Origin of the sequence: Variovorax ginsengisoli (assembly GCF_030811835.1) — a bacterium.
In the GTDB taxonomy this organism is placed as follows: Bacteria; Pseudomonadota; Gammaproteobacteria; order Burkholderiales; family Burkholderiaceae_C; genus Variovorax; species Variovorax ginsengisoli_C.
Genome location: NZ_JAUSRO010000007.1, coordinates 112861 through 226088, shown reverse-complemented (window position 1 = coordinate 226088; position 113228 = coordinate 112861). Strand labels below are relative to the sequence as shown.

The 113228-nt window shown below is 68.0% G+C and carries 105 protein-coding genes (2 of these 105 only partly in view); 46 read left to right on the top strand and 59 right to left on the bottom strand.

Going from position 1 to position 113228, the window contains the following annotated elements:
* Positions 1-1050: the 3' portion of an alpha-hydroxy acid oxidase gene (locus J2W36_RS13025; protein WP_307690156.1), read on the top strand. Its footprint begins 102 nt before the window's first position; only the last 1050 of its 1152 coding nucleotides appear in the window; its start codon lies beyond the left edge, outside the window; the stop codon is at positions 1048-1050.
* Between the two features lie 22 nt (positions 1051-1072).
* Here the strand turns inward: J2W36_RS13025 and aroQ are convergent, their stop codons facing one another.
* The 6 genes from aroQ to J2W36_RS12995 are packed head-to-tail and all read right to left on the bottom strand — an operon-like array spanning position 1073 to position 5415.
* Positions 1073-1516 carry a type II 3-dehydroquinate dehydratase gene (aroQ, locus tag J2W36_RS13020; protein ID WP_307690155.1) on the bottom strand — a complete coding sequence of 148 codons (444 nt, stop codon included), beginning with the start codon at positions 1514-1516 and terminating at the stop codon, positions 1073-1075.
* Between the two features lie 23 nt (positions 1517-1539).
* Positions 1540-2361, bottom strand: coding sequence for a shikimate dehydrogenase (gene aroE / locus J2W36_RS13015; RefSeq protein ID WP_307690154.1), 822 nt, complete (start codon positions 2359-2361; stop codon positions 1540-1542).
* Positions 2362-2370: 9 nt separating this feature from the next.
* Positions 2371-3600 carry a CaiB/BaiF CoA transferase family protein gene (locus tag J2W36_RS13010; RefSeq protein WP_307690153.1) on the bottom strand — a complete coding sequence of 410 codons (1230 nt, stop codon included), beginning with the start codon at positions 3598-3600 and terminating at the stop codon, positions 2371-2373.
* A complete protein-coding gene (locus J2W36_RS13005; RefSeq protein ID WP_307690257.1) occupies positions 3597-4049 on the bottom strand; it encodes a MaoC family dehydratase in 453 nt (150 codons plus the stop codon). The genes J2W36_RS13010 and J2W36_RS13005 overlap by 4 nt, the downstream gene beginning before the upstream one ends.
* 56 nt (positions 4050-4105) lie before the next feature.
* Positions 4106-4489, bottom strand: coding sequence for a VOC family protein (locus J2W36_RS13000; protein ID WP_307690152.1), 384 nt, complete (start codon positions 4487-4489; stop codon positions 4106-4108).
* A complete protein-coding gene (locus J2W36_RS12995) occupies positions 4486-5415 on the bottom strand; it encodes a ketopantoate reductase family protein (RefSeq protein WP_307690151.1) in 930 nt (309 codons plus the stop codon). The genes J2W36_RS13000 and J2W36_RS12995 overlap by 4 nt, the downstream gene beginning before the upstream one ends.
* A 103-nt stretch (positions 5416-5518) precedes the next feature.
* Here J2W36_RS12995 and J2W36_RS12990 point away from each other — a divergent pair, with 103 nt between their 5' ends.
* Together J2W36_RS12990 and J2W36_RS12985 are read left to right on the top strand one after the other, a co-directional pair.
* Positions 5519-6463: a LysR family transcriptional regulator gene (locus J2W36_RS12990; protein WP_307690150.1), complete on the top strand. Its 945-nt coding sequence runs from the start codon at positions 5519-5521 to the stop codon at positions 6461-6463.
* 161 nt (positions 6464-6624) lie between these two features.
* Positions 6625-6987: a copper-binding protein gene (locus J2W36_RS12985; RefSeq protein ID WP_307690149.1), complete on the top strand. Its 363-nt coding sequence runs from the start codon at positions 6625-6627 to the stop codon at positions 6985-6987.
* 177 nt (positions 6988-7164) lie between these two features.
* Here the strand turns inward: J2W36_RS12985 and J2W36_RS12980 are convergent, their stop codons facing one another.
* The 4 genes from J2W36_RS12980 to ssb form a co-directional block, all read right to left on the bottom strand.
* On the bottom strand, positions 7165-8148 hold the full coding sequence (locus J2W36_RS12980; RefSeq protein WP_307690148.1) for an LLM class flavin-dependent oxidoreductase: 984 nt from the start codon (positions 8146-8148) through the stop codon (positions 7165-7167).
* A gap of 45 nt (positions 8149-8193) precedes the next feature.
* Positions 8194-9864 carry an FxLYD domain-containing protein gene (locus J2W36_RS12975; RefSeq protein WP_307690147.1) on the bottom strand — a complete coding sequence of 557 codons (1671 nt, stop codon included), beginning with the start codon at positions 9862-9864 and terminating at the stop codon, positions 8194-8196.
* Positions 9865-9925: 61 nt separating this feature from the next.
* A complete protein-coding gene (locus J2W36_RS12970; protein ID WP_307690146.1) occupies positions 9926-12889 on the bottom strand; it encodes a tetratricopeptide repeat protein in 2964 nt (987 codons plus the stop codon).
* A 249-nt stretch (positions 12890-13138) separates the two neighbouring features.
* Positions 13139-13699, bottom strand: coding sequence for a single-stranded DNA-binding protein (ssb, locus tag J2W36_RS12965; protein WP_307690145.1), 561 nt, complete (start codon positions 13697-13699; stop codon positions 13139-13141).
* Between the two features lie 131 nt (positions 13700-13830).
* Here ssb and J2W36_RS12960 point away from each other — a divergent pair, with 131 nt between their 5' ends.
* Positions 13831-15186 carry a chloride channel protein gene (locus J2W36_RS12960; protein ID WP_307690144.1) on the top strand — a complete coding sequence of 452 codons (1356 nt, stop codon included), beginning with the start codon at positions 13831-13833 and terminating at the stop codon, positions 15184-15186.
* 88 nt (positions 15187-15274) lie between these two features.
* Positions 15275-18283: an excinuclease ABC subunit UvrA gene (gene uvrA, locus J2W36_RS12955; protein WP_307690256.1), complete on the top strand. Its 3009-nt coding sequence runs from the start codon at positions 15275-15277 to the stop codon at positions 18281-18283.
* A 27-nt stretch (positions 18284-18310) separates the two neighbouring features.
* Here uvrA and J2W36_RS12950 read toward each other — a convergent pair whose 3' ends face one another.
* The 7 genes from J2W36_RS12950 to J2W36_RS12920 form a co-directional block, all read right to left on the bottom strand.
* On the bottom strand, positions 18311-19246 hold the full coding sequence (locus J2W36_RS12950) for a 2-hydroxyacid dehydrogenase (RefSeq protein WP_307690143.1): 936 nt from the start codon (positions 19244-19246) through the stop codon (positions 18311-18313).
* Positions 19247-19286: 40 nt separating this feature from the next.
* On the bottom strand, positions 19287-20264 hold the full coding sequence (locus J2W36_RS12945) for a tripartite tricarboxylate transporter substrate binding protein (protein ID WP_307690142.1): 978 nt from the start codon (positions 20262-20264) through the stop codon (positions 19287-19289).
* A gap of 2 nt (positions 20265-20266) precedes the next feature.
* Positions 20267-20995, bottom strand: a complete 729-nt coding sequence (locus J2W36_RS12940) for a ribonuclease activity regulator RraA (protein ID WP_307690141.1) — start codon at positions 20993-20995, stop codon at positions 20267-20269.
* Positions 20996-21123: 128 nt separating this feature from the next.
* Complete coding sequence (locus tag J2W36_RS12935) at positions 21124-22131, bottom strand: Bug family tripartite tricarboxylate transporter substrate binding protein (RefSeq protein ID WP_307690140.1); 1008 nt, start codon at positions 22129-22131, stop codon at positions 21124-21126.
* Positions 22131-23141: a Bug family tripartite tricarboxylate transporter substrate binding protein gene (locus J2W36_RS12930; protein WP_307690139.1), complete on the bottom strand. Its 1011-nt coding sequence runs from the start codon at positions 23139-23141 to the stop codon at positions 22131-22133. Before J2W36_RS12930 ends, J2W36_RS12935 begins: the two co-directional genes overlap by 1 nt.
* 26 nt (positions 23142-23167) lie before the next feature.
* Positions 23168-24928 carry an L-arabinonate dehydratase gene (gene araD, locus J2W36_RS12925; protein WP_307690138.1) on the bottom strand — a complete coding sequence of 587 codons (1761 nt, stop codon included), beginning with the start codon at positions 24926-24928 and terminating at the stop codon, positions 23168-23170.
* 172 nt (positions 24929-25100) lie between these two features.
* Entirely contained in the window at positions 25101-26132 is a 1032-nt protein-coding gene (locus J2W36_RS12920) for a LacI family DNA-binding transcriptional regulator (RefSeq protein WP_307690137.1), read from the bottom strand.
* Positions 26133-26318: 186 nt separating this feature from the next.
* On the opposite strand from J2W36_RS12920, the gene J2W36_RS12915 reads away from it, so the two are divergent.
* The 4 genes from J2W36_RS12915 (at position 26319) to J2W36_RS12900 (ending at position 30284) form a co-directional block, all read left to right on the top strand.
* The gene (locus J2W36_RS12915) at positions 26319-27410 is read left to right on the top strand and encodes a sensor histidine kinase (protein ID WP_307690136.1); all 1092 of its coding nucleotides are present in this window, start codon (positions 26319-26321) and stop codon (positions 27408-27410) included.
* Positions 27411-27615: 205 nt separating this feature from the next.
* Positions 27616-28611 (top strand): taurine ABC transporter substrate-binding protein, encoded by a 996-nt coding sequence (gene tauA / locus J2W36_RS12910; protein WP_370869315.1) that lies wholly within the window; start codon positions 27616-27618, stop codon positions 28609-28611.
* Between the two features lie 4 nt (positions 28612-28615).
* The gene (locus J2W36_RS12905) at positions 28616-29404 is read left to right on the top strand and encodes a taurine ABC transporter ATP-binding protein (RefSeq protein ID WP_307690135.1); all 789 of its coding nucleotides are present in this window, start codon (positions 28616-28618) and stop codon (positions 29402-29404) included.
* Complete coding sequence (locus J2W36_RS12900) at positions 29397-30284, top strand: ABC transporter permease subunit (protein ID WP_307690134.1); 888 nt, start codon at positions 29397-29399, stop codon at positions 30282-30284. The genes J2W36_RS12905 and J2W36_RS12900 overlap by 8 nt, the downstream gene beginning before the upstream one ends.
* Positions 30285-30315: 31 nt before the next feature.
* Here the strand turns inward: J2W36_RS12900 and J2W36_RS12895 are convergent, their stop codons facing one another.
* The 6 genes from J2W36_RS12895 to pdxR form a co-directional block, all read right to left on the bottom strand.
* Positions 30316-30723: a hypothetical protein gene (locus J2W36_RS12895; protein ID WP_307690133.1), complete on the bottom strand. Its 408-nt coding sequence runs from the start codon at positions 30721-30723 to the stop codon at positions 30316-30318.
* Positions 30724-30910: 187 nt separating this feature from the next.
* Positions 30911-31300: a VOC family protein gene (locus J2W36_RS12890; protein WP_307690132.1), complete on the bottom strand. Its 390-nt coding sequence runs from the start codon at positions 31298-31300 to the stop codon at positions 30911-30913.
* A complete protein-coding gene (locus J2W36_RS12885) occupies positions 31297-31437 on the bottom strand; it encodes a VOC family protein (protein WP_307690131.1) in 141 nt (46 codons plus the stop codon). The genes J2W36_RS12890 and J2W36_RS12885 overlap by 4 nt, the downstream gene beginning before the upstream one ends.
* A gap of 16 nt (positions 31438-31453) precedes the next feature.
* On the bottom strand, positions 31454-32665 hold the full coding sequence (locus tag J2W36_RS12880) for an XRE family transcriptional regulator (RefSeq protein WP_307690130.1): 1212 nt from the start codon (positions 32663-32665) through the stop codon (positions 31454-31456).
* Complete coding sequence (locus J2W36_RS12875; RefSeq protein ID WP_307690129.1) at positions 32646-33314, bottom strand: hypothetical protein; 669 nt, start codon at positions 33312-33314, stop codon at positions 32646-32648. The genes J2W36_RS12880 and J2W36_RS12875 overlap by 20 nt, the downstream gene beginning before the upstream one ends.
* Before the next feature lie 67 nt (positions 33315-33381).
* Positions 33382-34893 (bottom strand): MocR-like pyridoxine biosynthesis transcription factor PdxR, encoded by a 1512-nt coding sequence (gene pdxR, locus J2W36_RS12870; RefSeq protein ID WP_307690128.1) that lies wholly within the window; start codon positions 34891-34893, stop codon positions 33382-33384.
* 248 nt (positions 34894-35141) lie between these two features.
* Here pdxR and J2W36_RS12865 point away from each other — a divergent pair, with 248 nt between their 5' ends.
* The 15 genes from J2W36_RS12865 (at position 35142) to J2W36_RS12795 (ending at position 51205) form a co-directional block, all read left to right on the top strand.
* Positions 35142-35507, top strand: coding sequence for a nuclear transport factor 2 family protein (locus J2W36_RS12865; protein ID WP_307690254.1), 366 nt, complete (start codon positions 35142-35144; stop codon positions 35505-35507).
* A 13-nt stretch (positions 35508-35520) separates the two neighbouring features.
* Entirely contained in the window at positions 35521-36924 is a 1404-nt protein-coding gene (locus J2W36_RS12860; RefSeq protein WP_307690127.1) for an NAD(P)/FAD-dependent oxidoreductase, read from the top strand.
* 91 nt (positions 36925-37015) lie between these two features.
* On the top strand, positions 37016-38617 hold the full coding sequence (locus J2W36_RS12855) for an ABC transporter substrate-binding protein (protein WP_370869314.1): 1602 nt from the start codon (positions 37016-37018) through the stop codon (positions 38615-38617).
* Positions 38618-38626: 9 nt separating this feature from the next.
* Positions 38627-39601 (top strand): ABC transporter permease, encoded by a 975-nt coding sequence (locus tag J2W36_RS12850; RefSeq protein ID WP_307690126.1) that lies wholly within the window; start codon positions 38627-38629, stop codon positions 39599-39601.
* A 2-nt stretch (positions 39602-39603) separates the two neighbouring features.
* Entirely contained in the window at positions 39604-40488 is an 885-nt protein-coding gene (locus J2W36_RS12845; RefSeq protein ID WP_307690125.1) for an ABC transporter permease, read from the top strand.
* Between the two features lie 124 nt (positions 40489-40612).
* Positions 40613-41623: an ABC transporter ATP-binding protein gene (locus tag J2W36_RS12840; protein WP_307690124.1), complete on the top strand. Its 1011-nt coding sequence runs from the start codon at positions 40613-40615 to the stop codon at positions 41621-41623.
* Positions 41620-42723: an ABC transporter ATP-binding protein gene (locus J2W36_RS12835; protein ID WP_307690123.1), complete on the top strand. Its 1104-nt coding sequence runs from the start codon at positions 41620-41622 to the stop codon at positions 42721-42723. The genes J2W36_RS12840 and J2W36_RS12835 overlap by 4 nt, the downstream gene beginning before the upstream one ends.
* Before the next feature lie 28 nt (positions 42724-42751).
* Complete coding sequence (locus tag J2W36_RS12830; protein WP_307690122.1) at positions 42752-44401, top strand: amidohydrolase; 1650 nt, start codon at positions 42752-42754, stop codon at positions 44399-44401.
* A complete protein-coding gene (locus J2W36_RS12825) occupies positions 44398-45429 on the top strand; it encodes a CobW family GTP-binding protein (protein WP_307690121.1) in 1032 nt (343 codons plus the stop codon). The genes J2W36_RS12830 and J2W36_RS12825 overlap by 4 nt, the downstream gene beginning before the upstream one ends.
* A complete protein-coding gene (locus J2W36_RS12820) occupies positions 45426-46334 on the top strand; it encodes an EamA family transporter (protein ID WP_307690120.1) in 909 nt (302 codons plus the stop codon). Before J2W36_RS12825 ends, J2W36_RS12820 begins: the two co-directional genes overlap by 4 nt.
* A gap of 270 nt (positions 46335-46604) precedes the next feature.
* On the top strand, positions 46605-47753 hold the full coding sequence (locus tag J2W36_RS12815; protein ID WP_370869320.1) for an ABC transporter substrate-binding protein: 1149 nt from the start codon (positions 46605-46607) through the stop codon (positions 47751-47753).
* Between the two features lie 47 nt (positions 47754-47800).
* The gene (locus J2W36_RS12810) at positions 47801-48721 is read left to right on the top strand and encodes a branched-chain amino acid ABC transporter permease (RefSeq protein ID WP_307690118.1); all 921 of its coding nucleotides are present in this window, start codon (positions 47801-47803) and stop codon (positions 48719-48721) included.
* Positions 48722-48840: 119 nt separating this feature from the next.
* Positions 48841-49707 (top strand): branched-chain amino acid ABC transporter permease, encoded by an 867-nt coding sequence (locus J2W36_RS12805; RefSeq protein WP_307690252.1) that lies wholly within the window; start codon positions 48841-48843, stop codon positions 49705-49707.
* On the top strand, positions 49704-50459 hold the full coding sequence (locus tag J2W36_RS12800; RefSeq protein ID WP_307690117.1) for an ABC transporter ATP-binding protein: 756 nt from the start codon (positions 49704-49706) through the stop codon (positions 50457-50459). The genes J2W36_RS12805 and J2W36_RS12800 overlap by 4 nt, the downstream gene beginning before the upstream one ends.
* Entirely contained in the window at positions 50456-51205 is a 750-nt protein-coding gene (locus J2W36_RS12795) for an ABC transporter ATP-binding protein (protein WP_370869311.1), read from the top strand. Before J2W36_RS12800 ends, J2W36_RS12795 begins: the two co-directional genes overlap by 4 nt.
* A gap of 20 nt (positions 51206-51225) precedes the next feature.
* Here the strand turns inward: J2W36_RS12795 and J2W36_RS12790 are convergent, their stop codons facing one another.
* A complete protein-coding gene (locus J2W36_RS12790) occupies positions 51226-52125 on the bottom strand; it encodes an acyl-CoA thioesterase (protein WP_307690116.1) in 900 nt (299 codons plus the stop codon).
* Positions 52126-52248: 123 nt separating this feature from the next.
* On the opposite strand from J2W36_RS12790, the gene J2W36_RS12785 reads away from it, so the two are divergent.
* Positions 52249-52698, top strand: a complete 450-nt coding sequence (locus J2W36_RS12785; RefSeq protein ID WP_307690115.1) for an acyl-CoA thioesterase — start codon at positions 52249-52251, stop codon at positions 52696-52698.
* Between the two features lie 12 nt (positions 52699-52710).
* Here the strand turns inward: J2W36_RS12785 and fahA are convergent, their stop codons facing one another.
* Together fahA and hmgA are read right to left on the bottom strand one after the other, a co-directional pair.
* Complete coding sequence (fahA, locus tag J2W36_RS12780) at positions 52711-53979, bottom strand: fumarylacetoacetase (RefSeq protein ID WP_307690114.1); 1269 nt, start codon at positions 53977-53979, stop codon at positions 52711-52713.
* Positions 53976-55307 (bottom strand): homogentisate 1,2-dioxygenase, encoded by a 1332-nt coding sequence (hmgA, locus tag J2W36_RS12775; protein WP_307690113.1) that lies wholly within the window; start codon positions 55305-55307, stop codon positions 53976-53978. Before hmgA ends, fahA begins: the two co-directional genes overlap by 4 nt.
* Positions 55308-55439: 132 nt before the next feature.
* On the opposite strand from hmgA, the gene J2W36_RS12770 reads away from it, so the two are divergent.
* Entirely contained in the window at positions 55440-56270 is an 831-nt protein-coding gene (locus J2W36_RS12770; RefSeq protein ID WP_307690112.1) for an IclR family transcriptional regulator, read from the top strand.
* Between the two features lie 16 nt (positions 56271-56286).
* Here the strand turns inward: J2W36_RS12770 and pyrF are convergent, their stop codons facing one another.
* From pyrF to J2W36_RS12745, 5 genes are read right to left on the bottom strand one after another with little or no spacing between them, the layout of a single operon-like run.
* Positions 56287-57111, bottom strand: a complete 825-nt coding sequence (gene pyrF / locus J2W36_RS12765; protein ID WP_307690111.1) for an orotidine-5'-phosphate decarboxylase — start codon at positions 57109-57111, stop codon at positions 56287-56289.
* Positions 57112-57122: 11 nt separating this feature from the next.
* Positions 57123-57956 carry a uracil-DNA glycosylase family protein gene (locus tag J2W36_RS12760; protein WP_307690110.1) on the bottom strand — a complete coding sequence of 278 codons (834 nt, stop codon included), beginning with the start codon at positions 57954-57956 and terminating at the stop codon, positions 57123-57125.
* Positions 57953-58462 (bottom strand): ribosomal protein S18-alanine N-acetyltransferase, encoded by a 510-nt coding sequence (gene rimI, locus J2W36_RS12755; RefSeq protein ID WP_307690109.1) that lies wholly within the window; start codon positions 58460-58462, stop codon positions 57953-57955. Before rimI ends, J2W36_RS12760 begins: the two co-directional genes overlap by 4 nt.
* Positions 58446-59183 carry a tRNA (adenosine(37)-N6)-threonylcarbamoyltransferase complex dimerization subunit type 1 TsaB gene (gene tsaB, locus J2W36_RS12750; protein WP_307690108.1) on the bottom strand — a complete coding sequence of 246 codons (738 nt, stop codon included), beginning with the start codon at positions 59181-59183 and terminating at the stop codon, positions 58446-58448. The genes rimI and tsaB overlap by 17 nt, the downstream gene beginning before the upstream one ends.
* The gene (locus J2W36_RS12745) at positions 59176-60219 is read right to left on the bottom strand and encodes a DMT family transporter (RefSeq protein ID WP_307690107.1); all 1044 of its coding nucleotides are present in this window, start codon (positions 60217-60219) and stop codon (positions 59176-59178) included. The genes tsaB and J2W36_RS12745 overlap by 8 nt, the downstream gene beginning before the upstream one ends.
* Positions 60220-60254: 35 nt before the next feature.
* Between J2W36_RS12745 and dacB the strand changes: the two genes are divergently transcribed.
* Both dacB and J2W36_RS12735 read left to right on the top strand, forming a co-directional pair.
* A complete protein-coding gene (dacB, locus tag J2W36_RS12740) occupies positions 60255-61703 on the top strand; it encodes a D-alanyl-D-alanine carboxypeptidase/D-alanyl-D-alanine endopeptidase (RefSeq protein ID WP_307690106.1) in 1449 nt (482 codons plus the stop codon).
* Positions 61704-61840: 137 nt separating this feature from the next.
* Positions 61841-63154 carry a lipase family protein gene (locus J2W36_RS12735; RefSeq protein WP_307690105.1) on the top strand — a complete coding sequence of 438 codons (1314 nt, stop codon included), beginning with the start codon at positions 61841-61843 and terminating at the stop codon, positions 63152-63154.
* 18 nt (positions 63155-63172) lie between these two features.
* Here J2W36_RS12735 and J2W36_RS12730 read toward each other — a convergent pair whose 3' ends face one another.
* From J2W36_RS12730 to purE, 3 genes are read right to left on the bottom strand one after another with little or no spacing between them, the layout of a single operon-like run.
* Entirely contained in the window at positions 63173-64171 is a 999-nt protein-coding gene (locus J2W36_RS12730; RefSeq protein WP_307690250.1) for an L-threonylcarbamoyladenylate synthase, read from the bottom strand.
* 5 nt (positions 64172-64176) lie between these two features.
* Positions 64177-65364, bottom strand: a complete 1188-nt coding sequence (locus tag J2W36_RS12725) for a 5-(carboxyamino)imidazole ribonucleotide synthase (RefSeq protein WP_307690104.1) — start codon at positions 65362-65364, stop codon at positions 64177-64179.
* Entirely contained in the window at positions 65361-65924 is a 564-nt protein-coding gene (purE, locus tag J2W36_RS12720; RefSeq protein WP_307690103.1) for a 5-(carboxyamino)imidazole ribonucleotide mutase, read from the bottom strand. Before purE ends, J2W36_RS12725 begins: the two co-directional genes overlap by 4 nt.
* Before the next feature lie 36 nt (positions 65925-65960).
* Between purE and J2W36_RS12715 the strand changes: the two genes are divergently transcribed.
* The 3 genes from J2W36_RS12715 to J2W36_RS12705 all read left to right on the top strand — a co-directional run bounded on the left by J2W36_RS12715 (position 65961) and on the right by J2W36_RS12705 (position 68772).
* Positions 65961-66881 carry a tetratricopeptide repeat protein gene (locus tag J2W36_RS12715; protein ID WP_307690102.1) on the top strand — a complete coding sequence of 307 codons (921 nt, stop codon included), beginning with the start codon at positions 65961-65963 and terminating at the stop codon, positions 66879-66881.
* Positions 66882-66949: 68 nt separating this feature from the next.
* Positions 66950-68248, top strand: a complete 1299-nt coding sequence (locus J2W36_RS12710; RefSeq protein WP_307690101.1) for an aspartate carbamoyltransferase — start codon at positions 66950-66952, stop codon at positions 68246-68248.
* Between the two features lie 86 nt (positions 68249-68334).
* A complete protein-coding gene (locus tag J2W36_RS12705) occupies positions 68335-68772 on the top strand; it encodes an META domain-containing protein (RefSeq protein WP_307690100.1) in 438 nt (145 codons plus the stop codon).
* A gap of 29 nt (positions 68773-68801) precedes the next feature.
* Here J2W36_RS12705 and J2W36_RS12700 read toward each other — a convergent pair whose 3' ends face one another.
* From J2W36_RS12700 to pyk, 4 genes are all read right to left on the bottom strand, one after another.
* On the bottom strand, positions 68802-69707 hold the full coding sequence (locus J2W36_RS12700) for a phosphoribosylaminoimidazolesuccinocarboxamide synthase (RefSeq protein ID WP_307690099.1): 906 nt from the start codon (positions 69705-69707) through the stop codon (positions 68802-68804).
* Positions 69708-69824: 117 nt separating this feature from the next.
* Positions 69825-70712, bottom strand: a complete 888-nt coding sequence (locus J2W36_RS12695) for a fructose bisphosphate aldolase (protein ID WP_307690098.1) — start codon at positions 70710-70712, stop codon at positions 69825-69827.
* Entirely contained in the window at positions 70709-71704 is a 996-nt protein-coding gene (locus J2W36_RS12690) for an alpha/beta hydrolase (protein ID WP_307690097.1), read from the bottom strand. Before J2W36_RS12690 ends, J2W36_RS12695 begins: the two co-directional genes overlap by 4 nt.
* Positions 71705-71860: 156 nt before the next feature.
* On the bottom strand, positions 71861-73309 hold the full coding sequence (pyk, locus tag J2W36_RS12685) for a pyruvate kinase (RefSeq protein ID WP_307690096.1): 1449 nt from the start codon (positions 73307-73309) through the stop codon (positions 71861-71863).
* 179 nt (positions 73310-73488) lie between these two features.
* Here pyk and J2W36_RS12680 point away from each other — a divergent pair, with 179 nt between their 5' ends.
* Positions 73489-74586 carry a fatty acid desaturase gene (locus tag J2W36_RS12680; protein WP_307690095.1) on the top strand — a complete coding sequence of 366 codons (1098 nt, stop codon included), beginning with the start codon at positions 73489-73491 and terminating at the stop codon, positions 74584-74586.
* A 1-nt stretch (position 74587) separates the two neighbouring features.
* Here J2W36_RS12680 and J2W36_RS12675 read toward each other — a convergent pair whose 3' ends face one another.
* The 6 genes from J2W36_RS12675 to def form a co-directional block, all read right to left on the bottom strand.
* The gene (locus J2W36_RS12675; RefSeq protein ID WP_307690094.1) at positions 74588-75778 is read right to left on the bottom strand and encodes a phosphoglycerate kinase; all 1191 of its coding nucleotides are present in this window, start codon (positions 75776-75778) and stop codon (positions 74588-74590) included.
* 84 nt (positions 75779-75862) lie between these two features.
* Positions 75863-76210, bottom strand: coding sequence for an AzlD domain-containing protein (locus J2W36_RS12670; RefSeq protein WP_307690093.1), 348 nt, complete (start codon positions 76208-76210; stop codon positions 75863-75865).
* Positions 76207-76947: an AzlC family ABC transporter permease gene (locus tag J2W36_RS12665; protein ID WP_307690092.1), complete on the bottom strand. Its 741-nt coding sequence runs from the start codon at positions 76945-76947 to the stop codon at positions 76207-76209. Before J2W36_RS12665 ends, J2W36_RS12670 begins: the two co-directional genes overlap by 4 nt.
* On the bottom strand, positions 76947-77915 hold the full coding sequence (gene fmt / locus J2W36_RS12660) for a methionyl-tRNA formyltransferase (RefSeq protein ID WP_307690091.1): 969 nt from the start codon (positions 77913-77915) through the stop codon (positions 76947-76949). The genes J2W36_RS12665 and fmt overlap by 1 nt, the downstream gene beginning before the upstream one ends.
* Before the next feature lie 5 nt (positions 77916-77920).
* On the bottom strand, positions 77921-78421 hold the full coding sequence (locus tag J2W36_RS12655) for a hypothetical protein (RefSeq protein WP_307690090.1): 501 nt from the start codon (positions 78419-78421) through the stop codon (positions 77921-77923).
* Positions 78418-78942 (bottom strand): peptide deformylase, encoded by a 525-nt coding sequence (def, locus tag J2W36_RS12650; RefSeq protein WP_307690089.1) that lies wholly within the window; start codon positions 78940-78942, stop codon positions 78418-78420. Before def ends, J2W36_RS12655 begins: the two co-directional genes overlap by 4 nt.
* A gap of 134 nt (positions 78943-79076) precedes the next feature.
* Between def and J2W36_RS12645 the strand changes: the two genes are divergently transcribed.
* The 3 genes from J2W36_RS12645 to J2W36_RS12635 all read left to right on the top strand — a co-directional run bounded on the left by J2W36_RS12645 (position 79077) and on the right by J2W36_RS12635 (position 81339).
* Positions 79077-79574 carry a hypothetical protein gene (locus J2W36_RS12645; RefSeq protein WP_307690088.1) on the top strand — a complete coding sequence of 166 codons (498 nt, stop codon included), beginning with the start codon at positions 79077-79079 and terminating at the stop codon, positions 79572-79574.
* Between the two features lie 74 nt (positions 79575-79648).
* Positions 79649-80791 (top strand): DNA-processing protein DprA, encoded by a 1143-nt coding sequence (dprA, locus tag J2W36_RS12640; protein ID WP_307690087.1) that lies wholly within the window; start codon positions 79649-79651, stop codon positions 80789-80791.
* A gap of 26 nt (positions 80792-80817) precedes the next feature.
* Positions 80818-81339 (top strand): Smg family protein, encoded by a 522-nt coding sequence (locus J2W36_RS12635; protein ID WP_307690086.1) that lies wholly within the window; start codon positions 80818-80820, stop codon positions 81337-81339.
* A gap of 80 nt (positions 81340-81419) precedes the next feature.
* Here J2W36_RS12635 and secF read toward each other — a convergent pair whose 3' ends face one another.
* From secF to J2W36_RS12580, 11 genes are all read right to left on the bottom strand, one after another.
* Positions 81420-82373 (bottom strand): protein translocase subunit SecF, encoded by a 954-nt coding sequence (gene secF, locus J2W36_RS12630; protein WP_307690085.1) that lies wholly within the window; start codon positions 82371-82373, stop codon positions 81420-81422.
* 10 nt (positions 82374-82383) lie between these two features.
* Positions 82384-84267, bottom strand: a complete 1884-nt coding sequence (gene secD, locus J2W36_RS12625; protein WP_307690084.1) for a protein translocase subunit SecD — start codon at positions 84265-84267, stop codon at positions 82384-82386.
* A gap of 136 nt (positions 84268-84403) precedes the next feature.
* Positions 84404-84733: a preprotein translocase subunit YajC gene (gene yajC, locus J2W36_RS12620; protein WP_307690083.1), complete on the bottom strand. Its 330-nt coding sequence runs from the start codon at positions 84731-84733 to the stop codon at positions 84404-84406.
* Between the two features lie 180 nt (positions 84734-84913).
* Complete coding sequence (locus J2W36_RS12615) at positions 84914-85699, bottom strand: SDR family NAD(P)-dependent oxidoreductase (protein ID WP_307690082.1); 786 nt, start codon at positions 85697-85699, stop codon at positions 84914-84916.
* On the bottom strand, positions 85696-86232 hold the full coding sequence (locus J2W36_RS12610) for a DUF3833 domain-containing protein (protein WP_307690081.1): 537 nt from the start codon (positions 86230-86232) through the stop codon (positions 85696-85698). The genes J2W36_RS12615 and J2W36_RS12610 overlap by 4 nt, the downstream gene beginning before the upstream one ends.
* A complete protein-coding gene (locus J2W36_RS12605) occupies positions 86229-87581 on the bottom strand; it encodes an MFS transporter (RefSeq protein ID WP_307690080.1) in 1353 nt (450 codons plus the stop codon). The genes J2W36_RS12610 and J2W36_RS12605 overlap by 4 nt, the downstream gene beginning before the upstream one ends.
* Before the next feature lie 34 nt (positions 87582-87615).
* The gene (locus J2W36_RS12600; RefSeq protein WP_307690079.1) at positions 87616-88221 is read right to left on the bottom strand and encodes a chalcone isomerase family protein; all 606 of its coding nucleotides are present in this window, start codon (positions 88219-88221) and stop codon (positions 87616-87618) included.
* The gene (locus J2W36_RS12595) at positions 88221-89435 is read right to left on the bottom strand and encodes an SAM-dependent methyltransferase (protein WP_307690078.1); all 1215 of its coding nucleotides are present in this window, start codon (positions 89433-89435) and stop codon (positions 88221-88223) included. Before J2W36_RS12595 ends, J2W36_RS12600 begins: the two co-directional genes overlap by 1 nt.
* The gene (locus J2W36_RS12590) at positions 89432-90217 is read right to left on the bottom strand and encodes a DUF1365 domain-containing protein (protein WP_307690249.1); all 786 of its coding nucleotides are present in this window, start codon (positions 90215-90217) and stop codon (positions 89432-89434) included. Before J2W36_RS12590 ends, J2W36_RS12595 begins: the two co-directional genes overlap by 4 nt.
* Before the next feature lie 74 nt (positions 90218-90291).
* The gene (locus J2W36_RS12585) at positions 90292-91638 is read right to left on the bottom strand and encodes an NAD(P)/FAD-dependent oxidoreductase (protein ID WP_307690077.1); all 1347 of its coding nucleotides are present in this window, start codon (positions 91636-91638) and stop codon (positions 90292-90294) included.
* Positions 91639-91980: 342 nt separating this feature from the next.
* The gene (locus J2W36_RS12580; RefSeq protein ID WP_307690076.1) at positions 91981-92589 is read right to left on the bottom strand and encodes a glutathione peroxidase; all 609 of its coding nucleotides are present in this window, start codon (positions 92587-92589) and stop codon (positions 91981-91983) included.
* Between the two features lie 126 nt (positions 92590-92715).
* On the opposite strand from J2W36_RS12580, the gene J2W36_RS12575 reads away from it, so the two are divergent.
* The gene (locus J2W36_RS12575) at positions 92716-93573 is read left to right on the top strand and encodes a ferritin family protein (RefSeq protein ID WP_307690075.1); all 858 of its coding nucleotides are present in this window, start codon (positions 92716-92718) and stop codon (positions 93571-93573) included.
* A 28-nt stretch (positions 93574-93601) separates the two neighbouring features.
* On the opposite strand, the gene J2W36_RS12570 is transcribed toward J2W36_RS12575, so the two are convergent.
* Positions 93602-94654, bottom strand: coding sequence for a septal ring lytic transglycosylase RlpA family protein (locus J2W36_RS12570; protein WP_307690074.1), 1053 nt, complete (start codon positions 94652-94654; stop codon positions 93602-93604).
* The gene (gene glnE, locus J2W36_RS12565) at positions 94651-97515 is read right to left on the bottom strand and encodes a bifunctional [glutamate--ammonia ligase]-adenylyl-L-tyrosine phosphorylase/[glutamate--ammonia-ligase] adenylyltransferase (protein ID WP_307690073.1); all 2865 of its coding nucleotides are present in this window, start codon (positions 97513-97515) and stop codon (positions 94651-94653) included. The genes J2W36_RS12570 and glnE overlap by 4 nt, the downstream gene beginning before the upstream one ends.
* Positions 97516-97540: 25 nt before the next feature.
* On the opposite strand from glnE, the gene J2W36_RS12560 reads away from it, so the two are divergent.
* The 4 genes from J2W36_RS12560 (at position 97541) to J2W36_RS12545 (ending at position 105259) form a co-directional block, all read left to right on the top strand.
* The gene (locus J2W36_RS12560; protein ID WP_307690072.1) at positions 97541-101626 is read left to right on the top strand and encodes a YhdP family protein; all 4086 of its coding nucleotides are present in this window, start codon (positions 97541-97543) and stop codon (positions 101624-101626) included.
* Positions 101623-102465, top strand: coding sequence for a carbon-nitrogen hydrolase family protein (locus tag J2W36_RS12555; RefSeq protein WP_307690071.1), 843 nt, complete (start codon positions 101623-101625; stop codon positions 102463-102465). The genes J2W36_RS12560 and J2W36_RS12555 overlap by 4 nt, the downstream gene beginning before the upstream one ends.
* Positions 102466-102645: 180 nt before the next feature.
* Entirely contained in the window at positions 102646-104610 is a 1965-nt protein-coding gene (locus J2W36_RS12550) for a sensor histidine kinase (RefSeq protein WP_307690248.1), read from the top strand.
* A 22-nt stretch (positions 104611-104632) separates the two neighbouring features.
* A complete protein-coding gene (locus J2W36_RS12545; protein ID WP_307690070.1) occupies positions 104633-105259 on the top strand; it encodes a response regulator transcription factor in 627 nt (208 codons plus the stop codon).
* 3 nt (positions 105260-105262) lie between these two features.
* Here the strand turns inward: J2W36_RS12545 and J2W36_RS12540 are convergent, their stop codons facing one another.
* Positions 105263-105901, bottom strand: a complete 639-nt coding sequence (locus tag J2W36_RS12540; RefSeq protein ID WP_307690069.1) for a YiaD family glycine zipper/OmpA-like lipoprotein — start codon at positions 105899-105901, stop codon at positions 105263-105265.
* A 223-nt stretch (positions 105902-106124) separates the two neighbouring features.
* Positions 106125-106286, bottom strand: a complete 162-nt coding sequence (locus J2W36_RS12535; protein ID WP_307690068.1) for a hypothetical protein — start codon at positions 106284-106286, stop codon at positions 106125-106127.
* Between J2W36_RS12535 and mltA the strand changes: the two genes are divergently transcribed.
* The 6 genes from mltA to J2W36_RS12505 all read left to right on the top strand — a co-directional run.
* Positions 106285-107433: a murein transglycosylase A gene (mltA, locus tag J2W36_RS12530; RefSeq protein ID WP_307690067.1), complete on the top strand. Its 1149-nt coding sequence runs from the start codon at positions 106285-106287 to the stop codon at positions 107431-107433. The genes J2W36_RS12535 and mltA overlap by 2 nt on opposite strands.
* A gap of 149 nt (positions 107434-107582) precedes the next feature.
* On the top strand, positions 107583-109583 hold the full coding sequence (locus J2W36_RS12525; protein WP_307690066.1) for a PhoX family protein: 2001 nt from the start codon (positions 107583-107585) through the stop codon (positions 109581-109583).
* 195 nt (positions 109584-109778) lie between these two features.
* Positions 109779-112025, top strand: a complete 2247-nt coding sequence (locus J2W36_RS12520) for a PhoX family protein (protein WP_307690065.1) — start codon at positions 109779-109781, stop codon at positions 112023-112025.
* 71 nt (positions 112026-112096) lie between these two features.
* Entirely contained in the window at positions 112097-112873 is a 777-nt protein-coding gene (locus tag J2W36_RS12515) for a FadR/GntR family transcriptional regulator (RefSeq protein WP_307690064.1), read from the top strand.
* A gap of 106 nt (positions 112874-112979) precedes the next feature.
* Positions 112980-113132, top strand: coding sequence for a hypothetical protein (locus J2W36_RS12510; protein WP_307690063.1), 153 nt, complete (start codon positions 112980-112982; stop codon positions 113130-113132).
* A 29-nt stretch (positions 113133-113161) separates the two neighbouring features.
* Positions 113162-113228, top strand: partial view of an MFS transporter gene (locus tag J2W36_RS12505; RefSeq protein WP_307690062.1) — the 5' end (the start) only. Its footprint extends 1247 nt past the window's final position; 67 of the gene's 1314 nt are visible here — the first part of the coding sequence; its start codon is at positions 113162-113164; the stop codon falls past the right edge of the window.

Below are 113228 nucleotides of genomic sequence, written 5' to 3'. Positions count from 1 at the left end.
ACCTACCGCGCCAACAGCGACGACTTCAAGAAGATCAAGCTGCGCCAGCGCGTGGCGGTGAACATGGAAGGCCGCTCGCTGGCCACCACGATGGTGGGCCAGGCGGTGAAGATGCCGGTGTCCATCGCCCCGGTGGGCCTGACCGGCATGCAGCACGCCGACGGCGAGATCCACGCCGCGCGCGCGGCCGAGAAGTTCGGCATCCCGTTCACGCTCTCGACCATGAGCATCTGCTCGATCGAGGACATTGCGGCGAACACCACGGCGCCCTTCTGGTTCCAGCTCTACATGATGCGCGACCGCGAATCGATGGCCCGCATGATCGAGCGCGCCCGCGCCGCCAAGTGCAGCGCGCTGGTGCTCACGCTCGACCTGCAGGTGATCGGCCAGCGCCACAAGGACCTGAAGAACGGCCTGACCGCGCCGCCGCGGCCGACCATCCGGAATCTCCTCAACCTCGCCACCAAGCCTGGCTGGTGCATGGGCATGCTCGGCACGAAGCGCCACACCTTCGGCAACCTGGTCGGCCACGTCAAGGGCGTGAGCGACATGAAGTCGCTGTCAGCCTGGACCAACGAGCAGTTCGACCCGACGCTGTCGTGGGCCGACATCGCGTGGGTAAAACAGCAATGGGGCGGCAAGCTGATCCTCAAAGGGATCATGGTGGAAGAAGACGCGCGGCTGGCGGTCGATGTGGGCGCCGACGCCATCGTCGTGAGCAACCACGGCGGCCGCCAGCTCGACGGCGCGCCGTCGAGCATCGAGGCGCTGCCGCCGATCGTCGATGCGGTGGGCGACAAGCTCGAAGTCTGGATGGACGGCGGCATCCGCAGCGGCCAGGACGTGCTCAAGGCCTGGGCGCTCGGCGCCCGCGGCACCATGATCGGCCGGGCGATGGCCTACGGCCTGGGTGCGATGGGCGAAGCCGGCGTGACCAAAGCGCTGCAGCTCATCCACAAGGAACTGGACGTGACCATGGCCTTCTGCGGGCACACGGACATCCGGAATGTCGACAAACGGATCCTGCTGCCGGGGACGTTTCCGGCCTGATGGGTCTCGTTCGCTGGCGCTTTCAGAACGTGTGCGCAGCGGCCGATACCGCAGCACGCAGACCGAGCAGGTAGCTGTCGACGCCAAATCCGCAAATCTGTCCCTTCACGATCTCCGCGAACACCGAGTGATGGCGGAATGCCTCTCGCGCATGGATGTTCGACATGTGCAGTTCGACGACCGGCACCGTCAGGATGGCCAACGCATCGCGGATGCCGTAGCTGTAATGCGTCCAGGCGCCGGCGTTGATGAGCACGGCATCCACGCCATCGACGAAGCCTTGGTGGATGCGCTCGCACATCGCGCCTTCGCAATTGGTCTGGAAGCTTTCGACCTCGGCGCCGAGTTCCTTGCCGAGCGCCTGCAATTGCGCGTCGATCTCGGCCAAGGTCACCGTGCCGTATTGCTTCGGGTCGCGCTTGCCGAACATGTTGTGGTTGATGCCATGCAACATGAGGATTTCCATGGTGTTGTCTGCCTCTCGCTGCGTCAGACCAGGGGGATGGTCATGCGGTCGATGACGGCACGCGTGTCGGGCCGCACGCCGCGCCACCACAGGAAGGCTTCGGCCGCCTGTTCCACGAGCATGCCGACGCCGTCGGCCAGCTTCGGCACTCCGGCGTTCTGCGCCAAGCGCAGAAAGGGCGTCAACCCCTTGCCATAGGCGAGCTCGTAGGCCAGTCGCGCGCCCTGCAGCGTCTCGGCGGGCAGAGGCGGCAGCTCCCCCTTGAGGCTGGCCGACGTGCCATTGATGACGATGTCGAATCGCTCTCCGGCCAGATCGTCGTAGCCACAGCCCTGCATGTCGCCGTGCCCGGCGAACTGCCTTGCAAGGTCGATGGCCTTTGTCTCCGTGCGGTTCGCCACGACCACCAACTTCGGTTGTTGCGCCAGAAAGGGCAGCAGTGCGCCGCGCACCGCGCCGCCAGCGCCGATCACCAGCATGCGCGAGCCCTTGAGCAAGAAGCCCAGGTTGCGCTGGATGTCGTTGGTCAAACCGACGCCGTCGAAATTGTCCGCCATGATGCGGTCGCCCTCGAACTTGAGCGCATTGGTGGCCCCGGCGAGCTCGGCGCGTTCGAGCCGTTCGGTGGCCAGCGCGTAGGCCTGCAGCTTGAAGGGGGCCGTGACGTTCATGCCTCGCCCGCCTGCCTTGCGGAAGGCGTGCACGTCGTCGGAAAAACGGTCGAGCGAGCCCTCGATGGCCTGGTAATCGATGTCCTGCCCGGTCGCTTCGGCGAAGCTGCCGTGGATCATCGGCGACTTCGTGTGTCCTATCGGATTGCCGATCACGGCGTACTTGTCGGTCATCACGTCTCCTTACTTGCTGTAGAGCACGCCGTCGGCCTGCATGTCGGCGATCTGCGCGGCGTCGAAGCCGAGGCTCGCCGCGATTTCCGCGTTGTGCTCGCCCAGTTCCGGCGCCACCTGCGCGATCGAGGTGTCGCACCCCGACATGCGGAAGGGCAAGTTCGGCAGGCTGATTTTTCCGAGCACCGGGTGGTCCTGCTCGATCACCATGCCGCGCGCGCGAATCTGAGGATCGGCCAGCACCTCGTCGATGCGTTGAACCTTGGCCGCAGGCACATCGATGCCGTCCAGCATCTTCAGCACCTGGGCAACCGGCTGCGCTGCAACCCACGGCTTCACCACCCCGAGGATCTCCGTGCGATGGGCATTGCGCCCGGCCGAAGCGTGGAACCGCGTGTCGCCGCCGAAGCCTGCAGGGCCCCCATTGTTTTCGACCAGCGCGGCAAATCGCTTCCACGCGTCGTCCACCTGTGCGGCGATGACAAGGTCACCGTCCTGTGCGCGGAACACGCCGTAGAGCGTGGAATTGGGCATGTCGTGCCCGGTCTGCACCGGCACTTCCTGTCCGTTGGACAGCGTGTAGCACTGCACCGCGTACTCGTGCATCGACACCAGCGTGTCGTACAGCGCCATGTCGATGTGCTGCCCGCGGCCAGACTTCACGCGTCCCAGCAGGGCTGCATTGATCGCGGCGACCGCATGGATGCCGGTGTACATGTCGCCCAGCGAGATGCGCAGGAGCGGCGGCGCCTCACCCGGGTTGCCGACCATCTGCATGATGCCGCTCTTGGCCTCGGCGATGAGACCGAAGCCGGCGCGGTGCGAGTCGGGGCCGGTGTGGCCGTAGGCCGAGATCGAGCAGTACACGAGTCCGGGGTTGGTTTCGGCGAGTTCGGCATAGCCCAGGCCGAGCTTGTCGAGCGCGCCGGGGCGGTAGTTCTCGACGAACACGTCGGCGCTGTCGACCAGCTTCTTCATCAATGCGCGGCCGCGCGGGTCCTTCGTGTTGACGCTGAGCCCTTTCTTGCCCATGTTCTGCTGCAGGAAATAGCCGCTGTGTTCGCCCACAAACCACGCATGCTGACGCCCCGCATCGCCCGTGCCGGGGCGCTCGACCTTGATGACTTCCGCACCGAGTGCGGCGAGGCAGCGCCCGACATAGGGTCCGGCCAGGAAGTGGCTGTAGTCGATGACGCGGAAGCCGGCCAGCGGCAGCGCTTGTTTCGGTGACGTGCTCATGATGGCTTCCTCGGCACCATCACGCGGTGCTCGCCCTGTTGCACAACCTCGTCACGCTGGTTGATGAGCTCGGACGGCAGCACGAGGATGCCCCAGCCGGGCTTGCTCTTCGATTCGCGCTTGCTGCCGACGTGGAACTTCACACGCACCGTGTCGCCGAGCTTGATGGGGGCGACGAAGCGCCATTCCCAGCCAAGCGACATGCCCGGCATGAAGCGCATGTCGCTTTTCGTCTTGAGTCCGTCGGCCACCGACAGACCGAACAACCCGTGCGCCACGCGGGTGCCGAACGGTGTGGTGCGTGCATAGGCTTCGTCCGTGTGAACGGGGGTGTGGTCGCCGGTGAGGTCGGCATAGGCCATCACGCGGGCCTCCGTCACTTCGTAGGGCGGGCTGATGCATTCCTGGCCGACGACGGCGTCGTCCCAGTATTGGTCTTCAATGGTCAAGGTGGTCATGGGGTGTCTCTCTTTGGATGAAGTGGGTGGCGGCTCTTCACGGCTCTTCAGGCGCGAGGATCGATGGCCAGAGCGCGCGCCACGGCGCCCTCGCTGGCCTGGATGAATTCGACGGCCAGGCCGTCCGGCAGGCGCAGCCAGTTGCGGCCCTGGGGCATTTCGGTCACGCCGAAAGCCTGTGCCGCGGCCAGAGCGGCCTCGAGGTCTTCGCACATCACGCCGAGGTGGCCGAGGCGACCCTCAGGCCCTGCGTGGTCCGGCTTGGCCATGAACTGCATGCCGCCGAGGGTCCAGTACTGGACCGGCTCTTCGAGCGTGCCCTGTACCTCGCGCATCGTCATACCGCAGACGTCGTGGAAGAACCTGATGTGCCAATGGATGTCCTTCACCCAGATGGCGACGTGTTCCACATAGGCGCGCGGCGTGCTCATTTCGCCTCCAGCCGGCGTTCGATGCCCTTGATGGCGGCCACCAGCGTCTGGTTCACCGGCGTCGGCACGTTGTGCGCGAGCCCGGCGCGCACCACCGAGCCGTTGATGAAATCGATCTCGGTGATGGAACCCTTCTCCAGGCTCTGCAGCATGGAGGTCTTGAACTCGTAGGGCAGGCCTTCGGCGGCCATCACCCAGGCATCGCGCGCCGCCTTGATCGACAGCTTCACGCCGATCGCCTGTGCGACGGCCATCGCTTCAGTCACGGCCGCGATGGCCGTGGCCTCGATCTCGGGCACCGCGTAGAGGCTGCCGTACACCTGGCCCGTGATGCCGCTCAGCGCCCCGGTCGAGACGTTGATGAGCAGCTTGTCCCACATCACGCCCAAAATGTTGTCGCTGACTTCGCAAGGCAGCCCGGCACGATCGAACTCGGCCGCGATGGCCCTGGCGCGTTCGCTCACGTGGCCGTCGAGTTCGCCGATCACCGTGCGCTTGCCACGCGTGCCGGCAATGATGTGGCCCGGACCGAGCAACACGCCGCCAACGTAGGTCTTGCCGGCCAGCACATGCCCACGGCCAGCGACGTCAGCCAGGATCTCCTCGTGGCCCATGCCGTTCTGCAGCGACATCAGCGCGGTGTCAGGGCCGATGATCGGCAAGGCGCCTTCGATGGCCGAGCGGGTGTGGAACGACTTGACCAGCACGATCACCAGGTCGGCTGGCGCCAGCCCCTCCACGCTGGTCGATGCGCGCACCTTGACGCGGCGTTCCAAGTCGCCGTACTTCATGAGGAGGCCGTCGCGGTTGATGGCGTCGACGTGCGCCTGAAACGGATCAATGAGCGTGACGTCCGACCCGCCCGCCGCAAGGGTGCCGCCGATGGCACAGCCGAGGGCGCCGGCGCCCAGGAAATAGATTTTCATAGCCTGTCTCTCGAAGGTGTGTCCCGAAGGAATGCCTTGACGATAGGTGTCGATGAACATCTCGTCCATGACATAGGGTGAATGGTCTACATTCCGTTTTGACATGAATGCCGACGACGACAACCTCGATGCGAGCGCGGGCTTGCTCAGCCTCAAGCTGCTGCGCCTGTTCGACCTGATCTACACCACGCAGAGCGTGACGCGTGCGGCCGAGCAGCTCGGTCAGAGCCAGCCAACCGTGAGCAACTGGCTGGGCCGGCTGCGCAAGCAGCTTGGCGACGAGCTGTTCGTGCGGACTGCGGCAGGCATGCAGCCGACGCCGCGCGCGGAAGAACTGATCGTTCCGGCGCGCGAGGCACTCGCGGCGTTGCGTCGTGTGGCCGCGCCATCCGAAGCGTTCGACCCGTCGAGCTCCACGCGGCGCTTCCGTATCTGCATGACAGATGCGAGCCACATCACGCTGCTGCCGCAACTGCTCGCGCACGTCCGCGCCGTCGGGCCCGGCATCCGCCTGGAGGCTGCACGCATCGATGGGCAAACTGGACAGGCGCTGCAAACGGGCCAAGCCGACCTTGCGATTGGACTGGTGCCATGGCTCGAGTCAGGCTTCTATCAACAGGTGCTGTTTCCGCAAGACTGGGTGTGCCTGGTCAATGCCCGACACCCGAGAATTACCGCAAAAGGCATGGGCCTGCGCGACTTCAAGGCCGAAGCACACATCGGCATCGTCGGCGGGACGGGTGTTCAGTTGTTGGAGGCGGCGCTGCTGCGGCAACGCGTCAAACGGCGCATTTTGCTGGAGCTACCCGGCTTCCTGGGACTGGCTGCGATCGTGTCGACCACCGACCTCGTGGCCACCGTGCCGCGCCAGATCGGCGAGACACTGGCCCGCACCAACGGGCTCGCTGTCTTTGATTGCCCTGTGCCTGTGCCCCCCTTCACCGTCAAGCAGCACTGGCATACCCGCTACAACCAGGAGCCGGCGAATCGCTGGTTGCGTGGCTTGTGTGAGCGGCTTTTTGCCAAGAAATTGAACGCGCGTAAATAGAGAATCGAGCCTGTCGAAGACCCCGCTGAATTCAACGCAAAGCGGGTTCAGACTTCGCTCCCCTGTTCAGAGCCGACCATTCGTCAATGCGGCAGAATCTCGACGAGCCACTTTCCATGCCCGCCACGGCTGCCAGACGGTCGGCCCTTTGGAGACAGCGCGTGAACAGACTCCGCACCGCCGCGACCTGTGCCTTTGCCCTCATCGCAATGGCCAGCGCACAGGCCCAAACCGCCAACCCGGCACCGTCGGAAACTCCAGCCACCGCCACGGTATTCACACGCGCACGCGTCGTATCCTTGCACGTGGAGATCGATGACAAGTCCTATGTCCGGCTGAAGCTTCTGCCACGCGCGAAGATCCCATTCATGACACAGACGTTCAGGGTCAAGGATCGCTCGCTGCTGGACGGCGTTGCCGAGGGTGCGTGGGTCAAGTTCACCTCGCGCCACGTCGATTCAGAGAATGTCCTGACGGAGATTCACGTGGTGCCCGAATGCGTGCGCTTCCAGCGATGCGACTGACGCGGCCCATCGCTGTGCGCGTGGGTGGCAGCCTCCCAAAAAGACGTGCGATGAAATCGGCTCGCGCGCTCGAAACCTCTAGGGCGTGCACCCCTTTGAGACGACGGACACAGCATTCGACCAAATCACCCGCCACTTCGTCGCGCCCCTGGCGCAAGAAAGCTACAACGTCGTCCGTCACGCCACCTTGAGCGACGCCACGATCTCGTAAGACCGCAGCCGCGCCGCATGGTCGTGCACCTGCGAGGTGATCATCAGTTCGTCGGCGCCGGTGCGCTCGATGAAGGCGGCCAGACCGGCGCGCACCGTCTCGGGCGAGCCCACGGCCGAGCAGGACAGCACCGAGTCGAGCAGCGCGCGCTCCGACGGGCCGACGTTGGCGTAGTAATCCTTCACCGGCGGTGGCAACCGGCCCGGGCGGCCACTGCGCAGGTTCACGAAGGCCTGCTGCCACGAGCTGGCGCGAAAGACCGCTTCCTCGTCGGTTTCGGCCGCAAAGGCATTGAAGCCCAGCATCACGTACGGCTTGGCAAGTTGGGCAGAGGGCTTGAAGGTCTCGCGGTAGATGCGAATGGCCTGCATCATCTGCTGTGGCGCGAAGTGCGACGCGAAGGCGTAAGGCAGGCCGAGGTGCGCCGCCAGTTGCGCGCCGAAGGTGCTGGAGCCGAGGATCCAGACCGGCACCTCGAGCCCGCGGCCTGGCACGGCCATCACTGGCTGGCGCGGCGACTTGCTCATGAAATCCATCAGCTCGACCACGTCCTGCGGGAACTGGTCGGAGTCAGACTCGAGGTTGCGCCGCAGCGCCTGTGCGGTGCGCTGGTCGGAGCCCGGCGCGCGGCCCAGGCCAAGGTCGATGCGGCCGGGGTAGAGCGATTCGAGCGTGCCGAACTGCTCGGCGATCACCAGCGGCGAATGGTTGGGCAACATCACGCCGCCCGCGCCGATGCGGATGGTCGAGGTGCCTGCGCCGACGTAGGCCAGCAGCACCGCGGTCGCCGCACTGGCGATGCCCGGCATGCCGTGGTGCTCGGCCAGCCAGTAGCGGCGGTAGCCGAACTTTTCGCCGTGCTGCGCGAGCGCCAGCGAGTTTTTGAACGACTGCGCGGCATCGCTGCCTTCGCAGATCGGGGACAGGTCGAGGATGGAGAACGCGGTCATGATGGCCCCATGATCGCGCGATCGGGTCATCCTTGCTTGCGCAGGCTAATCCCCGGTCTGGTAGACCGTGTCGACCGTCGCGAAGTCGCGCCCCTGTTGCTCGATGCGCACTTCGAACGGCACGCTGTCACCGGGTGCGATCGCCGTCAGGTTGTCCACCGACTTGAAGCCGGTGAGCTGGCCCTGGCGGTCGCGAAGGCTCACCCACACACGCGGCTTGCGAACGATGCCCGTCCCGGGGTTCTTCACGCTGCCCTTGACCGTGACCGCCTTGTAGACAAAGCGCTGGCTGAAGTTGAGCAGCACGCTCCCCAGCTCGGCCTTGGTGCCCTCCACCCGCACTTCCAGTGGCACGCGCGGCCCCGGCAGCGCGGCCTTGCGCAGCGGCTTCCACTCGACACGCGTCTGCGTGATGCGGTCGGCGCGGCGCGGGTCCACCTGCACCGGAAAGCGCTCGCCGGGGTACAGGTAGGCCAGGCCGTCGAGACGCGTGGTGCCGTCGAGTTCGTTCCCGTCGAAGCGCGAGATCACTGCTGACGGCGTGACGGCGATCACGTCCTTGCTGCGGTTCACCAGCTCGGTCATGTAGGTGCGCTGGCGGATCGTGTTGAGGCCCGGAATAAGCGGCAGCAGCTCGAGCTGCGCCAGGTCGAAGCGCTCGCTGTCGTCGGCCAGCAGGTCCTCCGTGCTCATCCGCAGGTCGGGATTGAAGGCTTCGGGGCCACTGGCCGTGCGAACGGTGCGTTGCGCGCTGCGCACCGCTGCACGCGAGCCGTCCCCCGCCGTCACGCTGTAACCGATGCGGTAGTCCCATGCCGCGACCGGCACCGACGATCCGCCGAAGCGGACCAGGCGCACTTCCGTCGACGAACGCTCGCCCGGCTTGAGCTCGGAGGCCTGCGCATAGCCCTGGCCGAAGCCGATCACCGCGCCGCGGTCGTCGTAGAGCGTGACCAGGACCTGCGCGCCAGCGATCGTCACGCCTTCGCGCGTGTTGACCAGTCGCCCGACCAGGCGAAGATCGTTGGGCCCCTGCTGCACCAGCCGCACGCGGGAGAAGGCCAACGACGGTCCTTCCACGCTGCCGCGGGGCTCGGAGAGACGCTTGACTGTCAATTCCTGGCGCGTCACGCGGCCCTCACCGCGGGGCAGGTCGAGCAGCACGGCTGCCGACTCGCCAGGCATGAGCAGATCGACCGGCAGGGTCTCGCTGTCGCTGCCCAGCTTGGTCTCGCCGTCGTAGAAGGTCGCTTCCAGGCCGGGCCGCTCCAGCACCTTGCCGGTTTCATTGCGTGCCACGACCAGCAGCTTGGCGCTTTGCGAACCGCCCGTCAGCACTTCGCGCACATCGACGAGCTTGAGCAGGTCGACCGGGATCGGCTTGTCGACGATGGCCATCGGACTGGGGCGGTTCCCCCGACGGTTTCCGACGAAGCTGCTCAACGCGAGCGTGAGGATCACGAAGCACGCGATGCCGCCCAGCACGAGGGCTGCTGTGCGAATGGCCTGCTTCTGGCGCGCACCCTGCTCCGCATTCAGGCGTTGGGCCGCCGCGTCCTTGACCTGGTCGAGCACGCGATCGAGTCGGTCCGAGACGTCGTCCTCCACCACGGAGACCGAGCCGCAGTGCGCACAGACGTACTGATTGAGACCCGTGCGTTGCAGCATGCCGCTGCCGCATTCGGCGCATTTCAGGGTTTGGAGGTTGATGGTCATGGATGACGCTGGCAAGTGTTCATTCGTTGGGCCAGTGGCCGATGGCCTGCTGGGCGCGTCGTCATGGCTGCCGGCGCTTGCCGAACCAGCGGCCGAGCGCGTGCGCGGCCTTGCCGAGCGGCGTGGCGACAGGTGCGAGCAGGCGGTATTCCGCCTGCAGTTCGCTGCGCTGGGCGTCGGTCAATGCGGTGGGCGGCAGCGCCAACAGCGCCTGCAGCATCTCGGCCTGGCGCGCCACCTGTCCGGTCTTGCCGTAGGTGCGCGCCATGCCGATGCGCACCTTGACGCATTGCGCTGCGATGGCCACGTCGGTTTCCTCGCCGCAGGCCTGCAACAGCGCCTGGCTGCAGGCCAGGGCCTCGTCGTAGCGGCCGGCGCTGCGCAGACGAAAACTCCGGTTGGCCGCCGACTTGGCGCCTTCGAGCCGGATGGCGGCCTCCCGCGCATTCAGGCAGGTGTCCATCACGTGCTGGTAGATCGCCAACGCCGTTTTGAGGTCGGTGTCGGAAAGCGTCAGTGCCTTGCAGTACCGCGCGCTGGCCACGCGCTGGCGCAGGTAAGGCACACTGGAATCACGCCAGCGCGCGATGATCAGGTCGTAGGTCTGCAGTTCTTCCTCGCGTCGGCCCAGCGCGTCGAGCTGTACCGCACGGTTCGACATGGCGAGCGCCACGTCCTCCTCGGCCGAGGTCGACAGCTCGTCGCCATAGCGTGCGATGACCTCGTCGTTCACCGCCAGCGCCGCCTCCCTCTGGGACAGTCGCGACAGGCTGTAGGCCTTGCGCACCATGGCGTCCAGGCACTGGCGCCGCAATTCGGGGTGCAGCGACTCAACGTGCGCACCGAGCACCTCGTCATAGCAGGCGATGGCTTCGCGTTCCTTGCCCGCGACGGACAGCACGCGACCGCGCTCGATGGTCGCCTGAATGGCGTCGCGCTGGGCCAGCGACAGGTCTTCGCAGTGGTCGCCGTAGCTCACCGCCACACCTTGGCGCTGCAGCCGGTTCAGGCAGGTCAGGCGGCTGGCCCCCGCCCGAGCCAGCGTGTCCCGCATCTCGGCGCTGGTGGCATGGGCAAAGCGCGCGACCAGCGCGTCGTACAACGGCAGCGCCTCGGCATCGCGGTCCAGCAGCATCATCAGCACATAGGCCTGATTGAGATAGGCGCTGGCCGTGATGGTCTCGATCGACGCACTGGTATCGGCGGCAAAGCGTTGCAGGTAATCGGCATAGGTGTCGATGGCCCGCTGGAAGTGCAGGTGTTCCCGCCAGTCCACTGCCAGCGCGTACAGCGCGTGGGCCACGATCGCCCGGATGTCCGGCGACGCATCGGCGGCGAACCGCCGGGTCAGTGCCTCGACCGCCTCGGCCCGCTGCAGCTCGGCAGGCGTGACTTCCACGGCGATGGCAGCGCCCGTCTCGTCCTTGCCACTCTGCTGCGGATGCGCGGGGGGTGCCTGGTCTTTCCAGAGATCGACGCGCAGGTCCATGGCAAGCGCCACGGCCTTGCGCAAGTCGGCGTCGGCATCTGCATCGGCGCCGAGATCGGGCGCAATGGCATCGAGCACCGCCAGCGCACCGGCGAAATCCCGGGTGCCGCGCAGCAACCGCGCATGCTCGATGCGGCCCTCGATCACCTGGCGCTGGACCGACGGGTCGTGCGATGCGCCATGGCGTGCGTCCAACGCGATCAGCGCGGCCCGTGCCTCCTCCGTGCGGCCGAGCACGCGCAGGCACCACGCCTGCAGGCGCCGCGCGCGTGCCAGCGGCGGCTGCAGGCGCTCGGCCTGCGCGCTGGCGAAACGGTCCAGGAGCCGGCTGCAGCCGGACAGCGTCTGCCTCGGATCGTCGAGCGCGAGCAAGCGGTCGAGCATGGCCAGCACCACCTGCTGCTGAACCTGCGCGTCGGGATGGTCGGCATAGCGGGCCCATTGCTGCTCGGTCAACGCATCGGCCATCGCATGGTCGTCGTTATCTGTGTCAGCGTCGCGCTCAAGGGCACGTTCGCGCAGCACGCCGGCTTTCAGTCGCAGCGCCTGGTTCACGCAGCGCAATACGACCGTGTCGGTGCTGTGTTCATGGGCGTGCAGCAGCGCATCGCACGCATCGATGACCCGCGCGTCGGCATCGATGCCGTCCATGTCGCCGTCGCCCTCCAGCCGGATGCGCTGCAGTTCGTAGGCCTGGTCCATGTGCGCGAGTGCGAGCGTCTGGCGCACGCCGGAATGTTGCGCATCCGCGAAGCTGTCGATCAGCGCCTGGAGCGCAACGCGGGCTTCGTCGGTGCGCCCGCGTTCCTGCAGAAGACGCGCCTTGGCGTGCAGCGCGTCGGCAGCCTGCTCCTGCAGTGCCGGATCGGGCGTGGATTGCAGATCGGCATGCAGCGAGGTGTAGGCCGCCAATGCGTCCTCGTCGTGATCGAGCCGGGACAGCAGGCGGGCCTGCCAGGCGCGCGTGCGCGCCACGACCAGCCGGATGGCAGGCGCCTCGTCGCCGCCGAAGCGCTCGATCAGGCGCTGGCAATGCCGCACCATGTCCACCCGCGCAAAGACTGCGCCCAGGCTGGCACGCAGCCGGGCCTCTTCGAGGCCGGCGCTGGCGACCCATTGCCGCAACGCGGGTCGCTGGGCATCGCCAAAGCGCTGCTGAACGTCCTGCAGCAACGCGAGTGCGGCATCGTGGTGGCCACTGCCGCCCAGCGCCATGGCCTTTTCGCACATCGCTCGCGCGATCCAGGGCCATGCCGCAGGCGCTGCGACCTCCATCACGGGATCGATGGGATTGCGGGGACGGGGCTCGAAATGCGCACACAACGCGTCCGCCACCGCCACGACGTCGTCGGGACGATCCAGTGCGCCCAGCGCATCGATCTGCGACAACCAGGCCGACGCCAGATGCTCCTGCAGTTCCAGCGACGCACCAGCACCCGCGCCGGTCAATGGCAGCAACCGTTCCACAACGGCCTGGCCCTCGGCGAGTACCGCCTCGGCGCGCGTCGCGTCGAGGGGAGGTGGCGCCGCGGTCACACGGATGCCCGCGAGAGGCCGCCGCGGCGCTTCGTGCGGCCGCGTTCCTTGTGCTGACGAGCTGTCTCCATGATCCCATGCTCCAAAGCAAGCCGTGCAACGGCGACCCCGCGCATTCTTGCAGCAGCGGCAGGCTTGGCTTGTCAGCCAGTCGCGCTTTCTGCGCGCAGGACAAGGGGGCGCCGCGCCCAAAAAAAACGGGCGCGTCCGTGAAGACGAGCCCGTGGGAGACCGACGCGGCCTGATGGATCAGAACGGAATATCGTCGTCCATGTCGTCGAAGCCCGACGACGATTTGGCCGGGGCGGGCGCAGGGCGCGCAGCGGGTGCGCGCGGCGCGGCCGGGGCGGCCGCACGGGGTGCATAGCCACCGCCACCGCCGCCTTCGTTGCGGCCACCGCCGTAACCACCGCCGCCACCTTGCGAATAGCCGCCATCGTCGTCACCGCCGCCCGACGACGGGCCGCCCATGCCCTGGCGGCTGCCCAGCATCTGCATCTGGTCGACGCGGATGTCGGTCGCGTACTTTTCCACGCCGTCCTTGTCGTTGTACTTGCGGGTGCGGATCTGGCCTTCGACGTAGATCTGCGAGCCCTTGCGCAGGTACTGCGCAGCGATTTCGGCCAGCCGGCCGTTGAACACGAGGCGGTGCCATTCGGTGGCTTCGCGCATTTCGCCGCTCTGCTTGTCTTTCCACTTGTCGGTGGTGGCCAGGGTCGCATTGCAGACCTGGTCGCCGCTCGGGAAGGTGCGTGTTTCGGGATCACGGCCGAGATTGCCGACGAGGATGACTTTGTTGACCGATGCCATGTGCACTGCCCCTGATGAAGGATGAAAGGAGAAGGAAACCGGCGATTATCCATGCTCGGCCCCTCGCCTGCGGCCTGCCGATGCCGCAGCGCGCCAGTCGGCGTGAAGGAAGCGTCAGAATCCGTCACAGGATGAATCACGAGCCCAATTTCTTCGATAACCTGCGCGCCGAGCTCTCCAGCTGGCGCCTGTGGATGGACCGGGCGATCGTGCTGGGCTATGCCGTGGCGGCCGGGCTGTTCGTGGTCGGCTTCACCATTGCGGCCGAGTGGGCTTTCGGGCTGTTCGAGCGGCTGCATCACACAGCGCCCTGGGCGATCCTGCTGTGGACACCCGCCGTGACGGCCGGCATCGTCTGGGTGACCCGGCGCTGGTTCCCCGGTGCGGCCGGCTCGGGAATCCCGCAGATCAAGGCGGCACTCGACCCGGCGCTGCCGCCCGAGCAACGCGGCCTCTTCGCCTCGCTGCGGCTGACGGTCGCCAAGATCGGATTGGGCGTCGCCGGCTTTGCGGCCGGGCTTTCGATCGGCCGCGAGGGGCCGTCGGTGCAGGTGGCCGCCGGCGTGATGCAGCATGCGCGGCGCTGGCTGTCGCCCCAGAGCACCATCGACACCCGCGCCTTGCTGGTGGCGGGCGGGGCGGCCGGCATCGCCGCGGCCTTCAACGCCCCGCTGGCCGGCGTGGTGTTCGCCATCGAGGAGCTGTCGGGACGGCTGGAGGCACGCGCGAGTGGCGTGATCATCACCGGCATCGTGCTGGCGGGCCTGGTGGCGGTGTCGGCCTTCGGCAACCTCAGCTACTTCGGGATCATCCGCGTGCCGCAGCTCGGCTGGCGCCTGCTGGGTCCGGGGATGGCCGTGGCCCTGGTCAGCGGCGCGGCGGGCGGGCTTTTCGCGCGGCTCATGATCGCCTCGCTCACCGGCGCGCCCGAGCGCCTGAACCGGTGGCGGGCACGGGCGCCGGTGCGTTTTGCCGCCGCGGGCGGCTTGCTGGTGGCGGTGATCGGGCTGGTGACGGGCGGCGTCACCTTCGGCGCCGGTTCGGAGGCCGTCAAGCAGATGCTGGCGGGCCACGACGAGCTGACACCGCTCTACACGCTGCTCAAATTCATCGCTACCTGGATCACGGCCTGGTGCGGCGTGCCGGGTGGCATCTTCGCCCCTTCGCTGTCGATCGGCGCGGGCATCGGCGACGGCATTGCGCAGCTCGCCGGTGCCGACCTCGGGCCGGCCCTCATCGCCATGGGCATGGCGGGTTTCCTGGCCGCCGTGACGCAGGCGCCGCTGACGGCGTTCATCATCGTGATGGAGATGGTCGACGGCCATTCGATGGTGCTCAGCCTGATGGCATGCGCCATGCTCGCGAGCCTGGTCTCGCGCATGATCAGCCGGCCACTGTACGAGACGCTGGCCGAGCACATGCTGCGCGGCGCCATCGGCACGCCCGGGCCGGGCACGGCGGCAAAGGATCCACCCGTCGAGCGCTGAAATCCGCGGGGGTCTATCATGTCCGGTTGCCTAGAAAACGGACTCCCCGCCAGTGAACGCCACCCCCGATGACGCCTACCTCGGTGCCATGCTCGCGCAGCAACGCATCAGCATCCGCGGCGCTCGCACGCACAACCTGAAGAATGTCGACCTCGACATCCCGCGCAACAAGCTGGTAGTGATCACCGGCCTGTCGGGCTCGGGGAAGTCGAGCCTGGCTTTCGACACGCTGTACGCCGAAGGCCAGCGCCGCTATGTCGAAAGCCTGTCGGCCTATGCGCGGCAGTTCCTGCAGCTCATGGACAAGCCCGACGTCGACGTGATCGAGGGCCTGTCGCCGGCCATCAGCATCGAGCAGAAGGCGACCAGCCACAACCCGCGCTCCACCGTGGGCACCGTCACCGAAATCCACGACTACCTGCGCCTGCTGTATGCGCGCGCCGGCACGCCCTACTGCCCCGACCATCACCTGCCGCTGCAGGCGCAGACCGTCTCGCAGATGGTGGATACGGTGCTCGCGCTGCCCGGCGAGCCCCGGCTGATGATCCTGGCGCCGGTGGCGCGCGAGAAAAAAGGCGAGTTCCTCGAACTCTTCGCCGAGATGCAGGCGGCGGGCTACGTGCGCTTTCGGGTGGACGGCGAGACCTACGAATACAACGACCTGCCCAAGCTCAAGAAGACCGAGAAGCACGACATCGACGTGGTGATCGACCGGCTGCGCGCGCGCGCCGACATGCAGCAGCGCCTGGCCGAGAGCTTCGAAGCCGCGCTGCGCCTGGCCGATGGCCGCGCCATCGCCGTCGAGATGGACGCGCCGGCCGCAGACACAGCCAGCGTGCCCCGCACGGCAGCGCGCGAACATCTCTTCAACGCCAAGTTCGCCTGCCCCGTCTGCCACTACTCCCTGGCCGAACTCGAACCGCGCCTGTTCTCGTTCAACTCGCCCGTGGGCGCCTGCCCGAGCTGCGACGGCCTGGGCCACCGCGAGTTCTTCGACCCGGCGCGCGTGGTCGCCTTCCCCTCGCTGTCGCTGGCCAGCGGTGCCATCAAGGGTTGGGACCGCCGCAACGGCTACTACTTCAGCATGCTGGAGAGCGTGGCCCGGCACTACAAGTTCGATGTCGACACCCCCTTCGAGAGCTTGCCCGAGGCCGTGCGCCATGCGGTGCTGCAGGGCTCGGGCGAGGAAGACATCAAGTTCAGCTACACGATGGAGAGCGGCCAGCAGGCGGGCAAGAAGCTCACGCGCAAGCATCCGTTCGAAGGCATCATCCCGAACATGGCGCGGCGCTACCGCGAGACCGACTCCACGATGGTGCGCGACGAACTCGCGCGCTTTCGCAACATGCAGCCCTGCCCCGACTGCGGCGGCACCCGCCTCAAGCGCGAGGCGCGCAACGTGTTCCTGGTCGACGAATCCGGCCCCGAGCCGCAGCGCATGGCGATCTTCGAGATCAGCCACGTCACGCTGCGCGACAGCCTGGCCTGGTTCAAGACGCTCAAGTTGCGCGGTGCCAAGGCCGACATCGCCGACAAGGTGGTGCGCGAGATCGGCCTGCGGCTGCAGTTCCTCAACGACGTCGGCCTGAACTACCTGAGCCTGGACCGCAGCGCCGAGACGCTGTCGGGCGGCGAGTCGCAGCGCATCCGCCTGGCCTCGCAGATCGGCTCGGGGCTGACCGGCGTGATGTACGTGCTCGACGAGCCGAGCATCGGCCTGCACCAGCGCGACAACGACCGGCTCATCGGCACGCTCAAGCACCTGCGCAACATCGGCAACAGCGTGATCGTGGTCGAGCACGACGAAGACATGATCGCTGCCGCCGACCATGTGATCGACATGGGCCCCGGCGCCGGCGTGCACGGCGGCCGCGTGATGGCCGAAGGCACCTACGAAGAGGTCAAGGCCAACCCGAACTCGCTGACGGGGCAGTACCTGTCGGGCGTGAAGAAGATCGAGGTGCCCAAGCACCGCACGGCCTGGCTGCCGGTGGTGGCCAAGCCGGCCTTCAACGAAGGCAAGAAGGCCTCGCGCTTTCCGCAGAGCCCCGCGGCCGAACGCCGCGCCGCGCGCGAGGCGGCGCACCTGGCCACGCAGACCGACCTGCAGGAAATCCGCGTGGTCGGCGCGAGCGGCAACAACCTGAAGAACGTGAGCGTCGCCTTCCCGGTCGGCCTCTTGACCTGCGTGACCGGCGTATCGGGCTCGGGCAAGTCGACGCTGGTGAACGACACGCTCTACAGCGCCGTCGCGCGCACGCTGTACCGCGCGCACGACGAGCCGGCCGAGCACGATGCCATCGAAGGGATCGAGTACTTCGACAAGGTCATCAACGTCGACCAGAGCCCCATCGGCCGCACGCCGCGCAGCAACCCGGCCACCTACACCGGCCTGTTCACGCCCATCCGCGAGCTGATGGCCGAGACCAACACCGCGCGCGAACGCGGCTACGGGCCGGGCCGCTTCAGCTTCAACGTGGCCGGCGGCCGCTGCGAGGCCTGCCAGGGCGACGGCGTGGTGAAGGTCGAGATGCACTTCCTGCCCGACGTCTACGTGCCCTGCGAGGTCTGCCACGGCCAGCGCTACAACCGCGAGACGCTCGAGGTCCAGTACAAGGGCAAGAACATCGCGCAGATCCTCGAGATGACGGTCGAGACGGCGCACGAGTTCCTGAAGGCGGTACCGACCATCGAGCGCAAGCTGCACACGCTGCTCGACGTGGGCCTCTCCTACATCAAGCTGGGCCAGGCCGCGACGACGCTCTCGGGCGGCGAGGCGCAACGCGTGAAGCTCGCCCTGGAGCTGAGCAAGCGCGACACCGGCCGCACGCTGTACATCCTCGACGAGCCGACCACCGGCCTGCACTTCGCCGACATCGAGCTGCTGCTGCGGGTGCTGCACCAGCTGCGCGACGCGGGCAACACCATCGTCGTGATCGAACACAACCTCGACGTCATCAAGACCGCCGACTGGCTGATCGACATGGGGCCGGAGGGCGGCGCCGGCGGGGGCATGGTGGTGGGCGAAGGGACGCCGGAAGACATCGCGGCGAACGAGGCGAGTCATACGGGGAAGTACCTCAAGCGGCTGCTCTAGCCGCCCTTCGCGGCAGTGCGCCGCGGCTCACACCGCGCTGACCAACGCCCTCCCAGCAAAGAAGGCCGCGAGGTTGTCCTCCACCCGCTGCGCCATGGCCGCGCGCGTCTCGTGCGTATTGCTGGCCAGGTGCGGCAGCAGCACGACGTTGTCGAGCGCGAACAGCGCCTCGGGCACCTTGGGTTCGTCCTCGAACACGTCGAGGCCGGCGCCGGCGATGCGGCCGTCCTGCAGCGCGTCGACCAGGGCCTGCTCGTCGACCACCGTGCCGCGCGAGATGTTGACGAGGTAGCCCGTCGGCCCAAGCGCATCGAGGATCTCGCGCGACACCAGGCCGCGCGTCTCGGCGCCGCCCGCGCTCGCAACGACCAGGAAGTCGGCCCACTCGGCGAGCGCCTTCAGCGACTCCGCATAGACATGGTCGGCATCGGCGAGCGGCTTGCGGTTGTGATAGCGCACGTCCATGTCGAAGCCCGATGCGCGGCGCGCGATGACGCGGCCGATGCGCCCCATGCCGAGGATGCCGAGCTTCTTGCCCGACACCTTGGTCGCGAGCGGGAACTGGCCGTGCAGCCAGTCGCCACGCCGCACGAAGCGGTCCGCCGTGCTGAAGCGGCGCGCCACGTCCATAACCAACGCAAAGGCGGTGTCGGCCACGCAGTCGTTGAGCACGTCGGGCGTGTAGCCGACGGCGATGCCGCGGGCGCGTGCGGCATCGAGGTCGATGGCGTCGAGGCCGACGCCGAAGCTGGAGATGACCTTGAGGTTCGGCAGGGCCGCGATCAACGCGGCATCGGCGCCGAAGCGGGCAGAGGTCGCGACGCCGACAAAGTCGGGCCCATGCGCCGCGAGAAAGGCATTCGGGTCGGGTTCCTTGTGCAGCAGGTGCACGTCGTAGGTGGCGGCAAGGCGGGCTTCGAGTGCGGGCAGCAGCGGGCCCATCTGGAGGAGACGTTGAGGCATGAGGAGATTCGAGTCGTAGAGAAAAGGAGGAATGCGCGGCTCACTCGGCCTGGATGCCCGCGTCCTTGGCGACCTTCGACCACTTCACCATCTCAGTGCCGATGAAGTCGCCGAACTGCTGCGGTGTACCGCTGCCGGGCTCGATGCCGTTGTCCTGCAGCGTCTTGCGCACATCGGGCATCGCGAGGATCCTGTTGACCTCGGCGTTGAGCTTGGCGACCGTGGCCTTGGGCGTGCCCGCGGGCGCCAGCAGGCCGCCCCAGGTGCTGGTCTCGTAACCGGCCACGCCGGCTTCCTGCATGGTCGGCACGTCGGGCAGCACCGAGGAGCGCTTGGCCGTCGTCACGGCCAGCGCGCGCAGGCGGTCGGCCTTGATCTGCACGTTGGCGGCGGCGACGGTGTCGAACATGAGCGAGGTGCGCCCGCTGATGAGGTCAGGGTGCGCCAGCGTGCTGCCCTTGTACGGGATGTGCGTCATGTCGAGGCCGGCCATCGACTTGAACAGTTCGCCCGAAAAATGCGGCGCGCCACCGTTGCCGCTCGACGCGAAGCTCAGCTTGCCCGGGTTGGCCTTGCCGTAGGCGATGAGTTCCTTCACCGATTTCACCGGCAGCGTGGGCGAGACGATCAGCACCAGCGGCACCACGTGCGTCAGCGCCACCGGCTCGAAGCTCTTGACGGTGTCGAAGGGCAGCTTCTTCACCATGCTCGGGTTGATCGCGTGGCTGCTGGCCACCAGCACCAGCATGTGGCCGTCGGGCGGGCTCTTGGCGACCAGGTCGGTGCCGATGATGCCGGTGGCGCCCGCGCGGTTGTCGATGACCACAGGCTGGCCCCAGGCCTCGGTGAGCTTCTGGCCGATGAGGCGCGCCGCCAGGTCGATCGCGCCACCGGGCGAGGCCGGCACGACGATGGTGATCTGCTTGCTCGGGTAGGTCTGGGCCTGTGCCTGCGCGGGCAGCACGGTGGCCACCGCCAGTGCGCACGCCAGCTGAAGTGCTCGAAGTGGAGACGCCATGGTCAAACTCCCTTTTCCTTGCGCCAGCCGTCGAAGGCGGCACGGGTTTCTGCGTTGGGGGGATAGGTGCCGGCCAGCCGTGCGCCGCCTTCGATGCGTTCGAGGATGAAGGCCTCCATCTTTTCCTGCTCGACCGCGTCGCGCGCCACCTCGTCGGCCAGGTGCTGCGGAATGACCACCACGCCTTCGTCGTCACCCACCATCACGTCGCCCGGGTACACCGGCACGCCGCCGCAGCCGATCGGCACGTTGAGGTCGATGGCGTGGTGATGGATCAGGTTGAGCGGCGCGCTTCCGCCGGCGCAGTACACCGGGAAGTCCATCTGCGAGATCGGGCCGCTGTCGCGCACCGGGCCGTCGGACACCAGGCCCGCCGCACCGCGCACCTTGAGCCGCGTCGTGAGGATCTGGCCACCGGAAGCCACCCGCGTCTCGCCGCGGCAGTCGATCACCAGCACATGGCCGGGCGGCACGCTCTCGATGCCCTTGCGCTGCGGATGGTTCGGGTCGTCGAAGGCGCCGATCTGGTCGATGTCCTCGCGCGCCGGGATGTTGCGCATGGTGAAGGCCGGGCCGACCAGGTTGCCGCTGCTGGGCGTCGTCAGGCGACGGACCTGCTGCAGGTAGACATTGCGAAAGCCCCGCTTGAAGAGCTGCGTGCAGAGCGTGGCGACGCTCACGTGGCGCAGGCGTTCGCGGGTGTCGTCGGGGAGCGGTGTGGGGGAGGTCATTTCAATTCCGGCCTGTGTTGAGTAATGGGCTGTGCGTGAAATACCGCGGAACCGGCTATGCCGGGCCGCTGGTATTGCCCCCTGAAAGGGGGTTGGCGAAGCGACACGAAGTGCGCGAAGACTGGGGGTCAGTCAACTGACGCGCCGGATTTGCGGACGAGTTCGCCCCAGCGCGGGATCTCTTTCTGCATCAGCGCGGCGAGATCGGCCGGCGAGCCCGCCACCACCTCCATGCCGAGCTGGTTGGTGAGCTTGTCCTTCACCTCGGGCGCCAGAAGGATCTTGTGGATCTCCGACGCCAGCCGCTGCGCGATGGGTGCAGGCAGGTTCTTCGGCGCATAAACCGCCTGCCACGACGCCATCTCGAAGCCCTTCACGCCGGCTTCCTGCATCGTCGGCAGCTCGGGCGCCAGTGCCATGCGCTTGGCGGTGGTCACGGCCAGCAGCTTGAGCTTGCCGGCCTGCACCAGTGGCAGCGCGGCCGTGATCTGGTCGAACATGAAGGTGACCTGGCCCGACGACACGTCGAGCATCGCGGGCGGCGTGCCCTTGTACGGGATGTGCGTGAGCTTCACGCCGATCATGTCGGCCAGCATCTCGCCCGCGAGGTGCGTCGACGTGCCGGCGCCTGATGAGGCGAAGGTGCGCCGCGCCGGGTCCTTCTTCAGCAGCGCAATCAGATCGGCCACCGAGTTGACGCCGAGCGCCGGGTCGACGATGAGCACATTGGGCAGGAAGGCCACGAGCGCGATCGGGTCGAAGTCCTTCACCGGGTCGTACGGCAGGTTCTTGTACAGGCTCGCGTTGATGGCATGCGTGCTGATGGTGCCGCCGAAGAGCGTGTAGCCGTCGGGCTTGGCCTTGGCGACATAGCCTGCGCCCACCGCGCCCGCCGCACCGGGCCGGTTGTCCACGATGACAGGCTGGCCGAGCGCGTCGCCGAGCTTCTGCGCGATGACGCGGCCGATGACATCGGTCGAGCCGCCGGGCGTGAAGGGCACGACGTAGGTGATCGGCTTGCTCGGCCATTTGTCCTGCGCGAGCGCACTGTGTGCGCCGAGAAGGGCGCTGGGCGCCATCAGCGATGCGCCGGCGAGCAACAGGCTGCGGCGTTGCGTGAAGTCGGTGTGCTTCATCAGTCGACCCTCACGCCGCCGGCCTTGATGACCTGGCCATAACGCAGCTTATCCACATCGATGGTCTTCTGCAGTTCGGCCGGCGTGCTGCCGCGCGGCGTCGCGCCCTGCCCGATCAGCGCCTTGCGCATGTCTTCGGTCGCCACGATGTCCTTCACGTCGGCGCTGATCCGGTCGACCAGCGCCTGCGGTGTGCCGGCCGGCGCCAGCAGCGCCACCCACGACCCCGACTCGGCGTTGGGCACGCCCAGTTCGGCCAGCGTCGGCACGTCGGGCATGGCGGGCGAGCGCTGCGCGCTGGTCACGGCCAGGGCGCGCAGCTTGCCGGTCTTGACGTAGCCAGAGGTTTCGAGGATCGACGCGAAGAGCATGTCGACATGGCCGGCCATCAGGTCGGACATGGCCGGGCCGCCGCCCTTGTAGGGCACATGCACGAACTTCACGCCGGTGGCCTGCTGGAAGATCTCGGCCGTGAGGTGCGGCGAACCACCGCTGCCCGAGCTGGCGTAGGTGTACTTCTCCGGCGCTGCCTTGGCGAGCGCGATCAGTTCCTTGGGCGTCTTCGCCGGCAGGCTCGGGTTGACGACGAAGGCGAAGGGCAGCTCTGCGAACAGCGAGATCGGCGCGAAGGCTTTGTCGGCGTCGTAGGTGAGCTTGTAGAGCGACGGGTTGATCGATTGCGTGCCGACGTTGCCGATCAGCAGCGTGTAGCCGTCGGGCTTGGCCTTGGCGACCAGCTCCGCACCGACCACGCCGCCTGCGCCGGTGCGGTTGTCGACCACCACCGTCTGGCCCCATTTCTGGCCCAGCCGCACGGCGAGCAGGCGCCCCGCGATGTCGGTGCCGCCGCCGGGCGCGAAGGGCACCACGACGGTCACGGGCCGCGTCGGCCAGGCAGGCGCCGGCGCGTTCTGCGCGGCCGCGGCGAACGGCAGCGACGCCAGGGCGAGCTGCGTGATCCGCAGCGTCAGTCGGCCGAAGGTTCGGCGTTTGAGCTTGTCTGTCTCCATGTTTTTTTCCTTGTGTCTCTCGTTCTTCAGTGGATCTCGGGTTCGCCCTGCCCGGCGCCTTCCGCGTAGTCGGGCGCGAGGAAGTCGAAGTCGCAGCCGGTGTCGGCCTGCTGCACGTGCTTCAAGAACATGACGCCGTAGCCACGGCTGAACTTCGGGATGGGCTTCTGCCAGTCGGCGCGGCGCTTGGCGATCTCTTCATCGCTCACCGCCATGTCGATCCGGCGCGCCTCGATATCGAGCGTGACCAGGTCGCCGTCGCGCACCAGCGCCAGCGGGCCGCCGACGTGTGACTCGGGCGTGACGTGCAGCACGCAGGCGCCGTAGCTGGTGCCGCTCATGCGCGCGTCGCTGATGCGCACCATGTCGCGCACGCCTTCCTTGAGCAGCTTCTGCGGGATCGGCAGCTGGCCCCACTCGGGCATGCCGGGCGCGCCCTGCGGGCCGGCGCTCTGCAGCACGATCACGCTGTCCTTCGTGACCACGAGGTCGGGCGAATCGATGCGCGCGGCCAGGTCGTCGTAGTTCCTGAAGACCACGGCCGGCCCGGTGTGCTTGCGCAGGTGCTGCTCCATGGCCGCAGGCTTGATGACCGCACCCGATGGCGCGAGGTTGCCGTGCAGCACGGCCAGGCCGCCGCTTTCGAGCATCGGCTCGCCACGCGGGCGGATCACGTCGGCGTTGTAACTCTTGGCATCGGCGATGTTCTCGCCCAGCGTGAGGCCGTTGCAGGTGCGCTGGCTGCCGTCGATGAGCGGGCCCATCTCGCGCAGGAAGGCGCGCAGGCCGCCGGCGTAATAGAAGTCCTCCATCAGGTACTTGCCGCCGGGCCGCAGGTTGGCGATGACCGGCGTGCTGCGCGCGAGTTCGTCGAAGCGGGCGAGGTCGAGCTGAACGCCCGCGCGGCGTGCCATCGCGATCAGGTGGACGATGGCGTTGGTCGAGCCGCCCAGGCCAAGCACCGCGGTGACCGCGTTGTCGAAGGAGGCCGGTGTGAGGATGTCGAGCGGCTTCAAGTCTTCCCAGACCATGTCGACGATGCGCTTGCCGGTGTGCGTCGCCATCATGGCGTGGCGCGAATCAACCGCGGGAATCGACGACGCGCCCGGCAGCGTGAGGCCCAGGACCTCGGCCGCGCTGGTCATGGTGCTGGCGGTGCCCATGGTCATGCAGGTGCCGGCCGAGCGGGCGATGCCGTCTTCGACCTCCTGCCAGTCGTCTTCGGTGATGTTGCCGGCGCGCAGCTCGGCCCAGTACTTCCAGGTGTCGGAGCCCGAGCCCAGCACGCTGCCCTTGTAGTCGCCGCGCAGCATAGGGCCGGCGGGCACGAAGATGGTCGGCAGGTTCATTGCCAGCGCCCCCATCACCAGGCCCGGCGTGGTCTTGTCGCAGCCGCCCATCAGCACCACGCCGTCGGCCGGGTAGGAGCGGATCAGCTCCTCGGCCTCCATCGCGAGCAGGTTGCGGTAGAGCATCGTGGTGGGCTTCTGGAAGGCCTCGCCCAGGCTCATCGCCGGGATTTCCACCGGGAATCCTCCCCCCTGCCACACGCCGCGCTTGACCTCTTCCACGCGCTGCTTGAAGTGCGTGTGGCAGGAGTTCATGTCGCTCCAGGTGTTGAGGATGGCGATGACCGGCTTGCCCAGGTAGTCGTCACGGCTGAAGCCCATCTGCGCGGTGCGCGAGCGGTGACCGAAGCTGCGCAGGTCCTTCACGCCGTACCAGCGGTGGGAACGGAGGTCTTCGGGCTGCTTGCGGCGGGGGGTGGGCGCGGGGGCGTCGGTCATCGGGTTCTTGGCGGATGGCGATCGGCTGGTCGGACGCAAATGTTAGCGCTGTCATTCCGATCAATAGTCAGGGTTTACCTTGGTACGAGCCACCGCTACATCAGAAGAATGTTTTCGCTGTCAGCTCCGCCGCACTTCGCCGCCGGGCCCTCTGCCACGCGGCGGCGCAGGGTCAGACGCTGTCGCGCTCGATCAGCGAAAAGCCGAGGTCGATGACCTTCTGTACGACTTCGACACCCTGCGCGCGCTCGACGATGAAGCGCGCCGCCTGGTGCCCGATGGCGGTGCCGTCGATGCGCACCGTGGTGATGGCCGGATGCGCATGCTGCGCGAACGCCAGGTCGCCGAAGCCCATCACGCCGACGTCGCCCGGCACCCGCAGGCCGCGCGCGTGCGCCTCGGTGATCACGCCGTGGGCCAGTGCGTCGGAGCTGCACACCAGCACGTCGGTCTGCGGCGCATCGGCCAGCAGGGCCGCAAGGGCGACGCGACCGCTGCCCAGCGTGGTGGGCGCCGCCACGGTGTGCACCGCCACCGAACGCACACCCAGGCCGGCCATCGCCTCGGTGAAGCTGGCGCAGCGCAGCCGGGCGCGCTGGTCGTCGCCGGTGACGACCGCGGGGTGGCGGTAGCCCTTGCCATGCAGGAAGTGCGCGATGGCGGCACCGACCTTCTCGTGCGAGAAGCCCACCAGCATGTCGACCGGCGTGGGCGTGAGGTCCCAGGTCTCGACCACGGGAATGCCCGAGGCAAGCAGGCGGCGGCGCCCTTCGGCCGAATGCATGATGCCGGTCAGCACGATGCCGTCGGGCCGACGGCCGACGATGGCGTCGATCAGCGCGTCTTCGCGCGAGTGGTGGTAGCCGCTCTGCCCCAGCATCAACTGGTAGCCGGCCTCGTCGAGCGCCTCGGTCAGCGCCTGGATGGTTTCGAGGAACACCGGCCCGGCGATGGTCGGCACCAGCGCCGCGACCAGCCGGCTGCGGTTCGACGCCAGGCCACCGGCCAGTCGGTTGGGCACGTAGCCGGTGCGCTCGACCGCCGCGCGCACCTTCTCGCGCGTCTCGGGCGACACCAGGTCGGGCGTGTTGAGCGCACGCGAGACGGTGATGGTCGACACGCCCGCCAGCTTCGACACGTCGCTGAGCGTGATGCCGCCGCTGCCGCGTCGCGCCGCACGGGTGGAAACTGGGGGTGGGCTCACGTTCGGGTGTGGCGGGTTGAGGCGTTCAAGACTGTGGGCGATCGGCGTCGGATTATCGGCCCGGCGTGACGGCGGAATCCTCAGGATTCCCTGCCCCAGCGCCGATTTGCAGGCTCTATAGACTGTCCCGCGCGGGTGCCCGGCTCGCGTCTCCACGCCACACGACGAACCCAGGAGCCCGAACCCATGCAACTGCTGCCGCCCGAGCCACCGACCACCGGTGCGAAACCGCGCGACTACGTCATCGCGTTCGCTGCCGTCATGGCGGCGCTGGGGCTGCGCTTCCTGATGAACCCGCTGCTGGGTCAGCAGGGGCCGTACCTCATCCTGTCACTGGCCATCGTGGTGGCCGCGTTCTACGGCGGCTTCGGGCCGGCGCTGTTTGCAACGGTGCTGAGCGTTTCCATCGGCACCTATTTCTTCATCGGCAGCGGCCTCGGAAAGGACTTTTTCCAGCCCCAGAACGTCAGCCGGACCGTGCTGTTCCTGCTCATCGGGCTGAGCATCGCGGTCATCGGCGGCCGATTGCGCACGTCGCGCCACGACCTGGCAGAAAGCGTGCGGCAGTTGCGCGCCAGCAACCGCGCCAAGGACAACGCGATGGCCACGCTGGGCCACGAGATCCGCAACCCGTTGGCGGCACTGCATACGGCGCAGGAAGTCCTGCGGCGCGCCCCCGACGACCCGAAGCGCGTGGTGTGGGCCAACGAACTCATCGGGCGGCAGGTGCAGCAGATGAAGCGCATGGCAGATGACCTGGTCGACCTGTCGGGCGTCATGCGCGGCGAGTTCCAGATCGACCAGCAGCCGGTCGACTTGCGCAAGGTACTGGCGCAATCGCTGGAGCAGAGCGGGCCGCTCATCACGAAGAAAGGCCATCGGCTGCACGACGACGTGGGCACGGCGCCCGTGACGGTGGTCGGCGACGCGACGCGCCTGGTGCAGGTGTTCGCCAACCTGCTGAACAATGCCGCCAAGTACACCGACCCCGGCGGCGACGTGACGCTGGCGTTGCGCACCAACGCCGCACGCCAGGTGGCGGTCAGCGTGCGCGACAACGGCATCGGCATGCAACCCGGCGCGATCGACGAGCTGTTCGAGCCCTTCGTGCAGGCGCCGGGTGCCGCGTCCAATGCAGAGGGTGGCCTGGGGCTGGGCCTGGCGATCGTGAAGAAGATCGTCGAGCGCCATGGCGGCAGCGTGTCGGCCATGAGCACCGGGCTCGGCCAGGGCAGCACGGTCACAGTGCTGCTGCCGCTGGCGCCGGGCGAGCACTGAGCGGCAGCGGCTGGGCGCCAGATTGATGCGCACCGCCGGAGTGCGACCGGCCCGCCACGCACCACAACGAAATCCGGCTGGCGGCCACTGGCCCCAAACGCAGCGCGCCGCTGGCACTTACCGGGCGCGGGGCTTGCCTGCACAGTCGACATCAGCGCGGCATCGCTTCGGTGCCGCATCCCCGATGTCGATCTCAGGAGCCTCCATGAAATTCATCCCTTGTCTGTCGATGGCCTTCGCGGCCTGCGTGTTGAGCGGTGCAGCCGCCGCGCAAACCAAGGAAGTGACCTTCGCCCACCAGGACATGCTGGTGCCGCTGCGCCTGGTCATGGAGTCCGGCGAGGTCGAGAAGGCCACCGGCTACAAGATCAACTGGCGCATGTTCGCGGGCGGCGGCGACGTGATCCGCGCCATGGCCTCGGGCGACGTGCAGATGGGCGAAGCCGGCTCCAGCCCGCTGACCGCCGCGGCCAGCCAGGGTCAGGACATCCAGCTGTTCTGGATCTCGGCCGACATCGCCGACGCCGAGGCGCTGGTCGCGCGCAACGGCAGCAACATCACAAGCCTGAAGGACCTGAAGGGCAAGAAGGTGGCAACGCCTTTCGTCTCGACCGCGCACTACCAGCTGATGGCCGCGATGAAGATGGACGGCGTGGCCGGCCGCGACGTCAACGTGATGAACATGCGCCCGCCCGAGATCGCCGCCGCCTGGGAGCGCGGCGACATCGACGCCACCTTCATCTGGGACCCGGTGCTGTCGAAGGTCAAGACCAGCGGCAAGGTGATCGCCACGTCCGGCAGCATCGGCAAGAAGGGCGCGCCGACCTTCGAGGGCATCATCGTCAACAAGCAATGGGCGGCCGCCAACGAGCCCTTCATGGTCGCTTTCGTGAAGGCGCTGAACCGCGCCAACGAGGAGTACAAGGCCTCGGGCAAAAGCTGGACGGTCGACTCGCCGCAGACCAAGGCAATGGCCAAGTGGACCAAGGCCAACCCGGCCGACGTCGGCCCGGCCATGGCGCTGTACACCTTCCCCACGATGGCCGAGCAGGTGTCGCCCACCTGGCTGGGCGGCGGGGCGGCCAAGGCCATGGCCAACACCGCGGCCTTCCTGAAGGAACAGGGCCGCGTGCAGGAGGTCAAGCCCGACTACAGCGCGTTCGTGACGACCACGTACGTGCAGAAGGCAATGGGGAAGTAGGCCCATGCCCACGCTCGACATCCGCGACCTCGAGGTCCACTACGCCGTCAAGGGCGGCTCGCTGCAGGCGCTGGCGCCTGTGAACCTGACGATGCACGACGGCGACTTCGTCGTCGCGCTCGGTGCTTCGGGCTGCGGCAAGAGCACGCTGCTCAACTGCATCGCCGGCTTCCTGCCGCCATCGAGCGGGGAGATCCTGCTCGGCGGCCAGCCCGTGACCGGCCCCGGCGCCGACCGCGGTGTGGTCTTCCAGAAGCATGCGCTGATGCCGTGGCTCAACGTGCGCGACAACGTCGCACTGGGCCTGCGCCTGGCCGGCATGGACAAGCCCGCGCGCGACGCCATCGCCGAACAGAAGCTCGCGCTGGTCGGCCTCGAGAAGTACGCCAACCGCGCGGTGTACGAACTGTCGGGCGGCATGCAGCAGCGCGTGGGCATCGCCCGGGCACTCGCCAGCGACCCGGCCGTGCTGCTCATGGACGAACCCATGGGTGCGCTCGACGCCTTCACGCGCGAGACGGTGCAGGAGATCCTGCTGCATGCCTGGCAACAGTCGAACAAGATGGTCTTCTTCATCACGCACTCGGTCGAGGAGGCGCTGTTCCTCGGCACCCGGCTGATCGTGATGAGCCCCAGCCCCGGACGCATCTCGCATGTCTACGACGACGTGCCCTTCTCGCGCCAGTTCCTCGCGCACGGCGACGCCCGCAAGGTCAAGTCGGAGCCGGCCTTCATTCGGATGCGCGAGGAAGTGCTCGCCATCATCCACCACCGCGAGGCCGCCCATGCCTGAACTCGCCATCGACGCCCCGTCCGCTGCCGTGCCGACCGCCCCCATCTCCCCTGCAGCGCCCATCAAGACGGCCAGCGCCGCCAAGCCCAAGACCACGCGCTTCAAGGTGCCCGGCGAAGGCAACAGCGCGGGCATCAGCGTGATCACCGTGGCGGTGCTCATCGCCGTGTGGTTCGCCGTGACCAACCTCGGCTGGGTCAAGCCGATCTTCCTGCCCACGCCGCAGGCCGTGTTCCAGCAGTTCTACGAATACCTCACCGGCCAAGCCAACGACAAGCCGCTGTGGCAGCACTTCCTCGCGAGCATGCTGCGCGTGTTCTCGGCCTTCGTGCTGGCCTGCGTGACGGCGATTCCCATCGGCATCGCGATGGGCATGTCGCGCACGGTGCGCGGCATCTTCGACCCACCGCTGGAGTTCTACCGGCCGCTGCCGCCCTTGGCCTACCTGCCGCTGATCATCATCTGGTTCGGCATCGACGAAGTGCCCAAGGTGCTGCTGATCTTCCTGAGCTGCTTCGCACCGCTGGCGCTCGCCGCGCGCTCGGGCATGCGCAGCGCGTCGCAGGAGCAGATCAACGCCGCGTATTCGATGGGCGCGACCTACCTGCAGGTGATCCGCCACGTGATCCTGCCCTCGGCCATGCCCGACATCCTGATCGGCATGCGCATCGCCATCGGCTTCGGCTGGACCACGCTGGTCGCCGCCGAGATGGTCGCCGCCAACGTCGGCCTGGGCCAGATGGTGCTGAACGCATCGAACTTCCTGCGCACCGACATCGTGATCATGGGCATCGTCGTGATCGGGGTGGTGGCGTACCTGTTCGACCTGTTGATGCGGTGGGTCGAACGCAAGGTGGTGCCATGGAAGGGGCGGATGTAGCCCCAAGCCGGCCGCGGACGATCAGGAACGATCAGGAACCGGTCTTGCGTCCGACCACCAGCGCCACGATGGCGGCGCCGGCCGCCACGATCAGCGCGTCTTCGATCAAACCGCTGCGGGTCTGGCCGATCCGCGCCATCGCGCGCTTTCGGCCGGCCAGCGTCAGGTAGGCCAAGGGTACGGCTGTGGCCACCGCAGCGGCGGCGCCCGCCTCTTCGCGTCCACGGGGCGCCAACGCAGCGCCTGCGATGCCCGCGCTCATGACCCGCGCGAGCAGCCCGAGAAACACTGTGCGGTCAGGGGCGGACTTCATCTTGTCGCCGAACAACTCGCCCACCCCCATCGCCAGGCCTCCCCACTTGAACAGCGGGCGATCGAGCAGCACGAGGTGCCCCGGCGTACGGCGGTCCAACAGCCGGGCGGCGGCGAGGCTGGCCATCGGTGTCATGGATCTCGCGCTGGCGACCGCACCGATCAGGACGGAAGGAATCAATCCGCGAAATTTCATAGGGCCCTTTCAAGAACAATTGATCGGGTCATCGTGTGGCGCCGCGCAGCCTGCGACTGGCGGCGAAACATTGGACTGGGTGTAGGACGCGGACGCTGCGCTGGCGCCGCGCCAGCGTTCAGCCAAGGGGCGCGTGGCAGACCGCCTCGACGTTGTAGCCGTCCGGGTCCAGCACGAAGCAGGCGTAGTAGTGCGGGTGGTAGACCAGCCGCAGTCCCGGCGCGCCGTTGTCCGTGCCGCCAGCGGCCAGTGCGGCGCGATGGAACGCATCCACGCTCTCGCGGCTGTGTGCGCGAAAGGCGATGTGGATTCGAGGGGCGAGTGGCGTGCCTTCGATAAGCCAGAACTCCCCGGCCGGATCATCGAACGGCCCAGGCGTTGCCTTGCCGTAGCCGACGGCATCGCCCAGGTCGCGCCGCGGCACATGACCCAGGGTGGCCAGCACGGGTTCGTAGAAGCGCTTGCTGCGCGACAGGTCCGAGACCTGGAGGCCGGTGTGGTCGATCATGACGGCAGTATCTCGCCGACCATCAGCCGATGTCCATCCGGTGTGGCAACCGCGAACTCGCGCATGCCCCAGTCGCGGTCGATGGGCGGGCGCAGCACGATGGCGCCGCGCTGCGCCCCACTCCGCGTGCAGGGCATGGGCATATTCGACGTGCTACTTCCGACCACCAAAAATAGACACCACAGCCGACTGGTCATCTGCTGGTTTGCCAACCGTTTGAGTTTGCAGTTTCGTCGCTCTCAGCGTCGCTAGTTCTACGACATCCGCAGAGGTGCTGAAATAGTTTTCACGTAGACCGCATAGTTTCTCTACGTCACCAGCAGAGAGTCCGAGATAGCGCGGAATGCCTTCCGTGGGCAACACGCCAGAGCTGATAAGGAGCTCGATCGTCCGTCGCAGCAAGCGAGGCCCCTCAGGCGTCCATTTTTCATCGCCAGGCTCCGCCTTCGAGCCCCATCTAGCAGAGCGGCGTTTAAAGAGTGCAAGCTTTTCATCATCGCTGAGCAAGCCGAGTGCATGTAAGCGCATCATCATCGCCGCTACAGAGGCTCCCCAACGCTGCTTAAGAATGAGTAGGTTGTCCAAGCTAGGAGGAACTCGAACCTCCTTCACGAATGTCGTCGCAGGCATCAGCAGCGCTCCCGCAAATCGATGCGCCTGCTTCTCCATTTGGTTATAGCGATCACGCTCACTCGCTCTGGGAATATGCCTATGCAAAACAAGATGGCCAATCTCATGGGCCAAATCGAAACGGCTGCGGAAGGCATTCGCTTTGTCAGCGGAGAGCAGAACCATCGGGTGTCCGACCACAGAACTCCAACTCGATAGGCCTTCAATCGCCGAGATCTCAGTTTCCTCACGAACGATGATGATGCCTGCGCTCTCTGCGGCCAAGGAAAGATCTTGAATCGGTCCAAGGCCAAGTTTCCAACGCGTTCGACACTCTTCCGCGGCAGCCTCGATGTCGCCATCACCAATCTGCTCGGGGTCTTGGAACGCACGTTCCGGCAAGTTGATCTGTGGATAGTCCACATGCTCAGCGAGCAAGAACGCGATCTCCTGGGCCCATTCAGTACGCGCCTCAAGCTTTGCACGAGCAGCCTTCAATGCTGATGCATTGCTTCGATAGAGAGGCGGCGAGACCGATGGCAACATGTCACGGGTCAGCCATTCCGTCTGAACATTGAGAACCGAAGCAAGCCGTTCAAACGTCTCGGCCTCGGGAGCTTGGTCCCCCTTACACCACTTGGTAACGGTTGAGGCTGCTACGCCAACAAGAGTTGCAAGCTGTCCTTTAGTGAGACGCCGAGCGCTGAGTACTTGTTCAAGCCGCGCCGGTTGGAGTTCATTTATTCCCTTGGTCATTGTCAGTTTGCTTCTTAGGCTTGCCCTTAAGTTTTGGCATCGCCTTGTCCAGTTGAGTCAGCGTATCAATCTCGTCATAGAGTTTGATGAAATCGTCCGTAGACTTGATGTAAAGCCAGGACTTCATGTCGGGTGCTGGAAGCGCGACCATCACCCCAGTCAACTGCGCGATTCCGTTGTCATCGATGCCATCCATCACCCCCAGAATGAAGATCGTGCCTTCGGCGACTTCTCGGGGCTGCGCAAACAAATCTGCCTGCACATACTTTCTCTTGATGCTGTCGTTGAGTTCCGCCAGCTTGGCGCGCGTCGCGCTGCGTCGCAAATTGATCCACTTATGCCCGGGAACGTTCAATCTCACGACACTGAATATGCCCAGGCGGCCAACAACAAGTCGTGTCCCGCACAGCGGCGTGGGATCTCCTCCGTGCGCTTCGAGTGCCTCATGGAACGTTTCATTGATAAAGAAGTGCTTGTTTTGCCCAGCAATCGAAGGCTTGTGACCCGGCGCAAAGCCAGCTGAGTGCTGGCGCCCCTGATGGTCCCCAGCGTAGTAGGCATCCTCGCACGCCATCAGCGCGTCACGAGGAACGTTCTTAACGATAAGCTGCTCCAGCTCCTTCTTGCCCAACTCAGATTGACCAGACATCTTCATCCCTCTTCGTTTCGAGTGAAGGGAATATACACTCAAAAAGTTTCGTGTGCGAGGTTTTTTACTAGAATCCCCTCACCGCCTCCCTTAACGCCCGAATCCCCGCCTCGATCTGCCCCACATCGATCGACGACAGCCTCAACCTGAAGTACGGACAAGGCCTCGGCGGCTGTGCGAAGAACACATCACCGGGTTCGATCAGCACCCCATGCTCGCGCGCCCGCACAGCCAACGCACCGCCATCCAGCCAATCAGGCGTCTTCACCCACAGCGACGCGCCGCCCTGCGCGGGCGTGCATTCGAATTCGGGGATGTGCTCGGCCAGCGCCTTCATGGCGGCGTCCATGCGCTGGCGCAGCACCTGGTTGACGCGGCGCGCGTGAGAGTCGTGGTGGCCGAGGGAGAGGAACAGCGCATACGCGTGCTGCAGGAAGGCGCTGGGGTGCCGCACCATGGCGTGGCGCAGCACGCGCAGTTCGCTCACCAGTTCCTTCGGCGCCACGATGTAGCCGAGCCGCAGCGCGGGCGACAGGCTCTTGCTGAGTGAGCCGATGTAGATCACGCGGCCGGTCTTGTCCAGGCTCTTGAGGGCCGGCGTGGGTTCGCCGGCGTAGAGGTTCTCGGCCTCGTAGTCGTCTTCGATGACGACGAAGTCCTGCAGCGCGGCCTTGCGCAGCAGCCACTGGCGGCGCTCCAGGCTCAGCGTGTGCGTGGTCGGGCTCTGGTGCGACGGGGTGACGAACATGTAGTCGAGCGCGGGCAGCGACTCGACCACCAGCCCCTCTTCGTCGACCGGCACGCCGATGATCTGCGACGTGCGCAGCGAGAAGGTGTTGCGCGCATGCGGGTAGCCGGGCTCTTCGAAGCCCACGCGCGTGTGGCGGTCGAACAGGGCTTCGGCAATGAGGTAGCAGGCATGTTGCGCGCCGACGGTGACGAGGATCTCTTCCGGTCGCGCGAACACGCCGCGCTTGGGCAGCAGGCGGGTGCGGATCTGCTCGACCAGGTCGGGCACGTCGTCGGTCTCGAAGTCGGGCGTCCAGTTGGGCAGCTGCGAGCGCGCCAGGCTGCGCACGCAGCATTCGCGGAAGTCTTCGGTGGGAAACAGCTGCGCGTCATGCGTGCCGTAGACGAACGGGTACGGCACTTCGCGCCAGCGGTCGGGCTTCGACAGCGTGGGCTGGTCGGTCAGCGAGCGCAGCACGCGCGTGCCCCATTGCATGGGCATGCCGCTCGCGGCGCCTTCGCGGCTGAAGGGGTCGACGATGCGCCCGGGGTCGGCGATGGTGGCGGGGCGTGCGCCGTGGCTCACGAACACACCCGAGCGCGGGCGCGATTCGAGGTAGGCCTCGTCCACCAGCTGCTGGTACACGGCAGTGACGGTGTTGCGGCTCAGGCCCAGCGCCTGCGCGAGGTCGCGCGACGACGGCAGCGCGGCACCGGGGGCCAGGCGGCCGTCGAGGATGACCTGTACCACCTTGAGCCGCAGCCGCGCCTGCAGGGGCAGGCCGGTGCTGTCGTCGAGCATGAAGAGCTGCGCCCACAGCGGGCTGGGCGCGGGCGGCAGCGCGCTCATGGCGCGGACCGCTCGGCGCAGCGGCACGCACCTGAAGAGGGCGCATGGCCGTCGATGGTGCATGCGGTGATGGGTCTGGCTTTCACGATGGGTACGGACTGGCTCTATGGGTCGGAAGAGGCGGAGCTTAACCTTTGGCCACCCGCACACAGACGCAGTTTGTGTGCCGTTGCCGACACCGATCAGACCCCTGCCGAGGACACCGCTTGACCACCGCCACCGCCGCCGACCCCGCAGTCACCACCGACATGCTCGCCGCGTTTTCCGACGCATGGAACCGCCACGACCTGCCCGCGCTGATGTCCTTCATGCACGCCGATTGCGTGTTCGACACCGCCGCCGGCCCCGACACCTTCGGTACGCGCCACACGGGGCACGAGGCCGTGGCCGTGGCCTTCGCGTCGGCGTGGAAGAACTTCCCCGACGCGCAATGGCGCAACGGCCGGCACCTGGTGATGGGCGACCGCGGCATGTCCGAATGGACCTTCACCGGCACCGCACTCGACGGCACGCGCAGCGAGTCCGACGGGGTCGACCTGTTCACCTTCAAGGACGGGAAGATCCTCGTGAAGAACGTGTTCCGCAAGGCCCGCCCCGCGCTGCCGCCGCTCTGACCCGGACACCGCCATGAGCATCACCACACCCCGCGAACTCTTCGCGCCCTACGACCCGGCCTATGACCCGCTGGTGTCCGACGGGCCCGGCCGCAACCGCGACTACGCACCGACCTACTGGGCCGCCACCGCCGGCCCCGCGCCCGACGACGACGGCCCGGTGGCGGGCGACATCGATGCCGACGTGGTCATCATCGGCTCGGGCTTCACCGGCCTGGCGACGGCGCTGTTCCTCGCAGAAGAGCATGGCATCAAGGCCGTGGTGCTCGAAGCCAACCGCGTCGCCTGGGGCTGCACCAGCCGCAACGGCGGACAGGGGCAGAACGCGAGCGGGCGGCTCTACCGCTCGCAGTGGATCGAGCGCTGGGGCCTGGCCACGGCCAAGCGGCTCGACGCCGAGATCCGCTACGGCTTCCAGACCTTCAAGGACCTGGTCGCCACGGCCGACTGCGACCCGCAGCCCGGCGGTCACCTCTACATCGCGCACCGCGCCAAGAAGATGGCCTTCCTCGAGAACGAGACGCGCGTGATGCGCGACCACTTCGGCTACGACGCCCGCATGCTCAGCGCCGACGAGGTGCGCAGCCGCTACTGCGACGACCGTGACGCGCACGGCGCCATGCACGAGCCCGAGGGCATCTGCGTGCATCCGCTCAAGCTAGCCTACAGCTACATGAAGCGCGCGCGTGCAGGCGGCGCGCGCGTGCACCCGTCGAGCCCGGTGATCGGATGGGAGACGAAGAACGGCGTGCACCACCTGAAGACGCCCGGCGGCAGGGTGCGTGCCCGTGCGGTCGGCATCGCAACCGGCGCGTACACCGCGCCCGGCCTGCACCCGACGCTGAAGAACCGCGTGTTCCCGGTGCTGTCGAACTCGATCGTCACGCGGCCACTGACCGACGCGGAGCTGAAGGCGACCAACTTCCTCACGCACGAAGCCATCACCGACACACGCACCCTGCGCTTCTATTACCGCCTGCTGCCCGACCGGCGCGTGCAGATCGGCAGCCGCAGCGCCATCACCGGCGCCGACGCGCACCGAGACGCGCACTACCGGCTGCTGGTCGACGGCCTCGAGCGCAAGTTTCCTGCGCTCAAGGGCATCCAGATCGACTACTCGTGGTGGGGCTGGGTCGACGTGGCCCACGACATGATGCCGCGCATCGTGCAGCCCGATGCGAAGCAGAGCGTGTTCTATGCATTGGGCTATGGCGGCAACGGCGTGTCGTTCTCGGCGCATGCGGGGCGGCGACTGGCGCAGCGCATCGCGGGCCACGACAACGACCCGGTGTTCGACCTGCCGATCTACGACAGTCCGCTGCAGTTCCCGGCCCAGGGTGAATGGGCGGCGCCGTTCCGCCGCATGGGCCAGCGCATGTTGTACCGCTGGTACGCACTGCGCGACGAAGTGCTCTGACCCTGGACCCATCGATCGGTCCGATCTGGCTCCATCGCGCAGGCCGCAATGGAACGCATCTTGCGCAACCACTTGAACTTCAGGAGTACCCGTGATCCCCAGCAACGCCACCCTCACCCGCCGTGCGCTCGGCGCCGCCGCATCGCTCGCCGTCCTGCTCGGCACCTTGCCCCTGGTCGCGTACGCACAGGAGATCAAGAAGGGCGGCACGCTCGTGATCGGCTCGACGCAGGCACCCCGCCACCTCAACGGCGCCGTGCAGTCGGGCCTGGCGACGGCCCTGCCGTCGACGCAGCTCTTCGCGAGCCCGCTGCGCTTTGACGACAAGTGGAACCCGCAGCCCTACCTGGCCGAGTCGTGGAAGCTCGCCGACGACGGCAAGTCGCTGACGCTGCACCTGCGCAAGGACGCGGTGTTCCATGACGGCAAGCCGATCACATCGGCGGACGTCGCTTTCTCGATCATGGCGATCAAGGCGAACCACCCCTTCACCACGATGATGGGGCCGGTGGAGAAGGTCGAGACGCCCGACCCTTACACCGCCATCATCCGCATGAGCGTGCCGCACCCCGCCATCGTGCTGGCGATGTCGCCAGCGCTGTGCCCCATCCTTCCCAAGCACATCTACGGTGACGGCAAAGACCTGAAGACGCACCCGCGCAACTCCGTGGACGTGGTGGGTTCCGGCCCCTTCAAGCTCGTCGAGTTCAAGCCCGGCCAGCGCATCGTGATGGAGAAGTTCGACAAGTTCTTCCTGCCGGGCAAGCCCTACCTCGACAAGCTCATCCTCACGCTCGCACCCGACACCACCAGCCTGATGCTCGGCCTGGAGCGTGGCGACATCCACATGTTCCCGTACGAGACCACGTCGGTGAACCTGCGCCGCCTAAAGACCAACCCGAAGATCGACCTGACCGACAAGGGCTACGAGGGCATCGGCGCCATCAACTGGCTGGCCTTCAACCTCGAACGCAAACCTTTGTCGGACGTGAAGGTGCGCAAGGCCATCGCCACGGCCATCGACAAGAACTTCGTGACCAAGGCGCTGATGGGCGGCTTCGCCGCGCCGGCCGACGGCCCGATCGTGCCGAGCAGCCCCTTCGCGGTGCCCGACCTGGTGAAATACCCGTTCGACCTCAAGAAGGCCGCCGCGATGCTCGACGAGGCCGGCTACAAGGCCAACGCCGACGGCGAGCGCTTCAAGCTCACCATCGACTACATCCCCGGGCAGGACGAGCAGCAGAAGAACGTGGCCGAGTACCTGCGCTCGCAGCTCAAGAAGGTGGGCATCACGCTCGACGTGCGCGCCTCGGCCGACTTCCCGACCTGGGCCAAGCGCATCGCCGCGCACGACTTCGACATGACGATGGACACGGTCTTCAACTGGGGCGACCCGGTGATCGGCGTGCACCGCACCTACCTGTCGACCAACATCAAACCGGTGGTGTGGACCAACACGCAGTCGTACGCCAACCCGAAGGTCGACGAACTGCTGAACCAGGCGGGCTCGCTGCTCGACCCGGTCAAGCGCAAGGCCTACTACGCGACCTTCGAGAAGATCGTGACGGACGACGTGCCGATCGTCTACCTGAACCTGGTGCCGTACCACACGGCCACCGTCAAGCGCGTGGCCAACGTGCCGGTGTCGATCTGGGGCCCGGCGTCGCCGCTCGACGAGGTCTACCTCAAGTAGGCGCGCACCATGAATGTCTTGCGCTTCATCGCCCAGCGCCTGCTGCAGGCCTTCCTGCTGATCGCGGCGGTGGTGGTCCTCAACTTCGTGCTGGTGCACGCCGCGCCGGGCGACCCGGTGGAGACCATCGCCGGCGCCAGCGGCGGCATGTCCGAAGAACTCAAGGCCGAACTGCGCGCGAGCCACGGGCTGGACAAGCCGCTGCCGGTGCAGCTGGGCGTGTACCTGGCGCGCGTGGCGCAGCTCGACCTGGGCTACTCGTACTTCTTCAACCTGCCGGTGTCGGGGCTGATCGCCGAGCGCATTCCGCCCACGCTGCTGCTGGTGGTGTGCTCGGTGCTGTGGGCCTTCCTGGCCGGCACGGCGCTCGGCGTGCTGGCCGCACGCAAGCCCAACGGCTGGCTGTCTCAGGCCATCACGGTGCTGTCGATGGTGGGCTTCGCGGCGCCGGTGTTCTGGAGCGGAATGATGCTGGTGATCGTCTTCGCGGCGGCCATCCCGATCTTCCCGATCTCCGACATGCGCTCGGTCGATGCGTCCGGTGGCGGCTGGCGCGACGTGCTCGACGTGGCGCATCACCTGGTGCTGCCCTCGGTCACGCTGGGCCTCGTGTACCTCGCGCAGTACAGCCGGCTTGCACGCGCCAGCATGCTCGAAGTGCTGGGCGCCGACTTCATCCGCACGGCGCGCGCCAAGGGCCTGGCCGAGCGCTTCGTGCTCTACAAGCACGCGCTGCGCAACGCGGTGCTGCCGGTGATCACGGTGCTGGGCCTGCAGTTCGGCAACGTCATGGCCGGCGCGATCCTGGTCGAGACGGTGTTCAACTGGCCCGGCCTGGGCCGCCTCGCCTTCGAGGCCGTGCTGCGCCGCGACTACCCGACGGTGCTCGGCGTGCTGCTGTTCTCGTCGGTCGTGGTGCTGGTGATGAACCAGCTCACCGACCTCGCCTACCGCCTGGTCGACCCCCGCATCAAGAGCCGCTGAACATGTCCGCCATTCTTCCCGTGGCCGCTGCGGTGCCCGTCAAGGCGCCCTCGCCCTTCCTTGAAGCGCTGCGCATGTTCGCGCGCAACCCCTCGGCCGTGGCCGGGCTGGCGATGCTCACGGCTATCGTCCTGCTGTCGGTGTTCGGGCCCATGCTCTACGTGGCCGATCCGTTCGAGATACGCGCCGCACCACTCACGCCCCCCTTCGACGCCGAGTCCTGGTTCGGTACCGACTACCTGGGCCGCGACGTGATGACCGCGCTGCTCTACGGCGGCCGGGCCACGCTGCTGGTGGGTGCCACCGCGGCGCTGCTGTCGGTGCTCATCGGCATCACTGTCGGCGCCTTCGCGGGCTACTACGGCGGCAAGGTCGACGGGGCGTTGATGCGCGTGACCGAGTTCTTCCAGGTGCTGCCGGCATTGCTTTTCGCGATGGTCGTGGTCACGCTCTTCTCGCCCTCGCTGGTCACCGTCACGCTGTCGATCGGGCTGGTGAGCTGGCCGGGCACGGCGCGGCTCGCGCGTGGCGAATTCATGCGCTACCGCGACATGGAATTCGTGCGGGCCGAGCGCTCCATCGGTGCGGGCCACGCCCGCATCATCTGGAAGGTGATCCTGCCGAACGCCTTCGCGCCGCTGATCGTGTCGGCCACGCTGGCGGTGGGCTCGGCCATCCTGTTCGAGGCGGGCCTGTCCTTCCTCGGCCTGGGCGACCCGAACCAGATGAGCTGGGGAATGATGATCGGCTCGAGCCGGCAGTACGTGCTGTCATGCTGGTGGGCAGTGGCTTTTCCCGGTGCCGCGATCTTCCTCACGGTGCTCGCGGTCAGTCTGATCGGCGACGGCCTGAACGATGCGCTGAATCCGAAGTTGAGGGAACGCTAGCAATGAAGCACACCCCCAGTCTTCGCGCACTTCGTGTCGCTTCGCCAACCCCCTTGCAGGGGGCAACACCTGCGGCCCGGCGAAGCCGGTTCCGCGGTGTTCCACGAAAAACGGGATCACGCGCATGACGACCTCTCTGCTGAAAGTCGAAAACCTGCAGGTCGAGTTCAAGACCCGGCGCGGCCAGGCGCTGGTGCTCAACGGCGTCGACTTCGAACTCAAGGCCGGCGAAACGCTGTGCGTGGTCGGCGAGTCGGGTTGCGGCAAGAGCATGACGGCGCTGGCGCTGCTCGGGCTCATCCCCATGCCGCCGGGCCGCGTGAAGGACGGCCGCATCCTGTTCCAGGGCGAAGACCTGCTCAAGGCCGCACCCGAGCGCATGCGCGCGGTGCGGGGCAACCGCATCTCGATGATCTTCCAGGAGCCGATGACGTCGCTGAACCCGGTGTTCACCGTGGGCGACCAGATCGGCGAATCGCTGCGGCTGCACCGCGGACTCGACAAGCTCGCTGCACGCGAACGCGCCATCGACATGCTGCGCCAGGTCGGCATCCCGGCGCCGGAGCGGCGCATCGACGAGTACCCGCACCAGCTCTCGGGCGGCATGCGACAGCGCGTGATGATCGCCATCGCGCTGGCTTGCGAGCCCGACATCCTGATCGCCGATGAACCCACCACCGCGCTCGACGTGACGGTGCAGGCGCAGATCTTCGACCTGCTGCGCGCATTGCAGCGCGACAAGGGCACGGCCATCGTGCTCATCACGCATGACATGGGCGCCGTCGCCGAGATGGCCGACCGCGTGATCGTGATGTACGCCGGCCGCGTGATCGAGCAGGGCACGACCGACGAGGTGATCGCCGACCCGCAGCACCCCTACACGCGCGGGCTGATCGCCTGCCTGCCCGAACTCGGCAGCAGCCAGCACGGCGAGCGCGTGGCACTGCAGGAGATCGCTGGCGTGGTGCCGTCGATCTGGGAGCTGGGCAGTGGCTGCGCTTTCCGCGAGCGCTGCCCGCATGCGCACGCGCGCTGCGCCAAGGTGCCGCCGCTGGTCAGCGCGCACGGAGGGCCGCACGCCGCCGCGTGCTGGCTGCTCGAGGAATCCGCCACGCAGGAGGTGCTTGCCGCATGAGCCCGACGCTTGTTACCGCCGTCGCCGACTCGTCGGCACCCACGTCGCCGCCAACGCCGTCGCCGGTGCTGCTGACCGTCACTGACCTCAAGGTGCACTTCCCGCGCCCCAGTGCGGGGCTGTTCAAGGCGCCCGAGGTGGTGAAAGCGGTCGACGGTGTGTCCTTCGAAGTGCGCCGCGGCACCACGCTGGCGGTGGTCGGCGAGTCGGGTTCCGGCAAGACCACGACCGCGCTCGCGGTGATGCGGCTCGCGCCCATCACCGAGGGCAGCGTGCGGCTGGGCACCACGGACCTGAGCCTGCTGGGCGACGACGCGATGCGCGAAGCACGACGCCGCCTGCAGATCATCTTTCAGGACCCGTACTCGTCGCTCAACCCGCGCCAGCGCGTGGGCGACGCGGTGCGCGCGCCGCTCGACCTGATGAAGATCGGCACGGCGGACGAACGCGCCAGGCGCGTGGACGAGCTCTTCACCGCCGTGGGCCTGCGGCCCGAACAGAAGAACCTGTTCCCGCACCAGTTCTCCGGTGGCCAGCGCCAGCGCATCAACATCGCACGGGCGCTGGCGACCAACCCTGAACTGGTGGTGTGCGACGAGCCGGTCTCGGCGCTGGACATCGCGATCCGCGCGCAGATCCTGAACCTGCTGGTCAAGCTGCAGCGCGAGCTCGGTCTGACCTACCTCTTCATCTCGCACGACATGGCCGTGGTCGAGCACATCTGCGATGAGATCGCGGTGATGTACCTCGGCCAGATCGTCGAGCGCGCGCCGCGCAAGGCCTTCTTCGCGCGGCCGCTGCACCCCTACAGCGTGGCGCTGATGTCGGCCGTGCCCGATGTGCGGGGGGGCCGGGCGCGCGCGGCGCAGCGCATCCAGCTCAGCGGTGACCCACCCAGCCCCATCTCGCCGCCGCCGGGCTGCCGCTTCGCCGGCCGCTGCCCGGTGGCCGAGCCGGCCTGCGCCGAGGCGCTGCCGCCGCTGGTGCAGGTCGAGGCCGACCACTGGGTGCGCTGCCGACGCGTCCAGGTGATGGACGGCAAGGCCATGGCACCGCTCGAACTGCCCGTGATCCCACAGGCGCTGCCGCTGGCCGCCTGAGCCTTCATTGACCCAACCTTCTGCTTCCATGACCGACATCACCGTCTTCCAGGCCCGCAAGATCCTCACCATGAACCCGATGCAGCCGGAGGCGACGCACGTCGCGGTGCGCGACGGCAAGGTGCTGGCCGTGGGCGACCTCGCACGCATGCAGGCCTGGGGCGACTTCACGCTCGACACGCGCTTTGCCGACAACGTGCTGATGCCCGGCCTGGTCGAAGGCCACTCGCACCTGATGGCCGGCGGGCTGTGGCAATTTCCGTTCGTCGGCTTCCATGCGCGCACCGCGCCCGACGGCAAGGTCTGGAGCGGCTGCGTCGACTTCGAGGCCGTGATCGAGCGCCTCTGCGCCATCGAGGCCACCATGACCGACCCGGCCGCGCCGCTGCTGGCCTGGGGCTTCGACCCGATCTTCTTCGGCCGCGAGCGCATGACGGTGCACCACTTGGACCGCGTGTCGACCACGCGCGCCGTCGTCATCCTGCATGCGAGCCAGCACCTGATGAACGTGAACAGCGCGGCGCTGGCGCAGGCCGGCATCACACGCGACACCGAGATCGAAGGCATCGCGCGCTTCGACGATGGCGAGCCGAGCGGCGAGTTGCAGGAGTTCGCGGCGATGTTCCCCATCACACGGCTCACCGGCAACATCTTTCGCGTGGCGGGCTCGACCCCGTCGGCCTTGCGCATGTTTGGCCAGATGGCGCAGCACGCCGGCGTGACCACCGCGACCGACCTTGTCAACGACCTGTCGGACTTCAACCACGCCGCGCTCGCCGAAGTCACGGCCGAGCCCGATTTCCCGGTGCGGCTGGTGCCGGCCTACATCAGCATGGTCGAGTCGTCGAGCATCGACGCCGGCATCGCGCGCATCCGAGAGCGCCAGGCCGCCGGCAACGACAAGCTGCACTACGGCCTGGTGAAGATCGTGGTCGACGGGTCGATCCAGGGCTTCACCGCGCGCGTGCGCTGGCCCGGCTACTTCAACGGTGCGCCCAACGGCATCTGGATCCTGCCGCCGGCCCAATTGAAGGCGTCGATTGCCCAGTTCCACGCGGCCGGCTTCCAGCTGCACATCCACACCAACGGCGACGAGGCGACCGAGCTGGCCCTCGATGCCATCGAAGCGGCATTGGAAGCGCATCCGCGCGCCGACCACCGCCACACGCTGCAGCATTGCCAGATGGCCGACGCGGCACAGTTCGCGCGCATGGCGCGGCTGGGCATGTGCGTGAACCTGTTCGCCAACCACCTCTACTACTGGGGCGACGCGCACCGCGAACTGACCATGGGCCCCGACCGCGCGATGCGCATGGATGCCTGCGGCACCGCGCTGGCCGCCGGCGTGCCACTGGCCATCCATTCCGATGCGCCGATCACACCGCTCGGTCCAATCTTCACGGCGTGGTGCGCGGTCAACCGGCTCACGTCCACCGGCCACCAGTTGGGCCAGTCCGAATGCATCTCGGTGGCCGACGCGCTGCGCGCCATCACCCTGGGCGCCGCCTTCACGCTGGCGCTGGACCACTTGGTCGGTTCGATCGAAATCGGCAAGTACGCCGACTTCTGCGTGCTGGGCGATGACCCATTGGCCGTTGCGCCCGAGGCGCTGAAGGACGTGCAGGTGCTCGGCACAGTCATCGGCGGGCGCGCGGTGCCGCTGCCGAAGGCGGCATGAGCCCACACGAAGCCCACGCGCATTCACACGGTGGGCGCATCCCGCTGACGGTGATCGGTGGCTTTCTCGGCACCGGCAAGACGACGCTGCTCAACCGCCTGCTCGAGAACAACGATGGCCGCCGGCTGGCGGTGCTGGTCAACGACTTCGGCGCGATCAACGTCGACGCCGCACTGGTCGCTTCGCGCGGTGTCGACACGATGAGCCTGCAGAACGGCTGCGTGTGCTGCCAGATCGGCGGCGACCTGACAGACGCGCTGATCCGCGTGATCGGCAGCGTGCCGCGGCCCGACGCGATCGTGATTGAGGCCAGCGGCGTGTCGGACCCGTGGCGCATCGCGCAGGTCGGCCTGGCCGACCCGGCGCTCGCACTCGACGGCGTGGTAGTGCTGGTCGACGTCGCCTCGGTACGCGAGCAGGCCGACGACCCGCTGCTGGCCGACACTGTGCGCCGCCAGTTGCAGGCGGCGGATCTGCTGGTGCTGAACCAGTGCGACCGCGTCGACGATGCCTCGCTCGCGGCACTGCGCGTGTGGCTCGATGCAGAAGTGCCCGGCACACCGCGCCACGAGACGCGCTTTGCCGAGGTACCGGCCGCGTTGCTCGGCGCGCCGCTGGCGTCAAGCGGTCATGGCAACCGCTGCGCCCCAGGCTGCACACATGACCATGACCACGCGCCGCATCACGGCGATGTCTTCGCCACCTGGTCGGTCACCGACGACGCGATCTACCGCGCGGATGCGTTGCGCGACCTGCTGCGCGCCATGCCCGCGGGCGTGCTGCGGCTCAAGGGCGTGGTGCGCACCGACCGGCTTGGCTGGGCGGTGCTGCAGTTCGCCGGCCGGCACGGCTCGCTGCGCGCCTGGTCGCCGCAGGACGCGGCACCCGATGCGAATGCCGACAGCGCGCTGGTCGCCATCGGTGCCCACGGCCGCCTGGCAGCGCAGGCGCTTGAAGCGGCGCTGAAGGCCGCACACTCCATCCCTCCCTCGCCGGCCGCCCCGCGCCGGCACGAAAGCCCTGCATGAAAGCCGCCTCGCTCCAGAGCCCTCTGATGGGCCTCGATCTCCTCGCCGCGCTCGGCGTGGTGGTGATCTGGGGCCTCAACTTCGTCGCGATGAAGTTCTCGCTGCGCGACTTCACGCCCTTCCAGCTCGGCACCTTCCGCTATGTGTTCGCGGTGCTGCCCCTGCTGCTCTTCATCAGGAAGCCGGCGCTGTCGTGGCGTTGGCTGCTGCCGGCCGGGCTGGCGCAGCTCGGGCAGTTCGGCCTGCTGTTCGTGGCATTGCAGGTGGGCATGACGGCGGCGCTGGCCTCGGTGCTGATGCAGACGCAGGTGTTCTTCACCACGTTGCTGGGCATCATCCTGCTGCACGAGCGGCTCAGCGGGCCGCTGCGCGCAGGGCTGGTGCTGGCTGCGGCGGGGCTGGCCTGTTTCGCGGTGAACCTTGGCGGCGCCAGCGGAGGCATCACCCTGCTGAGCCTGCTGCTGAACCTGGGCGCGGCGTCAATGTGGGCGGTGTCGAACATCATCGTGCGCCGTGCGCAGCAATCGCAGCCGGGCTACGACCCGCTGGGCTTCGTGGTGTGGATGTCGCTGGTGCCCATCCTGCCGTTCGCGGTGATGGCCTGGTTCTTCGAGCCCGCCGCCACGCGCTGGCAATGGACGCACGCGAGCTTCGGCGCCTGGGCCGGCGTGGCCTACCTGGGCTGGTTCGCCACCGTCGCGGCCTATGCGATGTGGACCTGGCTGCTCAAGCGCCATGCGGCCAACCGGGTGGCGCCCTTCAGCCTGGGCGTCCCGGTGATCGGCCTGGCCGCGGGCATGCTCGCGCTGGGCGAGACCGTGTCAGGCTGGCAATGGGCCGGCAGCGCGTGCGTGGTGATGGCGCTGGCGGTGGTGATGTTCGGCGGGCGCTGGCGCCGGGGCTGACGGCGCCGGGGCGCGCCAACAGCCAGGCACACCAGACACCCGACGCCCCACTCCGTAGCAGGTATTCAGGCTGGCACTGTTCGTGCAAGCCCGATTGACACCAGATGCTTCAGGCATAAAGTATTTACTTGTGAATGAAGTGGCCCGCACAATGCCGGGGCCGCATGCATCGAAGTGGTGCCCATCTTACCTACCGGAGTCTTCCCAATGCGCTCGAAGTCCACCCAGCCGCCCGTCGCGACCGCCCTGTCCCGCACGCTGCGCTCCCTGATGCTCGCGTCCGCCTTCGGCATCGCCGGTACGGCCTTCGCCGATCCCGTGAAGGTGGGGCTGGCGCTCGACATCTCCGGCCCCTTCGCCGCCCTGGGCGCCGAGGCGCGTGACGGCTTCGCGCTGGGCATCAAGCAGCTGGGCGGCAAGCTCGGTGGCCAGCCGGTGGAGTTCGTCCAGGCCGACATGGGCGGCAGCCCGGACCAGGCCAAGCAGCTGGTCGACCGGATGATCCAGCGCGACAAGATCGACCTGTTCTCGGGCCCGATCGGCTCGAACATCGCCCTGGCCGTCGGCCCGACGCTGTTCGCCGCCAAGGTGCCGTACCTGTCGTCGAATGCCGGGCCCAGCCAGTTCGCCGGCGCGCAATGCAGCCCATATTTCTTCGGCACCGCCTACCAGAACGACCAGTTCCATGAGGCGGCCGGCAAGTTTGCACAGGACCGCGGCTTCAAGAAGATGGTGTTGATCGCCCCCAACTATCCGGCAGGCAAGGACGCACTGGGCGGCGTCAAGCGCCAGTTCAAGGGCCAGGTGGCCGACGAGCTCTATACCAAGCTCGGCCAGATCGACTACGCCGCCGAACTCGCGCAGATCCGCGCGGCCAAGCCCGACTCGATCTACTTCTTCCTGCCCGGTGCGATGGGCATCAACTTCATCAAGCAGTTCGTGGGCGCGGGCCTGTCCAAGGACATCACGCTGGTCACCAGCGGCTTCTCGGCCGACGAGGACGTGATCGGCGCGGTGGGCGAGCCGATGCTGGGCCTGTTCAACACCTCGCATTGGGCGCACGACCTGGACAACGCCGCCAACAAGTCCTTCGTCGACGCCTTCAAGAAGGAATACAACGGACGTTACCCGTCGGTGTACGCCGCGCAGGCCTACGACGTGATCCTGGCGATGGACGCCGCCGTGAAGCAGGCCGGCGGCAACGCGCAGAACCGCGAGGCCGTCATCGCCGCACTGAAGAAGGCCAACTACGCATCGACGCGCGGCAGCTTCAAGTACGCGAACAACCATTACCCCATCGAGAACTTCTACCTGCGCGTGATCGGCAAGGACGCGCAGGGCAAGATCACGAACAAGCTGATCAACACCATCCTGACGAACTATGGCGACTCGTACGCCGTCAACTGCAAGATGAGCTGAGGCGGCGCGTGCGCGCCGGCTGACCCCCTCTTCACTCCACGGGCTTCATGACTTCCATCCTCATCCTCGAGCAGTTGCTCAACGGCCTGGGCTACGGCCTGATGCTGTTCCTGCTGGCCGCGGGCCTGACGCTGGTGTTCGGCATCATGGACGTGCTGAACCTGGCGCACGGCTCGCTGTTCATGGCGGGCGCCTACGTGGCGGCCGAGGCGCACACGCGCAGCGGATCGTTCGTGGCGGCGATCGTGCTGGCGGTGGCGGTCACGGTGATCGTGGCGGCCTTGCTGGAAGTGCTGCTGATGCGCCAGCTCTACAAGCGCGACCACCTCGCGCAGGTGCTGGCAACCTTCGGCGTGATCCTGGTAGCCGACGACCTGGTGAAGATGATCTGGGGCCCGTCGCCCGTGATGGCTCCGACGCCCGCCGCGCTCAGCGGTCCGGTCGAGCTGGTACCGGGCCTGCCCTACCCTGCCTATCGGCTGGTGATCCTCGGCGCGGGCGTGCTGGTCGCGCTGGCGCTCTACCTGCTGGTCAACCACACGCGCGTGGGCATGCGCGTGCGCGCCGGAGCCTCCGACCGGCCGATGGCCGAACTCATGGGTGTGCGCGTGGGCCGCATCTTCAACGGCGTGTTCCTTTTGGGCGCGGCGCTCGCGGCCCTGGCCGGCGCCCTGATGGGTCCGATCGTTGCCGTGCAGGTCGGCATGGGCGAGCAGATCCTCATTCCCGCGCTGGTGGTGCTGGTGATCGGCGGCATCGGCTCGGTGCGCGGCGCCTTCATCGCGGCGCTGCTGGTGGGGCTGGTCGACACCATCGGCCGCGCCTTCATGCCGATGCTGCTGCGCGCCACGCTGCCGCCGTCCACGGCGGCCGACCTCGGCCCGCTGTTCGCGGAGGTGGCGATGTACGCGCTCATGGTGGCCGTCCTGATCTTCCGGCCTTCGGGTCTTTTTGCAGCCCGCGCATGAACACACCTTCTCCTACCGGTGCGGCACGTCCCCCCCGGGGCCGGCCGGCGGCAGCCGCCTGGACTGTCGTGCTTCTCGTGGCGCTCGCCGCATTCCCGCTGATCGCGCCGCTGTTCGGCATGGAGTTCTACATCGGCTTCGTGCGGCGTGTGCTGATCGTTGCGCTGGCCGCGGCCAGCCTGAACTTCATCCTGGGCTTCGGCGGCATGGTCGCGCTCGGACATGCAGGCTTCATCGGTGTGGGCGCCTACACGGTGGTCGCCCTGTCCGACGCCGGCTTTGCATCGGCCTGGCTGCTGTGGCCGGCCGCGGCCGTGGTCGCCGGCCTCGTGGCCGCGCTGATCGGCACGGTGGCACTGCGCACGCGCGGCGTTTACTTCATCATGACCACGCTGGCCTTCGCCCAGATGCTGTACTTCGTGGCGGTGTCCTTGCGCAATTACGGCGGCGACGACGGCTATACGCTGCCCGCACGGCCCACGCTGGGCCTGGGCATCGACCTGGGCAACGAGACCCACTTCTACTGGCTGGTGCTGGCGCTGGTGGCGTTGCTGCTGGCGTGGATGCAGCGCGCCACGCGCTCGCGCTTCGGCCATGCGCTCATGGGCATCCGCGACAACGAGGTCCGCATGCGTGCGCTCGGCTATCCGGTGTTCCGTATCCAGCTGGCGGCCTTCGCCATCGCAGGCGCCATCGCCGGCCTGGCCGGTGCCCTGCTGGCAGGCGGCAACGGTTTCATCAGCCCCGGCGCCATGCACTGGACGCAGTCGGCCACGCTGGTGGTGATGGTGGTCATCGGCGGGCTCGGGCGCAGCTGGGGCGGTCCGGTGGGCGCGGCCGTGTGGCTCGTGCTGGAGGAAGTGCTCAAGCAGTACACCGACCACTGGCACCTGCCGCTCGGCCTGCTGCTGATCGCCGTGGCGCTGTGGGCGCCCAAGGGCCTGGCCGCGCTGTCGCGCGGAAAGAAGAAGGTGGCCGCATCATGAGCCTGTTTCGCATCGAAGGCCTCGTCAAGCGCTTCGGCGGCCTGCTAGCGACCGATCACGTCGACCTCACGGTCGAGCAAGGCGAAGTGCATGCCCTGATCGGCCCCAACGGCGCGGGCAAGACCACGCTGGTCAACCTGATCTCCGGCCTGCTGCCGCCCGACGCAGGCCGGTTGCTGATCGACGAGCGCGACATCACCGCACTGCCGGCGCACCAGCGCGTGGGCGCCGGGCTGTCGCGCTGCTTTCAGGTCACGCGCGTGTTCGCCCGCGAAACCGTGCACGACAACCTGATGCTGGCGGTGCAGGCGCACGCCGGCAGCAGCATGCGTTTTCTGGCAGCGCGCTCGGGCGAACGCGCGCTGGTCGAACAGGCCGAGGCGCTGGCCGAGCGCGTGGGCCTGTCGGCCGAACGCGACCGCATCGCCGGCACGCTGCCGCACGGCGCCCAACGTGCGCTCGACGTGGCCCTGGCGCTGGCGGCCAAGCCCCGCCTGCTGCTGCTGGACGAGCCCATGGCAGGCATGGGGCCGGACGAATCGGCGCGCATGGTCGCGCTCATCGCATCGCTGCGCAGCGAAATGGCGATCCTGCTCATCGAACACGACATGGACGCCGTCTTCCGGCTGGCCAACCGCCTGACGGTGCTGGTGCAGGGCCGCGTGCTCATGACCGGCACGGCCGACGAGGTGCGCGGCCATCCGGACGTGCAGGCGGTCTATCTGGGAACCGAAGCGGAAGGCCATTCATGACGACGACGACCACCTCCGCCACCCCCACCGCCACGCTGCTGGAGGCCAACGGCATCGAGGCCGGCTACGGCGCGAGCCAGGTGCTCTTCGGTATCGATATCGACATCCGTGCGGGCGAGGTACTCGCCCTGCTCGGGCGCAACGGCATGGGCAAGAGCACCCTGCTGAAAGTGCTGACCGGCACGCTCAAGCCCTTGCGCGGCAACGTGCGGTTCGCCGGCGCGGAGATCGGCGGTGCGCGGCCCGATGCCATCGCGCGCCGCGGCGTGGCGATCGTGCCCGAAGGCCGCCATGTGTTCCCGAACCTGAGCGTCGACGAACACCTGCGCGCCTTCGCAAGGCCGCGCGCCGACGCGCCGCAGCAGGCGCCACGCTGGACCGTCGACGCGCTCTACGGCCTCTTCCCGCGGCTGGGCGAGCGCCGCAACAACGCGGGCAACCAGCTGTCGGGTGGCGAGCAGCAGATGCTGGCGATCGCCCGCGCGCTGTCGACGCATCCGCGCCTGATGATCCTGGACGAGGCAACCGAAGGCCTGGCGCCGGTCATCCGCGAAGAGATCTGGCGCTGCCTGGCCACGCTCAAGGCCGAGGGCGAAGCGATCCTGGTGGTCGACAAGTACGTGCAGCGCCTGCTGCCGCTGGCCGATCGCCACCTGATCCTGGAACGCGGCCGCGTGGTGTGGCAGGGCGATTCCGCCGCGCTGGACGCCGACCGTACGCTGTGGACGCGCTACCTGGGCGTCTGAGCACGCCCGGGCGGGCTCGTCTAGCCGCGCACGCGCAGCATGCCTTCCTGCGCGGTCGACGCGACGAGCCGGCCGTCGCGCGTGAAGAAGCTGCCACGGCACAGCGCGCGCGCACCGCCCGCGCTCGGCGAATCCATGCTGTAGAGCAGCCAGTCGTCCAGGCGGAAATCGCGATGGAACCACATCGCATGGTCCAGGCTCGCCGCGCGCACGTTGCCGCGCAGAAAGCTCAGGCCGTGCGGCAGCATGGCCGCACGCAGCAACCCGTGGTCCGAGGCATAGGCCAGCAGCGCGCGGTGCAGCAAGGGCTCGTCGGGCAGCGGCGCGACCGCACGCACCCACAGCTGGTGATGCGCCGGCCGGATCGCCGGATGCAGCGGATCGAGCGGGTCGACCTGCCGGAACTCGATGCCATGGCCCTGCTGGCCCTTGACCTGCCACGGCGCAGGCAACCGATCGCCCAGCGCGATGCGCTGCTGCAGCTCGCTGACCAGCCCGTCCGGGCCGGGCACGGCGGGCATCGCGTCCTGGTGCTCGATGCCGTCGGCCGCCGTCTGGAACGACGCCGACATTTCGAAGATGGTGCGCCCCTGCTGGCGCGCGACCACGTGCCGCGTGGTGAAACTGCGGCCGTCGCGCACGCGGTCGACCGCGTACGCGATGGGCGCATGCTCGCCGGGCAGCAGGAAGTAGGCATGCATCGAATGCACCGGCCGGTCGGCCTCGACCGTGCGGCTGGCGGCCATCAGGGCCTGGCCGAGCACCTGGCCGCCGAAGACGGCGGGTGTGCCGAGGTCCTCGCTCTGCGCCATGAAGCAGTCCTCACCCGATGGCACGAGGTCCATCAGGCCGACGAGCTCGGCGACAAGGCGGGCTTGCTCGGCCTCGGGCGGTTCGGAGAAGTCGTGAAATTCGGTCATCGGGTCGTCGGTGCAGCGCGGCACGCTGGAAGGTGCGACAGATGTTAAGCGCTGCGCCGCGCGCCGGCCAATTGGCTGGAAAATAGCGCGCCCCTCCGATCATTCCACGACCCAAACCACCCCATGTCGTCCATCACCCTGCGCTTCCTCGCCGAACCCAGCACCGTCAATTTCGGTGGCAAGGTCCACGGCGGCACCGTCATGAAATGGATCGACGAGGCGGGCTACGCCTGCGCAACGAGCTGGTCCAAGCGCTACTGCGTGACCGTCTTCATCGGCAGCATCCGCTTTCACCGCCCGATCATGATCGGCGACCTGGTGGAGGTCGAGGCACGCCTGGCCTACACCGGCAGCACCAGCATGAACATTTCGGTGGAAGTGCGCAGCGGTGACATGAAGGGCGGCGCCATGCAGAAGACGACCGAATGCCTGATCGTCTTCGTCTCGGTCGACTCGCATGGCCGCCCGATGCCGGTGGCCGGGTTCGTGCCCGGCACGCCCGCCGAAGTGGCGCTGGCCGAACGCGCCAAGCAGCACCTGGACGCGAGCCGCGCGGCAGGCGTGTCGCTCTGAACGCGCGCGGGTTCAGCCCCGCACGGTGCCGCTGACCTCGCCCAGCCCGATGCGCACCGCGCCCTCGCGTTCGCAGTAGCCGCGCAGCGTCAGCGTGTCGCCGTCTTCCAGGAAGGTGCGGCGCTCACCATTGGGCAGCACGATCGGCTGCTTGCCGCCAGCGGAAAGCTCCATCAGCGAGCCCGCTTCACTGGCGCCGGGACCCGACAGCGTGCCCGAGCCCAGCAGGTCGCCCGGCTGCAGGTTGCAGCCGTTGACAGTGTGGTGCGCCACCAGCTGGCCGGGCGTCCAGTAGGCCGCCCGGGTGGTGTTGGTGCTCGACAGCCGGGTCGGCGCCTCGCCTGCCAGGCGCATCTTTTCGGTCTGCAGCAGCACTTCGAGCGTGATCGAGAAAGCGCCTTGTGCGCGGTTGTCCGGCGAATCGAGGTAGGGCAAAGGCTGCGGGTCTCCAGCCGGGCGCTCGAAGGCGGCTCGGAATGGCGCCAACGCCTCCAGCGTGACCAGCCAGGGCGATACGCTGCTGGCGAAGTTCTTCGAGAGGAACGGCCCGAGTGGCTGGTATTCCCAGCCCTGGATGTCGCGCGCCGACCAGTCGTTGAAGAGCGTCACGCCAAAGAGATGCTGTTCGGCCTGCGCGATGGCAATGGGCATGCCCTGCGCGTTGCCCTGACCGATGAACCAGCCGAGTTCGAGTTCGTAGTCGAGCCGCCGGCACGGACCGAACGAAGGCACCTCGGCGTCGGGCGCCTTGGTCTGGCCCTGCGGGCGCTTGAAATCCTGGCCGCTCGCGATGATGGAGGAGGCACGTCCGTGGTAGCCGATCGGCACCCACTTGTAGTTGGGCAGCAGCGGGTTGTCCGGGCGAAACTGCTTGCCCACCGTGGTGGCGTGATGCACGCTGGTATAGAAGTCCGTGTAGTCCCCGATGCGGCAGGGCACGGTCAGTTCCACCGACGACTGTGCGCACAGTGCCTGCGACCAGGCGGCCTGCTGCGTGCTGCCTTCGCGCAGCCCTTCGGACAGACGGGCGCGCAGTGCCTGGCGCTCGGCCACCGTGGCCGCCATCAGCACATTCATGTCGTCGGTGTCGACGATGCCCGCGGCCTTCAGGTCGAGCACCTGGTCGCCGATGGCAACGCCGATGCGAAACGCATCCTGGCTGCCCGCCGGGCGAAAACGGCCGAACGGCAGGTTCTGCACGGGAAAGTCGCAACCGGCGACGTTGGCACTGGCAACCCAGCTGCGCAGCTTCGGATCGTGGGTGGCGTTGAGGATGGTCATGGTTGGAATTGGTCCTTGAGGCCGGCCCAGCAGTCGGCGTAGTTCAGGTCGAGCGTGGGACTTTGCAGCGCCCAGGCCGTGGGAATGAAACGGTAGCGGCTCTCGAACATGAAGGCCAGCGTGTGGTCGAGCTTGCGCGGCTCCAGCGTGCCGTGGCTCGCCTTGTCGAAGGCCTCTTCGTCCGGGCCGTGCGGCACCATCAGGTTGTGCAGGCTCGCGCCGCCGGGCTTGAAGCCGCCGGGCTTGGCGTCGTACTCGCCGTACACCAGGCCCATGAACTCGCTCATCAGGTTGCGGTGGTACCACGGCGGACGGAAGGTGTCTTCCATCACCAGCCAGCGCGGAGGGAAGATCACGAAGTCGCAGTTGGCCGTGCCGGGCGTGTCGCTCGGCGACGTCAGCACGGTGAAGATCGACGGATCCGGATGGTCGAAGCTGATCGAGCCGATCGTCATGAAGTTCGCGGTGTCGTACTTCACCGGCGCCAGGTTGCCGTGCCAGGCGACCACGTTGAAGGGCGAATGCCGCATTGGCGCGCGCCAGAAGCTGCCGCCGAATTTCTTGACGAGCTCGTAGCCCGTATCGGCGCCGCTGGCGTCGGCCTCGAAGGCCGCCACCGGTGCCTGGAAGTCGCGCGGGTTGGCCAGGCCGTTGGAGCCGATCGGCCCGAGTTCGGGCAAGCGGAACTGGGCACCGTAGTTCTCGCAGACGTAGCCGCGCGACGGGCCTGCGCCGGCGTCGGAATCAGGCAGGCCGACCTTGAACACCACACCGCGCGGTATCACCGCGATTTCGCCAGGCTTGACTTCGAGCACGCCCATTTCGGTCGTCAGCCGCAGGCGCCCCTGCTGCGGCACGAGCAGCAGCTCGCCGTCGGCATTGACGAAGGCGCGACGCTCCATCGACCGGTTGGCCAGGTAGAGGTGCGCGGCCACGCCGCTCTGCGCCTCGGCATCGCCATTGGCCGCCAGCGTGCGCATGCCGTCGATGAAGTCCGCATCCACGCCCTCCAGCGGCATGGGATGCCAGCGCAGCGGCTCGGGCGGCAGCGCGACCGTGCGGTCGGCACCGGTCTGCCAATGCGGCTGGGCCATGGCCTGGTAGCGGCCCGACACCACCGAAGGCTGCCGGCGATAGAGCCAGCTGCGGCGGTTCTCGTGGCGCGGTGCGGTGAAGGCGGTGCCCGAGATCAACTCGGGATAGAGGTCGAAGGGCGCGCGCTGCGGGCTGTTGCGGCCCTGCGGCAGCGCGCCGGGCACGGCCTCGGTGGCGTGTTCGTTGCCGAAGCCGCTCAGGTAGCGCAGCGCAGTGGGGGTTTCTGGGGTCATGGGTTTGTCTCCGGTGACGTGATGTTATTCGTCTAAATCGAATCGATTTGCAAATGGCGAATGACGGGAGTGTATGCCTGCCGGCCGTTCATGTCTAATCCCCCTTCATCCAATGAAAGGCAGGACGCTGGCATGGCCCTCGACCACGACCGCACGCAGCGCGGCATCCAGAGCATCGAAGTGGGCGGCCAGTTGCTGCGCGCGCTGGTCCACCACGGCCGTCCGATGGCGCTGAAAGACCTGGCACGCGAGGCCGACATGACGCCGGCCAAGGCCCACCCGTACATGGTGAGCTTCGGCCGGCTCGGCCTGATCGAGCAGGACGGCGCGAGCGGTCACTACCGGCTGGGGCCGCTGGCCTTGCAGCTCGGGCTCATCGGCCTGCAGCAGTCGGACCCGGTGCGCATCGCCACGCCGCTGATCGCAGCGCTGGCCCGCAGCACGGGCCAGACGATGGCATTGGCGGTCTGGGGCGCGCGCGGCGCGACCATCGTGCACGTGGCCGAATCGCCGGCGCCCGTGCATGTGAGCCTGCGCCACGGCACGGTGTTTTCGCTGGCGCACACCGCCTCGGGCCGGCTGTTCGGCGCCTATCTGGAGGCGGCGACGGTGCGCGCCCTGCTCGATGAGGAACGTTCACGCGACAGGCTGCGCAAGGGCGCGCCCCAGGCCGAACCCGGCATTCCGGCGGCACGGCCCCTGCCCTCCTGGAAAGATTTCGAGGCGCAGCTGGCCGAGGTGCGTGCCCATGGCATGAGCCGTTCGGAGAGCGAGGTGCTGCCGGGCGTGAACGCCATGGCCGCGCCGGTGTTCGACCACACGGGCACGCTCGTGCTGGCGCTGACCGCCATCGGCTCGGCCGGCCTCTTCGATGCCCGCTGGGACGGCCCGATGGCGCGCGCACTCAGGGCCTGCGCCGACGAGGTGTCGCAGCGCCTGGGCGCGCCGCCGAAGACGGTCTGAGTGTCGGGGTGCCCGCTCAGGACTTGGCTGCTTCGAGCGCGTCGCGCGTGCGCGTGGCCTCGCGCCGCGCCGCTTCCACGAAGTCGTCACCGGCCGATGCGTAGCAGATGGCACGCGACGAACTGACGACGATCGGCGCGTCCTCGCGCCAGCCCGCGCGCACGGTCGCGACCGCGTCGCCGCCCTGCGTGCCGACGCCCGGGATCAGCAGGGGCACGGTGGGTGCGAGCGCGCGCACGCGCTCGATCTCGGCCGGGTAGGTGGCGCCCACCACCAGGCCGAGCTGGCCGTTGAGGTTCCAGGGGCCCTGGGCCAGACGCGCGACGTGCTCGTAGAGCAGCGGTTCGCCAGGCACCGAGGCCAGGCGCTGGTTCTGCAGGTCGTCGCCGCCCGGATTGCTGGTGCGGCACAGCAGGAACGCACCCTTGCCGTGGTATTTGAGGTACGGCTGCACCGAGTCGAAGCCCATGAAAGGCGACAGCGTGACCGCATCGGCGCCGTAACGCTCGAAGGCTTCGATCGCATACTGCTCGGCGGTCGAGCCGATGTCACCGCGCTTGGCGTCCAGGATCACGGGCACCTGCGGCGCCACGCGGCGGATGTGGGCAATCAGCTGTTCGAGCTGGCCTTCGGCCCGGTGCGCGGCGAAGTAGGCGATCTGCGGCTTGAAGGCGATGGCCAGTTCGGCCGTGGCATCGACGATGTGGGCGCAGAAGTCGTAGATCTTGCTTGCATCATTGCGGTAGCGGGCGGGAAACCGGGTCGGTTCCGGGTCGAGGCCCACGCACAGCAGCGAGCGGTTCTGCCGCTCGGCGGCGCGCAATTGGTCGATGAAAGTCATGGGCGCCGATTTTAGGCGCCGGCCCGATCGAAGAGCTCCGCCGCCAGGCACAGGTCGGCCCAGGCGCGCCCCTTGTCGGCGGGCGTGCGCACCAGGTAGGCCGGATGGTAGGTGGCGACCACCGGCACGTCGCCCAGCGCCGCTGCACGGCCGGCCCGGCCACGCAGCTTGCCCAGCGGTTCACCGCTCTGCAGCAGGCTCTGCGCGGCCAGCGGCCCCATCGCCAGCACGACGCGCGGCGCCAGTGCGGCGGCCTGCGCCATGAAATGGTCGTCGAAGGATTGCAGACCCTGCGCACCGGTCGACGCCACGCCGCGATGGGTCCGCACCAGATGCACCGGCGTCGGGCCCGCATGCAGTTGCAGCGCGCGCAGCATGTTCTCGAGCAGCCGGCCCGCATCGCCCGAAAACGGCGCGCCATGGCGGCCGTCGGCCTCCGGCGGCATGTCGGCCACCACCAGCCAGCCGCCAGTGGCGTTGTCGGCGCCGTGCAGCAGCTGTGGCGCATCGACGAGCACCGCAGGGCCGCGCGCGGCGGCTGGCGCAGCGGCAGGTGGCCCAGAGGCGGGCGGCACAGGCGACGGGATCTGCGCGACCGAGGGTCGCGCTGGCGCGGCTGGCCGTGGTGCCGGTGCCGGTGCGCGTGCCGGCGCATCGAGCGCCTCGTCGTCGAATCGCGCCGGCACGTCCTGCGCGTTGTCTTCCACGGTCGGTGCTGCGACGTCCTCGGCCGGAGGTGTCACCACCACCGGCGCCGGTGCACGCACCGGCCACCAGACCTTGACGCCCATTTCGTCGAGCATGGCGCGCTGGCGCGCATCGAGGTTCAGGGTGGCGTCGGTCATGGCAGGACGCCTGCAGCGCCGTTCAAAGGGTTCGGGGAGTTCAGCAGCAGGCTCATGACCACGGCGTCTTCGCGCTGGCCGCCGTGCGCCGGGTAGTAGTTCTTGCGCACGCCCACGCGGCGAAAGCCCTGGCGTTCGTACACGGCCAGCGCGCGCTCGTTGCTCTTGCGCACTTCGAGCCAGAGCCACTGCACGCCCTGGCCGCGCGACCAGCCCGCCAGCGCGTCGAACAGCATCGGCGCCCAGCCCTGGCGCTGGAAGGCCGGTGCCACGGCGAAGTTGAGCAGGTGCACCTCGTCGACGCCCTTCATGGCCACGAAGTAGCCGATGAGCGTGTCGCCGCCCAGCAGCAGCTGGCAGCGGTAGCCCGCGGCCATCGAGTCGATGAAGTTGGCGCGGGTCCAGGGATGGGAATACGCCTGCGCCTCGACCGCGCACAGCACGTCGAGCCGCTCGACGGTGAGGGTTTCGAGGCGGACTTCTTCGGGTTCAAGAACGGCGCTCATGGTCGTCGGCAGTGGCAGGGGTTGCAGCGGTGACGGCAGCAGCAGCCTTGAGTGCCGCACGCTCGTCGGTGGTCTGCGCCACTTTATCGCGTACGTACAGCGGCCAGGCGTCGGCCGGCGCCACGTCGTGGCCAGCGGCCAGCAGCGCGGGCGCCAGGCGCAGCATGGCCTCGGCGGTCGGCAAGACTTCGTGGCGTGCCGACCCTGCAGGAAGCCGCGTGCCGTAGGCCGCAAAGGCGTTGCCTGCCAGCGCCCAACCCGCGGGCACGTCGAGCGCTTCAGGCGCCAGCAGCTCGGACTTGACCGCCATGGCACCCTCGGGGGCTTCGAAGTCGCAGCGCGCGGCGTAGACCTGGTCCATGCGCGCGTCGAGCACGGCCACCACCTGGCGCACGCCAAAGCGATGCCGCGCCTCGTCGGCCACCGCGGCCAGCGTGTCGACGGGCAGCAGCCGCAGCCCGGCACCGAAGGCCAGGCCCTGCGCCACCGCGCAGGCGGTGCGCAGGCCGGTGAAGGAGCCCGGACCGCGGCCGAAGGCGATGGCGTCCAGCATGCCCAGCGTCAGGCCGGCCTCGCGCAGCATCTGCTGGATCAAGGGGATGAGCGTGGTCGACGACTGGGCACCGCCGGCGCCGCTGTGGCTGAGCACGCGGTCGCCGTGGCGGACCGCAACGGACAGCACGTCGGTGCTGGTATCGAAGGCAAGAAGGCGTTCAGGCATCGCAACGCCTCGCAGTAACGGGAACAGGAACAAGAGAAGCCGACGCCGCGCCGCGCACGCCGAACAGGATGCCGGCGGTCACGAGCAGCAGGCCGACCAGCAGGCTCCACGACAGCGGCTCGTCCAGGAAGACCACCGCGCCCAGCGCCGACAGGCCGGGCACCAGCGCCGTGATCATGGTCGAACGCACCGGGCCGAAGTGCTGGATCATCTTGGTGAAGGCGATGCCGGAGATCACCACCGACCCCACGCCCTGAAAGACCATCTGGAACGCGATCTCGCGCCACGGGGCCGTGCCCAGGTGGCTGGCCACCCAGCCGCCGGCCGCCAGCAGCGCATAGACCGGCACGAACGTGAGGAAGGCGAAGGCCGTGATGGCGATGGTCGCGCGCACCGCGTCCAGCTTGTGGTGGCGGGCCACCACGCTGTAGCAGGCCCAGCAGAAGGCCGCGCTCATGAACATCAGGTCGCCCTTCCAGACATCGCCGCCGTCGAAGGCGTTGAGCAGGCTGCGCCCGCCCACGGCCAGGTCGCCCGCCACGATGAAGGCCAGGCCGATGGCGCGCGCACGGGTGATGCGGTCGCGCAGCACCCAGGCGGCCAGCAGCGTGGTCCACAACGGCAGGCTGCCGGGCATCAGCACCGAGGCGTGCGCCGCGGGTGCATGGAAGAAGCCGCTGTAGGCCAGCATGGCATAGCCGACCCCGCCGAACGCGCCCGCCACCAGGGTCACACGCAGGGACAGGGGCGAAAGACCGAAGAGCGAGCCGACCGCCCGGCCGGGGTTCGACCGGCGTTCGCGGCGCATCAGCCACAGGCCCCAAGGCAGCAGCACCAGGCTGGCGCCGCAGATGCGGGCAACACCCAGATCGAGCGGGCGCAGCGAATGCGAAGCCGACGCGCGCGAGACCACGATGAACGCCGTCCACACGGCCACCGTGATCACGGCAGCCAGCAGACCCACGGTGCGCGGCGACAGCCGCGGCAAGCCCGGACGCAGCGGCGGGCGCGGGGAGGGTCGTTCGGCTGCTGGCATCCCGCCATTATCGAGGGCACCCGGATAATTGCCCGATGCCTCGTGTTTCGCCCTGCGCTCCGCGCCCTCTCTGCCTGTCCGCCCTCCGGGCGCCCCTCGCCGCCCTGCTCACGCTGGTGCTCGCCAGCGGCGCCGCCCTCGCCCAGAACCTGCCGCCAACTGTCGATGCCGCGCTCGCCCGCGCCAAGGTGCCGCGCGACGCGGTCTCGATGCTCGTGGTCGACGTCGACGCCCTGCAGCCGCCACGCGTCGCCTGGCGCCAGCAGGTGCCGATGAACCCGGCCTCCGTCATGAAGCTGGTGACCACTTATGCCGCGCTCGACATCCTCGGCCCGGCCTTCAGCTGGCGCACCCCCGTCTTCGTCGACGGGCCAGTGCGCAACGGCGTGCTCGAGGGCAACCTGTACATCCAGGGCCAGGGCGACCCGAAGCTGGTGATGGAGCGCGCCTGGCTGCTGCTGCGCCGCGTGCAGGGCCTGGGCATCCGCCGCATCACGGGTGACATCGTGCTCGACCGCAGCGCCTTCGACACGCCCGAGGTCGACGCCTCGGCCTTCGACGGTGAAGGCCTGCGCCCGTACAACGTAGCACCCGATGCGCTGCTGGTCAACTTCAAGTCGGTCGCCATGACCTTCATCCCCAACCGCGCCGCGCAGGTCGCGCAGGTGGCGTTCGACCCGCCGCTGGCTGGCGTGGCCATGCAGCCGACCGTGCCGCTTTCCGCGGGCGAATGCGGCGACTGGACGGCCACGCTGCTGCCCGAGGTGGCCGACCCGACGCGCCTGGCCTTTGCCGGCAGCTACCCCGCGGCCTGCGGCGAGAAAACCTGGGCCGTCGCCTATGCCGATCCGCGCACCTTCGGCGCCCGCGCGGTCGCGGGCCTGTGGAGCGAACTGGGCAACCAGCTGCAGGGCCAGGTGCGCGACGGCCGGGTGCCGGCCGACCTCAAGCCGCTGTTCGAAGCCAGCTCGCCCCCGCTGGCCGAGGTGGTGCGCGACATCAACAAGTTCAGCAACAACGTGATGGCGCAACAGCTCTTTCTCACGCTGGGCCTGCAGCAGAAGAAGCGCGGCACGCTGGAGGCATCGCGCACGACCATGCGCCAGTGGTGGAACGACCGCATCGGCACCGGCGAGGGCCAGCCGGTTTTCGACAACGGCTCGGGCCTGTCGCGCGACGAACGCGTCACGGCGGCCGAGCTCGCCAAGATGCTGCAGGTTGCCTGGCGCTCGCCGGTCATGTCGGAACTGATGTCCTCGCTGCCCGCGGCCGGCGTGGACGGCACCATGCGCCGGCGCGCGCCGCGTGCGGGCGCGGCGCACCTGAAGACCGGCACGCTGCGCGACGCGTCGGCGCTGGCCGGCTTCGTCGACGGCGCCAGCGGCCGGCGCTACGTGCTGGTGGCCATCGCCAACGACGGCAACGCCGCGGCCGCCCGGCCCGCCTTCGACGCGCTGGTGAACTGGGCCGTGCAGGACAACTGAAAACGCGCTGGCCGCCTGTCGCGCAAGAGACGCCTTGCGATCGGGCTTTCCCTGTCTCGCGCGGCCTGCGCCGGGCCTCTAGGATGGCGAGCGCCCAAAGCGCGCCCATGCCAGCCATAACACCCCGGAGACACCCCATGAAGCGTTTGCATCTGATGACGGCCATTGCATCGGCCACCTTGCTGGCGAGTTGCGGAGGCGGTAGCGACGATGCGCCTCGCACCGGCGCCCTGGTGGAACCCGCCACCACCGTGGCCACGCTCACCGCCGCGCAGATCGACGCCGGCACGGCCGCCAGCGGCCTGCAGCCGATCAGCGGCAAGGCGCGCTGCGACGTGAACGTGGTCGCGCTCAACTACACCACGCAAGGCCCCAAGGGCGAAGCCACCAATGCGTCGGGCGTGCTGCTGATGCCCACAGGCACCTGCAGCACCGCCGCCGCCCCGCTGGTGGCCTATGCCAAGGGCACGGACGTGCAGAAGCCACGCACACTGGCCAACCCGCAGGACAGCGAAACCTTCCTGCTGGCCGCCATGTACGCCGCCCAGGGCTACGCGGTGGTCGCGACCGACTACCTCGGCTATGCCAAGTCGGCCTTCCCGTACCACCCTTACCTGCATGCCGATTCCGAGGCGCGCTCGGTGATCGACTCGGTGCGCGCCGCGCGCATCGCGGTGGCCACCCAGGGTGGCACGCTGTCGGGCAAGGTCATGTTCACTGGCTACTCGCAGGGCGGCCATTCGTCGATGGCCGCACAGCGCGCCGCCGAAAGCGACTTCAGCACCGAGATCAACGTGGTGGCCGGCGCGCACCTGGCCGGCCCCTACAACCTTTCGGGGTCGTTCCGCAGCAGCACGGCCATCGCGGGCTACCAGTTCTTCGTGCCCTTCATCGTCACCTCGTGGAACAAGGTCTACGGCAACATCTATGCGAACACCAGCACGGTCTTCAAGGCGCCCTATGCGGCGGGCATCGAGAACCTGCTGCCGAACCCCACGCTCAACTACACCACGCTGGTGACGACGGGCGCCTTGCCGGGCGCCAACGGCGAAACGCCGGCCCAGGCACGCGACGCACTGTTCCAGGCCACCTTCCTGGCGGACGTGCAGACCAACGACACCAACGGCCTGTATGTCGATGCCAAGCGCAACGACCTGTTCGGCTGGAGCCCGCGCGCGGCCACGCTGCTGTGCGGCGGTGCGGGCGACCCGACCGTGCCGCCCGCGATGCATCTAGTGCCGATGAAGGCCGACTTCGATGCGCGTGGTGTGAAGACGGTGACCACGGTGGACGTCGATGCCCAGGTGCAGGCGGCCTTCGGCCCGGGCGGCAAGGCGCCGACCGATCCGACGTCGGCCGCCTTCGCGACCTACTACGGCAGCTACCACGGCACCTACGAGCCGCCGTTCTGCCACGCCCGCGCCCGTGCGCTGTTCGATACGGTGAGGTAGTCGGCCGGTAGGCTTGGATCAGGCCGCTGCGCGATCCAGGCGGTCGCGCACGCCTTCCCATTCCGGGGTGTCGGGCGGCGTTTCGACCCAGATCAGCTTGGCACCGGCGGCGTCGAACTCGCGCAGCACCGCGAACAGCTGCTGCGCCGCGGTGGGCGCATCGTCGGGCATGCGCCGCGCCAGCACGCGCTGCGAACGGATCTTGAGCGGCGTGCGCGTCCACAGCGCGATGTGCGCGGCCTGCGCGCCCAGCACGTCGAGCGCCGCCTGCAGGCCGGCCGCATCCATCAGCCGCAGCCTGGCGTCGGGCGCGTAGTGCGAGGCCAATGTGCCGGAGGCGCGCGGGTCGGGCGCCGCCAGCTCTTCCTTGCTGCGCAGGCGTTCGCCGCAGGCAGCCTCGATCTGCGCGCGCGTGATGGCGCCAGGGCGCAGCAGCACCGGCACGCCGCGGCTGCAGTCGACGATGGTCGACTCGATCCCCACGTCGCAGGCGCCGCCGTCGATCACCAGCAGGTCGTCGCCGAATTCGGCCTGCACATGCTGCGCCGTGGTCGGGCTCACCCGGCCGAAGCGGTTGGCACTCGGGCCGGCGAGCCCGGCCACGCCCTGCGCGGCACAGGCCGCCAGCAGCGCCTGCGCGACCGGATGGGCCGGGCAACGCACGCCCACCGTGTCCTGCCCGCCCGCCGCGGCGGTCGCCACACCCGGCTGGCGCGTGAGGATCAGCGTGAGCGGCCCGGGCCAGAAGGCCATCACGAGCTTTTCGGCGAAAGCTGGCAACGGCTGGGCGAAGCGCGAGAGTGCCTGGGTGCCGCGAGCGCCCTGCGCGATGTGGACGATCAGCGGATGGTCGCTCGGCCGGCCCTTGGCGCGGAAGATGCCTGCCACCGCCTCGTCGCTGGACGCATCGGCGCCCAGGCCATAGACCGTCTCGGTCGGAAACGCCACCAATCCGCCCGCGCGCAGCACGCGCGCGGCCTCATCGAGGGCATCGGGCAGGCGGCCGTCGCGGAGCATGGCCGTCACGCGTTCAGCGGCAAGGCCACGCCCAGCAGCGCGGCGGCGGCATCGGCCGTCTGGCGCACCGCTTCGAGCGTGGGGCCGGTCACGTTCAGGTGGCCCATCTTGCGGCCACGCCGCGCGTCGGTCTTGCCATAGAGGTGCAGGTGGGTGCCCGGCAGCGCGAGCACCTCGGCCCAGCGCGGCGCGACGGCTTCGTTGCCGGCAGCAAACCAGAGGTCGCCCAGCAGGTTGAGCATGATGCAGGGGCTGTGCTGGCGCGGCGCGGTCAGCGGCAGGCCGGCGAGCGTGCGCACCTGCAGCTCGAACTGGGACACGTCGCAGGCATCCATCGACCAATGGCCGCTGTTGTGCGGACGCGGCGCCATTTCGTTGACGACCAGGCGGCCGTCGGCCAGCACGAAGAATTCGACGCACAGCACGCCGACATAGGCCAGGCCGTCTGCGATGGCGCGGGCCGCCTGGATGGCGCGCGTCGCCACGGCCTCCGGCAGGCTGTCTGCGTGGACCTCCGTCACGGCCAGGATGCCGTTGCGGTGCAGGTTGCGCTGGGGTGTCAGGTGGACCATGGCGCCGTCCTGGCCGCGCGCCACGATCACCGAGCATTCGAAGTCCAGCGGCATCAGTTGTTCAAGCACGCAGGGCACGCCGCCGCTCGCGTCCCAGGCCTGGGCGAGTTCGGCGCGTGTGGCCACGCGCTGCTGGCCCTTGCCGTCGTAGCCCAGGCGCGCGGTCTTGAGGATGCCGGGCAGCAGGTCGTCGGCCACGGCCGCGAGGTGGTGGGCGTTCTCGATGACCGCATAGGGTGCGCATTCGACGCCGCAGCGCACGAAATGCGCCTTTTCGCGGATGCGGTCCTGCGCGATCGCCACCGCGGGCGCGCCAGGCGACACCGGCCGCAGCACGGCCAGGTGCTCCAGCGATGGGGCCGGCACGTTCTCGAATTCGGTGGTCACGGCGTCGGCCAGGGCAGCCAGGCGGGTCAGGCCGTCGGCAGCGTCGTAGTCGGCATGCACGTGGTGATGGCTCACACGGCCCGCCGGGCTGTCGGCGTCGGGGTCGAGCACGGCCGTGAAGTAGCCCATGCTCTGGGCAGCGTGCACGAACATGCGGCCCAGCTGGCCGCCACCGAGCACGCCGAGCGTGGCGCCGGGCAGCAGGGGCGCGAGGGTGCCGGTGTTGCCGCTCACAGCGCGCCTCCGCCCTGTGGCGTGAAGACCGAAGCCGTGGCAGGCGCGCCGGGCGTCGCCGCGCTGTCGGGCGGTGGCAGCGTCATCGCGGTGGCCACCGCCGTCTGGCGCGCGCGGAATTCGTCGAGCTGCGCGCGCAAGGCGGGGTTGCCCACCGCCAGCATCGCGACGGCGAACAGTGCGGCATTGGCGGCGCCGGCCGTGCCGATGGCGAAGGTGGCGACCGGCACCCCCTTGGGCATCTGCACGATGCTGTAGAGCGAATCGACGCCCTGCAGATGGCGGCTGGCGACCGGCACGCCGAGCACCGGCACGGTGGTCTTGGCGGCCAGCATGCCCGGCAGGTGCGCTGCGCCACCGGCGCCCGCGATGATGGCACTGAGGCCGCGCGGCGCGGCGCTTTCGGCGTAGGCAAACAATTCGTCGGGCATGCGATGGGCCGAGACCACGCGGGCCTCGTGGCCGATGCCGAATTGCTGGAGAATCTCGACCGCGTGACGCATCGTCTCCCAATCGGAGTTCGAGCCCATCACCACACCGACCTGAATTGTTTGGTTCATGGTTCCAATTTTACGTTTCACCCTCACCTTCCCCCGATGATCGACATCACCCTCGAAAATTTTCAGTCCGAACTGGTCGAAGGCTCGGCCACCACGCCGGTGCTGCTGGACATCTGGGCCGAATGGTGCGGACCCTGCAAGCAGCTCGGCCCGGTGCTCGAACAGCTCGAGACCGAGTACGCCGGCCGCTTCACGCTGGCCAAGCTCGACGCCGACAAGGTGCCGCAGATCTCCACGCAGCTCTCGCAGATGTTCGGGGTGCGCAGCATCCCCTTCTGCGTGATGTTCGTGGGCGGCCAGCCGGTCGACGGCTTCGTCGGTGCCATTCCGGCCGACAAGATTCGCGAGTTCCTCGACAAGCATGTGCCTGCCGCCGAAGAGCTGGAAGCAGCGGCTGAAGAAGAAGCCGCGCTGGAAGCGCTGGCCGAAGGCGACACCGACGGCGCACTCGAAAAGCTGCAGAACGCCGTGGCGACCGACCCGGCCAACGATGACGCACGCTTCGACCTGGTCAAGCTGCTGCTGCAACTCGGGCGCATCGACGAGGCCAAGGTCGCCTTCGCGCCGGTCATCGCCCGCACGTCGCTGGTGCGCCGCTTCGACGCCCTGCAGCGCTGGATGGACGCCATCGACTTCGCCGCGCCCGTGGTCGGCGAGGTGCCCACGCTGGCCGAGGCCGACGCGAAGATTGCCGCGACCAAGCGCGACTTCGACGCGCGCTTCGCTCGCGCCCAGCTGCTCATGGCCGACCAGCGCTGGACCGACGCCATGGACGAGCTGCTCGAAATCCTCATGCGCGACAAGGCCTGGAGCGACGACCTCGCCCGCAAGACCTACATCGCCATCCTGGAGCTGATCGAGCCGCCCAAGGTCAAAGTGGCCGACGGCCAGATTCCGCCGGACGACCCGACGGTGGCCACGTACCGCCGGCGCCTGAGCTCGGTCGTGCTGAGCTGAGCCCAACCACAGCGTCGTCTGACGCGTTGCGTTTGCATCGAATGTACGCATAGCGTATATTCGATCGCATGAACACGCCGCAACAGAGCTTTCTCCGCGACGCCATGCGGCGTCTGAACCTCACGCGAGAGGCTTTCGCCCAGCGCATCGGCGTGAGCCGGCGTGCGCTCGATACCTGGCTGCTGCCTGATGGTTCTCAGGAATCGCGCGGCATGCCCGACATCGCGCAGCGCTTCATCACCGAAATCCTGGCACAGCAGCAGGCCGGTACAGCATCTACGCAAAGCGTACATTCCACGGACTTGCGCGACCGCATTTTGTTCGAAGGCCGTCCGCAGCTGCTCACCGTCGACCAATTCTCACGCGACTCTGTCGAAGCGCTGTTTCGGGTGGCCGATGTGATGCAGCCCATCGCGCGGCGCCAGAAGATCTGCCGCGTGCTCGAAGGCGCCGTGCTCGGCAACCTGTTCTTCGAGGCCAGCACTCGCACGCGCGTGAGCTTCGGCGCGGCCTTCTGCCGCCTGGGCGGCTCGGTCTGCGACACCACCGGCTTCACCTTTTCGTCCATGGCCAAGGGCGAGTCGATCTACGACACCAGCCGCGTGATGAGCGGGTATGTCGACGCGATGGTGGTGCGCCATCCCGAGCAGGGTTCGGTGGCGGAATTCGCGCGCGCCACGAACATTCCGGTGATCAATGGCGGCGATGGCGCGGGCGAGCATCCGAGCCAGGCACTGCTCGACCTGTACACCATCCAGCGCGAGTTCTCGCGGCTCGGCCGCATCGTCGACGGGGCGCACGTCGCCTTCGTCGGCGACCTGAAGTACGGCCGCACGGTGCATTCGCTGGTCAAGCTGCTGGCGCTCTACCGCGGCATGAAGTTCACGCTGATCGCACCTGCGGCGCTCGAGCTGCCCGCCTACCTGGTCGAGCATATTGCCCGAGGCGGTCATGTGGTGGTGCAGACCGCCTCGCTCGCCGAGGGCCTGCAGGGCGCCGACGTGGTGTATGCCACGCGCATCCAGAAGGAGCGCTTTGCCGCCGAAGAGTCCTTCGAGGGCTACACGCCCGACTTCCAGATCCACCAGGCGCTGGTCAACGCGCACTGCAGCCCCCACACGCTGGTCATGCATCCGTTGCCGCGCGACGGCCGCCCGGGGGCCAATGACCTGAGCACCGACCTCAACCACGATCCACGGCTGGCCATCTTCCGCCAGACCGACAACGGCATTCCGGTGCGCATGGCGCTGTTCGCGGTGCTGATGGGCGTCGAGCGCCAGGTAGCGCATTCCCTGCGCGACGCGGGCTGGCGCGCGCCGGCCATGCTGGGCCCGGACGACGCGGCCTTCGACGCGCTCGACGGCTGACGCCGCCGCATCGGGCATCTGCGCATTACCATGTCGCCCACGCAGCTTTTCGACTTTCCCGCCCCTCCGACCGAAGGACACCGACCATGCGCCAACCCGCCCGCCTTGCCGCGTCTGCCATCGTGCTGGCCGCCACGACCCTGCTCGCCGCCTGCGCGGCCAGCGTGAGCCTTGACGAACCGATCGAGGGACGGGACTGGCGGCTGACCCGCGTGGGCACGCAGCCGGTGGCGCTGGGCGGTGATCCGCAGCGCGATGCGCAGGTGCGTTTCGACGGCGCGCGCGTGAGCGGCTTCAGTGGCTGCAACCAGCTCACGGGCGACTACGAGCGCAGCGGCAACCGGCTGAAGATCGGACCGCTGGCCGCCACGCGCATGGCCTGCACCGACCCCACGCGCAACGCGATGGAAAGCAGCTTCGTGGGCGCGCTGCAGGGCACGGCCAGCTACAGCCTGCTGGGCCGGCAACTGTCGCTCAATGACAGCGCCGGGCGAACGCTCGCCGTGCTCGATTCGGGCCGCTGAGCAAGATGCCTGCTCAGTGACCCGCGCGTTCAGCCCGTGAGGCGTTCGAGCGCTTCGCGGTACTTGGCGGCGGTCTTCTCGATGACCTCGGCCGGCAGGCGTGGCGCGGGCGGCGTCTTGTCCCAGGGCTTGCCGTTGACCTTGGTCGCCTCCAGCCAGTCGCGCACGAACTGCTTGTCGTAGCTCGGCGGATTCGCGCCCGTGCGCAGCGCTTCCTCGTAGCCTTCGATGGGCCAGTAGCGCGAGCTGTCGGGCGTGAGCACTTCGTCCATCAGCACCAGCGTGCCATCTTCGTCCAGGCCGAACTCGAACTTGGTGTCGGCAATGATCATTCCGCGGGCCAGCGCAATCTGCGCGGCCGCCTCGTAGATGGCAATGCTGATGTCGCGGATCTGCTGGGCGAGCAGCGGACCGACCACGGCCACCACCTGGTCGTAGCTGATGTTCTCGTCATGCTCGCCGGCCGCCGCCTTGGCCGCGGGCGTGAAGATCGGACGCGGCAGCTTGCTCGCGTTGGTCAGGCCCGGCGGCAGCGGCACGCCGCACACAGCCTGGTTCTCCTGGTACTCCTTCCAGCCGCTGCCGGCGAGGTAGCCGCGCACCACGGCCTCGACCGGAATGGGTTTCAGGCGCTTGACCAGCATCGAACGGTCCTTGACCTGCCCGACCTCGGCCGGCGTGACCACGCTCTCGGGCGCATCGCCGGTCAGGTGGTTGGGACACAGGTGGCCCAGGCGCTCGAACCACCACAGCGCCATCTGCGTGAGGATCACGCCCTTGCCGGGGATCGGCTCGCCCATGATCACGTCGAAGGCGCTCAGGCGGTCGCTCGCCACCATCAGGATGCGGTCGTCGCCGACGGCATAGTTGTCGCGCACCTTGCCGCGCGCGAGCAGGGGCAGGCTTTCAATGGAAGATGTGTGGACGGTCGTCATGACAAAAGCAATCGAATAAAACGGACGGCGGGAAGGCCGATTGTGCTCGCACAAAAAAGCCACCGCATGCGGTGGCCTCGTGAAGCGGGGCGAAAAACCCCGGATGAACGCCGTCGATCAGGTGATCGAGGCCTGGTAGATCGACTCGATCGCCTTGTCCAGCGCCGCGTTGAATTCGGCGTCGGACTGCTGGGCGCTCAGGCCTTCGGTCAGCGCGCGGCTGAAGCTGGCGATGATGCCGGGGTTGCGCGCCAGGTGCACGTTGGCCTCGTCGCGGGGGTAGCCACCGGACAGGGCCACGACGCGCACGACCTTCGGATGCGCCACGAGTTCACCGAAGAAACCTTCGACGGTCGGCAACGTGAGCTTGAGCATGACCTTGGCATCGGCAGGCAGTGCGTCCAGGCGCTGCAGGAAACCGGCCTTCAGCAGCGCTTCGGCTTCCTTCTTGTCGGCCGCGCCGATCGACACTTCGGGCTCCAGGATGGGCATCAGGCCGGCGGCGAGAATCTGCTGGCCCACGGCGAACTGCTGGTCGAGCACCGCGGCGATGCCCTTTTCGTTGGCGGCATTGACCACCGAGCGCATCTTCGTGCCGAAGATGCCCTTTCCCACGGCGCGCTGGAGCAGGGCGTCGAGTTCAGGCATCGCCTTCATGAGTTGCACGCCATCGGCTTCGTCGGCCAGGCCCTTGTCGACCTTCAGGAAAGGCACGACCTGTTTCTTGTCCCAGAGGTAGGTGGCCGCATCGATACCGTCGATCTGACGGTCCATCGTGGCCTCGAACAGGATGGCGCCCAGCACGCGCTTGCCGTCGAAGGCAGGGCTGGTGACGATGCGGCTGCGCATCGCGTGCACGAGGTCGAACATCTCGGCATCGTTGCTGTAGGCACTGGCTTCGACGCCATACAGCTTGAGTGCCTTGGGCGTGCTGCCACCACTCTGGTCGAGTGCAGCGATGAAGCCTTTGCCGCTGGAGACTTTGTTCAGTTGTTCCTGATTCACTGTGTCGCTCTCTCATTCTTGGCCGTGGGCACGGCACTGGGGGATGGGTGGGAAGGGTGGGAAAGGGAATCGTCAAAGATTGTATCGGTGGTGTCCGGCGCCAGTCCAACGAACGACAGGATGGGGGGCAGCACCGGCCCGCCGATCCAGCGGATCGGCTTGGCCATGGCGCCGATCAGCGTGACGTGGCTCAGGTTGTCGAATTCCCGGGTCTGCACCTTCACGCCGGCCGCGCGCAGCAGCCGCGCCATCTGCTGGGTGTTGCGCACCGGGTCGACCAGGTTGTCCTTGCTTGCGGCCATGAGCAGCGCGGGCGGCGAGCCGGCTGTCGCATGCTCGATGGGCTGCGAATCCTGCGGCGTGCGCGGCCAGTTGAAAGCCACCTGCGCCTCCGGATTGCCGATCGGCAGGAAGTCGTAGGGGCCGGCCAGGCCGATCCAGCCGGCGAGCTGCTTCGGGCTGGCGCCCACGTCGCCGAGCCAGCGCGCATCGAGCGCCAGCATCGCCGCGTTGTAGGCACCCGAGCTGTGGCCCATCACATAGACGCGCTGCGGGTCCGCGCCCAGGCGCGCCGCGTTGTCCAGCCCCCACCTCATCGCCTGCGCGCTGTCCTGGACGAACACGGGATAGGTCGCCTGCGGCGACAGCCGGTAGTCGGGCACCACCACCACGGCACCGCGCGCGGCCAGCGCTTCGCCGACGAACTTGTAGCTGGCACGGTCGCCATGGCTCCAGGTGCCGCCGTAGAAGAACACGATCAGCGGCCGCCGGCCAGCGGGCGGCGCCGTCTGCGCCAGTGGCTGGTAGACGTCCAGCTGCTGACGGGGCTCGGCGCCATAGGCGATGCCGGTCTGCACTGTGAAGGTGTTGTCGGGCGTCAGTCGATTGACCAGCTTGACGGGCGAACACGCCGACAGCAGGGTGACCGCTGCGGCCAGGGCGACCACGGCCAGTATGGGCCGGGACGCACGGGGAAAGAAGGGAATGGTCATGGACTCAGTACGCAAGCCGGGCAGCGCCGGTTTCGGACAATCCAAAACGCCAGCGCGCCGACCCGGCGCGGGCGGATGCTGGCCGCCCGCGCAGCGGCAGCCGGTAGGACGCGGCTGCCAATGCGTGCAGGCGGCGACTGAACCGTCGTTCGCGGCTCAAGTCGCCTGGCAGATCTTCAGCATGTTGGTGCCGCCGGGTGCGCCCATCGGTTCGCCGCAGGTGATGGCATAGACGTCGCCGCTCTGGACGATGCCGCGCTTCTTCAGGTGCGCCTCGGCATGCTCGAGCGCCGTGTCGCGGTCGGTGTGCGAGTCCATCAGGAGCGGGCGCACGTTGCGGTACAGCGCCATCTTGCGCTGCGTGGCCAGGCGCGAGGTGAGCGCGTACACGGGAATGTGCGCCGAGTGGCGGCTCATCCACAACGGCGTCGAGCCCGATTCGGTCAGCGCGACGATCGCCTTGGCGCCCAGGTGGTGCGCGGTGAACAACGCGCCCATGGCAATGGCCTGGTCGATGCGGGCGTAGGTATGGCCGCTGAAATCGGTGTCGCGCGCGGTGTCCTCGGCCTGCTCGGCAGCCTCGCAGATGCGGCTCATCTCCTGCACGGTCTCCAGCGGGTAGCGGCCCGACGCCGTCTCGGCACTCAGCATGACGGCGTCTGTGCCGTCGAGCACCGCATTGGCCACGTCGCTCACCTCGGCGCGGGTGGGCACGGGGTTTGTGATCATCGACTCCATCATCTGCGTGGCGGTGATGGCGACCTTGTCCATCTCGCGCGCCATGCGGATCATGCGTTTTTGCAGCGCAGGCACGGCCGCATTGCCGACTTCGACCGCCAGGTCGCCGCGCGCGACCATGATGCCGTCGCTCGCACGCAGGATCTCTTCGAGCTTGGGAATGGCCTCGGCCCGCTCGATCTTGGCGATCATCCCCGGCCGGTGGCCGAACTCGGCGGCCGCCACGTTGCACAGCTGGCGCGCCATTTCCATGTCGGTCGCGTTCTTCGGAAAGCTCACGGCCACGTAATCGGCCTGGAAGCTCATCGCCGTCTTGATGTCCTCCATGTCCTTGGCCGTGAGCGCCGGTGCGGTCAGGCCGCCGCCCTGCTTGTTGATGCCCTTGTTGTTGGACAGTTCGCCGCCCAGCACCACGGTGGTCATGACGGCCTCGCCCTTGACGGCGTCGACCTTCAGCACGATCAGCCCGTCGTTGAGCAGCAGGCGGTCGCCGGCCTTCACGTCGCGGGGCAGGTCCTTGTAGTCGAGGCCCACTGCGTCGACCGTGCCCGGCTCGGTGCGCGACGCGTCGAGCACGAACTTCGCGCCCGGCTCCAGCCAGACCTTGCCGTCGGCGAACTTGCCCACCCGGATTTTGGGACCTTGCAGGTCGGCCATGATCGCGACTTCGCGGCCGGTCTTGCGTGCGGCTTCCCGCACCATGGCCGCCCGCGCGATGTGGTCCTGCGCCGTGCCGTGGCTGAAGTTCAGCCGGACCACGCTGACCTTGCTCAGGATCATCTGCTCGAGCAATTCGGGCGTGTTCGAGGCCGGGCCGAGGGTGGCGACGATCTTGGTGGCGTGGCGCGGAATACGGACGGTGTCCATGCATTTCTCCTTGTATTTGGCTTTTGGCACAATTCTCACATGCGGGTGCTGCGTCATCCGACACGCAAAAGCTTGCGCAGACAACTTGCGGACGTTTGATCCCGGTCAGAACTCCCTCCCGATGATGACGGTACGGTGCTGCTCCTGCGCCGTAGTTCTTCCTTTTTCGCCCTTTTTTTATGCAGACTTCCCTCGAACCTGTCGATCTCACGCCCCTGGCACCGGAAGTACCCCTTCCGCACCGCAAGGTCATCCGCTCCTGGCTGCTGCCGCTGGCCGAGCGCAGCACCTGGCGCGCCCTGGTGCTGCTGGCGATCGACTACGCCCTGTTCTTCGGCCTGATGACGGCGGTGGTCATGCTCGAATCGGGCTGGCTCAAGCTGCTGTGCGGCCTGGCGGCGGGCTTCGTCATCGGCCGGCTGTTCATCATCGGCCACGACGGCTGCCACCAGAGCCTGACGCCGCACCGCCGGCTCAACAAATGGCTCGGGCGCATCGCCTTCCTGCCCTCGCTGACGCCTTACAGCCTCTGGGACATGGGGCACAACGTCGTGCACCACGGCTTCACCAACCTCAAGGGCGTCGACTTCGTCTGGGCACCGCTCACCCAAGCCGAGTACGAGGCGCTCTCGCCCTCGCGGCGCCTCATGGAGCGCCTCTACCGCAGCGGCTGGGCGCCGGGCGTCTACTACATGGTGGAGATCTGGTGGCGCCGCATGGTCGCTCGTGACCGCACCACCAATGCCGAACGCCCGGTGTTTTCGCGCGACTGCTGGCTGGTGTGCAGCTTTGCCGCCGTGTGGTTCGCCACGCTGGTGGCCGCGGCGCTGGCGACCGACCAGTCGGTGGCGATGCTGGTGGGCACGGCCTTCGTGGTGCCGCTGCTGTTCTGGTTCGCCATGATCGGCTTCGTGGTGTACGTCCACCACACGCACGTCAAGGTGTCCTGGCATGACGATCGCGCGGCATGGCAGCGTGCCCAGCCTTTCGTGTCGACCACCGTGCACCTGACTTTTCCGTTTCGCATCGGCTCGCTGCTGCACCACATCATGGAGCACACGGCGCACCACGTGGACATGAGCATTCCGCTCTACAAGCTCAAGGCTGCGCAGGCGCGCATCGAGGAAATGCTGCCCACGCGCATCGTGGTGCAGCGCTTCTCGTGGCGCTGGTATTTCAGCACCGCACGCCGCTGCAAGCTCTACGACTTCACGCGTCGCTGCTGGACCGACTTCAAGGGCCACGCGACCAGCGAGCCGCGCCCCCTGCCGGTGTAAGTCAGCTCGCGCGCCGGGAAAGGATCTCGAAGGCCGGCAGCGTCTTGCCTTCGAGGATTTCCAGGAAGGCGCCGCCGCCGGTCGAGATGTAGCCGACATCCTTCTCGATGCCGTACTTGGCGATGGCCGCCAGCGTGTCACCGCCGCCGGCGATCGAGAAGGCCTTGCTCTGGGCGATGGCGCGGGCGATGGCTTCGGTGCCGTGCGAGAAGGCCTCGAACTCGAACACGCCGACCGGGCCGTTCCACACGATGGTGCCCGCTTCGCGCAGCTGCGCGGCCAACATCTCGGCAGTCTTGGGGCCGATGTCGAGGATAAGGTCGTCCTCGGCCACCGCGTCGGCGGCCTTGACGGTGGCGGCCGCATCAGCCGCGAAGGTCTTGGCCGTGACCACGTCGACCGGGATCGGCACCGCCGCGCCGCGCGCGCGCATCGCCTCGATCACCGCCTTGGCCTGGTCCAGCAGGTCGGGCTCGGCCAGCGACTTGCCGATCGACAGGCCCGAAGCCAGCATGAAGGTGTTGGCGATGCCGCCGCCCACGATGAGCTGGTCGACCTTCTCGGCCAGCGCCTTGAGAATGGTGAGCTTGGTGCTGACCTTGGAGCCGGCGACGATCGCCACCAGCGGCCGCGCGGGGTGTGCCAGCGCCTTGGTGATGGCGTCGATCTCGGCGGCCAGCAGCGGGCCGGCCGAGGCGATCTTCGCGAACTGGGCGATGCCGTAGGTGGTGGCTTCGGCGCGGTGCGCGGTGCCGAAGGCGTCGTTCACGTAGATGTCGCAGAGCGCGGCCATTTTCTTGGCAAGCGCTTCGTCGTTCTTTTTCTCGCCCTTGTTGACGCGGCAGTTCTCCAGCAGCACGACCTGGCCGGGCGCCACGTCGACGCCGTCGACCCAGTTGGCCACCAGCGGCACCGGGCGGCCGAGCAACTCGGCCAGGCGCTCGGCCACCGGTGCCAGCGAGTCCTCGGGCTTGAAGGCGCCCTCGGTCGGGCGGCCGAGGTGGGACGTGACCATCACCGCCGCACCGGCGTCGAGCGCGGCCTGGATGCAGGGCACCGAGGCGCGCACGCGCGTGTCTTCGGTGATGCGGCCGGCGTCGTCCTGCGGCACGTTGAGGTCGGCACGGATGAACACGCGCTGGCCGGCGACTTTGCCTTGGGCACAGAGATCGGAGAAACGGATGACGTTCATGGGAAGAAGGCTCGGAGTTGAAAAATCTGCAATTCCGACGATTCTAGGAGCCATGCACGCCCGCGCGGCGTCTCCTGTGCTTCGTTACCAGCCCAGGCCCAGGTGCAGCGGCAGATAGACCGCCATGCCGACCACCATGGTGCCCAGCACGCCGCGGCGCCAGAAGAACCAGGCCGCGCCGGCCACCGCAGCGTAAAGCCGCGCGTCCTGCCAGGTGGCCACCAGGTGCCCCTGCGTCATCACGATCTCGGGGATGACCACGGCCGAGAGCGCCGCCACGGGCGCGTAGTGCAGCGCGCGATGGGCCCAGTCGGGCAGGCCCCAGGGCCGGTCGAGGATGAAGAAGAAGCAGCGCGTGAGTACGGTCACGCAGGCCAGCCCGACGATGATCGCGAGCGTCCAGAAGTCGGTGCTGCCGTCGCCCAGCTTCATCGGTCGTCCTCCGCGCTGGCGTCGAGGCCGAACTGCTTTTCCATCCAGAAGCACAGCAGCACGGCCACGCCGATGCCGGTGACGATGTTGAGCTTCAGGGGCAGCGCATAGGCGGCCACCGCCGTTGCGCCGGCAATGAGTGCGGCGACCACGCGCAGGCGCGAGGTCGCCATCGAGCACAGGATGCCCAGCAGGCTCAGCACACCGGCGAAGCCCAGGCCCCAGGCCTGCGGGATGAAGTTGGCCAGCGCAATGCCCAGCAGGCTCATGCTCATCCAGGCGCACCAGGTGACGAAGTAGCCGCCCGTCAGGAAGGCCTCCTGTGCGGCCTCCTCGCGCGCACCCTGCGGCGGTTGCGCATAGCGCGCCGTGAACACCGCGTAGCTCAGGTCGGCCGTGAGGTAGCCGTGCGTGAGACGACGCCAGCGCGGCATGTGCATGAGGTAGGGCCGCAGGTGCAGGCTGAAGACGACAAAGCGCAGGTTCACGCAGAAACCCGTGGCCAGCACGACCCAGGCCGGCGCACCGGCCACCAGCAGCGGAATCGACGCCAGCTGCGAGCTGCCCGCATACACCAGCAACGTCATGGCGACCGACTCGACCACGCTCATGCCCGACTTGAGCATGGCCACGCCGGTCATCAGGCCCCACGCGCCGATGCCCACGGCCATCGGCGCCATCACGCGCATGCCGTCGAGAAATTCGGGCTGGCGCCGGACCGATCGAAAGAAGAACATCAGCCGAAGACCTGCCCGACCTTCACGTCGAAACCGCGCAGGAAGTCGGCCGCCGCCAGGCGCTTGCCGCCCGCGCGCTGGAGTTCGGTGAGCACGATCACGCCATCGCCGGTGGCCACGTGGATGCCGGCCGGACCGACCGCCAGCACGGTGCCCGGCGCCTCGCCCGCAGGGCCGGCACCGCCAACGGCATCGGGCTGCCGGTGTGCCGCCCAGAACTTGACGGTTTCCCCATCCAGCGCGCTGCTGGCGCCCGGAAACGGGTCGAACGCGCGCACCCGACGCACCAGCGTCGCGGCGTCCTGGGTCCAGTCGATCTGCGCCTCGTGCTTCTCGACCTTGTGCGCATAGGTCACGCCCTCGACGGGCTGCGGCGTGCGCTGCAGCGTGCCGGCCGCGGCCCGCGCCAGTGCATCGACGATCATCCGGCCACCGAGCCCGGCCAGGCGGTCGTGCAGGCGGGCCGTGCTGTCGTCGCCGATCGCGATGGCCTCGCGCAGCAGCATGTCGCCGGTGTCCAGACCGGCATCCATCTGCATGATGGTGACGCCGGTTTCGGTGTCGCCCGCCTCGATCGCGCGGTGGATCGGCGCGGCGCCCCGCCAGCGCGGCAGCAGGCTCGCGTGGATGTTCAGGCAGCCCCGGCGCGGGGTGTCGAGCACCCACTGCGGCAGGATCAGGCCGTAGGCGGCCACGATCAGCACGTCCATGTCGGCGGCCAGGATCGCCGTGCGGCCGACCTCGGCCTCGTCGGGATACTTGCCGTCCAGCCGCAGGCTGCGTGGCTGCGCCACCGACCAGCCGTGCGCCAGCGCACACTGCTTGACCGGCGAGGCCTGCAGCTTCATGCCACGGCCGGCGGGCCGGTCGGGCTGGGTCAGCACGAGCACGATCTCGTGCCCGGCGGCCTGCAAGGCTTCGAGCGCCACGCGCGCGAACTCGGGCGTGCCCGCAAATCCGACCCGCATGCGCGTCACAGCGGAAGCCGTTCGAGCTGGAGGTCGTCGCCGGTGTGATACCGCACGACCCGACCACTGCGGTCGACGTAGATGTAGAGCAGGCGGCGGGCGTTCATCGCCTTGTAGCGCCAGGTCCAGACCTTGCCGTCGAAAGACGAGACTTCGGTGATCTCGAAGGGCCGGCCGTAGCTGCGCAGCACGTCGACTTCGGTCCACGCGCCCGGCAATATCGTGCGATCGAACAGACGCTCGTCGAGCTCCTGGCGCACTTCGCGCACACGGCCCGACGCGTCGAGATCGACGTTGTTGACTTCGTAACCCGCAGGTGCCCGCGAATACTGCAGGCGTTCACCCTGGGCACCCAGCGAATAGATCGCCGTCGGCGTGCCCAGTTGCTGCAGCGCCTGCGCGCGCGTGCTGCCGGGCGCCAGCCGCGTCGGCTCGCTCGCGCAGCCGGCCAGGGCCAGCACGGTGACCATCAGGACCGCACCGGCCGTCGTGCAAGGCAGCCTCAACGTCGGCCTTCGTCGCGTTCGTCGGCACGCTGCTGCTTGAGCAGCTTGCTCTTGATGCGGTTGCGCTTGAGCGGCGACAGGTATTCGACGAAGACCTTGCCCAGCAGGTGATCGAGCTCGTGCTGCACGCAGACGGCCAGCAGGCCTTCGGCCTCCAGCGTCCGCGGCTCGCCCTCGGCATCGAGCGCGGTCACGCGCACCGCGGTGGAACGCTCCACGCCGTCGTAGATGCCGGGCACGGACAGACAGCCTTCCTCGTTGAGGACCTTTTCGTCGCTGGCCCAGACGATCTCGGGATTGATGAGCACGAGCGGCTGGTTGCGCTCTTCGGACACGTCGATGACCACCAGCCGCTCATGCACGTCGACCTGGGTCGCTGCCAGGCCGATGCCGTTGGCGTCGTACATGGTCTCCAGCATGTCGGCGACCAGCGCCTTGATCCGCGCGTCCACGCCCTGCACGGGCTTGGCGACCGTGTGAAGGCGTTTGTCGGGAAAACTCAGGATGGTTCTTTTGGCCATGACGGGCAGTGAGGGTAAATCTTCTGCCATTTTCGCCAATTCCTGGACACCCTGCCGCCCACCTGCACCATGAGCGTGCCCGTTCAAGGGATTCGCCCTTAAATTCGCCGCCAATTGTAAGAATTTGGAGGCCAATGAATTCCGTTTCGCGTTGCTTTCAGCGCCAGGACCGCTCACGAAACGGCCGGTGGACCGGCTTGCTGGTGGCATTGGCGGTCGTGGGTCCCGGTCCGATCCGGGCCCAGGACACACCCCTTGTTCTCGTCGATCCACAGGCGGTCGTCGGCGCCGCACGCATCGTCGCGGGGCCCGAAGGCCGCGCGCTGCTCACCCGTGGCGACCTTGCCTACGCACAAGGCAGCGCGCAAACGCCGTTGTCCACCGCCAGCGAGGCCCCGAGACAATTCCGCGTGCTGCGCCGCGCAGACATGGACCTGCACAACCCAGCAGCAGGCACGCCGTTCGGCGAGGAAGTGCGGCTCGTCGGCACCGCACGGCTGCGGCGGGCCGAATCGGCGCCCCCGACCGACATCGACGGTCGGGCCCAGCGACAGGCCCGGCCCGCGGTGATCGAGATCGTGACTGCGCGCGAGGAAGTGCGCGTGGGGGACTTGCTGGTGCCCCTGCCCTGAATCACGGGGCCATCCCCTTCTCTTCTGCTTCTCTTCTGCTTCTCTCTCTTTCCCCATCCCCCGAGCCACGCCCCATGGAACGCGACGAACTCTCCGATTGGCTGCGCCTGCAACTCACGCCGGGTGTCGGCGACCTCAGCGCGCGCAGGCTGCTTGCGGCCTTCGGCTTGCCCGGCGAGGTGTTCGGCCAGCCCGAGCATCGGCTGCGCGAGCACCTCACGCCGGCCCAGACACGCGCCGTGCAGCAACGGCCCGACGGGTTCGACGCGCAACTCGCACGCACCTGGCAGTGGCTGCAGGGCAGCGAAGCCGATGGCGCCGTGCGGCGCATCGTGACCTGGGACGACCCGACCTACCCCTCGCTGCTGCTGCAAACCGAAGACCCGCCCCCGATGCTCTACGTGCTCGGCCCGGCGGCCTTCGACACGCGCGATCTCGGCCGGAGCATCGCGATCGTCGGCAGCCGCAATCCGACCCCGCAGGGCACCGACAACGCCCGGGCCTTCGGCCGCGCCCTGGTCGAAGCGGGCATTCCGGTGATCTCGGGCCTGGCGCTGGGGGTCGACGGTGCGGCGCATCTTGGCGCGCTCGAAGGCGCCGGCGACCGCGCGATGCTCGCGACCGTGGCGGTGGTCGGCACCGGCCTGGACCGCGTGTATCCGGCTCGCCACCGTGCACTCGCTCACCGCATCAGCGCGCAGGGGCTCATCGTGAGCGAGTTCCCGCTGGGCACGCCGCCGCTGCACCAGAACTTCCCCAAGCGCAACCGCATCATTGCCGGCATGTCGCGCGGCACGCTGGTCGTCGAAGCTGCACTGCTGTCAGGCTCGCTCATCACGGCGCGCTTGGCCATCGAACAGGGACGCGAGGTGTTCGCGATTCCCGGCTCGATCCATTCGCCGCAGTCCCGGGGCTGCCATGCGCTGATCCGCCAGGGAGCCAAGCTGGTGGAAACAGTCCATGATGTGCAGGAGGAATTGCCCATGACCGCCCTGCCCGACGACACGCCAGAGTTGCCTTTTGCAGGCACTGCGCACGACCCCGACGCTGCCAGCCTGCTGGCAGCGCTCGGGCACGACCCGGTCGGCCTCGACGCCTTGTGCGCCCGCACCGGCTTCAGTGCAGCAGACCTGCAGGGCAAGCTGCTGGAACTGGAACTCGACGGCCATGTCGCCCGCCTGCCAGGCGGATTGTTTCAACGCGTGGCGCGCGCCTGAGGCGCATCGTGGGCTATATTGGCTCCATGTTCGAAGTGCTCGTATTCGTCTACGAAAATTACTGGCGTGGTGACGCATGCCCCGAACCCGAGCAACTGGGCCGCAAGCTCAGCGCGCACGGCTTCGACGCGGAGGAAATCCGCGATGCGTTGCAGTGGCTCGACGGCCTCAGCCTGGCCACCCAGGGCTTGCCCCTGATGCGGACGCCGGGCCTGGACGATGCCAGCGTCACCATCGGCGAGCGCACGCAGGCCGGCACGGCACTGCCGCAGTCCGCCGATGCGATGCGCGTTTACTCCGCGGCCGAGCAGGACCACCTGGGCGCCGAGTGCATCGGCTTCATCCGCTTTCTGGAACTTTCGGACGTGCTGCCCTGCGGCATGCGCGAAATCGTGATCGACCGCGCCATGGCGACGGCAGGCGGCCCGATGGCCCTGGAAGAACTCAAGATCATCGTGCTGATGGTGCACTGGAGCACCGGTTCCGAGCCCGATGCCCTCGTGCTGGACGAACTCTGCGACGACGGCCGGGACCGCGTGGCGCACTAACGCAATTCACGCTCCCCACAAACAAAAAGGCGCACTCTGCAGTGCGCCTTTTTTCGATGTCTGGCAGGCCGTGCGTTAGATCAGACCACCGCGCCGCTGTTCGGATCTTCCGGATCGCCTTCGCGCTTGACCGGTGCCTTGATCAGGTCTTCGCGCTTGATCCCGAGCCACATGGCGATGGCCGCGGCCACGAAGCACGACGAGTAGATGCCAAAGCAGATGCCGATGGTCAGCGCCAACGCAAAGTAATGCAGCGTCGGCCCGCCGAAGAAGAACATCGACAGCACCACCAGCTGTGTGGAGCCGTGGGTGATGATGGTTCGGCTGATGGTCGAGGTGATCGCGTTGTCGATCGTCTCGACCGTGGTCATCTTGCGGTAGCGCCGGAAGTTCTCGCGGATGCGGTCGAAGATCACGACCGACTCGTTGACCGAATAGCCCAGCACCGCCAGCACCGCCGCCAGCACCGCCAGCGAGAACTCCCACTGGAAGAAGGCGAAGAAGCCCAGGATGATCACCACGTCGTGCAGGTTGGCCAGCACGGTCGACAGGGCGAACTTCCACTCGAAGCGGAACGCCAGGTAGATCATGATGCCCACCACCACCATGCCCAGCGCCTTCAGGCCGTTGGTGGTGAGCTCCTCGCCGACCTGGGGACCGACGAACTCGTTGCCGCGCAGCGTGGCCGTCGGATCCTGGGCCTTGAGCGCGTCCATGACCTGGGCGCTCTGCTGGGCCGAGGTCTGGCCCTTCTGCACCGGCAGGCGGATCTGCACATCGCGCGAGGTGCCGTAGTTCTGCACCTGCACATCGGCGTAGCCCATCTTGCCGATGGTCTCGCGGACCTTGCCGACGTCGACCGACTGCTGGTAGGCGACTTCCATCACGGTGCCGCCGGTGAATTCGACCGACAGGTGAAGGCCCCGGTGGAACAGGAAGAACACCGCCAGCGCAAAGGTCGCGAAGGAGATGATGTTCAGCACCTTGGCATGGCGCATGAACGGGATGGTCTTGTGGATGCGGAAGAATTCCATGGCGCGCTCCTTAGTTCGCTTCGACGACTGCGTTGCCGTCCGTCTTGGGGCGCCAGACCGTGCCGATGGACACCGACTTGAGCTTCTTCTTGCCGCCGTACCAGAAGTTCACCAGGCCGCGCGAGAAGAACACGGCCGAGAACATGGAGGTGACGATGCCGATGCAGTGCACCACCGCGAAGCCACGCACCGGACCGGAACCGAAGGCCAGCAACGCGATGCCCGCAATCAGCGTGGTCACGTTCGAGTCGAGAATGGTGCCCCAGGCCCGGTCGTAGCCAGCGTGGATGGCGGCCTGCGGCGAGGCGCCGTTGCGCAGTTCTTCGCGCACGCGCTCGTTGATGAGCACGTTGGAGTCGATCGCCACGCCGATGGCCAGCGCCATGGCGGCAATGCCCGGCAGCGTGAGGGTGGCCTGCAGCATCGAGAGAATGGCCACCAGCAGCATCAGGTTCACCGCCAGCGCGATCGACGAGAACACGCCGAACAGCGCGTAGTAGGCGCACATGAACACCATGATGGCGATGAAGCCATACATCACGCTCTTGAAGCCCTTGTTGATGTTGTCGGCACCCAGGCTCGGGCCGATGGTGCGCTCCTGAATGATTTCCATGGGCGCGGCCAGCGAGCCGGCGCGCAGCAGCAGTGCGAGGTCGTTGGCTTCCACCACGGTCATCGAGCCGGAGATCTGGAAGCGGTTGCCCAGCTCGCCATTGATCGACGGTGCCGTGAGCACTTCGCCCTTGCCCTTTTCGAAGATCAACATCGCCATGCGCTTGCGGTAGTTGTCGCGGCTCACGTCGCGCATGATGCGGCCGCCCTTGGCGTCCATCGTCAGGTCGACCTTGGGCTGCTGCGTCTGCGAATCGAAGCCCGGTTGCGCGTCGGTCAGGTTCTCGCCGGTGACGAGCACCTGCTTCTTGACGATCACGGCGCGGCCGTTGCGGTCCATGAAACGCTCCGAGCCAAAGGGCACCGGGCCCGTGCCCGATTCGGCGGCATGGCCCTCGGCGCTTTCGTCGACCAGGCGCATCTCGAGCGTCGCGGTGCGGCCCAGGATGTCCTTGGCCTTGGCCGTGTCCTGCACGCCGGGCAGCTGCACGACGATGCGGTCGATGCCCTGCTGCTGGATCACCGGCTCGGCCACGCCGAGTTCGTTGATCCGGTTGTGCAGCGTGGTGATGTTCTGCTTGAGCGCCGCGTCCTGCAGGCGGCGTGCCGCCTCGGGCTTGATGCTCGCCGTCAGCTTGAAGTTGGTGCCGTCCTGGCTGTCGACGGTGCTCAGGTCCTGGAACTGGTCGCGCACCACGTCCTTGGCGGCTGCGAGACTGGCCGCATCGCGGAAGGTCACCTCCAGCGTCTGGCCGTTGCGGTTGACCGCGCTGCCGCGGATGCCCTTGTCACGGAAGGCCGTGCGCAAGTCGCCCGCAAAGGATTCGGCACGCTTGTCGATGGCGCCCTTCATGTCGACCTGCAGCAGGAAGTCGACGCCGCCGCGCAGGTCGAGACCGAGGTACATCGGCGAGGCATGCAGCGCGGTGAGCCACGCTGGCGAGCGCGAGGTCAGGTTGAGCGCGACCACATAGCTGGGGTCGCTGCCGTCGGGCACCAGGGCGCGCTGCAGCGCATCGCGCGCCTTGAGCTGGTCGTCGGTGCTGGTGAAGCGCGCGCGCACCGAGGTGGCGTCGAGCGTGAGCATGTCCGGCACCAGGCCGGCGGCCTTGAGGGCCTCTTCGACGCGTGCCTGGGTGGACGCGTCGACCTTGACGGTCGCCTTGCTCGCCGACACCTGCACTGCAGGCGCTTCGCCGAAGAAATTGGGCAGGGCATAGATGAGCCCCACGAGCAGCACGACCACGAGGATTACGTACTTCCAGACCGGATATCGGTTCATCTTTCAGCCTTGAAACGCATAGCGCCTTAATTCGTAGGCTGCCGTGGAACCGGCTTCGCCGGGCCACTGGCAGCGCCCCCGGTCGGGGTGGGCGAAGCGGACACGAAGTGCCGCGCAGCCTGGGGGCGAGTGCTAATTACTTGATCGCGCCCTTGGGCAGGACCTGGACGACGGAGCTGCGTTGCACCTTGACTTCGACGCCATTGGCGATTTCGAGGCCCAGGTACTGGTCACCGATCGAGGTGATCTTGCCGAGCATGCCGCCGGAGGTGGCGACTTCGTCACCCTTGGCCAGCGCCTCGATCATGGCGCGCGCTTCTTTCTGGCGCTTCATCTGGGGGCGGATCATCACGAAGTAGAGCACCACGAACATCAGCACCAGCGGGAGCATGCTGCCCAGCGAGGACAACATGTCGCCGCCACCGGCTGCGGGTGCGGTCTGGGCGAAAGCAGAGGAAATGAACAAGGAAGTCTCCAGCAGAAGAGAGAAAACAGGGATTGCGGTGCGTGGCATTCACGCGCCGCCTGCGCGACCGCAGGATGCGGCCGATCGGCGCGGGCGAGGCCGCGCACAGCACCCGGCATTGTAGGGCGCGGCTCGACACGCGGCAGCGCCTAACCCGGCGCACCGGCCGGGACATTGGACTCAGAGCCCCGTCACCCGCTGCACCGCCGCGAAATAAAGCCGATAAGGCAGCACGCGCAGCAGCTTCATCCACCAGGTGAAGCGCTTCGGAAAATGGATCTCGAAGTCCCCCGCCGCCCAGCCGGCGAGCATGTCGGCCGCGGCCTCGGCCGGCTGGATGAGCGCGGGCATCCTGAACTCGTTCTGCGCCGTCAGTGGCGTCTCGACGAAGCCCGGCTGGACCACGCTCACGCCGATGCCGCGCCGGTGCAGGTCGGCGTACAGCACCTCGGCCAGGTTGGTGAGCGCGGCCTTGGTCGGCCCATAGGCCAGGCTCTGCGGCAACCCGCGAAAGCCCGCCACGCTCGCCGTGAGCGCCACGTGGCCGGCACCGCGCGCCACGAAGTCAGGCAGAACGACGGCCAGCACATGCAGCGCTCCCACGTAGTTCACCTGCTGGTGCGCCACCATCACGTCCAGCGCGAAGGCGTCCGCACGCAGCGCCTGGTAGGTGCCCGCACAGTAAAGCACGAAGTCGACCGGCCCCTGTGCAACGAGCGCCGCGTGGGCTTGGCGCACGGCGTCCGCGTCGGTGACGTCCAGCGGCAGCACGGTGGCCAGCGCCGGATGGCGGGCCGCCAGCGCGTCGAGCGGCGCGCGCTGGCGCGCCGACATCGTCACGCGCGCACCCTGCGCCAGCAGCGCCACGGCGGTGGCATGTCCGATGCCCGAGGAGGCGCCGACGATCCAGACCCGCTTGTCGCGCCAGTCGGCGATCGGCGGGTTGTAGGGCGCGAGCAGCCTCATGGCTTGGTGAAGGAGAGCGTGACCTCACCCACGCGCACGCCGAACTTGCTCATCTCGGCACGATTGAGCATGACCTTGCCATCGACCAGGTACATCCAGTCGTCCATCTGCACCTCGTAGACGTTGTCGTCGACCGGCTGCCTGAGCGTGTAGGTCCAGTGGAAGGCATTGCCGCGCTGCTCGCCGCGGGCCACGCCCACGACGTCGTCGGCCGTGCCGGTAAAGCGGCCGTCGGGCAGCGCCTGGAGCTTCCAGACACGGCGTCCGGTGCTGCCGTCGCTGTAGGTGAAGGCTTCGTCGAGCACGCCCTCGTCGCCGTTCCAGCTGCAGTTCATCACCACCGTGAAGCGTTTGACCACCTTGCCCGCGCGGTTCTGGAACATGCCGTGCGCCTGCAACCGGCCGTTGAAATAAGACTGCAGCGACAGCACCGGACGTTCGGCCGCGTAGTCGGCCGGCTGGGGCGCCGCGCAGCCGATCAGCACAGTGGCGGTCGCCAGCATCAACGTGGCAAGACCGAGACGGAATTTCATGAGAGGGCTTTCGGGAGATCGGAAGAATCAGGAGAAGGGGAATGGAAAGAAGAGGAAGGACGGATCACCAGCGCCCAGAGCGCCGCAGCGGCCATCAGCTTGAGCATGCAGGGCAGGAGGCAATAGGCAAGCGTCAGTGCACCGAGCGCACCGGCGTCGCGCACACCCGGCGCATAGCCGGCCAGCCCGAGCAGCGGCAACGCCAGGCCGGCGGCCAGCGCGAGATTGAGCTTGGTCGCGAAATTCCACCAGCCGAAGTACGCGCCTGCCGCATCCTGGTCGCGCGCATCGGCGATCACGCCCGCCAGCAGCGCGCCGGGCACCACGAGGTCGGTGCCCAGGGCGATGCCCGACAGCGCGCAAACCGCGAGAAACGGCCACGCATCGCCCGCGCCCATGACGCCGGCCCAGGCGAAGACCGCCATCGACAGCACCATGCCGGCCAGCCAGGTGCGCGCCAGGCCCCAGCGCGATACCGCGCGCAGCCACAGCGGAATCGATGCGGCTGCGCAGACGAAATAGAGGCCGAGGAAGGCCGGCTCCATGCCGGCCGGCGCCTGCAGGCGGTCTTGCACGAAGAAAAGCACCAGCGTGGCAGGAATGGCGCTGGCGATGCCATTGAGCACGAACACCAGCAGCAGGCGACGGAAGGCCGGGCGACGCAGCGGCAGCCGCAGGTCGCGCCCGTGCGCCGCTGCCCGCGCGCCGGGCGCTGGATCCGCCGCGCTCGGCATGGCCTTTGGCGCCGGACGCGGCGCACGGGTCCAGGCGAACCAGCCAGCGGCCAGCGCCAGCACGAACAGGACCACCATCGGCCCCAGCCCGGCGAGCGTGGGCACGGCCGATGCCAGCACCACGCCGGCCAGGCCGAGCGACTCGCGCCAACCGACGATGCGGCTGCGCTGGAGGGCGTCGCCGCCGAGCATGGCACCCCAGGACTGGTGCGCGATGCCGAGCGCGCTGTAGCCCAGGTAGGTGATGGCCAGCAGCGCGGCCGTGGTCGCCAGCAGCATGCTTTCGCGCGCCGGGTCGACCAGCCATTCGGGGAAGAAGAGCAGCGCGAAACCCATCGCGAGCACAGCCGCCGCCGCTGCACCGGCGTTGAGCACCGCCCGCGGCGACCGCGCGAAGAGCCGGTCGCTCAGGCGCCCGAGCCATGGGTCGACCACCGCGTCGAACAGGCGCACGGCCAGCAGCACGGCGCCCAGCGCGGTGAGCGACACGCCGTAGGCACGCGCGTAGTGGTTGGGCAGCAGCACGTAGAGCGGCAGCGCGACAAAGGCCAGCGGCAGGCCGAGCAGGCCATAGCGCAGCCCGTCCAGGCGGCTGAAGTGGGGAGCCGTGCTCATCTGGTGATTCGATCGACGCGCGAGGCCGTGTGGCTCAGCGCGCTGCCAGCGGTGCCAGCAGTGCGTCGCGCATGGCGGGCTCGGACGTCTGGGCACCCAGCCAGATGGCAAAGAAACGCTCGGCGAATGCCGCGTCGCGCACCTCGCCCACGGGCGCGCCGTTGTGGAAAAAGCGTGCCCCGCTGCCGGGCGCATGCACGCCCACCAGGCGGTCGCCCTTCTTCACATCGGGAAAAGTCGCCTGCATGGCCTGCAGCCAGCGTGCCGCCTGTGCAGACGGGATGGGCGCCGAGCGCCGCATTTCATCCAGCGAACGCTGGGCGATGTCCGCGCCGTCGAAGTCCCGCAGGTAGTTCAGTTCGAGCGCGAACGGGCGCTGGGCCCAGCGGTCGGGCGAAAAGCCATCCGTGATCCAGAGCGTGACGTCGTACACCTGGAAGCCCCACACCGTCAGCCGGGTGGTCGCCACGCGTTGGGCGCCTGGGAGTGCGCTGCGCCAGGCGGACGCGTCGGCAGCAGCGCCGGACGCCGGTGCCGGTGTGACCGGTTGCGCAGGCGCCAGGCCGGTCGCCGCACAGAGCGTCACGAGCCCGAACACGCGCGCAGCGGTGGCCCGGGTCGGGGCAACGGCGGCGCGCATCAGCGCTTGCGCAGCGTGTACTGCACCACGTCGATGTTGCCCTGCGCGAAGGCCGCTTCGCAGTAGGCGAGGTAGAACTCCCATATCCGCATGAACCTTTCATCGAAGCCAAGCTGCAGGATGCGATGACGTTCGCCCAGGAAGTCTTCGCGCCAGCGGCGAAGCGTCTCGGCATAGTCCGCACCGAAGCCGAATTCGTCGACCACCTCCAGCCCGGCCGCCTCGGCGGCGCGCCAGAACTCGCGCGGGCACGGCAGGCAGCCGCCCGGAAAGATGTACTGCTGGATGAAGTCGGTCGAGTCGATGTAGCGATCGAAGAGCGCATCGTCGATCACGATGCTCTGGACGCAGGCATGGCCGCCGGGCTTGAGCAGTCGGCTCACCGTGCTGAAATAGGCGGGCCAATATTCGCGGCCCACGGCCTCGACCATCTCGATGGAACAGATGGCGTCGAAAGGTGCATCCTGAATGTCGCGATAGTCCTGCAGCCGCAGGTCGACCTGAAGCCCGGCCGTGCGCTCCTGGGCGAACGCCAACTGTTCGGTCGACAGGGTGACGCCGGTCACATGCGCGCCGAAGTTTCGCGCGCCCATCTCCGCCAGCGCGCCCCAGCCGCAGCCGATCTCCAGCACCCGGTCTCCGGGCTGCACGTGCACCAGTTGCAGCGCACGCTCGACCTTGGCGTCCTGCGCGTCGCGCATCGGCTGGCTGAAGTTGCCATTGAACCAGGCCGACGAGTAGTTCATCGTCTCGTCGAGCCACAGCTTGTAGAACGCATTGCCCAGGTCGTAGTGCGCATGGATGTTGCGCGAGCTGCCTGCCTTGCTGTTGCGGTGCATCAGGTGCCGCACGCGGTACACCAGCCGGCCGAACCAGCTGCCGTAGACCACGTCCTCGATGGCGCGCCGGTTGGCGATGAACACCTTGAGCAGGTCCGTGAGATTGGGCGTGGTCCAGTCGCCGGCGATGTAGCTCTCGGCAAATCCGATGTCGCCCGACTTGAGCGCGGCCTTGCAAGGCGCCCAGTTGCGCAGCGTCATCGATGCGGTGGGGCCGCTGCCGGGCGCGGCACCGAAGTGCTGCACGGAGCCATCGGGCAGGCTCACGGTGAGCGAGCCATGGGCCAGGCGCTGCAGCAGACCGAGCACGGTGCGGGCGGCGGCCGGTGCGTCCCGGGGCACGGAAAAACGAGGGGCGGTGGTGATCGAGTTCATGGCTTCGGCGTCTGTCCGTGGGAGACGAAGCGGTCGGGCGGGACCGGCTTGGCGACAAAGGGCACGCGCCGCAGCCAGAGCTTGGCGGCCTGCCAGTGGATACGAACGATGACCCCGATGGTCATCGCCGGGTAGCGCCAGAGCGCGCGGCGCTTGCTGGCGGTGTCCAGGGGCACGAGCGTGCCGCTGACGCTGGTTTCCAGCAGCGGGCCGTCGGCGTCGTCGTGGTCGATGCGCACCACCGTGCGGGTGCGGTGCTCATCGACAAAGAAGCGAAAGCGGTACCCGCCCTCGATCCTGCAGAAAGGCGAAACGTGAAAGGCCTTGGTGGCGCGCAGTTCCATGCCGTAGACCGGATAGTCCAGCAGATAACAGTGGCGTTCGCCGAAGGTGTTGTTGACCTCGACCACGATGGCACGCAACGCCCCTTGGGCCGTGTGGCAATACCAGAAGCTCACCGGCTTGAAGGTGTAGCCGAGCACGCGCGGGTAACAGTGCAGCCACACCTCGCCCGTTGCATCGTGGATGCGGTGCGCAGCCAGAAGCGCGTCGAGCCAGCCGAGCGCCCCACCCTGCGCGGGGCCGCGGCCGTCGCCGTGGTCGGCATCATGAAAGGACAGCGCGCCCCAGCGATTGAGTGCGAGCGCCTGGCTGCCCTCGGCACGCAGCGCGCGCATCGGCAGCATCAGGAAATAGGTCGGATAGGTGAATGCATTGCGCGCCGGGCGCAGCCGGGTGTGGCGCACTTCGCCGAAACCCAGCAAGGCCACGGGCGGCTGCATGCGCGGCGCGGTATCCGGCTCGGCCGCCGCTTGCACGCCCGCGGGGGCTTGCGCCAGGCTGTCCACCGGCAAGGTCATGCCGCACGCCTTGCAACGCCGTCGCTGGCGGCGAGACGCTCGCGCACGCCGGCTGCAGCCGCCAAACCGGCCTTGAGCCCGTCCTCGTGGAAGCCATAGCCCATCCACGCACCGGCGAACCAGGTGTGCCGTTCGCCCTGCAGCGCACGCACGTCATCCTGGGCACGGATGGCCGCCAGGTCGAACACAGGATGGGCATAGTCGTATTCCGCCATGACCTGACTACGCGGAATCGGCCGAACCGGATTCAGCGAAACCACCACCGGCTGCGACCAGGGCAGCGGCTGCAGCTTGTTGAGCAGGTAGTGCAGGCAGACGCTCGCGCTGCCATCGGCAGTCGCTGCCCCCGCAGCCTCGTAGTTCCAGGCGGCCCAGGCGGACTGCCGTTGTGGCAGCACCGAAGCATCGGTGTGCAACACGGCCCGGTTGGACTGGAAGCGGATGGCGCCCAGCGTGGCCCGCTCGGCGGGCGAGGCGTCTGCCAGCAGCGCCAGGGACTGGTCGGAATGCGTGGCCAGCACGAGATGGTCGAAGCGCTCGGTGCCGCGATCGGTCGACACCAGCACGCCATGGGGCGCGCGGGTGACGCGCCGCACCGGCGTGGACAGGCGCGCGTCATCGAGCGTGGCAACGATCTTCTCCACATAGTGCCGGGAGCCGCCGCGCACCGTGCGCCATTGCGGTCGGTTGGCGATCTGGATCAGCCCGTGGTTATGGCAGAAGCGGATCATGGTGGCGACCGGAAATTCGAGCATCTGCTGCGTCGGGCAGCTCCAGATGCATCCCATCATGGGCAGGAAATACCAATCGCGGAACGCAGCGCCGAAGCGGTGCACGTCCAGGAATTCGCGCAGCGGCTGGGCCCACTGCTGCTCCGTGCCCTCCTGGGCGATGCGGGTGGTGAGCCTGTTGAAACGAAGCAGGTCGGCGAGCATGCCGATGAACCGGCCATCGAGCAGGTTGCGGCGCTGCGCGAACACGGTGGACAGATTGTTGCCGCTCCATTCGAGCCGACCGCCGCCGCCGCGCGGAGCCTGCACCGAAAAAGACATGTCGGAAGCCGCCGTGTCCACGCCCAGCTCGGCCAGCAGCCCGATCAACTCGGGATAGGTACGGTCGTTGTAGACCAGGAAGCCGGTGTCCACGCCGTAGCGGACAGGCGTGGCGTCGATGGCCGACGTGGCGAGCGTGATGTCGACCGTGTGTGCGTGTCCGCCGAAGTAATCGCCTGCTTCGAAAAGCGTGACCTGCGCCTGGTGGCGCAGTGCATAGGCCGCCGACAAACCGGCGATGCCGGCGCCGACCACCGCCACCCTGGACGGCCCGGCGAAAGCGCCGCTCACGACTGAACTCCGGTGCGCTGCAAGCTCGGCAGCGCCTGGAAACACGAAGACAAAAATGTTGCGAGGCGCCCCGACGCGAAGGAGGGAGGGAGGGAGGAGGAGGAGAAGAATCGCCTCGGGATTGCATCCAGGCGACGGGCGCCTGGAAGACCTCGCAACATGAAAACCATGACCGGACCTTCTGCGTCCGGTCCGTTTAGGAGCCCAGCCCGCTCAGCCGGGTTCCCTGCCCTCAGGTAAACATTTGTATCTGAGCGATGCGCAGAAAGGGCAGGAATGGCGATGGATGGACGCATCGGTCAATATTAATACCGATTCGTATTTTTGTGAACTGCACAGTATTTATTTTTGTCCGAGTTGCGCCTCGATCGCGCGGACGAAGGCCTTGTCGTCGGGCGCAGTCAGGCTGGACCAGGCCGCCACCACCTTGCCATCGCGGCCGATCAGGTACTTGTAGAAGTTCCATTTGGGCGTGGTGCCCGAGACCTGGGCCAGTTGCTTGAACAGCGGGCTGGCGTCGTCACCCCGTACCGACGATTTGGCGAACATCGGGAATTTGACGCCGAACGTGCTCTCGCAAAAATCGGCAATCTCCTTGTTCGAGCCGCTTTCCTGGGAAAAGTCGTTCGAAGGAAATCCCAGAACCACCAGGCCGCGGGATCGATATTTGCCGTCGAGCGCCTCCAGGCCCTTGTATTGCGGCGTAAACCCACAGAAGCTCGCTGTATTGACGATCAACACCACCCGGCCTGTGTACTGACACAGGTTCTGGGGTTTTTCGTCTTGCAGCCGGGCGAAGGTGTGTTGCAGGATGGATGGACACGCCCTGGTCGTGGCCTGTGGATCGGTAGCGCCGACCTGGGCCCGTGACAGGGGTGACTGCACGATCAGCCATGCGGCGACCATGGCGCAAAACAAGGGGGTTCTTCCGATCAACTGCATCTTTTGCATGAGGGTCTCCAGCCAAACGCACATTTGCACAAAACAGTGTGCGTATTCACATCATCGCGTGCTTGTCATGAGCGCGTACCACGTGCCGAATAAAATCGCTTCGGTACAAGAAGAAAGAAGACCTCGATGCTCTATCCCGAACTTTTCAGGCAACTCGAATCGGTCCGCTGGGACATGGACAAGGACATTCCTTGGCAGTCCTTCGACGGCACCAGGCTGTCCGACGAACAGGCGCAGACCATCAAGATGAACGCCATCACCGAGTGGGCGGCGCTGCCGGCCACCGAGATGTTCCTGCGCGACAACCGCCACGACAGCGACTTCTCGGCCTTCATGTCGATCTGGTTCTTCGAGGAACAGAAGCATTCGCTGGTGCTCATGGAATACCTCAAGCGCTTCAGCCCGCAGCACGCGCCAACCGAGCAGGAACTGCACGACATCCGCTTCGACTTCGACCCCGCACCACCGCTGGAAACGCTGATGCTGCATTTCTGCGGCGAAATCCGCCTGAATCACTGGTACCGCCGCGCCGCCGAGTGGCACACCGAGCCGGTCATCAAGCACATCTACACCACGCTCAGCCAGGACGAGGCGCGCCACGGCGGCGCCTACCTGCGCTATATGAAGCGGGCGCTGGAGAAATTCGGCGATGAGGCGCGTGCGGCCTTCACCAAGGTCGGCGTGCTGATGGCCAGCGCGCGCCGCACGGCCCAGGCGCTGCACCCGACCAACCTGCATGTGAGCAAGGCGCTGTTTCCCAACGACACGATCCAGAGCCGCATGCCCGACCCCGACTGGCTCGAGCACTGGCTCGACAACCAGATCAAGTTCGACGCGGCATGGGAAACCAAGGTCGGCGAACGCATCCTGCACAACCTGAGCCTGCTGATGAACCGCAGCTTCAAGACGGTGCAGGAACTCAACCGCTACCGCAAGGAAGTCAGCGCCACCGTGACGCCGAAAACAGTCTACCAGGGCGCCTGACGCGGCCGGCTCGGTCGACCAGCAGGGTTTAACGGCGCTCGACGATCATCGGCGCCAGCGCCAGCGTGCTGCGGATCTGCTCGGCCGTCTGGCGTGCGGTGTCGCGCGAACCATAGGGGCCCGTCTGCAGCCGGTGCGTCCCGCGCTCGCTGAACACATTGAGCGTGGGCGCAATGGCCGGCAGGCTGCGGGCCACCTGCCGCTGGAAGTTCACCGCGCTGTCGCGCTGGCTGAAGGCGCCCAACTGCACCCAGAAACCGGGTGCCGCCGCCGTGCTGTCGCCGGACGATGCCGGCGGCACGTAAGGCCCGGCCACCGACGTGTCGGTGGGTGAGGCGACCGATGGGGAGGCCGACGGTGGCAGCGAGGACAGGGGCGGCAGCTCGGTGACCTGGGCACGCGGCGCACTCACGACCGGGGTCGTCATCGCCAGGGGCACCGCCACGCTTTGCGGTGCCTGCGCCACCTGCGTGGCCGACGGGGACGCCGCGGCATAGGCCGTACCGCCTTCACGCCGCCACGCGCCGGTGCGGATGTCCTCGTTGGTGATGCGCTCGATCTCCACGGGCGCCACGCCGCGCAGCAGGTCGAGCTTGAGCGCGGCCGCATAACTCAGGTCGATCACGCGATCGTCATGGAAAGGACCGCGGTCGTTCACCCGCACGATCACCTCGCGCCCGTTGGCGGGGTTGCGCACGCGCACGTAGCTCGGCAACGGCAGCGTCTTGTGTGCGGCCGTCATCGCATACATGTCGTAGGGCTCGCCGCTGGCCGTCGACTGGCTGTGGAACTGCGTGCCGTACCACGATGCGAGACCGGTCTCGCGCCACGGCCGGTCGTCGGTGATGGGCACGTAGGAGCGGCCCAGCACCGTGTAGGGCTTGCTGGTGCCGCCGCTGCGGATCGGCTCGACCCGCGGCTCGGCATCGGGCACCTGGCTCAGGCCGGCCGGCGGGTTGGCCGGAGCGCCGTCGCGACCGCCCCGCGGACCGCTGGCACAACCTGCCAGGATCGCCAGTGCTGCGCACGCCAGCAGCAGGCGCTCGCTGCGCTGCGGCCCGCTGCAACGCAGTGGACTCATGCGAACACCGCCTGCCACAGCGCCAGCATGGCACCGCGCTCGGTCGCAAGGCCCGGCAACGGCACCTGGGTGGGGGCTTCGTTCAGTCGGGCCCGATGCTGCACGCGCCGCAGTTCGCGGTAGGCCGCGGCCGCATCGCGACCGACACCCGGAGGCAGCAGGCCGGCGGCCTCCGCACGCAGCAGCAGTGCGATATTGCCGGCGTTGGGAATCAGTTCGGGATGCGCGCCCGCGGCCGACAGCACCAGGTACTGCACCGCGAATTCGGCATCGACCATGCCGCCGGGGCTGTGCTTGACGTCGAAGAAGCCGGCCTTGACCGGGCGTGCCGCGCGCACCTTCTCGCGCATGGCGACGATCTGCGCGCGCAGTCCGGCCGGATAGCGCGGCGAGACGATCACGGCCTCGCGCACACCGTCGAAGCGGGCCTCCAGCGAGGCAGCCGCGCTCGCCATGCCAATGAAGCGCGCGCGCGTCATGGCCTGGTGCTCCCAGGTCCATGCGGTATTGCTGCCGCGGCCGAGCTGGTATTTTTCGTAGGCCGCGAAGCTGGTGGTGAGCATGCCGGAGTTGCCATTGGGCCGCAGCGCCGTGTCGATCTCGAACAGGTCACCCTCGCGCGTCTTGACCGACAGCCAGTTGATGAGCTTGCGCACATAGGCCGCATACACGTCACCGGCGTTCTCGTCGTCGTCTTCGTAGACGAACACGATGTCCAGGTCGCTGCCGTAGCCCAGCTCCTTGCCGCCGAGCTTGCCGTAGCCAATGATGGCGAACTGCGGCTGCTCGCGATGGCGATTGCGCACATGCGGCCAGCACCAGCGCGCCGTCACCCGCAGCACGGCATCGGCCAGCGCGCTCAGGTCATCGGCCACCTGCTCGACGGTGATGCGCCCTTCCACGTCGCGCGCCAGCGTACGGAACACCTCGGCATGGTGCGCGTGGCGCAGCAGGTTGAGCAGGCGCTCCTCGTCGTCTTCGCCGGTGCGGCGCAGCGAGACCAGGCGCTCGTCGAGCTCGCGCTCGAATTCCGCCGCCACGAAGCGGCCCGACAGCATCTCGTCGCTCGCCAGTTCGTCGATCACGCCCGGATGCTGCAGCAGGTAGCGCGCGGGCCACTTGGCCGCGCCCAGCAGGCGCAGCAGGCGCTCCTGGATCGCGGGGCGTTCGACCAGCAGCGCGAGATAGCTCTCGCGGCGCATCAGCGGCTCGATCCAGTCGGCCCAGCGCAGCGCCGCCTCGATACGGCGCGCGGTCTGGCCTTCGGCCTCGTCGTCCGGCTCACCCAAACCGCCGACAGGAGGGCGCACTACCGGCAGCGCACCCGGCTCGGTGTCGAGCGCAGGCGTCTGGATCCAGCGACCGGTGCGGCGCACCAGCTGATTCAGCCGCGCGCGGGTTTCGTCGCGCAGCGCCAGCACACGCGGATCGTCGCACCACGACGTGACGCGTGTGGCAAAGGCCGGTGGCAGTTCAGCCAGCAGGTCGACCAGCTCGATGGGCACCGCCGTCTTGCCGCCGCCCTGGCAGCGGGTGCAGGGCTTGGCGCCGCCGAGCAGCTTGTCGAATTCCTGCGCGACGAGTTCGCGGTGCGTGTCGAGCTGGGCGAGAAAGGCGCAGCAATCGGCGTAGCCCATCGACTGCGCGATCCAGCGCACGTCATCGTCATGAACGGGCAGCGCGTGGGTCTGCTGGTCGTCCAGGTACTGGATGCGATGCTCGACCCGGCGCAGGAACTCGTAGGCCGCGGCCATCGCATCGGCTGTTTCCTGGGGCATGAGGCCGGCGCGCGCCAGCCGCTGCAGCGCGTCGAGCGTGGGCCGTGTGCGCAGTTCGGGAAACTGGCCGCCGCGCACCACCTGCAGCAACTGCACGGTGAATTCGATTTCGCGGATGCCGCCGCGCGACAGCTTGACGTCGTTGGCGCGCTCGGGCCGCCCCGCACTGCGGCGCGTGGCCTGCTCACGGATCTGCCGGTGCAGCACGCGCAGCGCGTCGAACACCGTGTAGTCGAGGTAGCGGCGAAACACGAAAGGCAGCACCACGCCACGAAGGGCCTGGGCCGAGCCGTCGGCCACCACCGCGGCAGGCGCCACCACGCGGCTCTTCATCCATGCGAAGCGTTCCCACTCGCGGCCCTGCAGCTGCAGGTAGTCTTCCAACGCATCGAGCGACACCACGCTCGGGCCGGAGTTGCCGTTGGGCCGCAACGCAAGGTCGACACGAAAGACGAAGCCGTGCTCCGTGGTGTCGCCCACCAGCGCATAGATGCGCTTGACCACGCGTCCGAAGAATTCCTGGTTGGACAGGCGGGCACGGCCAGACGCGTCGCCCGCGGTCTCGCCGTCCTGGTCGTACAGGTAGATCAGGTCGATGTCGCTGGACACATTGAGCTCGCGCGCACCGAGCTTGCCCATGCCCACGATCCAGAGCTGCGCGCGCTGGCCGTCGGCCGTGCGCGGCGCGCCATGCACGGCTTCGAGTTCCTCGAAAGCGGCGCGGCAGGCTTCGTCGAGCGCGAACTCCGCGAGCTGCGTGCATGCGGCGGTGACCACCGACAGCGGCGCCTGCCGGTCGCAGTCGAGCGTGACGAGCCGTTCCATGACGAGCTGGCGCACCGTGCGCAGCGCATCGCCCACGCTCTGGCCCCGCGAACGCAACACTTCGTAAGCCTGTGCCATCTGCGGGCGCAATGGCTCGCCGGCCGGCAGCAAGGCCAGATCGGCCGCGTAACGCCTGCGCAGGCGCTGTACGAAGCGGGAATAGGCGGACAGCGGCAGCGGCACCTCGTTCGATGACAAGTGCTCTGGATGCGCGAGGGCATCGGTGCCGGCAGTGCCGGTGTGAATGCTGGCGGTCATAATTCCTGACACAGCACGATCCTTAATGAACGACACGGCGTCCCCCCCTTCACGTCTGCTCCACATCACCGCTGTCGCGGCGCGCTGGCTGCTGGGTCTGCTGATCGGCGCGTGGCTGCTGTTCGCGCTGTCAGTGGTTGTCCTACACGGCTGGATTGTGCCGCGAATCGGCGACTACCGCAGTGCGCTGGAACGACAAGCCTCCAAGGCCATCGGGGTACCCGTTCGCATCGGGTCCATCACCGCGCGATCGGGCCAGATCTTCCCAACCTTCGAGTTGCGCGACGTCGTGCTGGAAGACCCGCAGCACCGCGAGGCGTTGCGACTGGCACGCATTGTGGCCAGCGTTTCCCCGCGCTCGGTGTGGCGCCTGAGCTTCGAGCAGCTCTACATCGAGAACCCCCAGGTCGACGTGCGTCTGGACAAGGCGGGGCGCTTTCACGTGGCCGGGCTCGACCTGTCCAGCGGGGCCAGTGCGGAGACCCGCGGCACCGACTGGTTTTTTGCACAACGCGAGTTCGTGATTCAGGGCGGTACCGTGCGCTGGACCGACGAGCGGCGCGATGCCGAACCCCTGCTGCTGACCGATGTACGCTTCGTCGCGCGCAACGGCGCACGCAGCCATGCCATGCGGCTGGACGCCACGCCACCCGCGGGCTGGGGTGAGCGCTTCACGCTGCGCGGGCGTTTTCGCCAGCCCCTGCTGTCGGTGCGCACCGGCAACTGGCAGCGCTGGGACGGCCAGCTCTACGCCGACCTGCCCTACATCGACGTGCGCCGCCTGGGCCGCTATGTGACGCTGGATGGCCGGATCCGCGAAGGCAACGGCGCGGTGCGCGCCTGGGCCGATGTGAGGGACGGACGGATCGCGGGCGGGACGGCCGACCTGGCGCTCGCCCGCGTCGACACCTCGCTGGCCGCCGGGCTCGAGCCGCTGGTGCTGCGCGACGTGACCGGCCGTGTGGCCAGCGGCATGAAGGACCAGACCTTCGAATTCTCGACCACCAACCTGCAGTTCACCACCGGCGACGACCTGCGCTGGCCCGGCGGCAACTTCTGGTTCCAGCACACGCCCGCACAGGGCCGCACACCCGAACACGGCGCGCTGCGTGCAGACAGGCTCGACCTGGCCGCGCTGGCGCTGATTGCGGACCGCCTGCCGCTGGGCAGCGCCACGCACGACGTGCTCGACGCCTACGCGCCACGCGGCGTGGTCGACCACATCGATGCCAGCTGGCAAGGCGCGCTCGGCGCACCCGAGCGCTACCAGGCCCGCGGCCGGGTCAGCGGCCTGAGCATCGCCTCTCAACCTGCGGCGGCACCCACCACCGCCAAGGCCGCCGCGGCGGTTGGTGTGCCCGGCCTGCGCGGTGCGACGATCGACTTCGACGCCAGTCAGGCCGGTGGCAGCGCCACCCTGTCCATTGCCAAGGGAATGCTGGATTTCCCTGGCGTGTTCGAGCAACCCAGCATCCCGATCGACCAGTTGGCCGCGCAACTGCAATGGAAGCTGGACAACGGCAAGGCGCAACTGCAGGTCAAGGACCTGCGCTTTGCCAATGCCGATGCCGAAGGGCATGCGCGGGCCACCTGGCGCACCAGCGACCCGGCCACTTCGCACGGCCGCGGACGCTTGCCGGGCGTGCTCGACCTGCAGGGCCAGTTGACACGCGCCGACGGCACCCGCGTGTTCCGCTACCTGCCGCTGGAAATCCCCAAGGACACGCGCGACTACGTGCGCGACGCGGTGACGCGTGGCACCGCCAGCACCGTCGACTTCCGCGTGCGCGGCGACCTGCACGACATGCCCTTCACCGACCCGCGCGACGGCGAATTCCGCATTGCCGCCAAGGTGGCCGACGTGCGCTATGCCTACGTGCCGCATGGGGTCGCCGGCAAGTCCGCGACCGGCACGCCGGCCTGGCCCCCGCTGACGAACGTGTCGGGCGAGCTGGTGTTCGAACGCGCCGGCATGACGGTACGCAATGCCCGTGCACGCCTGGCCGGCGCGCCCAACATCGAGATCACGCAGGCAGACGTCGGCATCGCCGACATGGCGCATCCTGCCGCGCTGCTCAAGGTCGACGCGCAGGCGCGCGGGCCGATTGCCGAGCTGCTGGCCGCCGGTGCGCCACTGGCCGGCGACGCCGCCACGCACTTGGCGCAGGTGCGCGCCAGCGGCAACGCGGCCTACCGCCTCAAGCTCGACCTGCCGCTCGACGCCGTGGAAAAAACCCGGGTGCAGGCCAGCATCGTGCTGGCCGACAACGACCTGCAGCTCATGCCCACCGCACCGCCGCTGACACAGGTGCGCGGCACGGTCAGCCTGACCGAAAACGGCTTCTCGCTGTCCAGCGTTCAAGCCCGCCTGGCGGGCGGCGAGGTGCGCGTCGAAGGCCGGGGGCTGTATGCAGGCAACGACCTGAACCTGAAGGCCCAGGGCACCGTGACCGCCGATGGCCTGCGCGGCCTGCGCGAGGTCGACTGGCTCGCGCGCATCGGCCAGAAGGCCCGCGGCAGCGCCAGCTATGCGGCGGCACTGTCGATGCGCGAAGGCGTGCCCGAGTTCTCGCTCAACAGCAGCCTCATCGGCATGGCCGTCGACCTGCCCGTCCCCCTGGCCAAGACCGCCGACGAGACGATGCCGCTGAAGCTCGAGAAGAAGCTGCTGCTGCACGAGGCACGGGCGGGCAGCGCACCGCCGATGCAGCAAGACCAGATCTCGCTGGAGCTGGGTACAGGCCTCTCGGCGCTTTACGTGCGCGACATCTCGGGCCGCGAACCGCGCGTGCTGCGTGGCGCGATCGCCCTGGGCACCGACGCCCAGGCCGTGCCGCCCGAGCGCGGCGTGATGGCCAACATCCATCTGGCGCGCCTGGACATCCCGCAGTGGAAGGCGCTTTTCGGCGAGGCCACCGGTAGCCCGGTCCAGCCCGGCGCGGCACAGAGCGACAACGCGGCCGACCCGCAGGCCTACCTGCCCACGCTGCTGGCCGTGCGTGCCAACCAACTCGACATTGGCGGGCGCACGCTGCACCAGGTGGTGCTCGGCGGCTCGCGCGAAGGCACCCTCTGGCGCACCAACATCGACGCCAACGAGCTCAGCGGCTATGCCGAATACCGCCAGGCGCAGGACGGGCGCGTGTTCGCACGGCTGGCGCGGCTGCGCATCGAACGCAGCGAGGCGACCGAGGTGGAGTCGCTGCTCGACGAGCAGCCCGGCACGCTGCCGGCACTCGACGTGGTGATCGACGATTTCCAGCTCTTCGGCAAGCAGCTCGGCCGCGTGGAGATCGACGCGGTGAACCGCGGCGGCACGGGCCGCGAATGGCGGCTCAACAAGCTGGCCTTCACCATGCCCGAGGCACGCTTCACGGCGACGGGCACCTGGGCGACCGCGCCGGGCGCATCGAATGCCGCCAGCGCCACTGGCCGGCGCAGCGACCAGCGCCGCACCGCGATGGCCTTCCAGCTGGAGATTGCCGATGCCGGTGCGCTGCTCACGCGCTTTGGCATGGCCGACGTGCTGCGCCGGGGCCGCGGCCGGCTCGACGGCGAAGTGCAGTGGCAAGGCTCGCCCTTCACCATCGACTACCCGAGCCTGGACGGCCAACTCAAGCTGGACGTGGGCGCGGGCCAGTTCCTCAAGGCCGATCCCGGCCTGGCCAAACTGCTGGGCGTGCTGAACCTGCAAGCCCTGCCGCGCCGGCTCACGCTGGACTTCCGCGACCTTTTCAGCGAGGGCTTCGCCTTCGACTTCATCCGCGGCGATGTCCAGGTCCGCCAGGGCACGGCCAGCACCAACAACCTGCAGATGAAGGGCGTGAATGCCGCCGCGCTGATGGACGGCTCGGCCGACATCGCCCATGAGACGCAGAACCTGCGCGTGGTCGTGATTCCGGAGATCAACGCCGGCACCGCCGCGCTGGTGGCCACCGCCATCAACCCGCTGGTGGGCCTGGGCACCTTTCTCGCACAGGCGCTGTTGAGCAAGCCGTTGACGGCCGCCACCACGCAGGAGTTCCAGATCGAAGGCACCTGGGCCGACCCGAAAATCACCAAGGTGCCGCGTGCGGCCCGCGAAGGCACTGACAAGGAGACCCTGCCATGAAGACCGCCGCCATCCAGATGGTGTCCGCGCTGAGCCGCGAGGCCAACCTGGCCCGCGCGCGCGTGTTGCTCGCCGAGGCCGCCGCCGCGGGCGCCGAGCTGGCCGTGCTGCCCGAGTACTTCTGCCTCATGGGCGCGCGCGACACCGACAAGCTTTCGCTGCGCGAGACACCCGGCGCGGGTGCCGTGCAGGACTTCCTGGCCGAGGCGGCGCGCGAGTTCGGCCTGTGGATCGTCGGCGGCACGCTGCCGCTGGCGAGCCCCGAAGACGACGCGCACGTCTTCAACACCTCGCTGGCCTATGCGCCCGATGGCCGCTGCGTGGCGCGCTACGACAAGATCCACCTCTTCATCTTCGACAACGGCCGCGAGCACTACAACGAACGCCGCGTGATCACGCCCGGCACCGAACCCGTCGTCTTTGCGCTGCCTTCGCGCGACGGCCATTGCTGGCAGATCGGCCTGTCGGTCTGCTATGACCTGCGCTTTCCGGAGCTCTACCGTGCGCTCTCGCAACGCGGCGCCGAGCTGCTGCTGGTGCCCAGCGCCTTCACGCACACCACCGGTGCCGCACACTGGGAGGTGCTGCTGCGCGCCCGCGCCATCGAGAACCTGGCCTGGGTGGTGGCGCCCGCGCAGGGCGGCACGCACGAAAACGGCCGCCAGACCTGGGGCCAGTCGATGGTGGTCAACCCCTGGGGCACCGTGGTCGCGCAGCAGGCCAGCAACGAAGGTGTGGTGCTGTTCGACCTCGACGCGGCGCAGGTGGCGCACTGCCGCGCGCAGTTGCCGGCCCTTTCACACCAGGTGCTCCACACGGGACGCCCCCGGATGCCCTGACATGTGCCCCAACCCGTGCCCAAGATCGAAACCGAGACCGACCTGAAACTCGCTGCCCGCACGGCGCGCCGCCATGCGCTCTCGCAGGCCGTGCAGCGCCTGCTGCCCCCGTCGGTGCTGCAGGCCTTTGCACTGCTGCGGTCGGTGTGGCAGCGCTGGTTCCTCTGGCTGATCCTGGCCATGCTGGTGATGGGCCTGCTGGTCACCGTGGTCTGGCTGGCCGGCCGCCATGAGGCCGAACAGGTGCAGATCGCACTCGACCGCGACACCGCCGATGCAGCATCCGACCTGCGCGCCGGCCTGCTGCGCAACCAGCAGGCCTTGCAGGCGCTGCAGGCCGCCGGGCTCGACAGCGAACGCTGGACCAGCGACGTGACACCGCTCATGCGCGGCCACCGCGAATGGCTCCGCCTGGAATGGCGCGATGCGCAACTGCGCACCATGGCCGTCGCCGACACGCCCTACCGCATGCGCGTCTTCGACGAGAACACGCGTGGCATCGAGCAGGCCGACGTGTCGCTCGCCTGCGAACTGGCGCGCCAGACCGGCAGTGCCGCCTACTCGCCCAGCCACTACGTGCCGCGCCCCGAGAACGGTGGCCTGGAAGTGATGGAACTGTGCGTGCCCGCCGGCCGCAGCGGCTACCTGATCGCCACCTACGCACTGCGCGACGTGCTCACCGAACTGGTCGCCGCCACCTTGCGGCGGGGCCAGGAGGTCTCGCTGACCGAGCCCGACCGCACCCGCCTGGCCTCCGTGGGCACGGCGCGCCGGACGGGCAGCCGGGTGTTCACCTCGGAGCAGCCGGTCGATCTCACCGGTGCGCCCATGGTGCTGCGCGTGGACGGCTGGCGCTCGGCGCCCGACGTCTTTCCCAACATGCTCACCGGCCTGGTCACCGCCATGTCGATCGCGCTGGTGTCGGTGCTGGTGCTGCTGGCGCGCGACACCCGGCGGCGCCTGCGCGCCGAGCGCGAACTCGCCGACACGCTGGCCTTTCGCAAGGCGATGGAAGACTCGGTGGTCACCGGCCTGCGCGCGCGCGACCTGCAGGGCCGCACCACCTACGTCAATCCGGCCTTCTGCGAGATGGTGGGCTTCAGTGCCGACGAACTGACCCGCATCGATGATGCCGTGCCCTATTGGCCCACCGAACTGGCGCACGAGTACCAGCGCCGCCAGACGCTGCGCCTGGCCGGCGGCATGCCGCCGCGCGAGGGTTTCGAATCGGTCTTCATGCGCCGCGACGGCACGCGCATTCCAGTGCTGATCTTCGAGGCACCGCTGATCAATGCACAAGGCACGCAGACCGGATGGATGAGCGCCTTCATCGACATCAGCGAGCAGCGCCGCATCGAAGAGCTGTCGCGCGCCAGCCAGGAACGGCTGCAGGCCAGTGCGCGGCTGGCCACCGTCGGCGAAATGGCCTCGCTGCTGAGCCACGAGCTGACCCAGCCGCTGGCCGCCATCGCCAGCTATGCGAGCGGCTCGCTCAACCTGCTGCACGGCAGTGGCGGGGGCGACCTGCACGGCGACCGCGCGGACATCGAGATGGCGGTGCGCCGCATCGCCGAGCAGGCCGACCGCGCCGGCCAGGTGATCCGCAGCGTGCACGACTTCGTGCGCCGGCGCGACCGCACACGCGAAGCGGTGTCGCCGCAGGCGCTGGTCGATGCGGTGCTTCCACTGGTGCAGTTGCAGGCGCGCAAGCTCGGCGTACGCATCGACCTCGCCCTGGGCGAGACGCTGCCGCGAGTGATGTGCGACCGCACACTGGTCGAGCAGGTGCTGTTGAACCTCGCACGCAATGCCATGCAGGCCATGGACCTGCCCGACCTGCACACGCGCGTGCTGGTGCTGCGCGTGCGAGGCAGCGAGACCGACGGCCATGCCACCGCCAGCACGGCGGACGGTGCGCAGGATGCGCGGCGCTGGCTCGAGTTCTCCGTGGCCGATGTCGGCGGCGGCATCCCGCCCGACGTCGCGGCGCAACTCTTCACGCCCTTCTTCACCACGCGCTCGGACGGCATGGGCCTGGGCCTGAGCCTGTGTCGCACGGTCGTCGAGCAACACGGCGGGGTGCTGCTGTTCGAGCCCAACCGGCCTTGCGGCACCGTCTTTCGCTTCACGCTGCCTACCGCGTGAAAAGGGCGAGAATCCACGCCCTATGCAACCCCTCATCGATGGCCTGATCTTCATCGTCGACGACGATGCCAGCGTGCGCGAAGCACTGGCCTGGCTGCTGCGCTCGCGCCGCCTGGCCAGCGAACATTACGCGAGCGCCGAAACGTTCGAGTTGCGGCTGGCCGAGGAACCGATGCCCTTGCAACCGCACTGCCTGCTGCTGGACGTGCGCATGCCAGGTACCAGCGGGCTGGTGCTGTTCGACCGGCTGGCCGAGCGCGGGCTGATCGAGGAAATGCCGGTGATCTTCCTGACCGGCCACGCCGATGTGCCGACCGCTGTGGATGCGGTCAAGCGCGGTGCCTTCGACTTCTGCGAAAAGCCTTTTTCAGACAACGCACTGGTCGACCGCATCGAGCAGGCACTGGGGCAGTCGCTGCGCGCGATGCACCTGCGCCAGACACGGCACCTGCTGCGCCGACGCATCGCCGAACTCACCGATCGCGAGCGCGACGTGATGCGCCTGGTGGTCGAAGGACTGCCCAACAAGCTGATCGCCGATCAGCTGTCGATCAGCGTGCGCACGGTGGAAGTGCACCGTGCGCGCGTGTTCGACAAGATGGAAGTCCGGTCGGCCGTCGAACTGGCCAACCTGCTGCGCGCGCTCTGACGATCAGCCGCGCTCGCCGACGTAGATTTCGACGCGGCGGTTCTGCGCACGGCCGGCGTCGGTCGCATTGTTCGCAATCGGTTCGCGCGAACCGCGGCCTTCGATGCGGAAGGCAGTGGAAGGCACGCCACGGGCGATCAGGTAGTCGCGCGTGCTGGCCGCGCGGTCGACCGACAGCGGGTTGTTGATGGCGTCGGAACCGGTGTTGTCGGTGTGGCCGATGATGCGCACTTCGGCACGCGGATTGTTGCGCAGGCCATCGGCGAACTGGTTCAGGATGGGCGCGAAGTTCGACTTGATGGCCGAACGGCCGGTGTCGAACGACACGTCGCTCGGAATGGCCAGCTTGAGCTCGTTGTTGGCTGTTTGCGTCACGCCGATGCCCGTGCCCTGCGTGGCAGCTTCCATCTGGCGCTTCTGGTTTTCCATGCGCTGCGACCACAGGTAGCCGCCGAGTGCACCCACACCGGCGCCGATGGCGGCACCCGTGCCGACGCGGCCGCCCGTCACTGCACCGATCGCGGCCCCCCCGAGCGCGCCGGCACCTGCACCGATACCGGTGTTGCGCTGCGTGTCGCTCATGCCGGCGCAGCCAGTGAGCAGGACGGCGAGGGCGGCGGTGGAGAGAACGATTTTTTTCATGAGAGGCTCCTTGCGTATCGGTTGTGAACAGACTATCAAGGGCGGATTATCAGGGCGTGACACACAGGTTCAAGGTGGGAAACCCCGCGCCGAAAACCGGGGCGGACGGACCTCAAATTCAATCTTCCATTGGCAATAGGCGACTTTAAGCTATTGATTTGATAGCAATTGCCCTGCGACGCACGCCATGACGGGCCATTGGCCGACAGGCAAAGCGTGACATTTACCCGCGCGGTAGATCGTCTTCCTTTCGCGGCGCAGAGATTTCAGGGGCGGGTGGCAGCTCGTCGACTTCGCCGCCTTTGCGTCCGGAGAACATGGTCCACCACACAATCAACACCAGGACGGCAAGCGCAGCGAGCGCTTCAAGCAGAATCAGACCCATGACAAAAGGACTCCGGTGGCTGGTAGGGCTCGCGATCGTAGCAACGCTGGCCGGCTGCGGCGTGGCACCGCGCACACCCACCAGCCCCACACCCTCTCCCGCGATGCCGTCGACGGCGAACATTCCGGTCGCACCCGGCCCGCTGACCGGCTCGCTCACGCACCCCAAGAGCCGCTGGCAACCGGTCGACTGGTCGGAACTGCCGGGCTTTGCCGACGATCCTCTGCACGAGGGCTGGATCGCGATGATCGCCAACTGTGCGCGCCCGAACGCCGTGTTCGCGCCGCTGTGCCAGGACGTGCGTCGCCTGGCGATCGCCGACGACGCCACCCAGCGCCAATGGATGATCGATCGGCTGCAGCCCTACCGCGTCGAATCGCTCGCCGGCCAAAGCGACGGCCAGCTCACGAGCTATTACGAACCGGTGTACGAAGCCTCGCGCCGGCCCTCGGCGCAGTTCAACGTGCCGTTGTACGCCGCGCCGCCCGGCTTGGTGGCCCGCAGGCCCTGGTTCACGCGCCAGCAGATCGAGACATTGCCCGAAGCGCAGGCCGCCGTGCGCGGGCGCGAGATCGCCTGGATGGCCGATCCGGTCGACGCCATGATGCTGCACATCCAGGGCTCCGGGCGCCTACGCATCACCGAGCCCGACGGCAGCCAGCGCATCGTGCGGGTGGCTTTCGCGGGCACCAACGAGCAACCCTATCGCAGCATCCAGCAATGGCTCATCAGCCAGGGAGTGGGCCGGGTGAGCCGCTGGCCCGACGACACCAAGGCCTGGGTCGCCCAGAACCCGCAGCGCGTACAGCAGCTCATGTGGAGCAATCCGCGCTACGTGTTCTTCCGCGAAGAGGCGCTCAGCGAACTCGATGCGGCGTTCGGTCCGCGTGGCGCGCAGGGCGTGCCACTGACGGCCGGGCGCTCGATCGCGGTCGACCGCGACAGCATTCCCTACGGCACACCGGTCTGGCTGGCATCGCCAGGCCCGACGGTGCAGTTGCAAAAGCTCGTGGTGGCGCAGGACACCGGCAGTGCCATTCTGGGCGCGGTACGCGCCGACTACTTCGCTGGCACGGGCCAGGAGGCGGGCAGGCTCGCGGCCACGGTCAATCAGCCGCTGCGGCTGTGGGCACTCTGGCCGAAATGAGCGGCTGAGCCGCGCGCCGGCAGGGGCGAATGGGCAGGAGAGAGAGCGGACGGCGTCATGAAACCGTCACGGGGGCGACCTATGTTCGCACCTGACTGGAAGCTGAACAAAGGCTTTCGGCGCTTACCCACGACCCTGGAAAAAACAACATGACAGATTCCATCGCTCGCACGACTTCGCGTCGTCTGGCGCTCAAGCTCTTCGGCGCCCCTCTGCTGCCCCTGGGCGGCAGCGCCCTCCTCGCCGCCTGCGGTGGCGGCAACGACGGGGTCGCCGCAGCGGCTCCCACACCTGCCCCTGCGCCTGCCCCCGCGCCGGCGGTTGCACGCAACTACGTGTCGGCGACCTTCAACGGCATGGCCGCGCCGACGCTGAGCACACCGGCCGCCATGGCGACCACGACCGTGGGTTCCACGCTCACCATCGGCTACGACGACGGCAGCAGCACCACCTTCGAGCTCGCCTACCAGCCCTTCTTCGTGACTGGCGACCTGGTGCCCGACGGCAAGGGTGGCCAGGTGGTCTCGGGCGGCTACTACGACGCCTACAACCAGCCGATCGTCGACGCGTCCGTGGCCGGCAAGGCGCGCCAGTTCTTCTCGGACTCGCCCGACGGCACCTCGCTGTTGGCGCTGTCCAACCCCAGCGTTGCGGGCGTCAAGGGCCATACTGTTTTCGCGGTGGTGCAGTTCGAATACACCACGCGCGACCAGGCCGGCAACAGCACGTACGGCACGCTGCCTTCGCCGATCGCCGTGCTCACGCTCGACCAGGACCCGGCCACCGGCAAGCTGAGCCTGGTGAAGTACCACAACGTCGACATGTCGGCAGCGCACGGCCTGTGGATCACCTGCGGTGCCAGCCTGTCGCCCTGGAACACGCACCTGTCGAGCGAAGAGTACGAGCCTGATGCCGCCTTCATCTCGACCAACGCGATGTTCAAGGCCTACAGCAAGAACGTGTTTGGCAGCGAGACCGTCGCCAACCCATACCACTACGGCCACCTGCCGGAAATCACGGTGAACCCGGACGGCACGGGCAGCGTGAAGAAGCACTACTGCATGGGCCGCATCTCGCACGAGCTGATCCAGGTGATGCCGGACAACCGCACCGCCATCATGGGCGACGACTACACCAACGGCGGCTTCTTCATGTTCGTCGCCGACAAGGAAAAGGACCTGTCGGCCGGCACGCTGTACGTGGCGCGCTACGACGCGGGCTATTCGATCGATCCGGCAGCGCCAGCCACCAAGATGAGCTGGATCAACCTGGGCCATGCGACCAGCGCCGAGATCGAGCGCCTGGCCAACACGCTCAAGGCGTCCGACATCATGAGCGTGGTCACGACCGACCCGAACGATGCCAGCTACACCAAGCTGTACGCCGACGGCGTGGCCAACTGGGTCAAGCTGCAGCCGGGCATGGAGAAAGCCGCCGCCTTCCTGGAAACCCATCGCTATGCCAACCTCAAGGGCGCCAGCATGGCGTTCACGAAGATGGAGGGCACCACGGTCAACATCAAGGACAAGGTCGCCTATTCCGCACTGCAGAACATCCAGGACTCGATGGTCAGCGGCGGCAAGGGCTGGAGCGCCGCCACGAACATCGCACTGCCCAAGAAGCTGGGCGCTGGCGGCGTCATGGCACACAACCTGGCCGGTGGCCAGAAGGACACCAGCGGTGCCGCGATCAACAGCGACTGGGTGCCCACGCAGACCCACGCCCTGCTGGTGGGTGAAGACATCGCGGCGGACGCGCTGGGCAACACCGCCAACCCGGACAAGATCGGCAACCCCGACAACCTGAAGTTCTCCGAGAAGATGCGCACCCTCTTCATCGGCGAAGACAGCAGCCAGCACGTCAACAACTTCCTGTGGGCGTACAACGTCGACACGAAAAAGCTGGCGCGCATCATGTCGATCCCGGCCGGTGGCGAATCGACCGGCCTGCATGCCGTCGATGAACTCAACGGCTGGACCTACATCATGAGCAACTTCCAGCATCCGGGCGACTGGGGCGGCATTCACGCGACCGTCAAGACGCAACTCGACCCGCTGGTGCGCGCCAACTACAAGGACCGCTTCGGCGCTGCCGTTGGCTACCTGACGGCCAATCCGGTCCAGTTCTCGATGGGCGCCAAGAAGAGCTGACCGGGCGCATCGCCCCTTGCAACCAACGGCCGCTGACAGCGGCCGTTTTTCTTTTCCGGCGACCCGTGTTCGCTCTGTGACAGGGTGATGACTGTCCTTACCTGACTGGAAGCTGACTTCGATCCGTCATATCGCGCTTTTAGCGTACGGCCCTGGATTTCCCCCTGTCCCGTACCCCACAGAAAGCACAGCAAGATGAACGCGAAGACCTCGAACGATGCGCCCCTGATCGACCCGGACGACATCGGCCACAACCCGACCTCGAATCCCGAATTCAACGACCTGATCGCGGCCCGCCTGAGCCGCCGCAAGCTCTTCGGCCTGGGCGTCGGCACAGCCGGCGCGGCCCTGCTCACGGCCTGCGGTGGCGGCAGCGACGACGCCGTGGCAGCCCCGGCGCCTGCGCCCGCGCCGGCCCCTGCGCCAGCCCCAGCGCCGGCCCCCGCCCCGGCAGCCGCCAAGCTCGGCTTCAATGCCGTGCCCAAGGGCCTGGCCGACGTCGTCGCCGTGCCCGCCGGCTACACCGCCAGCGTGCTCTACCGCCTGGGCGACCCGATCGCCACCGGCGTGACCGCCTATGCCAACGACGGCACCGACGCAGCCGCCAGCTACGACCGCCGCGCGGGCGACCACCACGACGGCATGACCTACTTCGGCATGGACGCCAGCGGCAAGTGGCTCCCCACCGCCGCCGACCGCGGCCTGCTGGTCATGAACCACGAAGCCATCACGCCGTCCTTCCTGCACCCCACCGGCCAGACCTCCACCGGCAGCGGCAACGCCCAGGTACGCACGGTGGCCGAAGAAGTCATGCGCGAGTTCTACCTGCACGGCGTGAGCGTCATCGAGATCAGCAAGAGCGCCGCCAAGTGGAGCTACAAGCAGGCATCGGGTTTCAACCGCCGCGTGCACACGCTCACCCCGATGACGCTGTCGGGCCCCGCGGCCAAATCGAACGCCATGAAGACCAAGTACTCCACCGATGGCAGCACGACGCGCGGCACGGTGAACAACTGCGCCAACGGCACCACGCCCTGGGGCACCTACCTCACCTGCGAGGAAAACTGGGCCGGCTACTTCCGCCGCATCACCGCCTCCGACAACGCCAACCGCAGCCCGCGCGAGCTCATCTCGCTCGCGCGCTACGGCGTAGCGGGCACCGGCCGTGAGCTCTGGGCCACCGTCACGCCTGACACCGCCGACAACGTGTACGGCCGCTGGAACGCCGAAGTGCTCGGCGCCGCAGCCGTCGACGACTACCGCAATGGCCCGAACACCTACGGCTGGGTCGTCGAGATCGACCCCTTCGACGCGCTGAGCACGCCGAAGAAGCGCACTGCGCTGGGCCGCTTCGGACACGAAGGCGCCTGCCTGGGCCCGGTCGTGGTCGGCAAGCCGCTGGTCTGGTACATGGGCGACGACTCGCGCAACGAATACGTCTACAAGTTCGTCTCCACGAAGAACTGGGACGCGGCCGACATCGGCGGTGGCATGGCCGCGGGCGACAAGTACATGGACGACGGCAAGCTCTACGTCGCCAAGTTCAACGCCGACGGCACCGGCCAGTGGCTGGCCATCGCGCTGGGCGCCAACGGCATCACCACCACGGCCACGCCTTACGCGTTTGCCGATGCGGCCGACGTGCTCGTCAACACCCGCCTGGCCGCCGACATCGCCGGTGCCACCAAGATGGACCGCCCCGAATGGACGGCGGTCAACCCGAAGACGGGCGAGGTGTACGTCACGCTGACCAACACCAACGCGGCCTCGCGCCCCATCGGTGCCACCGACGCGGCCAATCCGCGCTTCTACAACGACCCCAAGGGCAGCGCGGCCACGGCACAGCGCGGCAACCCGAACGGCCACATCGTGCGCTTTGCGGACGACAACGCCAATCCGGCCTCGCTGACCTTCAAGTGGGATGTGTACCTGTTCGGCGCGCGCTCGACCGCCTCGTCGGACATCAACCTGTCGCAGCTCTCGGCCGACAACGACTTCTCCAGCCCCGACGGTCTGTGGTTCAGCGAAGCCACACCCGGCCTGCTGTGGCTGGAGACCGACGACGGCGCCTACACCGACGTCACCAACTGCATGCTGCTGGCCGCGCTGCCCGGCAAGGTGGGCGACGGTGCCCGCAAGACCATCACCAACGTCGACGGTGCCACCTCGCGCGCCCAGGAAACCATCGTCGGCGCGGCGCCTGGCGCGGCCGGCCTGCGCCGCTTCCTGGTCGGCCCGAAGGAGTGCGAGATCACGGGCATTGCCGAATCCGGCGACGGCCGCGCGCTCTTCGTGAACATCCAGCACCCTGGCGAAGACACCCGCCCGACGTACACCGACCCGGCCAGCTTCGGCAGCCACTGGCCGGACGGCGGCAGCGCCCGCCCGCGTTCGGCGACCGTGGTGATCACCCGCAACGACGGCGGCCTGATCGGCCTGTAGAAAAAGCGACCTGCCCCGCGGCATGCGCTGCGGGGCATGCGCTAGAGTCCGGCGATGACCCCGTGCATCGCATGACCGCCCTGTTCCAGTCCCTCACGCCGGGCGCCCGGCTCTCCGACCGGGTGGCCGAAGCGCTCGAGGCCGAAATCCGTGCCGGCCGGCTGGCGGCCGGGCTCAAGCTGCCGACCGAGACCGCGCTGGCCGAGCAGTTCGCCGTCAGCCGCACGGTGATCCGCGAAGCCGTCTCGCGCTTGAAGTCGCTCGGCCTGGTCGATTCGCGCCAGGGCAGCGGCATGTTCGTGCGCGAGGCCGGCTTCGCACCGCTGAGCTTCGACATGCGCTATGCCGGCTCCAAGTCGGCCGTGGTGCAGATCGTCGAGGTGCGGCGTGCGCTGGAGGCCGAGGTCGCCGTGCTGGCGGCCCAGCGCCGGCAACCCGGGGACTTGGTGCAGATCCGCGCCGCCATCACCGCGCTGGCCGACGCGGTGGCGCGCGGCGGCGATGGCGTGGCCGAGGACGTGGCCTTCCATCGCGCCATTGCGGATGCGGCGCGCAACCCGTTCCTGATCGACACGCTGCGCTACCTGGGCCAGTTCCTGGTTGGCGCGACGCGTGTGACCCGAGCCAACGAGGCACGCCGGGTCGACTTCGCGCGCCAAGTGGCCGACGAGCACGCCCACATCGTGCGGGCGATCGAGGCGGGCGATCCGGTGCAGGCACGGCTGGCCGCCGCCGGGCACATGGACAACGCCATCCATCGCATCGAGCAGGCCGACCCGGCCTTCTGGCAGCAGGAAGGCGAGGCACTGGCACGCCCGCTGACCGGCGGACTGCCGCCCCTGCGCTGACGAACTCCGGGTAATCCCCAGTCCGTGAAATCACCTCTAATTTGTATGATGACCTGATAAATCAACATCGACGCAGAGTTCGGGGCGTCGCACATCAGGAGACGTCGTGATCCGCAGGAACTTCCTTGCGAGCGCTGTAGATGCCACCTTGGCACCGCTCGCCGCGCCCTCCCTCGCCCACATCCCCTACCGCCGCGCGGCCGCCGATGCGGTGCGCTGGAAGAAGGTCGCCGACTTCGCCCGCATCCGGCTCGACTGAGCCACTCCATCGAATCACAAGGAACCCGTATGACCACCTCGACCCTCGCCGGCCACCCGCCCGCGGAAAGCGAACTCGAGCGCCGCACCTATGCCA

Excerpts from the sequence above, each read along its gene's own strand:
- secD (WP_307690084.1), bottom strand. The coding sequence starts at position 84,267 with ATGAACCGATATCCGGTCTGGAAGTACGTAATCCTCGTGGTCGTGCTG.
- pyk (WP_307690096.1), bottom strand. The coding sequence starts at position 73,309 with ATGGACACCGTCCGTATTCCGCGCCACGCCACCAAGATCGTCGCCACC.
- aroE (WP_307690154.1), bottom strand. The coding sequence starts at position 2,361 with ATGACCGACAAGTACGCCGTGATCGGCAATCCGATAGGACACACGAAG.
- J2W36_RS12945 (WP_307690142.1), bottom strand. The coding sequence starts at position 20,264 with ATGGCGTCTCCACTTCGAGCACTTCAGCTGGCGTGCGCACTGGCGGTG.
- J2W36_RS13000 (WP_307690152.1), bottom strand. The coding sequence starts at position 4,489 with ATGAGCACGCCGCGCGCCTATGTGGAACACGTCGCCATCTGGGTGAAG.
- J2W36_RS12885 (WP_307690131.1), bottom strand. The coding sequence starts at position 31,437 with ATGCCCTGCACGCGGAGTGGGGCGCAGCGCGGCGCCATCGTGCTGCGC.
- J2W36_RS12820 (WP_307690120.1), top strand. The coding sequence starts at position 45,426 with ATGAAAGCCGCCTCGCTCCAGAGCCCTCTGATGGGCCTCGATCTCCTC.
- J2W36_RS12860 (WP_307690127.1), top strand. The coding sequence starts at position 35,521 with ATGAGCATCACCACACCCCGCGAACTCTTCGCGCCCTACGACCCGGCC.
- J2W36_RS12595 (WP_307690078.1), bottom strand. The coding sequence starts at position 89,435 with ATGAACTCGATCACCACCGCCCCTCGTTTTTCCGTGCCCCGGGACGCA.
- def (WP_307690089.1), bottom strand. The coding sequence starts at position 78,942 with ATGGCCAAAAGAACCATCCTGAGTTTTCCCGACAAACGCCTTCACACG.
- J2W36_RS12990 (WP_307690150.1), top strand. The coding sequence starts at position 5,519 with ATGAATGCCGACGACGACAACCTCGATGCGAGCGCGGGCTTGCTCAGC.
- J2W36_RS12675 (WP_307690094.1), bottom strand. The coding sequence starts at position 75,778 with ATGAACGTCATCCGTTTCTCCGATCTCTGTGCCCAAGGCAAAGTCGCC.
- J2W36_RS12525 (WP_307690066.1), top strand. The coding sequence starts at position 107,583 with ATGACAGATTCCATCGCTCGCACGACTTCGCGTCGTCTGGCGCTCAAG.
- dprA (WP_307690087.1), top strand. The coding sequence starts at position 79,649 with ATGGAACGCGACGAACTCTCCGATTGGCTGCGCCTGCAACTCACGCCG.
- J2W36_RS12735 (WP_307690105.1), top strand. The coding sequence starts at position 61,841 with ATGAAGCGTTTGCATCTGATGACGGCCATTGCATCGGCCACCTTGCTG.
- J2W36_RS12550 (WP_307690248.1), top strand. The coding sequence starts at position 102,646 with ATGCTGGTGATGGGCCTGCTGGTCACCGTGGTCTGGCTGGCCGGCCGC.
- J2W36_RS12555 (WP_307690071.1), top strand. The coding sequence starts at position 101,623 with ATGAAGACCGCCGCCATCCAGATGGTGTCCGCGCTGAGCCGCGAGGCC.
- J2W36_RS12800 (WP_307690117.1), top strand. The coding sequence starts at position 49,704 with ATGAGCCTGTTTCGCATCGAAGGCCTCGTCAAGCGCTTCGGCGGCCTG.
- J2W36_RS12690 (WP_307690097.1), bottom strand. The coding sequence starts at position 71,704 with ATGACCATTCCCTTCTTTCCCCGTGCGTCCCGGCCCATACTGGCCGTG.
- J2W36_RS12545 (WP_307690070.1), top strand. The coding sequence starts at position 104,633 with ATGCAACCCCTCATCGATGGCCTGATCTTCATCGTCGACGACGATGCC.
- J2W36_RS12895 (WP_307690133.1), bottom strand. The coding sequence starts at position 30,723 with ATGGCCAGCCTCGCCGCCGCCCGGCTGTTGGACCGCCGTACGCCGGGG.
- J2W36_RS12935 (WP_307690140.1), bottom strand. The coding sequence starts at position 22,131 with ATGAAGCACACCGACTTCACGCAACGCCGCAGCCTGTTGCTCGCCGGC.
- J2W36_RS12930 (WP_307690139.1), bottom strand. The coding sequence starts at position 23,141 with ATGGAGACAGACAAGCTCAAACGCCGAACCTTCGGCCGACTGACGCTG.
- J2W36_RS12790 (WP_307690116.1), bottom strand. The coding sequence starts at position 52,125 with ATGACCGAATTTCACGACTTCTCCGAACCGCCCGAGGCCGAGCAAGCC.
- J2W36_RS12950 (WP_307690143.1), bottom strand. The coding sequence starts at position 19,246 with ATGCCTCAACGTCTCCTCCAGATGGGCCCGCTGCTGCCCGCACTCGAA.
- uvrA (WP_307690256.1), top strand. The coding sequence starts at position 15,275 with ATGCTCGCGCAGCAACGCATCAGCATCCGCGGCGCTCGCACGCACAAC.
- J2W36_RS12680 (WP_307690095.1), top strand. The coding sequence starts at position 73,489 with ATGCAGACTTCCCTCGAACCTGTCGATCTCACGCCCCTGGCACCGGAA.
- J2W36_RS12830 (WP_307690122.1), top strand. The coding sequence starts at position 42,752 with ATGACCGACATCACCGTCTTCCAGGCCCGCAAGATCCTCACCATGAAC.
- J2W36_RS12560 (WP_307690072.1), top strand. The coding sequence starts at position 97,541 with ATGAACGACACGGCGTCCCCCCCTTCACGTCTGCTCCACATCACCGCT.
- J2W36_RS12900 (WP_307690134.1), top strand. The coding sequence starts at position 29,397 with ATGCCTGAACTCGCCATCGACGCCCCGTCCGCTGCCGTGCCGACCGCC.
- J2W36_RS12580 (WP_307690076.1), bottom strand. The coding sequence starts at position 92,589 with ATGCAAAAGATGCAGTTGATCGGAAGAACCCCCTTGTTTTGCGCCATG.
- J2W36_RS12785 (WP_307690115.1), top strand. The coding sequence starts at position 52,249 with ATGTCGTCCATCACCCTGCGCTTCCTCGCCGAACCCAGCACCGTCAAT.
- J2W36_RS12540 (WP_307690069.1), bottom strand. The coding sequence starts at position 105,901 with ATGAAAAAAATCGTTCTCTCCACCGCCGCCCTCGCCGTCCTGCTCACT.
- J2W36_RS12825 (WP_307690121.1), top strand. The coding sequence starts at position 44,398 with ATGAGCCCACACGAAGCCCACGCGCATTCACACGGTGGGCGCATCCCG.
- J2W36_RS12805 (WP_307690252.1), top strand. The coding sequence starts at position 48,841 with ATGGAGTTCTACATCGGCTTCGTGCGGCGTGTGCTGATCGTTGCGCTG.
- aroQ (WP_307690155.1), bottom strand. The coding sequence starts at position 1,516 with ATGGAAATCCTCATGTTGCATGGCATCAACCACAACATGTTCGGCAAG.
- J2W36_RS12840 (WP_307690124.1), top strand. The coding sequence starts at position 40,613 with ATGACGACCTCTCTGCTGAAAGTCGAAAACCTGCAGGTCGAGTTCAAG.
- J2W36_RS12875 (WP_307690129.1), bottom strand. The coding sequence starts at position 33,314 with ATGTCTGGTCAATCTGAGTTGGGCAAGAAGGAGCTGGAGCAGCTTATC.
- J2W36_RS12615 (WP_307690082.1), bottom strand. The coding sequence starts at position 85,699 with ATGAGGCTGCTCGCGCCCTACAACCCGCCGATCGCCGACTGGCGCGAC.
- fmt (WP_307690091.1), bottom strand. The coding sequence starts at position 77,915 with ATGCGGGTCGGATTTGCGGGCACGCCCGAGTTCGCGCGCGTGGCGCTC.
- araD (WP_307690138.1), bottom strand. The coding sequence starts at position 24,928 with ATGACCGACGCCCCCGCGCCCACCCCCCGCCGCAAGCAGCCCGAAGAC.
- J2W36_RS12810 (WP_307690118.1), top strand. The coding sequence starts at position 47,801 with ATGACTTCCATCCTCATCCTCGAGCAGTTGCTCAACGGCCTGGGCTAC.
- J2W36_RS12645 (WP_307690088.1), top strand. The coding sequence starts at position 79,077 with ATGAATTCCGTTTCGCGTTGCTTTCAGCGCCAGGACCGCTCACGAAAC.
- J2W36_RS12890 (WP_307690132.1), bottom strand. The coding sequence starts at position 31,300 with ATGATCGACCACACCGGCCTCCAGGTCTCGGACCTGTCGCGCAGCAAG.
- J2W36_RS13010 (WP_307690153.1), bottom strand. The coding sequence starts at position 3,600 with ATGAGCACGTCACCGAAACAAGCGCTGCCGCTGGCCGGCTTCCGCGTC.
- J2W36_RS12710 (WP_307690101.1), top strand. The coding sequence starts at position 66,950 with ATGAACACGCCGCAACAGAGCTTTCTCCGCGACGCCATGCGGCGTCTG.
- pyrF (WP_307690111.1), bottom strand. The coding sequence starts at position 57,111 with ATGACTTTCATCGACCAATTGCGCGCCGCCGAGCGGCAGAACCGCTCG.
- J2W36_RS12610 (WP_307690081.1), bottom strand. The coding sequence starts at position 86,232 with ATGAAATTCCGTCTCGGTCTTGCCACGTTGATGCTGGCGACCGCCACT.
- tauA (WP_370869315.1), top strand. The coding sequence starts at position 27,616 with ATGAAATTCATCCCTTGTCTGTCGATGGCCTTCGCGGCCTGCGTGTTG.
- J2W36_RS12960 (WP_307690144.1), top strand. The coding sequence starts at position 13,831 with ATGAATCACGAGCCCAATTTCTTCGATAACCTGCGCGCCGAGCTCTCC.
- dacB (WP_307690106.1), top strand. The coding sequence starts at position 60,255 with ATGCCTCGTGTTTCGCCCTGCGCTCCGCGCCCTCTCTGCCTGTCCGCC.
- J2W36_RS12880 (WP_307690130.1), bottom strand. The coding sequence starts at position 32,665 with ATGACCAAGGGAATAAATGAACTCCAACCGGCGCGGCTTGAACAAGTA.
- J2W36_RS12905 (WP_307690135.1), top strand. The coding sequence starts at position 28,616 with ATGCCCACGCTCGACATCCGCGACCTCGAGGTCCACTACGCCGTCAAG.
- J2W36_RS12730 (WP_307690250.1), bottom strand. The coding sequence starts at position 64,171 with ATGCTCCGCGACGGCCGCCTGCCCGATGCCCTCGATGAGGCCGCGCGC.
- J2W36_RS12715 (WP_307690102.1), top strand. The coding sequence starts at position 65,961 with ATGATCGACATCACCCTCGAAAATTTTCAGTCCGAACTGGTCGAAGGC.
- purE (WP_307690103.1), bottom strand. The coding sequence starts at position 65,924 with ATGAACCAAACAATTCAGGTCGGTGTGGTGATGGGCTCGAACTCCGAT.
- mltA (WP_307690067.1), top strand. The coding sequence starts at position 106,285 with ATGACAAAAGGACTCCGGTGGCTGGTAGGGCTCGCGATCGTAGCAACG.
- J2W36_RS12795 (WP_370869311.1), top strand. The coding sequence starts at position 50,456 with ATGACGACGACGACCACCTCCGCCACCCCCACCGCCACGCTGCTGGAG.
- J2W36_RS12845 (WP_307690125.1), top strand. The coding sequence starts at position 39,604 with ATGTCCGCCATTCTTCCCGTGGCCGCTGCGGTGCCCGTCAAGGCGCCC.
- J2W36_RS12865 (WP_307690254.1), top strand. The coding sequence starts at position 35,142 with ATGCTCGCCGCGTTTTCCGACGCATGGAACCGCCACGACCTGCCCGCG.
- glnE (WP_307690073.1), bottom strand. The coding sequence starts at position 97,515 with ATGACCGCCAGCATTCACACCGGCACTGCCGGCACCGATGCCCTCGCG.
- rimI (WP_307690109.1), bottom strand. The coding sequence starts at position 58,462 with ATGAGCGCCGTTCTTGAACCCGAAGAAGTCCGCCTCGAAACCCTCACC.
- ssb (WP_307690145.1), bottom strand. The coding sequence starts at position 13,699 with ATGGCATCGGTCAACAAAGTCATCCTCGTCGGCAATCTCGGCCGTGAT.
- J2W36_RS12635 (WP_307690086.1), top strand. The coding sequence starts at position 80,818 with ATGTTCGAAGTGCTCGTATTCGTCTACGAAAATTACTGGCGTGGTGAC.
- pdxR (WP_307690128.1), bottom strand. The coding sequence starts at position 34,893 with ATGAGCGCGCTGCCGCCCGCGCCCAGCCCGCTGTGGGCGCAGCTCTTC.
- tsaB (WP_307690108.1), bottom strand. The coding sequence starts at position 59,183 with ATGCCTGAACGCCTTCTTGCCTTCGATACCAGCACCGACGTGCTGTCC.
- J2W36_RS12600 (WP_307690079.1), bottom strand. The coding sequence starts at position 88,221 with ATGCGCGCCGCCGTTGCCCCGACCCGGGCCACCGCTGCGCGCGTGTTC.
- J2W36_RS12980 (WP_307690148.1), bottom strand. The coding sequence starts at position 8,148 with ATGACCGCGTTCTCCATCCTCGACCTGTCCCCGATCTGCGAAGGCAGC.
- hmgA (WP_307690113.1), bottom strand. The coding sequence starts at position 55,307 with ATGACCCCAGAAACCCCCACTGCGCTGCGCTACCTGAGCGGCTTCGGC.
- fahA (WP_307690114.1), bottom strand. The coding sequence starts at position 53,979 with ATGACCATCCTCAACGCCACCCACGATCCGAAGCTGCGCAGCTGGGTT.
- J2W36_RS12570 (WP_307690074.1), bottom strand. The coding sequence starts at position 94,654 with ATGAGTCCACTGCGTTGCAGCGGGCCGCAGCGCAGCGAGCGCCTGCTG.
- J2W36_RS12850 (WP_307690126.1), top strand. The coding sequence starts at position 38,627 with ATGAATGTCTTGCGCTTCATCGCCCAGCGCCTGCTGCAGGCCTTCCTG.
- J2W36_RS12915 (WP_307690136.1), top strand. The coding sequence starts at position 26,319 with ATGCAACTGCTGCCGCCCGAGCCACCGACCACCGGTGCGAAACCGCGC.
- J2W36_RS12700 (WP_307690099.1), bottom strand. The coding sequence starts at position 69,707 with ATGACGACCGTCCACACATCTTCCATTGAAAGCCTGCCCCTGCTCGCG.
- J2W36_RS12975 (WP_307690147.1), bottom strand. The coding sequence starts at position 9,864 with ATGACCATCAACCTCCAAACCCTGAAATGCGCCGAATGCGGCAGCGGC.
- J2W36_RS12770 (WP_307690112.1), top strand. The coding sequence starts at position 55,440 with ATGGCCCTCGACCACGACCGCACGCAGCGCGGCATCCAGAGCATCGAA.
- J2W36_RS12535 (WP_307690068.1), bottom strand. The coding sequence starts at position 106,286 with ATGGGTCTGATTCTGCTTGAAGCGCTCGCTGCGCTTGCCGTCCTGGTG.
- J2W36_RS12705 (WP_307690100.1), top strand. The coding sequence starts at position 68,335 with ATGCGCCAACCCGCCCGCCTTGCCGCGTCTGCCATCGTGCTGGCCGCC.
- secF (WP_307690085.1), bottom strand. The coding sequence starts at position 82,373 with ATGGAATTCTTCCGCATCCACAAGACCATCCCGTTCATGCGCCATGCC.
- J2W36_RS12515 (WP_307690064.1), top strand. The coding sequence starts at position 112,097 with ATGACCGCCCTGTTCCAGTCCCTCACGCCGGGCGCCCGGCTCTCCGAC.
- J2W36_RS12815 (WP_370869320.1), top strand. The coding sequence starts at position 46,605 with ATGCTCGCGTCCGCCTTCGGCATCGCCGGTACGGCCTTCGCCGATCCC.
- J2W36_RS12575 (WP_307690075.1), top strand. The coding sequence starts at position 92,716 with ATGCTCTATCCCGAACTTTTCAGGCAACTCGAATCGGTCCGCTGGGAC.
- J2W36_RS12520 (WP_307690065.1), top strand. The coding sequence starts at position 109,779 with ATGAACGCGAAGACCTCGAACGATGCGCCCCTGATCGACCCGGACGAC.
- J2W36_RS12670 (WP_307690093.1), bottom strand. The coding sequence starts at position 76,210 with ATGAAGCTGGGCGACGGCAGCACCGACTTCTGGACGCTCGCGATCATC.
- J2W36_RS12995 (WP_307690151.1), bottom strand. The coding sequence starts at position 5,415 with ATGAAAATCTATTTCCTGGGCGCCGGCGCCCTCGGCTGTGCCATCGGC.
- J2W36_RS12605 (WP_307690080.1), bottom strand. The coding sequence starts at position 87,581 with ATGAGCACGGCTCCCCACTTCAGCCGCCTGGACGGGCTGCGCTATGGC.
- J2W36_RS12835 (WP_307690123.1), top strand. The coding sequence starts at position 41,620 with ATGAGCCCGACGCTTGTTACCGCCGTCGCCGACTCGTCGGCACCCACG.
- J2W36_RS12760 (WP_307690110.1), bottom strand. The coding sequence starts at position 57,956 with ATGACCGACGCCACCCTGAACCTCGATGCGCGCCAGCGCGCCATGCTC.
- J2W36_RS12745 (WP_307690107.1), bottom strand. The coding sequence starts at position 60,219 with ATGCCAGCAGCCGAACGACCCTCCCCGCGCCCGCCGCTGCGTCCGGGC.
- J2W36_RS12590 (WP_307690249.1), bottom strand. The coding sequence starts at position 90,217 with ATGCAGCCGCCCGTGGCCTTGCTGGGTTTCGGCGAAGTGCGCCACACC.
- J2W36_RS12665 (WP_307690092.1), bottom strand. The coding sequence starts at position 76,947 with ATGTTCTTCTTTCGATCGGTCCGGCGCCAGCCCGAATTTCTCGACGGC.
- J2W36_RS12940 (WP_307690141.1), bottom strand. The coding sequence starts at position 20,995 with ATGACCTCCCCCACACCGCTCCCCGACGACACCCGCGAACGCCTGCGC.